Below are 114,166 nucleotides of genomic sequence, written 5' to 3'. Positions count from 1 at the left end.
CCTCCGCGACCGTCCCCGCCGCAAGAAGAAGGGTGCCTGACATGAGTGGATTTACTGAAACGGCCGCACACACAGAACAGCCACTGCTGGAAGTCCGCGACTTCCAGGTGGAACTGATCACCGACGTCGGCATTGTCCGTGCCGTGGACTGCGTCAGCTTCACCATCCACCGGGGCGAGACGGTCACCATCATCGGTGAGTCCGGTTCCGGAAAATCAACGACGGCGATGGGCCTCCTCCGGCTCCTGCCGGAGGACCTCGCCGTGATCTCAGGATCGGTCAAGATCGACGGCGTGGACGTAATCGCCGATTCCAAGGCGATCGACAAGGTCCGCGGCAGGACCCTCGCGCTGATCCCGCAGGACCCCATGACGGCGCTGAGCCCCGTGCACTCGATCGGCAACCAGCTGTTCGAGGCCATCCGGATCGCCGGCGCGGCCTCGACCAAGGAAAAGGGCGCCGTCCATGCCCGCGCCATCCGGCTGCTGGAGCAGGTCCACATCCCCACCCCGGATGCGCAGCTGAAGAAGTACCCGCACCAGCTCTCCGGCGGCATGCTCCAGCGCGTCCTGATCGCCATCGCGCTGGCCAGCGAGCCGCAGCTGCTGGTGGCCGACGAGCCCACGTCCGCCCTGGACGTCACCGTGCAGGCCGGCATCCTGGACCTGCTGCTCGAGCTGCAGGAACAGCGCGGCATCGGCATCCTGATGATCACGCACGACCTCGGCGTGGCCCGGCTGATCTCGGACCGGATCCACGTCATGAAGGACGGTGCGTTCGTCGAATCCGGCGAGGTCCAGCAGATCGTGGACAACCCCGCCACCGACTACACCCGCAAGCTGCTCGCCGCCATCCCCGTCCTGGGCGCCTGGGACGAAACGCCGGCCGCCACCCTGACCACCACCGGAGCCCGCCATGAATAAGCCGTTCCTTTCCGTCGAAAACCTCGTGGTGGACTACCAAGTCTCCGGCGGAACCTTCCGGGCCGTGGACGACGTCTCCTTCTCGGTCGAGAAGGGCAAGACGATCGCCGTCGTCGGGGAATCCGGCTGCGGGAAGTCCACCATCGCCAAGGCGCTCATGCGCCTGGTCACGCCTACCAGTGGCCGGATCGACCTGGACGGAACGGACCTGGCGGCGCTCAGCGAGGCGAAGCTCCGGCCCCTGCGCTCGAAGTTCCAGATGGTCTTCCAGGACCCCTACGGCTCCCTCGACCCGCACCTCACGGCACAGGAAATCGTGGCCGAACCGCTGAAGCTCCAGGGCGTCCGTTCCCGGGCCGAGCGGCACAAAGCGGCCGCCAGCCTGATCGACCAGGTGGGCCTGCCGGTCGCATCCCTGGACAAGCACCCGTCAGAGTTCTCCGGCGGACAGCGGCAGCGGATCGGGATAGCCCGGGCGCTGGCGTCCAAACCGGAACTGCTGGTCTGCGACGAGGCCACCAGCGCGCTGGACGTCTCCGTACAGGCCCAGGTGCTCCGGCTGCTCAAATCCATCCAGGACGAAACCGGCATCACCTACGTCTTCATTTCGCACAACCTCGGCGTGGTGCAGGAGATCAGCGATACCGTGATGGTCATGCAGCGCGGCAAGCTCGTGGAGCACGGAACGACGGCGCAGGTGCTGACCGCGCCGGCCGAGGACTACACCCGCAAGCTCCGCCGGGCCGCCCTCGACCCGTCCACCATGACCGGCCTGAAGCCGCGGCACATCGTGTCGTCCCTGGCGCTGAAGACCAGCGCCTGAGGCCCTGACGGCCTCCCCAAACATCCACCGTCAAAGCAACCGCGAGGAATCAACCAATGAGTATCCAGCCCGAAGGCACGCCAGTGGACGGCCTGAAGCTACCGATCTCCAGGCTCGTCCTGGGGACCATGACGTTCGGCGACACCGCCGATGAGGCCACCGCGGGACGCATGGTGGACGAGGCGCTCGCCGCCGGCATAACCACCATCGACACCGCCAACGCCTACGTCGGCGGAGCCACCGAGGAGATGCTGTCCCGCCTCCTGAAGGACCGCCGGGCCGACGTCGTCCTCGCCTCCAAGGCGGGCATGCCGCACGCGGACCACGGCCAGCACGCCCCGCTCTCCAAGGAGGGCCTGCGCAACAGTGTGGAGGGCAGCCTGCGCCGGCTCGGCGTGGACAGCATCGACCTGTTCTACTTGCACCAGCCGGACCGGGCCACCCCGCTGGAGGAAACCCTAGGCACGGTGGCCGAGCTTGCCGCCGAAGGGAAGATCGGCGCGCTAGGCGTGTCCAACTTCGCTGCCTGGCAGATCGCCGACGTCATCCACGTGGCCAGTGAAGTGGGCGCACCGCGTCCGGTGGTCGCGCAGCAGCTCTACAACCTGGTGGCCCGCCGGGTGGAGGAGGAATACCTCGAATTCGCCGCCACGCATGAGGTCCACACCATGGTCTACAACCCGCTCGGCGGCGGCCTGTTGACCGGCAAGCACAGCTTCGACGCGAGGCCCTCCGAAGGCCGGTTCGGCGACTCCAAGCTCGCCGCCATGTACACCCAGCGGTACTGGGACAAGCAGCTGTTCGAGGCCGTCAACTCCCTGGCCGGCATAGCCGAAGGAGCCGGCATCAGCCTGGCCGAGCTGTCCCTGCGCTGGCTCGCCTACCGCAACGGCGTCGGGTCCATGCTGCTCGGCGGCTCCAAAGTGGAGCAGCTGCAGGCCAACATCGCCGCCGTGGCCAAGGGTCCGCTGCCGTCCGAGGTATCGGAGGCGTGCGACGCCGTCGGCTCCGGCCTCCGCGGCCCCATGCCCGCCTACAACCGCTGACCTACGCAACCATTCCCCAGACTGAATTCCACCGACTCTAAGGCAGAAGAGAGAACATGACTTCCGAACTCGCTACCGAATTCGCCCGCAAGATCCGCGCCCGCGAGCAGGCCGTCGGCTACTGGGCCGTCCTGGACGCACCCGTCGCCACCGAGCGCATCAGCCGCCTCGGCTATGACTACGTGGCGCTGGACGCGCAGCACGGGCTGCTGGGCTACTCGGGCGTGCTGAACGGGCTCATGGCGATCGACGCCGGGCACACCGCCGTCGGCATGGTGCGGGTGGAGGGCAACGACTTCACCGCGATCGGCAAGGCGCTCGACGCCGGCGCCGTGGGCGTGATCGTCCCGCTCGTGAACACCGCGGCAGACGCGGCCGCGGCCGTCGCGGCGGCCAAGTACCCGCCGCTGGGCGGCCGGTCCTACGGCCCCATGCGCTCGGCCCTGCGAATCGGCCCGGTTCCCGCCGAAGCCAACGCCGCCACCCTGGTCTTCGCCATGATCGAAACCCCGGAAGGACTGGCCAACGTCAAGGAAATCTGCGCGACGCCGGGACTGGACGGCATCTATGTAGGCCCCTCCGACCTTGCCATTGCCGTGGGCGCCGCCTACCCGGGCGACCCCGCCGTCGAAGCTGAGTTCAACGCCGCGCTGGAGACGATCGCCGAGGCGGCTGCGTCCGCCGGTGTGGCCGCGGGCATCCACACCCCGGCCGGTGACGTGGCCGCGCTCCGGCTGCGCCAGGGCTACACCTTCACCACCATCGCCTCCGACCTGACCCACCTGGAGCTGGCCGCCAAGGCCCACCTGGCTGCCGCAACCAAAAAGGACTGAGCAGTGTTTTCAACAGACGCGACCGCAACAGACGTGCCTTCAACTGACGCTCCCACCGTCGGCTACACCACCATCACGCCCGACGGCGAGGTCAAGGAAGCCGGCGCCAGCCAGTACGCGTATCTGCCGGCTCCCACCGTGCAGAGCCACGCCGCGAACCTCCTGACGCTTCCGGACGGCCGGCTCGGCTGCGTGTGGTTCGGCGGCACCCAGGAAGGCGTGCCGGACATCTCCATCTGGTTCTCCGCCCTGGAGCCCGGCAGCCGCCAGTGGTCACCGGCCGAGCAACTCTCGGACGATTCCGCCCGCTCGGAGCAGAACCCCATCCTGTTCGCCGCCCCGGACAACCGGCTCTGGCTGCTGTACACCGCACAGAAGGCCGGCAACCAGGACACCGCTGAGGTCCGCCGCCGCATCTCCGGCGACAGCGGCAGGACCTGGGGCCCGGTGGAGACCCTGTTCCCCGCCAACCAGACCGGGGGCGTGTTCGTCCGGCAGCTGCCCGTGGTGCTGCCGTCCGGCCGCTGGATCATCCCGATCTTCCGCTGCATCACCACCCCCGGCGAGAAGTGGGTTGGCAACAGCGACGACAGCGCCGTCATGATCTCCGACGACGCCGGCGCCACGTGGACTGAGCATGTCCTGCCGGGCAGCCTGGGCTGCGTCCACATGAACATCCAGCCCGTTGCCGACGGGTCCCTGCTGGCCCTGTTCCGCAGCCGCTGGGCCGACTCGATCTACGAATCCCGGTCCACCGACGGCGGCAGCACCTGGAGCGAACCCGTTCCCACCGAGCTGCCGAACAACAACTCCTCCATCCAGTTCACCGCGCTGGCCGACGGCCGGCTGGCCCTGGTTTACAACCACAGCCGGGCCGAGGCCTCCACCGAGCGGCGGCTCTCGCTCTACGACGAGATCGACGACGACGGCCTCGCCGAGGAACAGGGGCAGATCACCGAACCGGTGGTCACCGCCGACTCGGTGACCGGAGCGGGTGCCGGCAGCAGCGGCGAACGGAAGGCCTTCTGGGGCACGCCGCGGTCCCCGATGACACTCGCGATCTCCGAGGACTCCGGCCGCAGCTGGCCCATCCGTCGCAACCTCGACGTCGGCGACGGCTACTGCCTGTCCAACAACTCCCGCGACGGCCTGAACCGCGAATACTCGTACCCGTCCATCCATCAGGGTGCAGACGGCGCCCTCAACGTCGCCTACACCTACTTCCGGCAGGCCATCAAGTACGTCCGCGTGGATCCGCAGTGGGCCTACGAAGGGACCACCACTCCGGGCGGCGACCTCCAGTGAGCAGGCCGCACGCCGTCGTCACCGGCTGCAGCTCGGGCATCGGCAAAGCAATCACAGTCCGGCTGCTGGCGGACGGCTGGCAGGTGACCGGGCTCAGCCGGAGCGAACCCGAGCTCGGACCCGGCTTCCAGTGGCGGCAGGCGGACCTCTCGGACCCGGCATCCCTGGCCGCGTGCTTCGAAGACCTGCCTCCGGCGAACGCCCTGGTCCACGCCGCCGGTTTCCAGCGCACCGCCGTCCTGGGCGAGCTGGATCCCGAGGCCCTGGCCGGGATGTTCACCGTCCATGTGGCGGCCGCGAGCAGCCTGGCCAACGCCCTGGTTCCGAGCATGCCGGACGGTGGCCGGGTGCTCCTGGTGGGCAGCCGGACCTCCACCGGGTCCCCCGGCAAGAGCCACTACGCCGCCACCAAGGCTGCGCTGCTGGGCATGGGCCGGACCTGGGCGCAGGAACTGGCACCGCGAGGCATCACGGTGAACGTGCTGTCCCCCGGACCCACGGACACCCCGATGCTCGCCGACCCGGGCCGGGCCGCGACCCCGCCGAAGCTGCCGGCGCTGGGCCAACTCGTGGACCCCGAGGACGTGGCCGCGCTCGCCGGTTTCCTGCTGGGGAGCCACGGGAAATCCATTACCGGACAGAACTATGTGATCTGCGGCGGCGCATCCCTATGAAAAGATGCGCGGTGAACGGATGCGCGCCGGGGCCGATTAGCATGGGGACAGCAATGTACCGCTCGGTACAGCTACGGATGCGCCAGCAGCCGGTGAAGGAGAGCCAACGATGACTACCGCCCAAGCCAGGCGCGAAGAGATCTACCACCTCGCCGTGACCACGGGCCTGGCGTCCGTGGAAGACCTGTCGCGGCACTTTGCGGTGACCGCCTCCACGATCCGGCGGGACCTGGCCCAGCTGAACGAGCAGGGCAAACTCGCCCGGACCTACGGCGGCGCCGTGGCACTGGGCGCGCACCCCGAGCCGTCCCTGCGGCAGCGCACCGGAGAGGCCTTCGAGCAGAAACAGGCCATCGCCGCCTGGGCGGCCGCCGAAGTCAAGGAGGGCGAGAACGTCCTGCTCGACGGCGGCTCAACAGTCGGGGCCATGGCGCACGCCCTCCGGGACAGGGAGAACCTGTCCGTCACCACGCCGGGCATCAACACGCTCCAGGAACTCGCCGACTCTCCCGGCATCCAGGTGGACTGCCTGGGCGGGCGCCTCCGCGGACTCAGCCAGACCTTCGTGGGCCCCATCGCCGAGGCGGCCCTGGAGCGGATGAGCTTCGACCGGGTATTCCTCGGCGCGGACGCCGTCACCGTGGATGCCGGCCTGTGCGAGGCCGACCAGGCCCAGACGCGCCTCAAAGAACTGATGGCACGCCGCGGCAACACCGTCTATGTCCTGGCCGATTCCACCAAGCTCGGCAAACGCCCGTTCCATGCCTGGGTGAAGCTCCCCGCCCCCTGGATCCTGGTCACGGACAACCAGGCGGACCCGGAGCAGGTCGAGCTCTTCCGGCAATCCGGCGTGACGGTCCAGCTCGTTGAGGTGTCGCCGGCGCAGGCCGCCTGACCTAACGACGCCGACGTCGTCATCCGGCGCCGAACGACGGCGACGGCGACGGCGACAACCTTGCCGAGCGTCGTCGTCGAACGGCTGTCCGCGTTTCCCTGTGGGGAAGGCGGACAGCCATTTTTGTTGCGCGTTACTCCGGTCCGGCGCCGATCTGCTGCATGAGGGTCATGGTGTCCGTGGCTCCCCAGTGCTCAACGACTTTGCCTTCCTCGACCCGGATGATGTCGATGCTGCTGAATTCGACCCTCCGGCCGGTGGGCGCGACGCCCATCAGTTCTCCCTGGTGCGTTCCCGTTAGGACCACGTATAGCGCCTCCAGATTTCCATCGACCAACGCCGGTTCGCTGGTCTTGGCTTTGAGATCCGGGAATGCCGTCCGCATCGCGTTGACGAAGAACGCGACCCCGTCCTTGGCGGGCGATTGTCCGGGCATGGGATCGTGATCGACAAAGTCATCACTGACCAGTTCTTCGATGAGGGCGAGATTTCCGTCCCCAATCACCTCTGTGTAGAACCGCTTGATCAATCCAGTTCCGTCAGCCATTTCCGACTCCTTAAAGTGGATGAGACCGCAGCCCAAGTTTCCCACTCCGGCCATGGCACATCAACGGCACGTGTTTCGGGCTGTGAACGTGCCGCTGTCCACGGATGCCGGCCTTCCCTGCGGCGTGAGTATCGTTGGTCCTGCCAACCGCGACGTCGGCGCATCACCAGGGCTCATCACCAGCGCTCATCACTGTGGCGACCGCCTCGGCGAGTCGCTCCTCCATCGACGAAAGACTTTCCATGCTTAGCCGCCTCAAGTCCGCCGAGCCCTCCCGGCTCCATTTGGTCCTCATGCTCGTGTTGACGTTCTCCACGGGCGTGATCGACGCCGTCGGCTACCTTGGCTTGGACCGGGTCTTCACCGGCAACATGACCGGCAACGTCGTGATCCTTGGCATGGCACTGATCGGCGCCGACAATCTGCCCGTGGTGGGCCCGTCCATTGCCTTGGCCGGGTTCGTGCTCGGCGCCGTCATCGCCGGGCGGGTCCTCAAGCCCGAGGCCGCCGGCTGGAGCCGTCGGACCACGGCACTGCTCACCGCCGTCGGCATCGCCATGGCTGGGGTCGCCGTCGTACTGTTCGCCCATGCCCCGCACGCCGGCGATCCCGTCACCCTGGCCATCACGGGAGCCCTGGCCGTCGCGATGGGCCTGCAGGCGGCCACGGCGCGGCACCTCAGCGTCAAGGACGTGACAACGGTGGTGGTCACGTCCACACTCACGGGCCTGGCCGCCGACTCCCGCCTGGGTGGCGGCACCGGAGCGCACTGGGGCAGGAGGCTGGGCGCCGTCGTCCTCATCCTGGCCGGCGCCACCGCGGGCGCGACACTGCTGCATATTCATGCCGGCTTCGGTGTGCTGCTGACGGCCGGGCTCACCCTGGTGGTAGCGGTAACGGGTGGGCTCGCCCGGCCCCGGACGCAGGCTGCAGATCCCGCCGCGGCGGAGCCCCCGGCGTCGCTGGTTTCCGAACGCTGACCGCCTAGCGGCCACCGTCAGTCGCGCAGCGGGATTCCCGTGGCGTCATTCCGGAAATAGGACGCGCCGGCGAAGATCATGATGCCCTCCACGAAGCCCCACAGCCCGACGAGGCCGAAGGTGAAGATGCCGACGAAGACGGTAAGCAGAATCTGGATGATGCCGACCGTGGTGTAGCCCAGGTAGAAACGGTGGACCCCCAGTCCGCCCAGGAAGATGCCCAGGAGCCCGGCGACAAGCCGGGACTTTGGCTGCGGGTAGCCGTAGGCCGGATGGGGCATCGGCGCCTGCTGTGACATGTGGGGGTACTGCATCTGATGCTGCGGCTGCGTAGGCGGGTAGCCCTGGTACTGCTGGCCCGGATACGGCTGCGGAGGCATCGCCGGCTGATACTGCTGGGGAGTCTGATACTGGACGGGATATTGCCCCTGGTACTGCGGAGGGGCGACCGGAGGATATTGAATCGGAGCCGCCGGTGCGTACGGCTGCTCTGACTCGTTCGGCAGGACGGCGCCATCAGCGGGTGAAACAGGGTACGCCGGTTCGGCTGCGCCGCTGGTCGGTTCGGGGTGCTGGGTCATGCTGGTGCCCTTCGGTGAGGTGAGGATGCTGCCCGCGCCCCGGGCGGCAGCTCACCGTCAACAGATGGCATTCCCCCAAGAATCCACGAACCGGATTCATTCTGACGGAACGTGGGCTACCGCTGTTCCCGCCACGCCAGCGACACCATGAAAACCACCGCGCCCAGCCCCAGCATGACGAACACCATCAGCCCCCAGTTCGCCTGGGTGACGCCGCTGCCGTAGAAGATGCCGATCAGCACGGTGGCCGTGATCGCGCCCAGGTAGCGGCAGGTCTGGAAGATCCCGGCGGCCACCCCGCGCTCCTCCGGCCGGGTGGACACGTACATGCCCTGGCTCGAGGAAATGGCGACCACGCAATACGGCACCCCCAGCAACGCGGTCAGCGCAATCACCAGCGGGACGGCGAGGGACACCGTCAGCAGCCACATGCACGCCGACGCCGCCAGGAGCAGCCCGACGCCGGCGATCAGCACCCGCCTCACGCCGAACCTGTCGATGGCGCGGACCGCGAACGGCGTTCCGACCACCGAGATCGCCGCGAGCGGCAGCATCAGGATGCCCACGACGCCGGGATCGTAGCCGCCCGCGGTCTGCAGCAGCTGCGGCAGGCCGAAGAACGCGAAGTAGTAGACGCCGTTGAACAGCGCGAAGCCCAGGTAGACCAGCAGCAGCGGCCGGTTCCGGCCCAGCAGCCGCAGGTCCAGGAACGGCGGGCTGAACCGCAGTTCCCGCCACGCGAACAGCGCCGCGAGGACCAGCCCTCCGCCCAGCAGCCACCACCGGTAGTCGGGCAGCACATTCAGCAGCGCCATCATCACCAGCACCAGGGCGCCGATGAACGCACCGATGCCCGGCAGGTCCGAGTCCCGGACCAGCTCCGAGACCCGCCCGCGTTCCCGGAAACCGTCCGCCGGGGCAAACCGCCGGACCACGAGAATCGCCACCAGACACAGCGGGACGTTGATCAGGAACAGCGCCTGCCACCCCACCAGGCTCACCAGCAGGCCGCCCACCACGGGCCCGACGGCGGCGGCCGAGGTGTTCGCCATCTGGATCCGGCCCAGCGGCCGGGTCGACTTCACGTTTGCCTCCCGCGCGAGCGCGGCGACCATGACGACGGCGCTCGGGTAGGCGGTCGCGGTGCCCAGGGCCATGAAGGCCCGGGCCACGCACAGCAGCGCGAAGTTCGGTGCGAAGGGAGCCAGCGCGCAGGTCACAGCCACCAGCGCCATGCCCAGCAGGAACAGCCTCCGCGGGCCGAAGCGGTCCGCGAGCCGGCCCATGAGCGGCTGGCCGGCCGCGGAGGTGAGATAGAACGCGGTGATCACCCAGGTGACCGTGGCGACGTCGAGCCCGAAATCCTCGCGCAGTACCACCAGGGCGACGGCGATCATCGAAGAATTCAGCGGGTTCAAGGACGTGCCGAGGCTGAGGCCGGCGACGGCCAGGCCTGTCCGGGGAGAGTTGCTCACGGCAACAGTCTGTCCTACCCCGCCAGCCGAAATCGAACCAGACGACACACGCTGCGGCGCCGGGCGGGTTGCCGCGTCACGCAGGGCAGACTTTGGACGCCGCGGCACGGGGGCCGCTCCCGGGAATCCGCGGCGGACCGCGTGGCCGGGACCGGAAAGTCTGCCGTACGTGACGCCGGCCCCGCAAAGACCGACATGTCAGCCGACGGCGACGTCACTCCCCAGCGGACGCCGGAGCGGACGGCGCGGGCGCATTCAGGTGCCGCCCCCACGCCAGCTCACGGAGCCGGACCAGGTCCAGTGAGGGCTGGGCCGGCGGGACGCCCGGGCGATTCCGCGGAACGAGGACCCGCAGGGCGCGGGGTTCGATGGTGCAGCGCACCGGCGTGGTCATCAGCAGCGCCTCACCGTCCACGCCGACGGGAATCTCGGGCACGTCGGCGCCGACCACCACCTCCGGCGCGGTGCGTTGGATCAGGCCATGCTTCGTGGCCCGGCGCAGCAGCCCGACCGCTTCCCGGGTGCTGGCCGCGGAGAGCGCCACGGCGCCAAGAACGCCGCGGTCCAGCCGGGTCCGGCGGCCCAGGCCCGCGAGGTCGTTGCTGCCGTAGGGACCGTTGCTCACCAGCACCGCCTGCGGGCCGTCCACCGTCACGCCGCCCACCTCGGCCCGCAGCCGTGCACCCTTAGCGCCCTTGATCAGATCCGGAAGCATTTGCAGCACCGTCCCGGCCTTGTCATCGCGGTACGCCGGGCTCTGCACCACCTCGGCGTACACCCCGAACGATGAGTTGTTGACGAATGTGCGGCCGTTGATCTTGCCGAGGTCGACGTGCAGCTCCACCCCGTCCTTGAGGGCCTCCAGGCAGCCGCTCGGGTCCTCCCGGTCCAGCCCGAGATCCAGGGCGAAATGGTTGCGGGTGCCGGCGCTGATCACCAGGAACGGCAGGTTGTGTTCGGCGGCGATGCCCGCCACCAGGGCCTGGGTTCCGTCACCCCCGGCGACGCCGAGCAGATCGGCCCCGCGCTCTACGGCCTGCCGGGCCAACGCATCCACATCCACCGGCCCCGGACCCTCAAGAAGGGCCACCTCGGCTCCGAGTTCCTCCGCCTTGCGCTGGAGGTCGAACTTCACCACCTTGCCCCCGCCGGACCGCGGATTCATCACCAGGAAGGCGTGCTCCCAGGTGGGAGCGGGGTGCTCCTTCATTGCCTTGCCCTCCCCTGGTTCCCTGAGGGCGGCGCGGGCACAGACCAATGCAACAAACACCAGTGCAAGGGAGATGATCACTTCCCGGAACAGGCTGGCTTGGATGTACAGGATTACCACCACCAGTGGGGCCAGGACCGCCAGCGCCAGGGCGCACCAGCGCAGGAACCCGCGGCTGATGAGGAACCAGTAGATGGCCGCCACGGACACCAGCACGGCGCCGAGACCGGTCACCACCAGCGCAACAGTGCCGGCGAACCCTGCAGCCACCAAGGGAACGGCCACTGCGAGGACGACGGCGGCGTAGGCCCCCCTCGCCCACCACCGTCGGGTTTCCGGAACCTCTTCCAGGGAAGGCACGGCCTTCATCTCGCACCCCCGATCTGCAGCACGACGACCGCGGCCCACCCGGCCGCTGCCGCGCGCTCCCTTTCACGCTTGGCGCGCAAATGCCCGGGCTCCCTGGCCTTCCTGGAATTCACTTTCGGCCTCTCCTTCGCCTCGTCGAATGGCTGCGGGCCACCCGGAATCGGGCCGGTTCAGGTCTTGATCTTGGCCACCGTCATGAGGATCGCCGAGTCTTCCTCGGCCTCCAGGCTGTGCAGCCCGTCCGGCACGATCAGCAAGTCGCCGGTTTTGCCCTGCCACGATTCGTTGCCGGCCCGCAGGCGCACACAGCCGCGGAGCACAAACACGGTCGCCTCGCCGGGGTTCTGGTGCTCGCTCAGCTGCGTTCCGGCCTTGAACGCCATGACGGTCTGGCGCAGAACCTTCTCGTGGCCGCCGAACACCGTGTCCGCGGCCCGTCCGCTCCCTGCAGCGAGGGCAGCCGCGACCTGCTGCCTGGCTAAGGCATCGATCGATATTTTCTGCATGGGCACACGCTACTCGCCTCGCGCCGCGCTGCCGAGGGTCCTTCGCCCCGAACCCGGGACCTAGTAGGCCACGTCGAATCCGGCAAACTCCCCGGTCGCGGCCGAGACGGACTCTTCGACCTGCTCCACCCGGCCCGGTGCCTCCGGCGAGCGCAACCAGCGCCGCAACTCCAGCACCACGGACTGCGGCCCCTCGGCCACGATGCCCACGGACCCGTCGATGTTGTTCTTGACAGTGCCGCTGAGCCCCAGCTCCTCCGCCTTCCGGACTGTCCAGTACCGGAAGCCCACAGCTTGGACCACCCCGGACACCCGCGCGTTCAGCCGCACGGATTCGCCGGAATCGGCCGGAAACTGCGTGGGGCGTTTCTCCGTCATGCTCCCAATGTAGCGCCCGCGGGGCTCCCCAGTTCTTACTCATAGAGGGTTTAGTCATACCCGGTTCAGTCATGCAGGCGCAGGCATCCAGGCCCAGTCTGACCGCCCAGACACAAAGGGACTTTTGGCTCTTTCAAGCCCCCGTCGAGCGCGAAAAGCTGTTTTTTGCACTGCATCAGCTTGTCGAAGACCCGGCAACCGCACAGCGAAGTGCTCTCACCCCCCACCGGCAGTTACAACTGCCCGAAAGGACTCGACAATGGCTGGACAATTCGAAATATTCACCGACGCGGAAGCCAACATCCGGTTCCGGCTACTCGCCGCTGACGGGACCGTGTTGGCCATTTCCAGGGCTTTTGAGGACAAACGCCAGGCGGCAAACGGCATCGTGGCCGTCCGCGAGTGCGCGGGCACCGGGCTGATCCGGGAGGTCCGCAGCACCAACCCCTGGGCCGGCCATCACAACACTGATCATCACAGCACTGATCATCAAAGCGCGAGGAGCCCCTCGCAGACACCGGCAATTCACCACCACCGGCCCCTGCCCGCCGTCTAGCACGAATCCAGTTCGTCAGCCGGCCGTGTTGCCGGCCGCCATTGCGCCGCCCCGCCGCCGTCCCGCACCCCGCCCGCATCTACTTCGCCGGCTCCGTCGCGGCGCCCGAGGTCGCATCCTTGGCGGCCGGCCGGAGCGAGGTGATCATCCTCCGGACGTCCTGGTACTCCGCCGTGGTGGCATAGAGCTTCGCCTTCTCCAGATACGGCAGCCCGGGGTCCCCCGGCGTAGTGTTGTTCGCCGGATCATAGGTCTGGCCGAACAGCGCGCCGCTGGGCGGCCAGAGGAAGAGCTGGAACATCGGGCACGACACCGGTTCGGTCACCTCCGGCATCATGGTGATGCCATACGACGCGTACGTGGGCGGCGACGCCTTCGCGGCCGTGACGTCCCCGCGGCCCTCGAAGACATAGCGCGGCACATTCTGGTCCGCCGCGCCGGGTTCGGCGAGCGCCTGCATCGGCTCCGAATCGATGAGCATGTACGGCTGTTGGTCGCCACATTCGGCACCAGTAACCACATTGGTGCGCAGCGCGGCCATCTGCTTCCCGGCGGCGTTCACCACGTCCACGAACTCCCCGCCCAGCGGCGCCTCCCCGGCCGGGTCCCGGATCACCCACGCGGCCGGATAGTCGAAACTCAGCGTCCCGTCCGACGTCGTGAACGTCTTCCAGGCGGACGACGACGGCGCCGCCCCCGACGGCGGTGAGGTTGCCGGCGTCGTGGTCCCCGGCGCTGTTCCCGGCGTGGATTCCGTTTCCGTTTCCGAGGCGGCCCCCGGAGACGCGGCCCCCTGGGTTCCCTGCGTTCCGGGCTGGGTGGTTCCCGGAGCCGGGGCTCCGGAGGTTGCGCCCGGCGCTGTCGCGGCACCGGATGTCGCAGGCGGACCCGCCGGCGAGCCGCAACCGGCCAGCAGCAGGGCTGCAAACATCAGGGCTGCCGGAACGAGCGGTGGCACGGATGCCGCGGGTCGCCGCCTCATACGCCCCGCCTCGCCCCCGGCGCTGCGTTCCTGCCGCTGCTTCACCATCAGCCCGGGGCCCTACTGCCCGGCCGGACGCAGCGAGGTGATCATCTTCCTGATGTCGTTGTACTCGGAGGTCTCCAGGTACGCCTCGGGAGTGTCGATATTGGGCTCGTTGCCGGGCGTGGCGTCAAGGGGGTTGTAGACGCCTCCGAACGACGCTCCACTGGGCGGCCAGGTGAAGAATTGGAAGATCGGGCAGGCATCGGGCCCCGACGGTTTAGGCGCAGAGCTGATGCCGTAAGCCATGACGTTGGCCTTGGTGGGGTCCTTCTCCGCCGGGTACAGCCGCAACTCAAAGATGAAGTGCGGCGTGACCCCCTGCTGGACCAGGGCCGGAACGGGCACCAGGTCAAACACGGAGTACGGGATCTTCTGCGGGCATTCCGCGCCGGTGGCCACGTTGGTCCGCAGCGTGGCCACTGACTTGCCGGCCGCGGTGAGGACCTCCACGAACACCCCACCGGGAGTGGCCTCGGCGCCGCGGTCCTTGACGGTCCACTCGGCCGGGTGGTCGAACTGCAGTTTCCCGTCCGCGGTGGTGAAGATCTGCCAGTCCGCCGCCGTCGGTGCGGGCGTGGCCGGCGAGGACGGCGCCTCGGTCGGGGCGGCATCGCTGCTGCCCGGCGCGGACGTCAGCGGAGGGACGGAGGGAATCGCCGGCGACGTAGGAGCCGGGGTCGCGGGCGCGCCGCAGGCGCCAAGCAGTGCCGCAACCAAGAAACCGGCCGATACTGCCGAGCCGATCACGCTGAATCGACGCATGTCACCCTCCCCCCGGGATTCAAGTGGTCCGACCAATCTAGAACGTCAGGGGTGATAAACAAGTGCCAAAGGTCCCGGGGCGGTGGCGGGCCTTCCCGGGGCGAAGGCGGGCCTTGCCGCCGTGCGCAGCGGCGTGACCGGACCCACGTTGACATCCCGGCGATTTCAATTGCCTCCGGAAGCTTGCTAGAGCTTAAACAATGCAAGAGTTCCTGACACAAGCAATGCCGTTCCTGGCCATGGCCCTCGCCGCGGTTGCCGGACTCGTCCTGTCCTGGCTGGTGCGCAAGATTGTGCTCCGGCTCAACCGCAGCAAACCCGAACTGCGCGAGACATCCCGCGTGGCCCGGATGCCGTTGCGGCTGTCACTGTGCCTGATCGCCGTCCGGATCGCACTGGCCACCGCCACCGGGGACCTCGAATGGCGCCACGGCCTGGACCACTTGCTGCTGATTGCGCTCATTGCTTCGCTGGCCTGGCTCGCCATTGCCATGCTGCTGATCGTCGAGGCGATGGTCCTGACCCGGTACCGGGTGGATGTCGCGGACAACCGCCGCGCCCGGCGGCTGCGCACCCAGGTGATCCTGGCCCGGCGGATCGGCGTCGCCTTGATCGTGGTGGTGGCCCTGGGCAGCATGATGCTCACGTTCCCCGCGATCCAGGCCCTCGGCGCCGGGCTCCTGGCCTCGGCCGGCGTGATCTCGATCGTCGCCGGCCTCGCCGCGCAGACCTCGCTGGTCAACGTCTTCGCCGGCATCCAGCTCGCCTTCACGGATGCGATCCGGGTGGACGACGTGGTGGTGGTCCAGAAGGAATGGGGCCGGATCGAGGAGATCACCCTGACCTACGTGGTGGTCCACATCTGGGATGACCGCCGGCTGATCCTGCCCTCGACCTACTTCACCACCACCCCGTTCGAGAACTGGACCCGGCGGCAGTCCGAGGTCATGGGCACGGTGGAGTTCGACCTCGACTGGCGCGCTCCGGTCGAGGCGATGCGCGCCGAACTGAAAGCGGTCCTGGCCGAGACCCCGTTGTGGGACAAGCGCGTCGGGATACTGCAGATCACTGACGCCACCGCCGGCTTTGTCCGGGTGCGCATCCTGGTCAGCGCCGCGGACAGCGCCGCCCTGTTCGACCTCCGCTGCCTGATCCGCGAGGAACTGGTGCTGTTCCTGCAGCAGGAGCACCCGACCGCACTGCCCCACATTCGCCTCGAGTCAATGCCGTCGGCAGCGCCGGGATCCACCGGATCCGCCGCGTCCGACGCCGTCACGGGGTCCCAGCAGTCGGTCAAGGATGGCGCGACGGCCGAGCACCACCGGCACGCAGACCCGCAGGACTCCCAGCTGTTCACCGGGTCCATCGAGGCGATCCAGCGGTCCAAGGCCTTCTCCGGTCCCGGCGAGGACGTCTTCGAGGACCGCGACAACGCCGTGGCCTCGCAGAACTGAGCTTTCACCGGACAGCATCACCCAACTGCAGGGCCGGGGAGGGTCTTCCCAGCCCTCCCCAACTGGTCAATAATCAGACGTTGGCGGGTCAGCAGCGCGCTGCCCCGATCTGACGGACCAGCTGAGGAGTCCCCCATGACGGTCGAACAAGCACCCGCGGAAACACCCAAGGCCACTGCGAGCGACTGGTTCCAACGCGCCGTCGTCTATCAGATCTATCCGCGCAGCTTCGCCGACTCCAACGGTGACGGCATCGGTGACCTCCGCGGCATCATCAGCAAGCTGAACTACCTGCAGAAGCTGGGGGTCGACGTCGTCTGGCTCTCCCCGATCTATACCTCGCCGCAGGATGACAACGGCTACGACATCAGCGACTACCGCAATGTCGATCCGCTCTTCGGCACACTTGAGGAGCTCCGCGAACTGACCGACGGGCTCCACGCGCGCGGCATGAAGCTGGTGATGGACCTGGTGGTCAACCACACCTCGGACGAGCACCCCTGGTTCGTGGAGTCCCGGTCCTCCAAGGAGAACCCGAAGCGCGACTGGTACTGGTGGCGGCAACCGAGGGAGGTCGGCGCCGGGGCCCAGGGGCGCACGGCCGCGGAGCCGAACAACTGGGGCTCGGCGTTCTCCGGGCCCGCGTGGGAGTTCGACGAGGCGTCCGGGGAGTACTACCTGCACATCTTCTCGAAGAAGCAGCCGGACCTGAACTGGGAGAATCCCGAGGTCCGGGCGGCGGTCTACGAGATGATGAACTGGTGGCTGGACCGGGGCGTGGACGGCTTCCGGATGGATGTCATCAACTTCATTTCCAAGGACACCTCGCTGCCGGACGGGCCCGTTGCCGACGGTAAGCTCTTTGGCGACGGCACCCCCTACTACATCGACGGCCCGCGCATGCACGAATTCCTGCAGGAGATGCACCGCGAAGTCTTCGCCGGCCGCGCCGGTGAACTGCTCACCGTCGGCGAAATGCCCGGCGTGACCGTGGAGGACGCCATCCTGTACACCGACCCCGCCCGGGCCGAGGTGGACATGGTGTTCCAGTTCGAGCATGTGGCCCTGGACCAGGAGGACGGCGACAAGTGGCGGCCCAAGAAGCTCCTGCTCACCGAGCTGAAGCAGACCCTGGGCCGCTGGCAGGACGGCCTGGCCGAGACCGGCTGGAACAGCCTGTACTGGGGCAACCACGATCAGGCCCGCGCCGTGTCCCGGTTCGGCGACGACGGCCAGTACCGCGAGCTCTCCGCCAAGATGCTGGCCGGCATCCTGCACCTGCACCGGGGCACGCCCTACGTCTACCAGGGCGAGGAACTGGGCATGACCAACATGACGTTCGGCGCGATTAGCGACTACCGCGACATCGAGGTCCTCAACCACCACCGCGAAGCCACCACGCACCTCGGCCACACCGACGCCGAAGTCCTCGCCGCGCTCGCGCCACTGAACCGGGACAACGCACGCACCCCGGTTCAATGGGACGCCTCCCGGCACGCCGGCTTCACCACCGGGGCTCCCTGGATCGCCGTTAACCCGAACTCCAACCACATCAACGCCGCCGCCCAGGTGGATGATCCGGACTCGGTCTTCAGCTTCTACCGCAAGGTGATAGCCCTGCGGCATGCCGAGCCGGTGGTCTCGCACGGGACCTTCACCATGCTGCTGCCGGATGACCCGCACGTCTACGCGTTCACGCGGGCGCTGGCAGACGGCGCCTCCGCGGACGGCACCGCGACTGCGGAGTTGCTGGTGGTGGGCAACTTCTCCGGTGACGAACGCGGCGTCGAGCTCGGCGATCAGCGCTGGGATGACTCGGAGCTGGTGTTGGGCAACTACCCGTCCGACGCCGGTACGTCCGACGCCGGTACGTCCGACGGCGGTACGTTCGACGGCGGTACGTCCACCGCTGGTTCAGGCGCGACTGCCGTCCAGGGCGGCGCGATCCGGCTGCGGCCCTGGGAACTGCGGGTCTTGCGCCGGCGCAGCGGCGCCTGATCGTCATAGCCGGAACGCCAGCCACGAAATCGCCGGCCCAGAAAGGAAGCCAGTTATGACCATTCCCCCACCCGCCGAACCCGACCCGTTTCCGCCGGAACCGGGCCCCACCACGCCTCCGCCCGAGCCCGGGGACCCGTTCCCGCCCGAGCCCGGCCCGCTCACGCCGCCGCCGGTTCCGGGGCCCAGTCCGGTGCCCGGTCCCGCGCCCACGCCGTCACCGGCTCCGGGTCCGTTCCCAACGCCCAATCCCCTCCCGATTCCGGACCCCGGCCCGGTGCCCCCGCGGCCGGACCCGACCCGGTTCTAGCGGGCGTCATCCGCCGGTGACGCCGTGAAGGAACCGGCGGACCTGGGCGTTGAAGGCCTCCGGCGCTTCGACCGCTGCCATGTGTCCGACGTCGGGAATCAGTACGAGCGTGGAGCCCGGTATCTGGCGGTTCATCTCGCGGGCCACGCTCAGCGGTGAGCGGACGTCCGCCGTGCCGTACAGCAGCAGGGTGGGCACCGCGATGCCCGGCAGGACATCGCGGTAGTCGGCATGGGCGTTCGCGTGCAACAGTGCCCGCATGCCGCTGGGATGGAAGTCGGCCATGATGGCGCTGGTTTCCTGGACGTCCGCGGGATCAGCACGGTCCGTGAACAACGTGGGAATCCACACGGGGATGAATTGTTCCGGCGGCTGCTCGAGTTCGGCCAGCACCTGCGCGTAGCGGCGCTCCACTTCCTCGGGCGGCAGGGATCCCGCCCAGCCGGCATACGCCGAGACCAGCAGCAGCGACGCCGGCACCGACGGGTAGGTCCGGTAGAACTCCAAGGCAATCCCGGAGCCCATGGACAGCCCGAGGAGGTGCGGGGCGCCCGGCACCGCTTCCCGCAGGAATCCGGCCAGGGCGCCGGCCAAGTCCTCGCCGGTGAAGTCCGGCGGCGGATCGTCCGAGCCGCCGCATCCGGGCGCGTCCCAGGCGAAGACAGTGAATTCATCCGACAGCCCGTCGAGCTGCCGCCGCCAGATCCGGCTGTCCTCGTAAGCGCCGTGCAGCAGGACCAGCGGAGGACCCTGGCCCGCCCGCTGATACCGGATTCGCAGGCCCGCAACCTCGACCGTATCCATGAGGCAATGCTAGGTGGGTCCGGCGTCCCCGGGCAGGCTCAGGATGCGCAAATCCGCCCGCGACACGCAAGTGACCCTGCGACACCGGAATCCGGGCGTCGCAGGGTCACGTGCGTGTCGGCAGGATGTTTGGGTGTCGGTGCCTACGGCAGGACGATGTCCCGCGTGCGGTGATCGTACTGGATGACCAGGAGGCCGCCACCGTGGTGCACCTCGTGGTTGGGGCCGTCGAAGACGCCGAACGCACCGTAGTTCTCGTCCCACGAGCGGTTCAGCGCGATCTTGAAGGTGTAGAAGCCTGCCGGAACGTCCGCGGCGATCTTCCAGAGCTGGTCCACCTGGTCCAGTTCCATCTGGGCTTCGTCATACTGCGGCGCCCAGTTGGCGGGCGCGCCGATCAGGACGTTGAAGTCACCGGCAACCGCGACGGCTTCCGGCTGTTCGATGGTTTCGACGCTGACAGCCGGTGCCGCCGGGGCTTCTGCCTCTGTTTCAGGCGTGGCCTTGGCGGCCGGCTTGCGCTTCCGCACGGCCTTGGCCACCGGGGCCACGGCCTCCTCGACAAGCTTGGCGGCCTTGCCGGCAACCTTGGACGTCTTCGACGGCGCTTCGTCGGCCTTTGGGTCGGCCTTGGCCGCCGTCGCTGCCGCCTTTACAGGCTGTACTGCCGGAGCAGACGGCAGCGGCGTGCCGGCCGGAACCGCAGTGCCGGCGTCGAGCGCGGAACTGAAGGTGGCAGGCTCGGGGAAGGCAACCGTGGCGCGCTGGCCGTCGTCGGTGATTGACCAGCCGGAGCGTCCCTTGACCAGCCAGCCGGCCTTGACCAGCTTTCCCGTCGCCGTGGTCAGCGTCTTGTGGCCGCGGGGAATGCCGCCGCTGAGCAGTTCACTCTCGTGGTCGTTGAGGGGCACCCGTGAGATTGCCTCGCCCAGTACGGCTCCAGCGTTCAGCTTCTCGCCAGTCCAAACCTCCTCTGCGAGGACATCCAGCACGGCCTTAAGCCGAAGGTTGGTGTTTTCCGCGGTGTTCGCGCCCATGGGTCTCCTTTAGAAGCAATTGATCCACCTGCATTTTGCCAAGGAAAGGTGAGATTTTGCGAGTGGATTTCGTTAACTCTATGTGTCGTGACCCACTATGACAGGGCCCACCGGGGTGAATGGGGGTCCAACTCACCGCTACCCGCGAGTAGAAAACCAGCTCGGGGTCACTTACGGCTCATCAAAATGCCGGGACCGGTCGTAAGTGACCCGCGTTGGTTTGTGGGAGTGCTGGATCCCGGGCGGCAGCAGGCGGACAATGGGCCGCATACGTCCCTGTTGCCCAGGAGACTTCATGGCCCGTTTCAGAATCTGGCTGCAGCGTCACCGCCTTTCGGCGTTCTTTGTCCTGGCCTTCGCGATTTCCTGGTGCTCCTGGCCTCTCTATGCGGCCGGACTCATGCCGCAGTTCGAGTTCCTGCCGATCGGTCCGCTCGCGGCGGCGCTGATCATCATTGGGCTTGCCGAGGGCAGAGCCGGCTACCGGGCCTGGGGCCGGCGGCTGGTCCGGTGGCGGGTGGGCTGGGTCTGGTACGCCGTGGCCCTCCTCCTCCCGGCCGCGATGGCGCTGCTCACCGGATTCGCGACCATGGCCCTCGGCGCCCCGGCACCGGGGCTGGCCGAAGTGACCTGGTCCGGGCTCCTGGCCGTCTTCGCCGTGCGCCTGGTCAATCCGCTGGATGGACCCCTGGGAGAGGAGCCCGGTTTCCGCGGGTATGCCGTGCCCCTGCTGCAGGCCAGGTGGAATCCCCTGAGGTCCGCGGCACTCCTGGGCTTTGTGGTCGCCCTCTGGCACTTGCCGCTGGTCGTGTTCGGACAGCTCAGCCCGATCGGGCTACCCACCACCTTCGCCATCACCTTCCTCTACGTGTGGCTGTTCAACCGCACCGGCGGCAGCGTGCTGCTCACGTACCTCTTCCATAACGCCCAGGGCACGTTCACGGTGGGTTCCTTCGGCTTCACCGGTGCTGATGCCGTTCGGGCGGAACTGATCTACTTCGCCGTCGTGGTCCTTGCCGTCCTCACCACCGTTCTCCTGGACCGGGCCGCCTGGCGCACGGCGCCTGCCTCCGCCATTGATTCGGTGGTGCTCCGTTCCGGGGCATCCGGAACGGATCGAATCCACCGCTAAGGAGGAACCATGTCCTCACCCCTGGCGTCCCATGCCGGGCCCATTGCCCTGGCCGCCGGCCTGGCCTTCGCCGCCGAGGACCTCTGGCGCCTGCTCGCCGCCGACCGGAACCTCGAGCGGATCGAAATGATGCGCCAGACGCCGTTCCAGCTGGCCAACGCGTTCTACTTCGTGGTCTTCATCGGGCTGATGCTCGCCTTGGTGTCCGTCTACATGAGGTACGCGGACAGCGCCGGCGCCCTCGGCGTCCTCGGGTTCTGCGCCGCCCTCATCGGCACCATGGACATGGCCGGGAACATGTGGTTCGACGGGTTTGCCGGTCCGTGGATTGCCGAAACCGCACCCGGCGCCATCCTCGCCGGCGGATCCGGGATGCTGGTCATCGGCGCGCTCTCCAGCTACGTGCTGTTTGCGCTCGGCTGGATTGTCTTCGGCGTCGTGGGCTGGCGGACGCACATGTTCCCGGCGTGGGCCGGCGCCGTGTTCGTGGTCGCCGGGGCCTTGGGATTCAACGTGGGCCTGCCGCCGTACGGGATTCCGATCGGCCTGGCGATGGCCGCCCTGGGCTGGTGGATCACCCGCAGCGCCCGCACGCCGGCCGAACAGCGCCAGGAAGCCCGTTCGTAGGCCGTGGCCCGTTACGGCCGGGGAATGCTCAGTCCCCGGCGCTCCAATCCGCGCCGGTCTGGGCGGAATAAGCGGCGACAGCGGCTTCGATGGTGCGGTAGAAGTGCTGCGGCTCGATTTCGCGGGTCAGCTCGAATTTTTCCACCTTCGCCCGGACCCGGTGTTTGAGTTCCGCGAAGACCAGCGAGGTGCCCTGCGCGTTCAACTCACGGTCCAGGTCGAGCAGCATGTCCGCGGCGGTGGTGTCCACGTCCGTAATGGGTTCGGCCGCGATGAGGATCCACCGCGGACTGGGTTCGACCCGCGCCAGCCGCCGGATGTTGTCCCGGAAGGTGGTGGCGTTGGCGAAGAAGATCGGCGCGTCGAACCGGTAGATCACCAGGCCGGGCAGGTGCTTCGCGTCCGGGTGGACGTTGACGTCGTGAAACCCCTCGAGGCCCGGCACCCGCCCGATCACCGTCTGGTACGGCCACCAAGACCGGCGGAACACGTTGAGGATGGACAGTCCTACCGCGATGCCGATGCCGGGCAGCACACCGAGGAGGACCACCCCGAGGAAGGCCGCGAGCGACAGGCCGAACTCGGTCCTGCTCTGGCGGAAGAGGCGCACGGTGCCCGGAATGTCGGCGAGCGAGACGGACGCAGTGATCACGACGGCGGCCAGGGCCGGCTGGGGCAGGTTCCGGAACATCCCGGGCAGCAGCACGAGCATGAGGACGATCAGCAGGGCACCGGTCAGGCCCGTGAGCTGGGTCTTGGAGCCGGAACGTTCTGCCACGGCGGTCCGGGAGCCGCTGGTGCTCACCGGGAAGCCTTGGAAGAAGCCAGCGGCCAGGTTCGCGGCACCGATCCCGATCATCTCCTGGTTGCCGCGGATCTCCTGACCGGAACGCGCGGCGAACGCCGTCGCCGTCGAAATCGTGTCCGTCAGCGAGACCAGCGCAATTCCCAGGGCGCCGGCAAACATCAGCCCGATGTCCTGCAGGGACACGTGCGGGATGGTGAACGGCGGGAAGCCCTGCGGGAGTTCCCCGACCAGGGAGACGCCCTTATCCGCGAGGCTGAAAACCGTGGTGGCCGCGATCGCGAGCACCACCATGACGAGTACTGCCGGGACCTTGGGCAGCCACCGTTGCAGTGCCAGGACCACCACGATTCCGCTGATGCCGACGGCGGCCGCGGCCGGCACGGTCTCACCGCTGGCCAACCCCTGCACGAAGCCGACGAGGTCACCGATGAAGTTGTCGCTGTCCACCTTGAACCCGAAGAGCTTGGGGAGCTGGCCGACCAGGATGGTCAGCGCCAGGCCATTCATGTAGCCGATCATCGTGGGCTTGGAGATCAGATCAGCGATGAAGCCGAGCTTGGCGACCGAGGCCAGGATCATGATGACGCCGACCATGAGCCCGAGCATCGACGCGAGCGCCACCGCTTTCTGCGGGTCCCCGCCCGACGCGACCAAGGGCAGGACCGTGGCCGCGATCATCGGGCCCAGTGAGGAGTCCGGCCCCAGGACGAGGATGCGGGACGGGCCGAAAACCGCGTAGGCGACCAGGCACAGGACTGTGGTGTATAGCCCGGTGATCGCCGGAAGTCCCGCCAGCTCCGCGTAGGCCATGCCCTGGGGAACGAGCAGCGTCGCCAGGACGATCCCGGAGATGATGTCCTTGCCGAGCCAGTCTTTTTGGTACGCGGCGGCGACGTCGAGTCCCGGCATCACCTGGCGCAGCGGGCCCTTGCGCCGCTGTCCGGTGGTGTTGGTCATATCTGCACTCTGCCGCGCGGCAAACACTGGCGCATCCCCCGGCAAGGGTGAGCCCGCGTTGCATCGACCGGCCGTTGTGTCCCACGCCCGATAGGCCTAGAGTGGCGGTCTGCCAACTGCGAGCCGTCCCCCTGTCCGGACAGGTGCCGGCGGCCGCCCCCACTTTTCTGATTCAGGAGATATCCATGGAATCCCGTACGCTCGGTTCGCTCACCGTCTCGGCCCTGGGTTTGGGCTGCATGGGAATGAGCGAGTTCCATGGCCAAAGCGATGAAAACGAGTCCATCGCCACCATTCAGGCCTTTCTCGACGCCGGCGGGAGCCTGCTCGACACCGCGGACATGTACGGCCCGTTCACGAACGAAGCGCTGGTGGGCCGGGCCATTGCCGGCCGGCGCGACGACGCGGTCCTGGCCACCAAGTTCGGCAATGAACGCCGGGCCGACGGATCCTGGGTGGGCATCAACGGCTCCCCGGACTATGTACGCGCCGCGTGCGACGCAAGCCTGCAGCGGCTGGGCGTGGACCACATCGATTTGTACTACCAGCACCGGGTGGACAAGACCGTCCCCATCGAGGAAACCGTCGGAGCCATGGCTGAGCTGGTGCAGGCCGGCAAAGTCCGGCACCTTGGCCTGTCCGAGGCCAGCGCCGACACCATCCGCCGGGCCCACGCGGTGCACCCCATCACCGCCCTGCAGACCGAATACTCATTGTGGGAACGCGAGCCGGAAACCAAGGTTTTCCCGGTCCTGGCCGAGCTGGGCATCGGCTTTGTCCCATACAGCCCGCTGGGTCGAGGCTTCCTGACCGGCCAACTCCGCAGCCCCGATGACTTCGCGGCGGACGATTTCCGCCGGCACTCCCCGCGTTTCCAGGGGGAGAACTTTGCCCGCAATTTGCAGCTCGTGGACCGCGTCAAGGAGTTGGCGGACGCGAAGGGGTGCACCCCTGGGCAGCTGGCCCTGGCCTGGCTGCTGGCCCAAGGCGAGCACATCGTTCCCATCCCGGGCACCAAGAAGCGCGACCGGCTGCGGGAGAACCTGGGCGCCGCCGACGTCGAACTCTCCTCCGAGGACCTCACCCGTCTGGACGAACTCGCCCCAGCCGGGGTGGCAGCCGGATCGCGCTATCCGAACATGGGCACGATCGACACCTAGCTCCGTTGCCCTGTCAGCTATGGTCCCTATCCGCCCGTTTTAGGGACCATATCTGATAGGGCAACGGTGGGTTAGTGCCCGGACGCGGCCAGGTCTGCCAGCAGCTCGGCTTTGCGTTCCTCGCTGGCGAAGGATGAACGGATCGAGTTCGCGGCCATCCGCACGCAGTCGAACTCGGACAGGCCGATCACCGATTTGAGCTGCGCGAAGTTGTCGTCCACGTACCCGCCGAAATACGCGGGATCGTCCGAGTTCACGCTGACGTTCAGCCCGGCCGCGAGCATCGCCGGCAGCGGGTGCTCGGCCAGGGTGTCCACGGCCCGGAGCCGGACGTTGGACAGCGGGCACACGGTCAGCGGCATGAGCTCGTCCACCAGCCGTTCCACCAGGTCAGGATCTTCCATGCAGCGGATGCCGTGGTCGATCCGCTCCACGTCGAGGATGTCCAGCGCATCGATGATGTACGACGGCGGGCCCTCCTCGCCGGCGTGCGCGATCCGGTGCAGCCCGGCTTCCTTGGCCCGGGCGAAGAGCCGCTCGAACTTCGCCGGCGGGTTGCCCACCTCGGCCGAATCAAGCCCGATTCCGGCGATGGGGGCGTCCATGGCGAGCAGCCGCTCGAGCACCTCGAGGGCCGATTCCTCGGTGAGGTCGCGCAGGAAGGCCGCGATCAGGAGGGTGGAGATACCGAACTCTTCACGGGATCCGGCCAGCACCGACGCCACACCGTTGACGCACGTCTCCAGCGACACCCCGCGGGAGAGGTGCGCTTGCGGGTCCAGCATGATCTCGGCGTGCCTGACCCCGGCGAGCGCCGCCCGGGTCAGGTAGGCCCGGGTCATGTCCGCGAAGTCCTGGTCCGTCTGCAGCACAGCCATGTTGGCGTAGTACAGGTCCAGGAAGGACTGCAGGTCCGTGAACTCGTAGCGCGAGCGCAGCTCGTCCAGGTCCGCATAGGGCAGCTGGATCCCGTTGCGTTCCGCCAGCGCGAAGATCAGCTCCGGTTCCAGGGTTCCTTCAATATGCAGGTGCAGCTCCGCGACCGGGAGGGCGAGCGGCTCGCCGGCCTCGGGCGCTTCCGGTTCTTCTTCCGGCTCTGTCTCCGTAAGCCGAGTCTCGGCGTCGTTCGTTTCCATCCGGTAAGGATATGCCCGCCGGGCATCACCGATAGAGTCGAATCAATGCAAAGCAACCAGCATGCTTCCGATGTGCCGCAGCCGCCCCTTCCCGACGCGGTTCCCGAAGTGGTTCCCGATCTGGTTCCCGGCAGGCCGACGGACGGCTTTGTCCGGGTGCGCGGTGCCCGCGAGAACAACCTGCGCAACGTGGACGTGGACGTGCCCCGCGACGCGATCGTCGCCTTCACCGGCGTCTCCGGCTCGGGCAAATCCTCGCTGGCCTTCGGCACCATCTATGCCGAAGCGCAGCGCCGCTACTTCGAATCCGTGGCCCCCTACGCCCGCCGCCTCATCCAGCAGGGGCACAACCCCAAGGTGGAAATGATCACCGGGCTGCCGCCCGCCGTCGCGCTGCAGCAGCGCCGCGGGACACCGAGTTCGCGGTCCACCGTGGGCACCCTCACCACGCTGTCCAACTCGCTGCGCATGCTCTTCTCCCGCGCCGGCAGCTATCCGGAGGGAGCCGGCCCGCTGGACTCGGACGCGTTTTCCCCCAACACCGCCGCCGGCGCCTGCCCCGAATGCCACGGCCTGGGAATCGCGCACACCGTCACCGAGTCCTCCTTGGTCCCGGACACCTCGCTGAGCATCCGCGACGGCGCAATCGCCGCCTGGCCCGGCGCCTGGCAGGGCAAGAACCTGCGCGACATCCTCACCCACCTGGGCCACGACGTCGACACCCCCTGGCGGAAGCTGCCCAAGAAGGACCGCGACTGGATCCTGTTCACGGAGGAGCAGCCCGTGGTGGAAGTGACGCCCCAGCGCGACCGGGTCGCCAAGCCGTACAAAGGCCGGTTCTGGAGCGCCAAGAGCTACGTGCTGCATACGCTCGTCGATTCCAAGAGCACCACCATGCGCGAGAAGGTACTGCGCTTCATGGAAACGGGTTCTTGCCCGGTCTGCCTCGGCAGCGGCCTCACGCCCGCCGCCCTCGCCGTCACCTTCGCCGGGCGCAGCATCGCCGAGCTCAACGCCGTCCCCCTGACGGAACTGGCAGACATCATCCGCCCTACCACCGAGCTCAGGAAGGCCGGAACCGCCTCACGCAAGCACTCCTCCGGCGAGGGCAACGAGGTGGCCGTCGCCATCACGCGCGACCTCCTGCAGCGCGTCACGGTGCTGCTGGACCTCGGCCTGGGCTACCTCGCGCTGGGCCGGGCCACCCCCACGCTCTCCCCCGGCGAAATGCAGCGGCTCCGGATCGCCACCCAACTCCGCTCCGGCCTGTTCGGCGTGATCTACGTGCTGGATGAGCCCTCGGCCGGCCTGCACCCCGCCGACGCCGAGCCCCTGCTGGCCGTCCTGGACCAGCTCAAGTCCTCGGGCAACTCGGTGTTCGTGGTGGAGCACAACATGGACATCGTCCGCCGCGCGGACTGGCTCGTGGATGTGGGTCCCCGCGCCGGTGAAGGCGGCGGCCAAGTGCTCTACAGCGGGCCCGTGGCCGGCCTCGCCGACGTCGGCTCCTCCGTCACCCGGCCGTTCCTGTTCCCGAACGGGTCACCTGAGGGCCCGCGCGCGGACGACGGCGGTTCGGACGACGGCGGTGCTCGCCGCGCCGCCGGCCGCGCCAACGCTGACGGCGGCGGTGCTGGCCGCGGCGGCAGTCGCCGGGAGGCCGCGGACTGGCTCGAACTGCGCGACATCAGCAGGCACAACCTGCGCGGCCTCGACGCCAACTTCCCCCTCGGTGTCCTGACCGCGGTCACCGGCGTCTCCGGCTCCGGCAAGTCCACCCTGGTCAGCCAGGTCCTGGCCGACGTGGTCGGCGCCCGGTTGCACCCGGAGTCTGCCGCCGATGCGAAAGCCGCTGTTGAGGACCTGGAGGCCCAGTTCCGTGCGTCCGCCGGCGCGCTCAGTCTGGGACCAGTCAGTGTTGGACCGGTGTCGGGCCTGGACCAGCTGGACCGGCTCGTCAAAGTGGACCAGAAGCCGATCGGCCGCACCCCGCGCTCCAACCTTGCCACCTACACCGGCCTCTTCGACGCAGTCCGCAAGGAGTTCGCGGCCACGGACCAGGCCAAGGCCCGGGGCTTCAGCGCCGGCCGCTTTTCGTTCAACGTTGCCGGCGGCCGCTGCGAAACCTGCCAGGGTGAGGGCTTTGTCGCCGTCGAACTGCTGTTCCTGCCCGGCAGCTACGGCCCCTGCCCCGAGTGCGACGGCTCGCGCTACAACCCGGAAACCCTCGAGGTGACGTACCGCGGCAAGAACGTGGCCGAGGTGCTGGGCCTGACGGTCAATGCCGCCGCAGAATTCCTCGACGCGGTGCCGGCGGCGGCTCGCAGCCTGCAAACGCTGCGCGAGGTGGGTCTGGGGTATCTTCGCCTCGGCCAGCCGGCCACCGAACTCTCCGGCGGCGAGGCCCAGCGCATCAAGCTCGCCACCGAACTGCAGCGCGCCCAACGGGGCCACTCCCTCTACCTGCTGGACGAACCCACCACCGGGCTGCATCCGGCCGATGTCCAGCTCCTCATGGCCCAGCTCCACCGGCTCGTGGACGCGGGCAACACGGTCATTGTGGTGGAACACGACATGGATGTGGTGGCTGCGGCGGACTGGGTGATCGACCTCGGCCCGGCGGGTGGGGACGCCGGTGGCCAGATCATCGCGACGGGAACTCCCGACGCCGTCGCTGGTTCCAAGAACAGCCGGACAGCTCCGTACCTGGCGGCGATGCTCGGGAGCTGATTCACGCGAGCATGTTCGCCTGCACCCGGAGACGAGATGATAACGGCAAAAGTATCAAAAATAACGTCTTGATAACGGGCCGGTCCTCGCTTAATCTGGTGTCCATGCCCGGCAACCGGGCATTGCATGCCCGGTGCTACCACCACCAGATACTGCCCGACCGGTAGACACCGCATATGACCTCTATTGTCAGGGGCGGGCAGTGGCGCGACAACGTCCGGGGACGGACCGAGCGCTGGTGGCCCTCAGGAGCATCTGACCATGAAGAAATCCACCTATGGCACTGCCGCGCGCCGCGGCATCACCCTGGCGGCCGTTTCGATGGCCGCCGTCGCACTCTCAGCAACCTCCGCTAACGCCGCTGCACCGGCGCAATCCCCTGCGGACGTCTGGGATTCGCTGGCCCAGTGTGAAAGCAGCGGCAACTGGAACACCAACACGGGAAACGGCTACGCAGGCGGCCTGCAATTCAGCCCAAGCACCTGGGCGGCCCACGGCGGCACGGGGTCCGCGGCGAATGCCAGCCGTGAACAGCAGATCGCCGTCGCCCAGAAAGTGCAGGCCAGTCAGGGTTGGGGCGCTTGGCCGGCCTGCGCCGCGAAGCTGGGCCTGCGCGGCGGCGCGGCAGCTCCGCAGGGCGCAGCGGCAGCCCGGCAGCCTGTCGCCGCTTACACGCCGGCCACGGCGCCTGTCCGGCAGGCAGCCCCCAAGGCAGCAGTCCCGGCACCCCGCCACGTGGCGCCGGTCGCTGTGCGTGGCGCCACCTACACCATCCGGAGCGGCGAAACCCTGAGCACGATCGCCGGGAAGCTCAACATCGCCGGTGGCTGGCAGTCGCTGGCGGACGCCAACGCGGCGACCATCAGCAACCCCCACCTGGTGTTCGCGGGCCAGGTGCTGCAGCTTCCTGCCTAGGGGCCTTCCGTTGAGCACGACGCCTTAAAGCACGACGCCGGAGCGATCCCGCAAGGGGACGCTCCGGCGTCGTGGTGCTTTGGTTAGCTGTGCTGCCTGGGTCAGCCGTGCGGCTTAGGTGAGCTGTGCAGCTCAGGCGGCCTGCGGGAGTTCGCGGACAATCTGGAGTTTCCACGCGGAGTCGTCGCTCGTATCCAACAGGGCCACGGTGCCCATGGCCAGGTGCAGGGCCACCCGCTTGGCTGCGAGGAGCTCCAGGTAAAGGTTTTCGTTCACCCGGGCAGGGGCGTCGATGACGTACTTCACGGCGTCCCGGACCTTGCGGTAGTTGTCGCTCCGTTCACGGTGCAGATGCAACTCGAGCAGGCGGCGCTGCCGGATCCGCGGCTCGTGGCGGTTCAGCCAGGACACCGCCGCGTGGACCCCAACCACCAGGGTCAGTGACACCGCGTAGATCCACCAGCCCGTGTTGAGCAGAAAGAGGGGCAGGTTGGCGATCGCCACAACGGCGATGCAGAGGCGCAGCGCCACTATCCGCCGCATGGTCAGCGCAAACGATGCCATTGCGGCACGGAACCCATGCTGTTCCGTACGGGCTGCCACCGGGTCAAGGATGACTTCCTCGAGCACCAGGATGCCGTTCGCTTCCGGTCCGAGCAATTGGCCGTATTTCGGCACAAACGGCAAAACGGGGGCTGGATTCATGGCGTGTCCTCCGGGCGGCATTGTTGGGGTCCTGCTATATTACGCCCTTCCGTAATGAGCTGTCTGCTTCATTCCAAAATGTGAACATGCGCACGCGCGGTCCTGTGCAATTGGTGGTTTCGTCCCGTGGCCTCAAACTGGAGAGATGCAGACTTTCCTCCCCTTCCCCGATTTCCAGCAGAGTGCCGCGGCTTTGGACCGCGTGCGGCTCGGCAAGCAGCGTGTTGAGGCGCTGCAGATCCTGCGTGCGCTGGTGATCCCGGAGTACGGCTGGCACTCGCACCCGGCCATCCGGATGTGGATGGGGTACGTTCCCGCGCTGACCATGTACGGCCTGGCCATGGTGGATGAATGGACGGCCCGCGGCGGCGAGGACACCACCCGCGAAAAGATCATGGAGTTCGCCCCGCAGGCGGCACACCCCGGCTACGCCGCCAAGATCCCCATGCCGCCGTGGCTGGGCAACGAGGATCTCCACCTCAGCCACCGCTCCCGGCTCGTTGCCAAGGATCCGCGGTTCTACTCCAAGGTTTTCCCGGGCACGGATCCGGACCTCGAATACGTCTGGCCCGAGCCCAAGCACGAGCTCCTGCCGGAGGATCCAGCCGGCGAGCGCATGTGGGTATTGCGCCTGCCGCTCGGCGACACCGGGCCCGAGCAGCTGAAGACCATCAGCCTGCCGCCCGTGGGACGAGCCAAGGCCGTGGACGAGGACGACTACCAGTTCGTCTACGCCGATTCCGGCTCGCGCCGCCCGAAGGTACGCAAGCTGCCCCCGAAGCAGCTTGTCAAGAAGCCCACCCGCAAGCGCCAGCAGCAGGAAGAGGCGTTCACCACTCTTCCCGGCAACTCCGTGGTCGCCATCCCGGTCAATGGCGGCAGTTCCTTCGCCATTGGCAAGGTCCTGGGCCGTCCGATCACCGTGGACGGCCAGTTCGCCCGCAACTTCCAGGTGGACGAGATCGTAGACCGTTCCGCCTTCGATTACCCCGCCCTGCTGCAGGACCCGAGGGCTTTCTTCCCGATTCCGGCGAGGTAGCGGACGCGATGCGGGCGGCGTGGCCGTTCGCCGCTCCGGCGACGTAGCCGCCGGCGTCGGGCGTGTGACCGGAGTCCTCGCTGCGCGGCCGGCGCGGGGGTGTGACCAGCATCCCGTCCACTGCGCGACGCCGGGCAACGATTCGACGTCGAACGACCTCCGCCGTTCATTCCAGGCAGCCGCGGGCCTGGATACTCTTCGCGGCTCAGTGGCAGTACTGCCAACTGTCCTCGATCCAACCTTGGTGCCCACTATTCACAGTTACCTGCAGGGGCTGCTAAGCGGCCCGACGAGTCCTCGGCTTCGGACTACGGCGCAATTTGACCGACGCGACGCCCCCGTTGTGTCCCTGCAACAGTGGCGTGCGCGCACGACGCCTATTACAAAGGCGGTTCCGAATCAGAAGACTCGCGGGAGATCAAAGCGCCCAAGCTTCTTCGGACTGTTCGTCAGGCTGGTCATGGTATTCGTGGGCGCGTCCATGGTCTTGAACTTCGCGTCCAGCCTTCGGGCCCATGTTCCGGAAACTCCCCGGCCTTCGCCTATTGTCAGCCAGACGACGCCGGCTCGTTAGCTTCCCTGGGCCCCGTCCCTAGCTGTTTGCGCGGCGTTTGCTGGCAGACTGGCCTCATGACTGTTCTGCTGGCCGGTTGCGGCGATCTGGGCACCGAGGCCGGGCTGCGTTTCGCGGCGGCCGGCCACCGCGTGGTGGGATGGCGCCGGTCGCCGGAGAAACTTCCGGACGCCATCGAGGGGATTGCGGCCGACCTGGGCTCCGGCGAGCTGCCGCCCATCCCCGCGGACACCACCGCCGTCGTCGTCGCCATCGCCGCGGATTCCCCGACCGAGAACGCCTACCGGACCGCCTATGTGGACGGTCTCGCCCATGTGCTGGACGCAGTCCTGGCGTCCGGTCCTGGCGTCCGCCGGGTCCTCTTTGTCTCCTCCACCGCCGTTTATGGCGACGCCGACGGCGGCTGGATTGATGAACGCACGACGCCGGAACCCGGCGGGTTCTCGGGCCGCATCATCCGCGAAGCCGAGGAGCTCCTCTACAGCCGCCTGCGCGGTACTGGCATCACCCCGGTGGTGCTGCGGCTCGGCGGGATCTACGGACCGGGACGGACCCGACTGATCGACCAGGTCCGCGGCGGAGGCGCCGTAATTCCGGCGGCGTCGCGCTTCACCAACCGAATCCACCGGGACGACGCCGCCGCCGCAATCGTCCATCTGTGCACTATGGACTCGGTTCCCGGGCCCGTGTATGTCGGCGTGGACAACGAACCGGCCGAGCTCGGCGAGGTGCTGGGCTTCCTGGCGGAAGAGCTGGGACTCCCCCGGCCGGCGTCGGAGTTTGTGGATACGACGGGCGGTGGCCCGGCGTCGGGAGAGAAATCGGCGTCGGGCGCCGAACCGTCGCGCGGCGGCAACAAGCGGGCCAGCAACGGGCTGCTTCGCAGCACGGGTTTTGAATTTCAGTACCCGAGTTTCCGGGAAGGCTACCGAGCCATTCTCGCCGGCACCGGCGTCCCGCACCCGTAAGGCCCCTTTTGAGCTCGCCGCCCACTTTCCCTGAGGAGGACCATGGATTTTCAGCACATCATTGAGACGGTCGGCGGCTTCATGGACTTCGCCGGCGTGGCCGTCATGGTGATCGGCGCCATCGTGTCCATCCCCATGGCGCTGCGGGGATTCCAGCCCAGGCGCCTGCCCGCGGGATCCAAGCCGCTCTCCGTCTACCGGTCCTACCGGCAGCTGCTGGGCCGCTCCATCCTCCTTGGCCTTGAACTGCTGGTCGCGGCCGACATCATCCGCACCGTTGCCGTGACGCCAACCTTCGAGAGCGTTGGCGTGCTGGCCATCATCGTGCTCATCCGGACCTTCCTGAGTTTCTCACTCGAGCTCGAAATCACCGGGCGGTGGCCCTGGCAGACTCAGCCCGCGGGTTCCTCGGCCTCTTCGGCGGCCGGCTAGGGGCCCTTTCGGGTCTCACGGGCCCCGGCTAGGCTCGTGGGATGACAGAAAACGTGCGTTCCCATGCCCCCAAAGCCGCAGAACTGCTCCGTCTCCACTACGCCCCGGAGATCCTCCAGGTCATCAACGTCTGGGACGCGATCACCGCGAAAGTAATCGCCCACGTTCCCGGAACCAAGGCGTTGGCCACGGCCAGCCACTCCATCGCTGCGTCCCATGGCTACGAGGACGGCGAGCACATTCCGGTGGACGAAATGATCGCCGCCGTCGGGCTCATTGCCTCCGCTACGTCGCTGCCCGTCAGCGCCGACCTCGAAGCCGGATACGGGAACCCCGGGGAAACGGTGCGCAAGGCGATCGGAGCCGGCGCTGTCGGAGCCAACATCGAAGACCAGATGCGCCCGCTCGCCGAGGCCGTTGAACAGATGAGCTCGGCCGTGCGCGCCGCCGAGGGCGAGGGCATCGACTTCGTCCTGAACGCCCGCACCGACGCCTTCCTCAAGGCCGGCGACCGCGACCCGGCCGCCGTACTGGCCGATGCCATTGAGCGCGGCCGGGCGTTCCTCGACGTTGGAGCGACTACGGTGTTCGTGCCCGGGCTGCTGGATGAGCCCACCGTCACGGCGCTGGTGGAAGGAATCGGCTGGAACAAGATTTCGGTCATCAACGTGCCCGGTTCCCTCGCTCCTGCGAAACTGCAGGAACTTGGCGTGGCCCGCATTTCCTACGGCCCGTGGACCCAGCGCGTGGCCCTGACGGCGTTGGCCGACGCCACGGCGGAACTGCTGGCCGGCGGGGTGCTCCCGGAAGGCACCCGGGCGCTGAACTGACGCCCACCGACCAGACCGACCCCTGGGCCGCGTTCGGCACCCCGACAGTCACTGACCCGGGTCCGGGTGGCACTGCCGGTGCCGGTAAACCGCCATGGCTAGCTGTGAGGGGCCGGTTTTCGGCACTTGAGCGGGTCGCCGTCGCTCTTGGTTTCGCAATTTTTCGCATGTATCGTTGACTATCGCTGTATATCGTTCGCGATCTTCCCGAGGAGAGCATGATGCGCAATTCACACGCGGCAGGCGGATTTGGCGGCAACAATATCGACAGCATGTGGCAGGCCGTCGAGGAACTGCGTTCGAAGTTCGAGAAGCGCTCGGGATCCCGGGCGGGGCGGGGCGAGGTGCGCTCGGCTGTTCTGGGACTGCTCGCCGAGCGGCCAATGCACGGGTATCAGATTATTCGTGAAATCGAGGAACGCAGCGGCGGGACCTGGAAGCCGAGCGCTGGCTCCGTCTATCCAACCCTCCAACTGCTGGCCGATGAGGAAATTATCCGCGCTGAGGAGTCCAACGGCCGCAAGATCTATTCCCTGACGGAGGCGGGCCGCGAGGAAGTAGCTGCCGGCATGTCGGCGCCCTGGGAAACGGCGGGTCCAGCATCGGGTGCCGGGTTCGCGGCGCTGCCCAAGGCGGGCGTCGAGCTCGCGCAGGCCGCCGCCCAAGTGGGACGCACCGGCACGCCGGAGCAGGTGCAGGAGGCCGTCGCGGTGCTCAATGACGCGCGCCGCCGGCTGTACGCTATCCTCGCCCAGGGCTGACAGGAGTGACATCCGATAGCCGGGACCGGGCAGCTCCGGTCCCCGGCGCCGGGAACCATCGGGCCCGTTACCGCCGCATCCTGCGTTTCGCCGCGTGGCATCTCGCGGTAACCTGGTGGTTTGAGCTGCTCCTCCCCCGAATTGGGCTGGTGAGGATTGCCGAGCGCAGCAGGTCGAAGAGGATGCGGCGCTTCGCGCAGCGCTTCCATGCGTTGGCGGTGGACCTCGGCGGACTCATGATCAAAGTCGGACAGTTCCTGTCCTCCAGGCTCGACGTGCTGCCGCCCGAGATCACCAAGGAACTCGAGGGGCTGCAGGACGAAGTGCCCCCGGTTTCCTTTTCCGCGATCCGCACCCTCGCCGAAGCTGAACTCGGCGCGCCGCTGGAGCGGTTGTTCGCCTCCGTCGAGGAGACACCGATCGCGGCGGCGTCCCTCGGGCAGGCGCACCGGGCCAGGCTTCGCCCGGACGACGCCGCCGACACCGGTCTCGACCGCGTGGTTCTGAAGGTACAGCGGCCGGGCATCAACGCCATTGTCGACGTCGACCTGGCGGCACTGCGCAAAGTGGGCGGATGGCTCAGCCACGTGCGCCTGGTGTCCGACCGTGCTGACATGCCCGCCCTGGTCGAGGAGTTTGCACAGACCAGCCTTGAGGAAATCGACTACCTGAATGAGGGGGCGAATGCGGAGCGGTTCGGGGTCGATTTTGCCGATGACGCCCGGGTGGAGGTGCCCGGCGTCGTCTGGGAGCGAAGCACCCGCCGCGTGCTCACCCTCGAAGACGTGACGGCGATCAAAATCACGGACTCGGTGGCGCTGCTGGCTGCCGGTATCGACCCGGCGCAGGTCGCCCCGGTTTTTGCCTCCGTTATGTTCGACCAGATGTTCACCACCGGGTTTTTCCACGCCGATCCGCACCCGGGCAACATCTTCGTCACGCCGGCTACGCATCCATCCGCAGAGCACCCCTGGAAGCTGACCTTCATCGACTTCGGCATGATGGGCGAGATCCCGCCGAGCACACGCAGCGGCCTGCGGAAGCTGCTCATCGCGGCCGCTTCGCGTGACGGCAAGGGTCTGGTGGCCGCCATCCGGAACGTCGGTGTGCTGGTGCCTTCGGCCGACACTGTGGAGCTTGAGCGAGCAATGACGCACCTCTTCGCCCGCTTTGGCGGGATGGGCTTCGCCGAGCTGCGCGAAGTGGACCCCCGAGAGTTCCGGGAGTTCGCGGTGGAGTTCGGTGACACTGTGCGGTCCTTACCTTTCCAGTTCCCGGAAAACTTCCTGCTCATCATCCGGGCCATGTCACTGACCTCTGGGGTGTGCAGCTCGCTGGACGCCCGCTTCAATCTGTGGGACTCGGTCGAACCCTATGCGGCGCAACTGCTGCGCGACGAGCGCGGCAACATCGTGCAGGATGTTGCCCAGCAGGCGCTCGATGCAGCCGGGCTGGCGCTGGGTCTGCCGAAACGCCTGGATGGGGTGCTCGCCCGGGTCGAGGAGGGTTCACTGTCGGTGGCCAATCCGCGCCTTGAGCGGCAGCTGGCACGGCTTGACCGCACGGCGCCGCGATCGGCAGCGGCGCTGATCTTCGGCGCTCTCCTGGTTTCCGGCTCCGTGGTCCGCGCGGATGACATGGTGCTCGGCAATGTCCTGATGATCGCGTCGGTGCTTCCGCTGCTGCATGGGCTGTGGGTGGGGCGCAGCGGCCTCTGATCGGACCGGTGCCGGGGTATTCTCGCGCCCGGACACCATCGGGTTCCGCCGCCACGGAGATATCATCAAGCCGTGAAGGAAGGCCAACCTCTTCGTCCTGAGGACCACACCGAAGCCCCCGGTCCCGTCCCCACAGGGCCCAACCCCACTTTGAGGAAGTCTTCAATCCTGAACTGGAGCGGCGCTCTCGCGGCGGCCGCCGTCCTAGTGGTTCCGCTCTGGATGCTGCTCAGCAACCGGGCCGTCCTCGGCGGCCACCCCGCCCTGCCAACTCTCCTCGTGGCGGCCGTCGCACTGGGGAGCGTTTGGGCGCTGGTTCTGGTCCGACGCCGGTTGTTCCGCGGCAGACAGCAGCGCAGCGGCGCTATTTCCACCTGGCAGTTGGTCCGCGGAATCGCCGGCAGGCTCACGGTCCTCGGTTTCGTGGCGGCGCTGATGTGGCTCAGCCCGTTCCCCCACCACCCCGAACTCGGGAAGACAGTCCCGGCCTATGGACCCACCGCGACCGCGACCGCCGGGTCAAGTGCTACAGAAGACGCCACTTCGATCACCGTTGCCCCGGCGGGCAAAGCCACCACGGGCCTGGTCTTCTACCCCGGCGCCAGGGTCGACGCGCACGCCTATCAGGACCTGTTGCAGCCGCTCGCGGCCGCGGGTCATTTAGTCGTCATCCTGAAAGTACCCCTTGGCGTCTCCCTGCTGGACACCAACCAGGCCCGTGCAGCCATGGACCGGCATCCCGAAATCGTTTCCTGGGCCGTCGGTGGCCATTCGTTGGGAGGCGTGAGCGCATCATCCTTCGCGGCGTCGAATCACGACGTCGCCGGGCTGCTGCTCTTTGCTTCGTACCCCGCAGAGAACATGAAGGACGCGCAGGGCCTGGCGGTGCTCTCCATTTCCGGCTCAAACGATGGCCTGAGCACCCCGGACAAGATCGCGGCGTCGAGGTCTCTGCTCCCGCCAACCACCACCTACGCAACGGTGGTGGGCGGCGTGCACGCGTTCTTCGGGGACTACGGTGAGCAGCCCGGGGACGGCGAGCCGGGCATCAGCCGCAACGAGGCGCAGCAGCAGATAGTTGCAGAGTCGCTGCGTTTCATGGACCGGCTCAGGGCTTCGGGCTAGGAAGCGAACATTCCCCAGGTCCAGCGCTACGGACCCCACCCGCTACCGGCCCGCGGCGTACCCCTGCGCACCGCGCGGATTCGCGGCAGCCTGCAGGACCCCCGTTTCGGGATCCCGCACGACAGCGGACAGCCGTCCCAGCGCCCAGTCACCAGCCCGGGTGACGATGTGCCCTCGGCGCTCGAGCCCGTCGATGACGTCCTCCCCCAGCCGGTCCTCGACGACGGCGCCACCCGGCTCCCAGGTGCGCGGCCAGAACGAGCCGGGCATCGACGTCGTATGGAACGTAGGCGCGTCGATCGCCTGCTGCGGCGAGTAGCCGCCCACGATGGTCCGCAGCAGGTACGGCAGCTGCCATTGGTCCTGCTGGTCGCCGCCGGGCGAACCCAGCGCCGCCACGGCATGGCCGTCCCGCAGCACGAGGGTCGGCGTCAGCGTGGTGCGCGGACGTTTGCCGGGCGCCAGCGTGGACGGCGTGCCGGACTCCAGCCAGGTCATCTGAAGGCGCGTACCCAGGCAGAAGCCAAGCTCAGGGATTGCCGGGGAGGACTGCAGCCAGCCGCCGGACGGAGTGGCCGACACCATGTTTCCCCACCGGTCCACGACGTCGATATGGCACGTATCGCCGCGCGTCTCCCCCGCGGGTGTCACCGTCGGCTCGCCGACGCCGAGCCCCGCCGTGGCGGCCCCGGAGGCCGCGGACGCATCCCCTGCGAGCGCCGTCGGCGTGTAGTCGGTGCGCAGGGGCGGCCAGTAAGGTTCCCGGCCTGGCACCGTGCCGGGCCGGAAATCGTGGGACGCCCGCTCCGAGATCAAGGCCCGCCGGCCGGCGCAATAGTCAGCAGAGAGCAGGTACTGCAGCGGCACATCCGTGTCGCCGTAGTACGCCTCCCGGTCCGCGAGGGCGAGCTTCTGCGCCTCAAGGATGGTGTGCGCCCCGAGTTCAGTGGACGGATCAAGGTAACGGTCCTCGAACCCGGACAGGATGGCGAGGGTCTGCAGCAGCGCCGGTCCCTGGCCCCAGGGCCCGGTCTTGGCGATGGTGTGGCCGCGGAATTCCACGATGGCGGCGTCCTCGTACCCGGCTTCGAAACCGGCCAGATCGTCCAGAGCGAGCACCCCGCAATGATCCGTGCCCGAGGAGTGCCGGTGCCGGGCCTGCACCGAATCCACGATCGCCCGGGCCACGAACCCCTCCCGCCACTCGCGGCGCGCGGCATCAATGCCGGCCTCGCGGGTAGATGCCGAAACCCCAACCTCCACGAGCCGTTCCAGCGTGCGGGCATAGGCCGGGTTCCATACCAAGTCACCTGCTGCGGGGATCCTGCCGCCGGGCATCCACAGCTCGGCCGAGGTGGGCCAATGCGTCTGGAACAGCGCGGATACCGCGGCGATGGTGGTTCCGACCCGGCCCAGCATCGGATGGCCGTCCCGCGCGTAGCCGATCGCGAACTCCAACACAGCGTCCAGCTCCCACGTTCCGTGGTCACGCAGCAACAACAACCAGGCGTCGACGGCGGCAGGCACCGCGGCGGCCAGCGCACCCGAACCCGGGACGAGGTCCAGGCCTTCGGCCAGGTAATGCTCCACGGTGGCCCCTGCCGGCGCCGGGCCCTGGCCCATGAGGACTATCGGCTGGTCCGGTCGGTCCGCGGTGACGAAGACACCGGTCATGTCGCCGCCGGGTCCATTGAGGTGCGGTTCCACGACATGGAGCACAAAGGCTCCCGCCACCGCGGCATCGAAGGCGTTGCCGCCGCGTTCGAGCACGGCCTGGGCTGCCGCCGTCGAAAGCCAGTGAGTGGACGCGCTCATCCCGAACGTGCCCTGCAGGGTGGGCCGGGTAGTGAATGGCTCCGGGCTTGTGAACGGCACACGAGCCGCGAACGGTCGGTCACCGGAGACCTCTTGAGCCACCGGCGGGGCGATGGTTTGTTCGCGGTCCAGCCAGCCCATGAATGCTCCCCTGCTCGTCAACGACATCGGTGTCCGGCACATTGAGGCAATGGACCTCTGACCGGACCGTGGCCTCCGGCAATCATGGTGCAGATCGTCAGCAAACGTACTAGTTATGCGCCGAGCGGTAGGTTTTCAGCGATAAGCGGCGGGCGTGCTTCCGAGCAGAAGCCCCCCGGCAGCGAGCGCTATCCGGGGGGTGCTGAGGGCGCTACTTGCCCAGGCCAGCCTTCCGGAGCGCCTCGGCCATCGCGGTGTTGACGGGCGACGGCGTGGGCCTCGGCTGGGAGGCAGCCCGTTGCGGCTGCGACTGCCGCCCGGCTGCCTTCGGGTCTTGCCCCTGGCGGGGCTGCTGCTGTCGGTCTCGCCCCTGCCGCTGCTGTCCGGGGTTCCCCTGCCCGGGCTGCCCTTTCGGGGACTGCTGCTGAGGCTGACCGAGCCGGGCGGATGGTGTGCCGCCCCCGGAAGCTGCCGGTTCGTCGTCGAGCCTTAGCGTCAGGGAGATGCGTTTGCGCTCCGGATCCGCCTCCAGCACCTTGACCCGGACCACCTGCCCGGACTTCACCACCTCGCGCGGGTCGGAGACGAACCGGTTGGCCAGCGCGGACACGTGCACCAGGCCGTCCTGGTGGACGCCGACGTCGACGAACGCCCCGAACGCCGCCACGTTGGTCACGGTCCCCTCCAGCACCATCCCGGGCCTGAGGTCCGAGATCTTCTCGATGCCCTCGGAGAACGCCGCCGCCGCGAAGGCAGGCCGCGGGTCACGGCCGGGCTTCTCGAGCTCGGCGATGATGTCCTGCACCGTGGGCAGCCCGAAGATGCCGTCCACGAACTCCTGTGGATTCAACGCCGCATAGCTTCCGGCGGCGGGCGTTTTTCCGGCCGCAGCCTTGATTTTCCGGGCCACCGGGTACGCTTCCGGGTGCACGCTGGAGGCGTCCAGCGGTTCCGCTCCCCCGGTGATCCGCAGGAAGCCGGCACACTGCTCGAACGCCTTGGCGCCCAGCCGCGGCACCTTCTTCAGCTCGCTGCGCTTGTTGAAGGGCCCGTGCTCGTTCCGGTACGCCACGATGTTCTCGCTCAGCAGCGGCCCGACGCCGGCCACCCGGCTCAGCAGCGCGGGTGAGGCGATGTTGACGTCCACGCCCACCGCGTTCACGCAGTCCTCGACGACGGCGTCCAGGCTGCGGTCCAGCTTCGCCGCCGTGACGTCGTGTTGGTACTGCCCGACGCCGATCGACTTCGGCTCGATCTTGACGAGCTCAGCAAGCGGGTCCTGCAGCCGCCGGGCGATCGAGACGGCTCCCCGCAGGGACACGTCCATGCCGGGCAGTTCCGCGGCGGCGAGCGCCGACGCCGAATAGACCGAGGCCCCGGCCTCGGACACCACAATCTTCTGTGGTTTGGTGTCCGGTTTGGTGGCCGAATTGGCGGGCTCGGTGGCGAGTTGCTTGAGCAGTTCGGCGGCGAGCTTGTCCGTCTCCCTCGACGCCGTGCCGTTGCCTATCGCGACGAGTTCCACGCCGTGCTTCTTCGCCAGGGCCACCAACGTCCGCAGCGCCTCGTCCCACTTCCGGGCCGGGGCGTGCGGGTAGATGGTGTCCGTCGCGACCACCTTGCCGGTGCCGTCGACCACGGCGACCTTCACACCGGTGCGCAGGCCCGGGTCCAGGCCCAGGGTGGCGCGGTTCCCGGCCGGCGCGGCGAGCAGCACATCGCGCAGGTTCGCGGCGAAGACCCGCACAGCCTCGTCCTCGGCGGCGGCGAACATCCGGCTGCGCAGGTCCGCCGTCAGCCGGGCCAGCACCCGCGAGCGCCACGCCACTTGGGCGGTCTGCAGCAGCCAGGCGTCGGCGGGCCGGCCGCGGTCGGCAACCCCGAGGAACCTGGCCACGGCGGCTTCGTAGCGGCCGCGGGCGGCGGTGAGGGCGGCGTCGTCGTTCGGTTCAGCCTCGGCGAGATCGAGCTCCAGCACGCCGTCCTTCTCACCGCGCAGCAGCGCCAGGACCCGGTGCGAGGGCATCCCGGCCGGCTGCTGGGAGAACTCGAAATAATCCTTGAACTTCTGCCCCTCGGCGTCCTTGCCCTTCTTCACGCGGGACACCATCCGGCCCTGGGTCCACAGCCGCTCCCGGAGCGTTTCCGCCAGGTCGGCATCCTGTGCGACGCGCTCCACCAGGATGGACCGGGCACCGGCGAGCGCCGCGGCGGCATCCCCGATCGAGTGTTCGGCGTTGAGGTACTTGGCCGCTTCGCGTTCCGGGTCCAGGTCCGGACGCTTCAGCAACGCGTCGGCGAGCGGCTCCAGCCCGGCTTCGCGGGCGATCTGCGCCTTGGTGCGCCGCTTGGTCTTGAACGGGAGGTAGATATCCTCGAGCCGGGACTTCGTGTCGGCCCCGACGACGGCGGCCTGCAGTTCCGGGGTCAGTGCACCCTGCGCGGCGATCGCTTCGAGGATGCTCCGGCGGCGGTCCTCGAGCTCGCGGAGGTAGCGCAGCCGTTCCTCCAGGTCGCGGAGCTGGGTGTCGTCCAGGGTGCCGGTGGCTTCCTTGCGGTACCGGGCGATGAAGGGCACGGTGGACCCGGCATCGAGCAAGTCCACGGCGGCCGTGACCTGCCAGGCCTGGACGCCGAGTTCCGCGGCGATCTGGGTGGCGATGCCGGACTCCTGCGCGTGCGCAGACGTGGCCTGAGGCGACGTTGCCTTTGGACGCGTCGCCGGCCGGGGCGGTGCGGAAGGGGCTGCGGGAGCTGCTGGGGAAGGGCGTTGCGGGAGTTGAGTCACCCTGCCCATTTTGCCTTACCCAAGTCCTGCCCCGGCAGTGCCGGATCCGGACTCGGGCGGCTCGACATCCTGGACGACCTCGTTCCGTCGGAGGAACGAAGGCTTGAACGGCGGATCGAAGCGGGCGAATCGTGGCGGCCCCACGGCATTCAATCCGGCTACCACGAGTGCCGCCTGGAGGCCTGTGTTGTGACGTTCAAAGGCCGCTTCCGACCCGCTGCCGGCGAACCGCAGCGCAGCCGCCAGGGACCCGGGGATGGCCCGGATCTTGATGTCGGGGTTTGCCGGGGCCGGGGTAGTCTCCGTCGTCAACCCGGCGGGGAGCACAAAGGCGACCACAAACTCGGCGGGCACATCGCTTCCCGGCAACGGACCGCGCTGGAGGACCGGGGCTGTCATCGCCAGCTTCTGCGAAGAACCCAGTTCCTGGAGCACCGGGGCCGTCATCGCGAGCTCCTGACGGGCGGTGTTGCTGCCGCTGATGTAATTGAACAAGTGCCGGAAGGCAGCATTCCCGGCCCGGTCAAACGTCGCGGTGACCTGTATTTCGGCCACAACATGCGCGGGATATCGACGCAGCTCGAAGTGCGCGAACCGCCGGACCAGTTCGAAGGGCTGCTGTTCGGTCATGGCCCAGACCCTACGCCGAACCTACGACAGGAACCAGAGAGGATCTCGTTACAGGAACCAGAGAGGATTTCGCCGGTTGCCATTCCGGGTTGCCGGGGCGCCTGCTCCTGCTCCGCCCGCTGAATTGTCGGAGGTCTTTGATAGCTTGAACGAGGAAGGCCGGACTCGGCTCATGCAGGGCTTAATCAACAGAGCGCCCAATCAACAGAGGGCAACAACAACGGGGGCACCGTGTTTTTCCTTGAACCTGAGGTTCCGGGCTCATCACCGGACCTGGTCTACTCGGCGAGCGATCTTGTGGTGGCCGCGAGCTGTGAGTACCAGCTGCTCCGGAAGCTCGATGAGAAGCTGGGCCGCGCGCCGAAGGCTGCCTTCGAGGATGACGAGATGCTCCGGCATGCCGCCGTGTTGGGTGACGTCCACGAGCACCGGGTGCTCGACTCCTTCATCGACGAGTTCGGGATGTGGGATCCGGCCACCGCCCGCGGCGTCTACGACGTTGTCCCGGCCCAAGGCATGAACCGCGCCACTCTCCTGGCCAAGCATTCCGAGTCCATTGAAGCGCTGCGTTCCGGAGCCGACGTCGTGTTCCAGGCAGCCTTCTTCGACGGGCAGTTCCATGGGCGCTCGGACTTCCTGGTCCGGCAGCCGGACGGTAGCTACGCCGTGTTCGACACCAAACTGGCACGCCACGCCAAGGTGACGGCGCTGCTCCAGCTTGCGGCCTACGGGGACCAACTCCTGAGGGCCGGAATCCCGGTGGATCCGGCGGTGACACTCGTTTTGGGCGCTACGGTGCAGCTGGCCGACGGCGGGTTCGACTACGTCCGCAGCCACCACAAACTCGCCGACATCCTGCCGGTGTTCCGGGAACGCCGGGAGCGTTTCCTCGCCCTGACCGCCGGCCACAGGGCGCAGCCCGGCCCTGTGCGTTGGGGTGCGGCCGGCCTCACGGCCTGCGGCCGCTGCGACTACTGCCAGGAGATGGTCATGGCCACCGACGACGTTCTCCTGGTGGCGAGGATGAACTCGGCGCAGCGCAAGAAGCTGCACCAGCAGGGCATCTATTCGGTCAAGGACCTCGCGCAGGCAACCCTCCCGGCGGCCAATGCCGCGCTCCTGCGCCTCCAGCAGCAGGCGAGAATGCAGAGCGGGATCGGCGGATCCTACGGCGGCGTCCGGTACGTCAAGGACGGCGAGGAGCACTCGATCCGCTACGCGGTCATCCCGGAGAACACCCTTGCCGAGCTGCCGCCGCCCAGCTGCGGCGATATCTTCTTCGACTTTGAGGGCGATCCGCTCTGGCAGGAAAGCGCCACCGGGATTTGGGGGCTCGAGTACCTGTTCGGCGTCATCGAAGCGCCAACCCAGCCCGGCGCCGCCGGAATCTTCAGGCCGTTCTGGGCCCATAGCCGGGAGGCGGAGAAGCAGGCCTTCCTGGACTTCCTCGCCTACGTGGAGAAGCGCAGGCAGGAATACCCGGACATGCACGTCTACCACTACGCCGCCTACGAGAAAACGGCCCTCCGCAAGCTCTCCGTGATGCACGTAGCCGGCGAGGACACCGTAGACCAGTGGCTGCGGGACGGACTCCTGGTGGACCTCTACCAGACGGTCCGGAACAGCATCCGGATCTCCGAAAACTCCTACAGCATCAAGAAGCTCGAGCCGCTCTACATGGGGACCAACCTGCGCTCCGGGGACGTCAAGGACGCCGGAGCTTCCGTGGTTGCCTACGCCCACTACTGCGACGCCCAGGACAATGAGCGGCCCGAGGAAGCAGGGAAGATCCTGGCAAGCATCTCGGACTACAACGAATACGACTGCCTGTCCACGCTCGAGCTCCGGAACTGGCTCCTGGACCTGGCGCAGGAGCGCGGGATCAGCCAGGGCGCCATCGCCCCGACCAACTCCACCAGCGGCAAGGACTCCGGCGCCAGGAAAATCAGTACGAGGGAATCCGGCACCGGGGATGACGGCGCTGCAGTGGATGCGGGTTTGAGTTCCGCCGAAGTGGCGTTGGCCGTGTTCGCCGATCCGGAGAGCGGTCTGGCCGAGGACGATCGAAAAGCTGTCGCCATGCTGGCGGCAGCCGTCAGTTATCACCGCCGCGAGCGCAAGGCGTTCTGGTGGGCGCACTTTGACCGCTGCGAGAACGGCCCCGACACCCACCACCAGCAGGACCGCAACGTCTTCCTGGTCGAGGATGCGGTGGTGCTGGAGGACTGGTGGAAGGACGGCGCCAAGCTGCCCGAACGCCGGGTAAAACTGATCGGCACCGTCAGCCCTGGCTCGGACCTCCGCGAGGGCAGCACCTGGTTCCGCATGTATGAGCCACCGCTTCCCGCCGGGCTCGAAGGCACGGGCATCGACGGGACCGGGCGCAACGGCTGGTTCGGGACCGAGATCCTGGAGCTCGGCCACGAGGACGGCAAGGACACCGTCGTCATCCGGGACAAGCTCCGGAGGAATATCGAACCGTACCCGCAGCTGCCCATCGCATTGACCGAAGACCAGCCGATCCAGACCAAGAGCCTCGAGGAGGCGCTGGCGGGCCTGGCCGATGTTGTCGCCGACGGTTTACGCCGGGCGACCAAGGGCGGCAAGAGCCCGGACGACGCGACGCCCCGTGTTGCTTTCCCGCACCACCCTGCCCTGGATCTGGTGCGGCGGGTGCCGCCGCGGCTTATGACGGGGCATCCGTTGCCCATGCCCGGCCACGGCCAAGACCGCTACATCGACGCCATCACCGAAGCCATCACTGCTTTGGACCACTCTTATGTGGCTGTCCAGGGTCCGCCCGGGACCGGCAAAACCCATGTGGGCTCCCACGTGATCGCCCGTCTCGTGGCCCGCGGCTGGAAGGTCGGGGTCGTGGGCCAATCCCACGCCGTCGTCGAGAACCTGCTCAGGACGGCCGTGGATAAGGCGGGAGTGGACCCTGCGGTTGTCGCCAAGGATGTGAAGCACGGGGAGCCGCTTGTCTGGGACCAGCGGTCGGCGCAGGACGTCGTCCGGCTCCTCGGTTCGCCCGGCGGAGCACTGGTGGGCGGCACGGCCTGGACCATGACGGGGTCCAGTGTTCCCGCGGGGTCCCTGGACCTGCTGGTAATCGACGAGGCCGGCCAGTTCTCCCTGGCCAATACGCTTGCGGTCGCGCAGGCCAGCAGCCGGCTGCTGTTGCTCGGCGACCCACAACAGTTGCCGCAGGTCAGCCAGGGCGCGCATCCGGAGCCGGTCGACGAGTCCGCCCTGGGCTGGATTTCCGCGGGGCATGCCACGCTTCCGCCGGAACTCGGGTATTTCCTGGCCGACACCTGGCGCATGAACTCCGAGTTGTGCGTGGCCGTGTCCGAGCTCGCCTACGAGGGTCAACTTCGGTCCGCGCCTGCCGCGGGGCTCCGACACCTGGACGGGGTTCCTGCCGGGATAGAAACTGTCCTCGTGGAGCACACGGGCAACACCACGTCCTCACCCGAGGAAGCCACCGAAGTGGTCCACCAGGTGCGGCGGCATCTGGGGCTGCCGTGGCATACCGATCAGGGCACCCGGCCCCTCGAAGCGTCGGACCTTCTGGTAGTGGCGGCCTACAACGCCCAGGTCAACGTGATCCGCGAAACTCTGGAAGCCGCCGGCCTGGCCGAGGTCCGCGTCGGAACGGTGGACAAGTTCCAGGGGCAGGAAGCCGCAGTGGTGATCGTGTCCATGGCGTGTTCGGCGGTGGCCGAGGCTCCGCGCGGAATGGAGTTCCTGCTCTCGCGGAACCGGATCAATGTGGCGGTCTCCCGCGGACAGTGGCGCGCAGTGATCGTCCGAGCGCCGGAACTGACGAACTACCTGCCCACGCATCCGGAGGGCATGGAACAGCTGGGCGGCTTCATCGGCTTGTGCCAGCGATCGGTGGCTTCCTAAGCCTCACCCGCCACTCCGTGGGACACGCCCTTGGTTGTGCCTGACCACCCGCGGGACATGCCCATTCTTCGCCCCGCCCACTGGGCACAAAGGTGTTCTGCCCACTCTTCACGACCAAGGCTGGACATGTCCCTTGGTTGGACCTAGCCAGTCTGACGGACATGCCCATTCGTAGCCTCCCTCAGTGGGCACAAAGGTGTTCTGCCCACTCTTCGCGGCCAAGGCTGGACATGCCCAGCGGTTGCTCACAATCAGGGGAGGACATGTCCAACGGTGGCAGGCTCCGGCCCAGGGAAGCCTTCGGCCAGGAGGAGTGCCTCATCCAGCACTGCGCCGAAGTTCGCGGGGTCGTGCGCAAATCGGCCGAGGAACAGGCCCGAGACACCCTGAAGTGTTGGCAGCAGTCCGGGTTTGGCTGATCCGCCGTAGATGACCGGCGGCCCTCCTGACACGCCGACCGCGGCGAGGCGCCCACGCAGCCGCTGAACGACGTCGGACACGTAGGCAGCGGCGGCGGGCTCGGCCGCGCCGATGGCCCAAACCGGTTCGTACCCCACAACCAAGCGCCCGGCGAGGTCCCAGTCGGCGTCGACAGCCGACTCGATCTGGCGGTACACAAAGTCCGCTGCCACCGCCGGCTCCCCGCGCTGGGTCTCTCCCACGCACAGCAGCGGCGTGAGCCCGGCGTCGTCCGCTGCCCGGACTTTGAGAGCCACCATGGCATCGTCCTCGTTGAAGTGCCGCCGGCGTTCGGCGTGGCCGATCTCCACGAGCCGGACGCCGAGCTCCGCGAGCATGGACGGCGCCACTTCTCCGGTCCAGGGGCCGTCCGCCCAGCCGCAGTTCTGTGCCCCGAGCAGCACCGGCGAATCCGCCAGGAGACGGGCCGCCGCGGGTAGGACAGGGAAGGATGGAATGACAAACGGGACAACCCGCCCGGCCGCGAGGGCCGGACGGGTGTCCACTTCGTGCCGCAGCCGCCCAAGCCAGTCCAGGCTGTCCCGGTAGCCGAGGTACATCTTGGTGCTGACCCCCACCAGGACGCGAGTGCTGGAGGGCTGGCTGTCGGGACTGTGCTGCATGTGTTGGTGCTTTCTGCTGGATCCAGTTACTGGAATCCGGATAGGGAATGGATGGAGGGGCGAGCGGGCCCTACTGCTCGAGCAGTTCGTCGGCCTTGTTCTTGAAGCGGCGGGTCGCAAACATCATGGCCGCTGCCAGGAACGGGAGGACGCCCAGGGCGTAGACGCCCATGGTTCCGGTGTCCGAGGCGGTGATCTGGTTGACCGAGGTCCGCAGGATCGGCGCGACGAAGCCGCCGAGGTTTCCGAGCGAGTTGATCAGTCCGATTCCCGCGGCTGCGGCCGTTCCGGTGAGGAACGCCGTCGGGTAGGACCAGGCGATGGGGCCGATGGACAGGAAGGAGCACACGGCCAGGGTGATGAAGAGGATGCCGAGTGCCGGAATGTGGTTCGCGCCTGCCCAGGCGGAGCCGAAGATGCAGAGTCCGGTGGAAATGAACAGCCCGGTGCCCCAGACCCGGCGGCGGACCACGGTGTTGGCGGCCTTGCCGATGAAGTAACAGGCGAAGATGCCGAAGAACCACGGGATGGCTGCCATCAGGCCGACGGCGATGCCCACCTTCTGGCCGGTCAGCTGCGCCACCTGCTGCGGCAGGTAGAACGTGACACCGTAGACGGCGATCTGCAGGCAGAAGTAGATGACGGTGAAGTACCAGACCTTTCCGTTCTTCATGGCGGCCAGGACGCCGCGCGGCCCGGATTCTTCCTTGACCGTGTCCTCGAGTTCCATGACTTCCAGGAGCGCGTTCTTCTCGTCCTTGTCCAGGAACTTGGCGTCCTGCGGGCTGTTGATGAGGAAGAAGTATGCGGCGATACCTGCGATGACCGCCAGCATGCCTTCGACGAAGAACATGACCTGCCAGCCCTGGACTCCGGGCACCTGGTCGCCGATGTTGATCAGCCAGCCGGACAGCGGTGCGCCCATCATCTGGGAGAACGGCTGGGCCAGGTAGAAGATGGCGAACATCTTGACGCGGACCTTGTTGGGGAACCATGCGGCCAGGAACATGATGACACCGGGGAAGAGCCCGGCCTCGGTGACGCCGAGCAGGAAGCGCAGGATGATGAAGGACGTCTCGCCCTGGACGAACGCGAAGCAGGCGGAGACGATGCCCCAGGTGATGGCGATGCGGGCTAGCCACACCTTCGCCCCGAACTTAGTCAGGAGCAGGTTGCTCGGGATTTCGAACAGGGCGTAGCCGATGAAGAAAATCCCGGCGCCCAGGGCGTAGGCGCCGGCGGTGATGCCCTTGTCCACGCCGAGGGCGGCTTCGGCGAAGCCCACGTTGGTGCGGTCCAGGAAGGCGACCACATACAGGATCACGAGCATGGGCATCAGCCGCCGGGACGCCTTGGAGATGGCCGATTTAAGGACCGGCGTCTCCAGTAGGTCCCGGGTGGACGTTGTTGTTACGGACATCAAAAACTCCTCGTCGAGCAATCAGTGGTGTAACTCAGTGGGTGAATCAGGTGCGTGGAGAGTGGCCGGAGCTGGCCAAGCAAGGCAAAGCAAGCCGATTGGCCAGGGCCGGCCCCGGCCAAGGAACCTAGCGTGAAAAAACCATCATCAGAACGCCGGCCAGGCAGGCCAGGACCCCGACGGCGAGGTAGATCTTCCGGCCCTTGCTCCAGGCTGCGAATCCGGAGGTGGCGGGGGTTTGGCTGTGTTGGGCCACGATGCTTCTTCCTTAGTGCATGTAGAGGCCGCCATCCACATTCAGCGTCTGGCCGGAGATGTACCCGGCGTCCTCGCTGATGAGGAAGGCGATGGCTGCTGCGATGTCCCGGGTGGAGCCAACGCGGTTGACCACGAGGTCCTTGGTGAGTTCGTCCTTGCGCTCCTCGCTGAGGGTGCCGCCCATGATGTCGGTGTCGATGGGGCCCGGGGAGATGGCGTTGACTGTGATGTCGTATTCGCCCAGTTCGCGGGCCGTTGCGCGGGTCAGTCCGATCACGCCGGCCTTCGCCACCGAGTACGGCGTCTTGGAGAAAGTGCCGCCGCCGCGCTGCGCGGAGACGGAGGAGATGTTCACGATGCGCCCGATCCTGTTCTTGACCATGGATTCTGCGACGCGGCGCGTGGCGTAGTGGACGCCGTTGAGGTTGATGTTCAGCACGCGGTCCCATTCGGCGGCGTCGAGTTCAAGGTAGGGAACCGGTGAGCTGACGCCGGCCACATTGGCGAGCGCAACGATCTGCGGCAGTTCCGCCTCGATGGCGTCGATGGCCGCGCGGACGGAAGCTTCGTCGGACACGTTGGCGCCGGCGCCGAAGGCCTTGACGCCGTATTCGGCGGCGAGTTCCTTGGCCGTCGCCTTGCAGCGCGCGTCATCGAGGTCGATGATGCCGATGTTCCAGCCCTGCGCCGCCAGGTAGCTGGCGGTGGCCCGGCCGATGCCTCGCTCGGACACTGCGCCGGTGATGATGGCAGTGCGTTCTGCGGGGAAAATGCTCATGGGAATGCTCCTGAAGTGAAAGTGAAAGAGGCGGACTCAGTTGATGGGCGCGGGGCCGAGCTCGTCGATGAGCTTCTGCATGGCCACGTACGCCTTGTTCCGGTAGGCGATCAGCTCCGGCGTTCGCTCCGCCGGGACGTTGAGGAAGCCCGCGCCGGTCTTGGTGCCCAGCTTTCCGGCCTCCACGAGATCGGTGAGGATCTTCGGCGTCGCAAAGCGTCCCGGGAAATCGGTCTGGAGTGACTTGTAGCAGAAGTTGTAGACGTCCAGCCCGGCCATGTCGGCGATGGCGAAGGGGCCGAAGAACGGAAGCCGGAAGCCGAAGGTGGTGCGGACCAGGGTGTCGACGTCCTCCGCCGTCGCGATCCCCTGCTCCACCAGCTGGGCGGCTTCGTGGAACAGCGCGTACTGGAGCCGGTTGAGCACGAACCCGGTGACGTCCTTCACGACGGCGGTCTGCTTGTTGGCGGCGTGCACGAGGTCGCGGACGGCGCCGACCGTTGTCGCCGAGGTGCCGGCGTGAGGGATGATTTCGACGCCGGGGATGAACGGGGACGGGTTGGAGAAGTGCACGCCCAGGAAGCGTTCGGGGTTGGCGACCGGCCCGGACAGGTCCGCGATGGAGATGGTGGAGGTGTTGGAGCCAATTATGGCGTCCGGCCGGGCTGCCGCGCTGATGCGGGCCAGGGTCTGGTGCTTGATCTCGATGACCTCGGGGACGGCTTCTTCGATGAAGTCCGCGTCGGCCACGGCTTCCTCGATGTCCTTGGCGGCCCAGAGGTTTTCCTTCAGGATGGCGGTGGAACCGGCCGGGAAGAGCCCGGCGGCAACGAATTCGTCGGATTCGGCCAGGAGCCGCTCGTAGTTCTTCTGCGCCACTTCGGCGGACACGTCCGCGAGCGCCACCCGGGCGCCGCCGAGCGCCAGGACCTGGGCGATGCCGCCGCCCATGTAGCCGGAGCCGACGACGGCGATCTTGCGGGCGGCGTTGATGGCGGCTGCGGTTTCTGTTGATTCGGTCATGTTCAGACTGCCTTCGTGTATTCGGGCTCGTACGAGCAGATGGCGTCCACCTTGGCGGCGGAGGAGGAGTTTTCATCGAAGCGGTGGCTCAGCCATTCGCCCACGAGCTTCTTGGCGAGTTCCAGCCCGATCACGCGCTGGCCGAGCGTGAGGACCTGGGCGTTGTTGCTCAGGACGGACCGTTCCACGGAGTAGCTGTCGTGGGCGGTGACGGCACGGATGCCGGGGACCTTGTTCGCAGCGATGGCCACGCCCAGGCCGGTGCCGCAGATCAGCAGCGCCCGGTCGGCGTCGCCCTCGGCGACTTTGCGGGCCGCGTCGACGGCCACGTGCGGGTAGGCGGTGAAGTCGTCCGCTCCGACGCCGACATCCAGGACGGAGGCGACGCGCGGGTCCGCTTCGAGCATGGCCTTCAGGGCGTTCTTGTATTCGACGCCGGCCTCATCGTTGCCGACGACGATGCGCCAGCCTGGTGTTGTGCTCATGCTGTTGCTCCTTGTTCCGCCGGCTCGGATGTAGCGAGCCGGGTTCCTGTGCTGGAAGTTTCGGTGTGTGCAGAAATCCGTGTGGCAATGAGTGCGAAGGACACCGCGCCGGGGTCGGGGTGGCCGAGGCTCTTTTCCGCGAGCGGTCGGGCGCGGCCCTTGAGCGGACGCAATTCGGACGTCGCGTCCGAGGCGGCAGTGGCGGCTTCCGCTGCGGCGGCGAGCGAGGCAGCCACGGGGGTGCCGGCGTCGAACGCGGTGAGGAAGGCGTCACGGAACGGCACGAGGGCATCCACCATGGTCTTGTCGCCCAGCTCGGCCTTGCCGAGCTCGGTGATGGCGTCCACGAAGGCCGTGACCGCGGCGGCCGCGTCCTCGCCGCTGTAGCTGTCCTGGTTGCCCAGGGCCTGTCCGGCCGCGATGATTGCCGAGCCCCAGAGCGCCCCCGAGGTGCCGCCGGCGCGTTCGCTCCAGGCCTCCCCCGCCGAGGTCAGGACGCGCGATGGCGACGCGCCGCCGTCGTTCGCAGCGGCCTGTCCGGCAGCGGCGACGGCCGCGTCCACGCCGCGGCGCATGCCGATGCCGTGGTCGCCGTCGCCGGCAATGGCATCCAGGCGGCCGAGTTCTTCCTCATGCTCGATGATCACGTTCTGCGTCTGGCCGAGCAGGTCGGCAGCCAGCCGGCCGAGGGCTGCGGCCGCTGCGGTGGGGCGCTCGACGTCGGCGGCCTGGGCGGCTTCGGGACCGGCGAGTTCGCGGCGGGCGCGGGGCGCGAGGTTTCCCTTGCGGAACGCCGGGGTGTCCGCCGGGGCGGCCCAGTACTGTTCGAGTTCCTCGTCCAGCCACAGCAGGGTCAGGGAAAGTCCGGACATGTCCAGGCTCGTGACGAGCTCGCCGCATTCGGGTTCCACCACGGTGAGCCCGGCGGCGGTGAGGAGCTTCTCGACCTTGCCGAACAGCAGGAAGAGTTCGTCGTACTTGACCGTGCCGAGGCCGTTGATGATTGCGACCACGCGGGTGCCGGCGTCATCCGGCTTGTCGGCCAGGAGGCGGCTGACCAGGAGTTCGGCCAGTTCCGAGGCGGTGGGCATGGGGTGATCGGAGATGCCCGGTTCGCCGTGGATGCCCAGGCCGAGGGACATGTGCCCCGCCGGGACCGTGAACAGCGGTGCGTCCGCGCCGGGCAGGGTGCAGCCGTCGAAGGCCACGCCGAGGGAGCGGGTGCGGTAGTTGGTACGGATTGCCAGCCGTTCGACGTCGTCCAGGCTCAGTCCCGCCTCCGCGGCGGCGCCCGCGATCTTGAAGACTGTCAGGTCCCCGGCGATGCCGCGGCGCTTCTCGATCTGCTCCAGCGGGGCACTGGCGATGTCGTCGGTGACCAGGACCGTCCGGGTTTCGATGCCTTCGGCGTTGAGCCGCAGCTGGGCCTGGCCGAAGTGCAGGACGTCGCCGGCGTAGTTGCCGTAACTCAGCAGCACGCCGCCGCCGGCGTTGGCGGCCTTGGCCACGCGGTAGACCTGGCCGGCCGCGGGCGAGGCGAACATGTTGCCGCAGGCCGAGGCGGTGGCCAGGCCCGGCCCGACGAGGCCGGCGAAGGCCGGGTAGTGCCCGGAGCCGCCGCCGACCACCAGGGCGACCTGCCCGGCCGGGACTTCGGTGGAGCGGACGACGCCGCCGTCGACACGGGCAACGTAGCCGCGGTTGGCCGCAACGAAGCCGTCCAGTGCCTCATCCGCGAAATCGGCGGGATTGTCGAAGATCTGGGTCATGGTTCCTCATTGAATCCGTGTTGGAGAACTAATGCTGTGGGTAGGGAGCTGTGTTGGAGCTGGGGTGGTGCGGCCGCCCCCCCAAATGGCTTGACGGCCGCACCAGGACCCCGGTGTCACGTGCCGGGTCTGGTCCCCGTGTGAGGTGCCGGTGCAGGGTCAGACGCTGGCGAGTGCCGTGGCTGCGGGCTGCTGCCGGCCCTGGGCCACTTGGCTCTGGCCGAGGGCGTAGCCGTCGGTCTTCGGCAGGACCTGGCGGCGGAGGTAGTCCTGGTTGCTGGCCGTGACAGAGAGACCGTCGCCGCCGTAGTGCTCGGTGCACAGGATGCCCTGGAAGCCCACGGACAGCGCGACCTTGAACGCCTCGCGGTAGTTGATGAGGCCGCTTTCCATCGGGGCCGGCATCGCGACGTAGGTGTCACGGGCCACGTCCTCGTCGCGGATGTAGTTCTTCATGTGCCAGTAGTTGGAGTAGGGGAGGGTCTTGGCGACCATCTCGCGCCAGTCCTCGATGGGGCGGTGGAGGCGGATGAGGTTGCCGATGTCAGGGTTGAGGCCGACGTTGGCCAGGCCGATGTCCTGGACCAGCTGGACGGAGGAATCCGCGGTGCCAAGGTACGTGTCCTCATACATTTCGAGCGAGAGCAGTACGCCGACCTCGGCCGCGTGCTGGCCGAGTTCCCGCAGGCGGGTCACGGCCTTGCCCCAGGTTTCCTTGTCCCCCACCGGGTCCTTGTAGCCTTCGACGGTCCAGAACCACAGCTGCTTCTGCTGCTCGGCGGTGATGGCCTGGTGCAGTCCGAACGAGACGACCTCGCAGCCCAGTTCGGCCGCGGCATCGATGGTGCGGTGGCTGTAGGCCAGGTTGGCTTCCCAGTTGCCCTCCTCGATCACGCTGCGGCGGATGGCCGAGATGACGGGGATGCCGATGCCCACGTTGTCGGCGGTCCGCTTGAACTCGGCGAGGCGGGCGGAGCTCAACTCGCCGGGGCGGACCCAGCTGTCCGTGAGGTCTGCGTTGGCAAAGCCGGCGTCCTTGACCTCGGTGAAGACCTCGGCCCATGCGGAGGCGTCGGCGTCGTTGATGTGGTTACCCTGTGCGTCGGTTCCCGGGAATTGCAGGAGCGCTGCGGTGATGGGCCAGTTTTCGGCTGTGTAAGCCATGGGTTCACTCCTTCGTGGAATCCTGTTTCCTATAGGATTTACTATCGATAGGGTGTTGTCAAGGTCACATCCCGAATTACGCGCCCTTCGCGGCGAAAGCCTCGGTCGCGAAGACTTCCGGGTTCAGGACGTTAGCGGGGCGCTCCCCCGCGGCGACGGCCAGGACCGACGCGATGGCGCTGGCCGCGACGTCCCGGGTGAAATCCTCGGTCCAGCACAGGGAATGCGGGGAAAGCACTACGTTGTCCAAGGTCAGCAGCTCGTCGTCGGGAAGAAGGGGTTCCGGCTCGAAGACGTCCAGTCCGGCGCCCGCGATCCGGCCGTCCCGGAGGGCCTCCCTCAGGGCATCCGTGTCCACGAGCTTTCCGCGGCCGATGTTGATCAGGTAGGCGCTTGGCTTCATCCGGGCCAACGCGGCGGCGTCAATGAGCTTTTCGGTCGCCGGGGTCAGCGCGGCGCAGAGCACCACGTAGTCCGAGCGCTCCAGGAGCTCGTTCAGGCCCAGCAGCTCGACGCCGAGCTCGGCGGCCTCCACGTGACGGCCGCTGCGGTTGTTGCCCACTACTTTCATCCCGAGCGGGGCCAGCAGGCGGGCGAGTTCGGCGCCCACGCTGCCGAAGCCTACGATGCCGACCGTCTGCCCCACCAGCGGCGCGCCCCGGTAGTGCTCGCGCTGCCCCCAGTCCGAGGTCCGGGTCAGCCTGTCCTTGGCAAGGAGCTTGTGCGAGAGCGCCAGGAGCAGGGTCAGTCCCGCCACTGCCAACGGCCGCCGGATGGCGTCCGGTGTATTGGTGACAACGACTCCGGCACGGGTACAGGCGTCCAAATCGATGGTCTCGTACCCTGCCCCGAACCGGGCGATCAGTCTCAGGTCCGGGGCGTGGTCAACGGTGCGTGAATCGAAGGCGATGTGCCCCAGTGACAGCACGGCTTGGACCCCCGCGAGGTCGGCCAGCGGAACCGGGTCCGTGTAGCTGGGCAGGACGCTCCAGGCGATGCCGTTCTCACTGAGTCGCTGCAGACCCAGATCCCCGTGGATGGAGCTTCCGTCTGGCCGGGCAGCGTCGGCGGTGACGGCCACGTTGAACTTAAGCCGGGCCGTTCCCGCCCGGGTGGCTCCCGGCGCCGGGGCGCCCGCGCCGGTGGCGGCCGCCGTCGTCGTCAATTCGTTTGTTGCTGTGCTCATGCTTCGGTTCGACTTTCCGTCTGGGTTGCTGCGGTCTTGTCCTTGATGGGTTCGCGGACCAGTACTGTGTAGGCCACGGCTGCGAGAGCCGCGATGATGCCGCCGATGACGAACGACGGCGCATAGGAGCCGGTGGCGTCGGCGATGACGCCGGTCAGCAGCGGGGCAAAGGCGCCGCCAAAGTAGCCGCCGAAGTTCTGGATGGCGCCGACGGATGCGACCTGGGAGTTATCCACGATGTCGCCGGGCATGGCCCAGGCGGCTGCCTGCATGGTGGCGACGAAGCCCAGTGCCACGGTCATGACACCGATGGCGAGCGGGAGCGAATCCACGAACGGGATGAGGCAGATCAGGATGCCGGCGGCAATGGCAGCGACGGACATCACGTGGCGCTTGGCCAGCAGCGGGTCACGGCCTGCCTTTTTCGAGTAGCGCGTCATGACCCAGCCGCCGGTGATACCCAGGATGGCCGCGCCGAGGTACGGGACGGCGGCAAGCCAGCCGGAGTTGGCGATGCTGGCGCCGCGTTCTTCCTGCAGGTAGAGCGGCAGGAAGACGATGAAGATATTCCAGATCCAGATGACACAGAAGAAACCGGCCATCATGCCCCAGATCTGGCGGTGTTTGAAGAGTCCGAGCCACGAAACTTTCTTGGCCGTCAGGAGCTGGGTGGTGCGCTGACTTTCGATGTAGTCCAGTTCCTTCGCGCTGATGCGCTTGTGCTCCTCCGGAGCGCGGTAGTACATGAAAAAGGCCAGGGCCAGCACGAGGCCCGCGACGCCGAGGAAGATGAAGATGGCCTGCCAGCCGAAGGCGAGCATGATGGCGGTCAGGATGGGCGGGGCGATGGCGGGTCCCCACTTGGAGCCGCTATCCCAGATGGCGGTGGCCTGCCCGCGCTCGGCCCGGGGGAACCAGTCGGCGGTGAGCTTGGCCGATGCCGGACCGTTCGGGGCTTCGGTGATGCCGAGCAGGAAGCGGAACGTGATGAACTGCCACATCTTGCCGCCGATGGCCATCAGCGCGGTGGCGATGCTCCAGCCCGCGATGGCCAGGAAGTACATCCGGCGTGCGCCAAGCTTGTCCACGAGCCAGCCGGCGGGCAGCTGGGCAAAAGCGTAGGTCCAGGAGAACACCGTGCCTAGGAGCCCAATATCCGTGCGGGTCATGCCGAAGTCTTTAATCAGTTGCGGCGCGGCGATGGAGATCGCACTGCGGTCCATGTAGTTGATGATGCCGGCGGCCAGCGCCCAACCAAGGATCCACCACCGCAGGTTCTTGATGGTGCGGCGTGTTGCCGATTCCCTGGGCCCTGCGGCCAAAGTCTCTGTATGCACTTTTCACTCCCTTGTGAGTCCCCCATGTCGGCAGCATAGCCGTCACAATCGAAGATCCTATAGGGTCTTTGATTGGCTGTGAAGGGGGTCACGAGAATGCTTTTGCAGCAGCCCGTTGAGGCCGCCCAGCGGCGTCAACGGGGCGGAGGCGGGGCCCTAGGGTCGCCGGCTGGACCTCTGCGGGACGGCGGTTATTCTGCGGGAGCGTCCGCGATGGCGCGTCCGCGCACCTTCTGCACGTGCTCGGCCATGGCAGCTGCGGCCTTCTCCGGGTCGCCCGAGGAAAGCGCATCCAGGACCGCCTGGTGCTCGGCGATCGCCTGCTCCGCGTCCGTGATGCCGACGCCGCCGAACAGGCGGAAGCGCTGGACCTGCCCGCCGAGGGCGGCATAGGCGGCCACCATGAACTGATTGCCGGTCTGCTCCGCGATCAGCCGGTGGAAGCGCTCGTCGGCCTCCAGATAGTCGCGGTACTCCGCAAATGACGGGCCACGCGGGGCTTTCTTGAGGTCGGCGACCGCCGTGGCCAGCTCGGCATGGTGCGCCGGCGTCAGGCGGGCGCACGCCAGGCGGGCATTGACGGGCTCGATGGCCAGCCGCGCCGCCATGAGTTCGGCGAAGTCCTCTTGGGTGAACATCGGCGCAACGCGGTAGCCCTTGAGCGCGACGCGGCGGACCATTCCGGTGTGTTCGAGCCGCGCGAGCGCCTCGCGCACCGGCGTCGGGGAAACGTTGAGCTCCCTGGCGGTTCCATCGATGCTCACTGCGGTCCCGGGTTCGAGCCGCCCGTCCATCAGCGACGCCAGAAGCTCTTCATAGACGTGGTCGGCGAGGACCTGGCGGCTGATGGGACGGCCCGCGGAATGGCCCTCAGGGCGACTCCCGGAGGAAGCTAGTTGCATGTTCAGATCCTATAGGACGCCGAACATGCCCATTCTGTAACGCAAAGAGTGGGCAGAACGGTGTTCTGCCCACTCTTCGTGGCCAAGGCTGGACATGTCCAGCGGTGGTGGTGCCGGCGCTACCTAGTCACGCAGCGCCCCTTGTACCGGGTTGACTCCGCGCTACCTAGTTCTGGTAGGCCGGGTAGTCGGTGTAGCCCGCAGGGCCCTCGGTGTAGAACGTGGCCGGATCCGCCTCGTTGACCGGCAGGCCGTCGCGCCAGCGGCGCACCAGGTCCGGGTTGGCGATGGCGGGGCGTCCGACGACGACGGCGTCAGCGTGGCCGTCGGCGACCAGCGCGGTGGCCTCGTCGCGAGTCGTGACGACGCCGAAGCCGGTGTTGATCAGGAACGTGCCGTTGAACCGTGCGCGCAGGTCCTGGACCAGCTCGCTGGTGGGGTCCTTGTGCAGGATGCTGAGGTAGGCCAGCTTCAGCGGAGCCAGGGTGTCCACGAGGTGGCCGTAGGTGGCCCGGACGTCCGCCGCGTCGAGTTCGACGGCCCCCTGGACATTGTGTTCCGGCGAGATGCGGATGCCGACGCGGTCCGCGCCAATCGCATCCACGACGGCCTGGGCAACCTCGATCACGAAGCGCGCGCGGTTTTCCGGGGAGCCACCGTAGACGTCGTCGCGCTGATTGGCGGACGGAGCTAGGAATTCGTGCAGCAGGTAACCGTTGGCCGAGTGAAGCTCGACGCCGTCGAATCCTGCCTCTACCGCCCTGCGGGACGCCGTGACGAATTCCTCGACGATGCCCGGCAGTTCCTCGGTGGTGAGGGCGCGCGGGACGGGGAACGGCTGCTTGCCCGCGTAGGTGCGGGTTTCGCCGTCGATCGCAATGGCGCTGGGCGCGACGACTTCGTGGCCACCGGTGGTGTCCACGTGGGTCACGCGGCCGGCGTGCATGACCTGGGCGAAGATCCGGCCGCCTTCGGTGTGCACAGCGGAAGTGACGTTGGACCAGCCTTCAAACTGTTCGTCGGTGACCAGCCCGGGCTGGCCCGGGAAGCCCCGGCCGGCCGGGCTCGGGTAGGTGCCTTCGCTGACGATCAGGCCGAGGGAGGCGCGCTGGCGGTAATGCTCAACTACCAGCGGCCCCGGGATTCCTTCCTGACCGGAGCGGACCCGGGTCAGTGGCGCCATCACGAGTCGGTTGGGCAGTTTCAGGTCGCCGAGGGTCATCGGGGAAAACAGCATGCACATTTCCTTTCACGGTGAATGGGTTCACTGGCGGCAACTGCGCGGCGTCTGCAACTATTCCATCTGAGACTCGGATCACGACGGGTGGACGATGATCTTCACCGCGGTGTCGTTGTGGTTGATCAGCGTGTCGAACCCCTTGTCCACCAGGTCGTCCAGGGCGATTCTGCCGGTGATGAAGGGTTTCAGGTCGACTTTTCCATCCTGGACGAGCTTGATGGCGGCCTCGTGATCGCCGCAGTAGGCAATGGTGCCGCGCAGGTCAATTTCCTTCAGCACCACTTTCTGCATGTCCACCGTGGCCGGGTGGCCCCAGATCGAGACGTTGACGACGACGCCGGCGGGCTTGACGACGTCGAGCATGGTGTCCAACACCGCGTTCACCCCCGCACATTCAAACGCCGCGTTGGCCCCTGCCCCGCCAGTCAGTTCCAGCACACGCGCATTGACGTCGTCGGTGCTGGGGTCCAGGACGTGATCCGCGACGCCGGACGAGGTCGCCTTCTCCTTGCGGGCGGCCGACAGCTCGGTGACGATCGTGGTGATGCCGATGCCCTTGAGGACCGCGGCGGTCAGGAGACCGATGGGTCCGGCACCGCCGACGACGGCGACGTCCCCGGCTGTGAGGCCGCTCCTTCCGACGGCGTGATACGCCACCGCGAGGGGCTCGATGAGGGCGGCCTCGTCCAGGGGGATGTCGCCGACCGGGTGGACCCACCGTGTGTCCACAACGATCTTTTCGCTCAGGCCGCCACCGCCGCCCGCCAATCCGATGAAGCCCAACTTGGTGCACAGGTTGTAGTGCCCGCTGCGGCACGGGCCGCATTCGTTGCAGACGACGTACGGCTCAACGACGACGTTGTCTCCGACGGCCAGGCCGGTGACGCCTTCCCCGAGTTCCTCGATGGTGCCGGAGAATTCGTGTCCCAGGGTGACCGGGGCGGCCTCGTGGGTAAGCCCGTGGGGATGGCCGGGCGGCGGGGTGAAAATGGGTCCTTCGAGGAATTCATGGAGGTCGGTGCCGCAGATACCGCACCAGGCCACGGCGATCTTCACCGTTCCCGGACGCAGCTCGGGCTCCTGGATGTCTTCGATCCGGAGATCCTCGCGGGCATGGAATCGTGCTGCTTTCATGGGGTTTCACCTTCGGATTCCAGGCCGTGGATGCGCCCGGGCGGACGCATCCACGGAATGTTTTGGATGTTCACAGCGGGGCCGTAACCCCAGTGTGGTGGCCGTGCCGGGGATTGTCACGGCCCGTGTTGGTCAGCCGGCATGGTCAGCGGGTGTGGTCAGCGGGTGTGGTGCGTGGGCTGCAGCTCGAAGACCGGGGTCGGCAGTCCTTCCATCCGCGCCTTCAGCTGCAGCGCCAGATAGTTGGAGTAGTGCCGGCTCTGGTGCAGGTTGCCGCCGTGGATCCAAAGGTTCTCCACGTTTGTGGGCTTCCACATGTTGCGCAGCTCCCCCTCCCACGGCCCCGGATCCTTGGGTGTGTCCGATCCGAACCCCCAGCACTTGCCGACGGCGTCCGCCACCTCGGGCGAAACCAGATCGGCCAGCCAGCCGTTCATCGACCCATAACCGGTGGCGTAAATGATGACGTCGGCCTCAAGTTCCGTGCCGTTGGCCATCACCACGGAGTTGCCGGTGATCTTGCTGACCTCACCGTTGGCCAGCTTGACCCGGCCGTCGATGATCAGCTGCGAGGCACCGACGTCGATGTAGTAGCCGGAGCCGCGCCTCAGGTACTTCAGGAACAGGCCGGAGCCGTCGACGCCGAAGTCCAGGTCAAAGCCGGCAGCCTCGAGCTGGGAGTAGAAGTCCGCGTCCCGCCGGGCCATCTCCGCATAAACGGGGATCTGGGCCTCTGGCAGAATCCGGTACGGCAACGAGGCGAAGAGCAGATCGGCTTTCTCCGTGGTGACGCCGTTGGCCAGCGCTTTTTCGGAGTACAGATCGCCCAGGGCCAGGTCCATGAGGGATTCGCTGCGGGCAATGTGTGTCGAGGACCGCTGGACCATGGTGACATCGGCCCCGTGCTCCCAGAGGTCGGCGCAGATGTCGTGGGCGGAATTGTTGGAGCCGATCACCACGGCCTTCCTGCCGGTCCAGTCTCCGCCGCCCGGGTGCTTGGACGAGTGGTACTGCTCCCCCAGGAAGGACTCGGCGCCGTCGAACGTGGGGACGCTGGGGTACCCCGAAACGCCCAGGGCGAAGACGAGCTGCTTGGGGCGCAGGGTGACCGGCGCGCCGTCGCGCATCACCTCCACCACCCACTCCTGGGACTTTTCGTCGAAGCGGGCGTTGGTGCACTCGGTCTTGGACCAGTAGTTCAGTTCCATGATCCGCGTGTAGTTTTCCAACCAGTCGCCGATCTTGTCCTTGGCCGCGAATACGGGCCAGTCGTCCGGGAACTTCACGTAGGGCAGGTGGTCGTACCAGACCGGATCGTGCAGGTGGAGGGACTTGTAGCGGTTGCGCCACGAGTCCCCCGCGCGCTGGTTCTTCTCGATGATGATGGTGGGCACTCCGAGCCTGCGCAGCCGCGCCGCCAACCCGATCCCGCCTTGGCCGCCGCCGATGATGACGGTGTAGGGCTGGTCTTCGTAGCCGAGGCGCGCCTCCTGTTCCTCCTTCAGTTCCAGCCAGGATTTGCGGCCCTTGGTGATCTCGTGGGCGACGCCTTTTGGCCGGTTGGGGCCCTTCTTTTCCTCGAAGCCCCTGAGCTCCTGCATGGTGGTGAGCAGGGTCCAGCATTTGCCGTTCCGGAGGCGCAGATGCGCGTAGCCCCGCGCCTGGGTGGTCTCGAAGTTCACCCAGGCCTCGGTGTTGGCGGCGTCCCCGGTGGCGTCTTCGGCGAGGGTCCAGTTGCTGGGCTGCACGTCATCCAGGGTCGCGTCGAGCATGCGCCGGATGTCTTCCTTGCCCTCAAGGGTCTTGAGGTTCCAGGTGAAGGAGACGAAGTCGCGCCAGTACGAATCGTCGTCGAAAAGTTCCAGTGCGGCGTCCGTGTTGTGGCCGCGCAGTGCCTCTTCGAACTGCGCCAACCACGCCCCGACAACGCCATTTGGTGTCTCAGGCATGATTCCTCTTTCCGTTGCTGACAGTGGGCCACTTCCGTCGCGTGACGCCTAGACCACGCAGTGACCCGCATCACAAGTAAAGATCTCAGGGGGTTACAATCGGGTTACACGGAGCTCTCGAGCCGTCGGCCGGCGCACGGCACCCGACGGCGGCGAGGAACCAGCCGGGTGCAACGATTCGAGGGTGAGTTGGGAGAATGAGGATGCCGCAGGGCCATGGCTCCAGCACGCATCCCTCAGACCTCAGGTTTTCCGCGCCGGCGGAGTACGCCCGAATTCTCCGCGCGGCGCACGAGAGCACCATGTCCGGCACACCGGATTCCCGCCTGTCGCCGTCGCTCATAAAATCCTGGCAGCGTTCCCTCGCCTTGGGCATCAATCCGGACCAGCACCGTCCGCCGCACCCGCATGAAGTCTCCGAGGCGCGCTCCCTCAGCGCCGGCCATCGGCTGGCCGCGGTCATGCCTGCCCTGTCGCAGCTGCTGGCCGATGAGACCGCGGCCGGGCGCCATTTGCTCATTGTGACTGACCACGACGGAGAAGTGCTGTGGCGCGTTGGCAGCAAACAGGCGCTGCGGCTTGCCGACTCCCTGGAGTTCGTGGAGGGTGCCGACTGGTCCGAGGCCGGTGTGGGCACCAACGCCATCAGCGAAGCCTTGGTAACTGGCGCTCCGGCGCAGCTGTTCTCGGCCGAGCACCTGGTGCGGACCCATCACGACTGGGCCTGCACCGCCTCTCCGATTCGAGACCCCTTGACCGGCGAAATCGTCGGCGTCCTGGACGTCTCCGGCCCGTTCGAGTCGGTCACGCCGGACAGCCTGCGGCTGGTGCGGTGTGGAGTGCGGCTTGCGGAGGAGCTGCTGAAATCGGCCCCTGTTTCCGACTCCGGCGTTAGGCGCCCAGGGCAGCCGTTCCGACGTGATGAGCGGACAGCGCGCGACGGCGGCGGCCGGTCACGGCTCATGCTGCGGCTTTTGGGGGACGCGCCGTCCGCGGCGGTCGACGGCGGTCCCCAGCGCCCGCTGACGCTTCGCCGCGCCGAAATCCTTGCCCTGCTGGCCTCTCGTGACCAGGGCTGGAGTGCAGATGAACTGGCTTGCGAGATCCATGGCGACGCGGGCACAGGCGCAGCGATCCGGACCGAGATGCACCGGATACGCAGCATCCTGGGCGGGGTCCTGGAGGCGAACCCCTACCGGTTCTCTTCCACCGTTCATGCGGTGACGGACGCCTCGGCTGTGGCAGCCCACCTTCGGGAGGGCCGGATTGCCGAGGCATTCGCGGCCTATCCGGCGAAACTCCTCACGCGGTCGACCAACCTGGCGATCGGGTTCATGCGCGACGAGCTCAACACGGCCGTGGGGGCGTCAGTTCGCTCCAGCGGTGATGCCGGGCTGATGCTGCAGTGGTGCACGAGCGACATGGGGTCCGCAGATACGGCAACCGCGGCCGCCGCGGCGGCGCTGATCGGACCGGACGATCCCCGTTGCCAGCTGGTGAACGCCCGGATGGCACGGGTAGACCGCGAGTTGAGGGCCTAGCAACCCTAGTCACCCTAGCCGCGGCCTGCGGCGCCGGCCTTAGCCCGGGCTAAGGCGGTTGGCGGGGCGAACTTGCGGCGGCGGAGGCTTACGGCGGTGGCTTACGGCGGAGGCGGGGCGACGCCGGGACAGCCTTGGCCTTGAGGGTTTTGCAGGCAGGTATCTGCGTAATTCCTGGTGATCGAACGCCAGACGCTGACGGTCTGCGGCGGCGAGCTGAATTGGCCTTGGCCGGGAATGGGCAGCGCCGGCCCGCCATTCACCGAGTACGTGCCCTGGAAATGCGTTGTCAGCACCACCGCGAAATCGCCGGTCTGGGTGTAGATGTGGCTCGTCAGGGTCTTCTCACCCCAGCGGTCCTGCGGAAGAGGCGCTCCGGCGGCCGTTTGCGGCCCCAGCGAAGTGCCGTCTCCATAGCTCCATGTGTACTGCACGGGCTTCGCAATGATTGCGACGTCTTGACCCAGCATGTTCACGCTGAATGATTGCTCGGCGGCTTCCGCGTAGAGATTTGTCTCGGCACCCCGGAGCGTGTGCGGACTCGGCTGCGTGACGCTGCTGCCGGCGTTGACGGGAAGCTGCTGAAATTTCGTCTGAATCTGGGCGGCAATCTGGCCCAGGACATCCACGGGTTCCTCGAGGTAGACACAGCGGTCCGGCGAGATGCGGCTCCAATCATTCGGTCCCGCAACAACTAGCTTCCACCACCATCGAACGGGGCGACCGTTTTGGCCAGCATTACATTCAGCCGTCGCCGCGAGACAAGGAAGATCGAAATTGTTGTTATCTATCAGGCACAGGTAGTCAAACCTGTACTGGAATGGGCTCTCCGGAACAGCCCCGGGCGCATCTACCCAAACTCCGAACGTCGAGTCATACCGCCACACACCCACGCCCGTTTCGTTCCAAAAAACGTCGGATGCCCCGGCGTTGGCCGAAGGGCCAATGGTTAGGGAAAAAGAAATGACAGCAGCGAATACAATCCCGAAGCCCCACCGTCTTCGCCCTGAGGGCCGGAAGCGAATCATGCACCGATCCGGTCAATATCCATCGCCGTCCAACGACCGTCAGAGAAGCGGAGAATCATGATATCAGCGAGAACTTGCGAGGCCGGCACGGATTTCTCGACACTTGAGTCCGCTCGATACAGCGTTCCCGCCGACTGCTCCAACTGTGTGGTCACTTGGTAGCTACCCTCGGTTGTCTTGACGAAGTTGGTATAGGCCCCCTTCGCTTGGACCAAACCTCCCGCGATCCATCGTCCTTCGGAATTCCACTCCACAATTCCCGGGCGCACCTTGGCGCATAACCTGCACGATGAGTCGGTCACCTCATCCATCAGCCGGAATTCCCCGGTCTGATATGCGTAATTCAGCAGCGTATACCAGTGTTTTGCAAAGGCAATAGCGCCTTCCTTCGTCTCCGCCTTCGCGGCCTCGGGCAGAACTGGAATCGGGACGTTCTGCGCCTTCCCTGTCGCGTCAGCGGGTTTGTAACTGGCGCTGGGCGTGGGGGCGGCGCTTGGACTGGAGGCGGCGGGGGTTTGAGACTCGGACGGTGGAGATCCGGAAGGCTGCGTGCCTCCCCCGCTGCACCCTGCGACCATGACCAGGGAGAACGACATCAGGGCGGCGGTGCACACGCGCCGCAGGCCGGAAAGCGAAGTGCGGGATGTCATGGTCAGCTACTCCCCCGATAGAAATCAAGACGTGCGAGTCCAAGCAATGCTTAAGGGTAACCGACGTCACATTTTGCACATCGAAGTTATCCACAGCAGGGTCCCTACCCTCGTCGGAGACCGCGGAATCCGGCAGTCCAGCTTGCGTTGAGTCCTTTAGCCCCTAGCGACTCCCCTGCCGTCGCCAGAACAATGAACCCATGATGTTCGAACACGAAGACGGCAATCCCATCCTCAAGCTTGACGACGAGCAGTCCTGGAAACTGTTGGAGGGCACCAAACACGGCAGGCTTGTGGTCACCGTGGCTGGAGAACCCGACATCTTCCCGGTGAACTACGCGGCCAAAGGCCGTAAATTGTTCCTCCGCACTGCCCCCGGAAACAAACTGGCGGAACTCACCATCAACTCGAAAGTGCTTTTCGAAACCGACGGAATCCTGTCCGAGGAGGCGTGGTCCGTGGTCCTACGGGGCGCTGCGCGCGTCCTAGATCAATCGGCGGATATCGCCGAGGCCGAGGCCCTCGGACTCAAGCCCTGGGTTCCGACGTTGAAGGACTTCTACGTCGAAATTACGCCAACGTCGGTCAGCGGACGCCACTTCCAGTTCGGCGAACACCCCGAGCGGGAGATCTAACGCCCGACGCCGCGTCCCGGCCGCCCCCGCCGCCGGGTCCCGCCGCGCCCGCCCAGTCACCCGCCTAGACTTAAAGCATGGCGGACAAGCTGACTCCCGAGCAGCGCAGCTGGAACATGTCCCGCATCCGGGGCAAAAACACCAAACCGGAAATGCTGGTCCGCCGGCTGCTGCACGCCAAGGGATACCGCTACCGCCTGCACGGCAGCGCGCACGGCGGCAAACTCCCGGGTAACCCCGATCTCGTCTTCGCCGGACGTCACAAGGTCATCTTCGTCAACGGCTGCTTCTGGCATTTCCACGAGTGCCGGGTGGGGATGCACGCACCCCAGGCCAATGCCGAGTTCTGGGAAACCAAACGCACGCGAACCCGGAACCGCGACGCCGCCCAGAGGCTCCAGCTCGAACACGACGGCTGGGAGGTGCTCACGGTGTGGGAATGCGAGCTGAAGGATTCCTCGGCGCTGGAGCTCCGTCTGGACGCTTTCCTTCAGGGCCTTCAGGGCCCGACCCCCGATAAACACGCCTGATGACGTCCGAGGACCAGCAGAAATATGGCGTGTCGCGCGGCCCTCTTCCAGTGCACGCTGAACCGCCTCCGCTAATATTCGACACCGGGGACCATAGGCATTATTCGGACAGTACCGCTGGGTACTGCAAACACGGGAGAGCGCACGATGCCGCACTTGCTGATGTCCAATGACGAGCCCAACGCGGTTGCTGCGCCAGCAGAAGCCACCACTACTCACGCCAGCCCCACGGATTCCAGCCGCAGGGAGTCCGGTCCCACAGTTCTTCAGTTCCGCCGCCTCGGCCACACCACACACCGCGCCATCCGGCCCCGCCCGTTCCGCGGAGCCGACCCGGACCTGGAGCCGCTGCGCCGGCAGGCGATGTCCATCATTAGCGAGGTTCTCGCTGACACCAACCCGGACGAGGCCGACGTGCGGGAGAAACTGCGCTGGCACGTCACCAACAACCCGGGTAAGCCGGAAAAGGCCCTCCTGGACCACATGCTGACGGTCGCCGTCGAACAGGAAGAATCCGCCTAACTGGCTGGGCGGTTAGCCGCCGGTCACCGTGCCGAAAGGCTAGCTGGCTGAACGGCCAATACTGGCCTGCCGGAGCACTTCGCCCCACGACTGTTGGGCAAGGTCTGCGACGGAGGCCAGGATTTCCGACGGCGGCAAGGACAGGTCCAGCGGGAACTCGACGATGTCGATGTCGGTATTGAGAATCCGGCGCAGCTTGATCTCTCCTGACCCGGGGTAGACAATCCACGCCGTCGGCACCCGCAGGGAGGTGCAGTAGGCCAGCATCCGGTAGTGGTCGCCTGAGAGCGAGGCACCCGCGTCGGCGGCGGCCTTGTACTTGGCGTCGTACACCATCACCGGCTGGCCGCCGAGGAAGTGGACGGCTCCGGGCTGGACCACAATGCGGTCCGAGTCGCGGACGGCCTCGTTCAGCAAGGCGTTGTAGCGAAGCCGCATTTCTCCGGGGAAGGCGGCCATGGCTTCCCGTAGGGCCGTCCCCACGAAGTCCTCGAACACCTTTGCCATGTCCACCACGAACGACGCCGACTGCTGCTTGCCGTCGCCCGCCTCCGCCGAGGCGTTCCGCAGGATCAGCTCGGAAAGCCGGAGAACCCCGTGGTAGCGGGTATTCATCCGGCTGGGCCGCCACTGCGGCAGCGGCGCGCCGGACTGAAGGCGCGTCACGACGTCGAGCTTTCCCTTCAGCTGGCGCAGCCGGCTCAGGGCTTCCGGCCGCACGCGCGGCACCTGGGACATCCGTTCCAGCGCCGCGCGCAGGATCCGGTTCTCCGCGATGTCCTCGGTGAATTCGTCATAGGAGACTTCCAGCGGCACCAGCATCCCGGGCCGGCGGGATATCTGGTCCGACATCCGGATCCGGCCCTTGACGGTCCGGAGGGACTCTTCGACCATGAGGTACCCCTGCAGCACGCCGCGGCTGAGCGCCCGGTCCGCGAGCTGTGCCAGGGATTCGGCCAGGGCGCTCCACAGATCGGTATGCTCCACGGCGGCGACCGATTCATCGCGGAAGCCTTGGTCCCCCGCGTAGCCGAGCAGGAACAGGAGCCGGTTCAGCCCGAGCCGTCCCTTCGGCCGCACCTCCAGCTGCACGGTGGGCGTGCGCACCGACCCCACGGTCCCGACGGGTTCGATCCGGTACAGGCCCATGCCCATCGGCGAGGCCTTCGCCAGGCCACTGGCGTTGACATAGGCGGCCGTGTCCGGATCAAGCCGCTCCACGACGCCGGCGGCGAGTTCGTCGAGGACTATGTGCCGGCACGGCAAGGCGCCGGCGCGCCCGGAGACACCCCGTCCCGATGCACCCTGTCCGGTCGAGCCCCGTCCATGCGAAGAGGGCACGGACAGGCCGCGCCCGGACGCGCCCTGGTCCACGGCGACGGCGCTGCCGGCCAACGCCATGGTGTCACCGGTCAGCGGCCTAGGCATGCGCCAGGCGGGCCATCAGGTTTTCCAGTCCGAACCGTTCCTCGAGCTGGGCGCGGTTGAGCTGGCCGTGATAGTGCTCCTCCAGGAGCGGCATGAGCTCGTACTTCCAGATTCTGCGGAGGCCCTTGGGCGTCTGGGCCGACTTCTTCATGAAGTAGGAGGGCCCGATCATGAGGTCCCGGTCCCATTCGTCGATCGCATTGTTCAAGGCGTCAAGCAGCAGGGCGGGCGTCGTGTCCAGGTCGCGGGCCTGGAGGAACCGCAGCAGCGAGCCCTTCACGGGTTCGGTCTTGGGATGGAGCTCGATGAAAGAGAACCGGCGCCGGATGGCCGCGTCCATCATCGCGATGGAGCGGTCCGCGGTGTTCATGGTGCCGATGATGTAGAGGTTGTCCGGCAGGGTGAACGGCTCGTTGGGGCTGTACTGGAGGTAGATGCGGTCATCGCGGTATTCGAGCAGGAAGTACAGCTCGCCGAACACCTTGGCGAGGTTCGCCCGGTTCATCTCGTCGATGATCAGGAAGTACGGCTTGTTCTCGTTGCCCGGCTTGGCAGCTTCCTCGGCGAGCCGGCGCAGCGGACCGGCCACGAGCTTGAAGGACACCTGGCCCTCGTCCGTCTTGTCCGGACGGAAGCCTTCGAAGAAGTCCTCATACGCGTACGAGGGGTGGAACTGGACCAGCTTGACCCGCTCGTCCGTGGTGTCCCCGGCGAGTTCGGCGGCGAGGTGCTTGGCCAGGTACGTCTTGCCCGTTCCCGGCGGACCATAGAGCACCAGCTGCCGGTTCTCCACGAGGAGTTCAGCGATTTCCTGCAGCGGATCCAGGTCCATGTGAAGGGACGCCGCAAACTCCGGCGTCAGCGGCCGGAACCCGTCACGGGCCGGCTCGACGGCGGCATCCGGCTCGGCGCCGTCGCCCTCCTCGGCTTCGGCCTCTGCCGGCAGGAGACCCTCGAGGGCCTGGATCACGCGGGTGATGTCCACGATGTTCCCGGAGGTGGTCAGCTGCCGCTGCACGTGGCGGGGCAGCCCGGTGACGTCGTGTTCCTCATCGAACCAGCGGACCTTGCGGCGGAGCCGGCGGTTGTCCTTTCCGTGCTCCGGCTCACCAAGGACCACGCCGATCCGGACTTTGCCCGAGCTCTGGAAGAGGACCAGGTCGCCGGGCTTCATCACGGTCAGGAAGGCGAACACGGCCGACTTGGTGTCCTCGCGCTCCACGTAGCCGAGGTGCTTGTAGTCCTCGTCAACGGCGTTCTGGACCAGCCCGGCGGTAACGCCGGGATCCAGCAGGCGGAGGTGTTCGACGTCGAGCGTCACCGCTTCCTCGTCCCGCCACTCCGAAAGCAGCTCGGCGTTCTCGTGGTGGGTGCGCAGGAGCCAGGCCCGGCGGCCGGGGTCGCCGACCTTCCGCCACTGGCTCACCAGTTGGCGGGAGTACCAGTCGATCCGCTGCCCGGCCTGCTGGTCCAGGTGCAGGCGGATCCGGTGGATGTCCGCCGAAATATCCTCGTCGCTGTCCCCCTTGGCCCCGCCCACCAGGGACGCGAAGGCGTCGCGGATCTCCTGGCGTTCGACGTCGGCCACAACGGGTTCGAAATAGCTTGGCCAGACCAGGAACTCAATGCTCCGGCGGATGGCCGGCTGGTCGTTCGGGGTGCCGGCGACCAGCTTGTGGAAGGCCAGCGGATCCTTGACCGCGGCCTGGACGACGTTGGCCGGCCGCTGTGCGACGTGCTGCACGAAGCGGCAGAGCCACTTCAGGTGGTCCCAGATGGTCCAGTTGAATTCTGCCGTGCGGTCCCGGATGACGCCGTGGTCCGTCATGCCCGCGTAGAGCTCGTCGGGCAGCTCCAGCGGGGGCTCCAGCCAGGACGCCGCCTCGGCCACACGGGCCCGCTTCACCTTCAGCGACTTGACCTCGTGGGCCAACGGCAGGGACTGGAGGAACAGCAGCTCCACGGCCAGCTGCTTCGCCCCGCGGGTGGCATCTTCCAGGTTCTGGCGCAGGTTGGTCATCATCGGCGCCTTGGGGTCCGGCACGCCGCGTTCCAGGCGCTCCAGCAACTCCGCGGCGGCCTGGACGGACCAGGTTTTGGTGCGGCCATCCAGGGCGGAGGCCTTGCCGAGCAACCCCGGGCCCAAGACAAACCACGCCGCGTCTTCAATCTCCTTGGAGATACCGAGGGCACGGTGCAGGGCAGGCTTCTTGGTTGGGGTCATACGTTCAATTTACAGGCTTAAACTGAACGCGCGCATTTAACGCCGCCCCAAAGCTACCGTCCAGTAGATCTCGGGCGGCCCGTCCGGAGGGCCTACTTCGTTGCGGGACGGCGCTTCACGCCGACGACGAAATAGGTTCCCGGGCCGATGAAGTTCACCAGGGAGGCAACCCGCCACAGCGCCTTGCTCCCCCGGATTTCCTCGGCCGGCCGACGCGAGATATCCCGCTGGGCAGCAATGAGCAGCGTCAGCTGGACCACGGCCGCCACGATGGTTCCGAACCGTGCCATCGGCGAGAGCTCGCTCCACTTCTTCTTGCGGGAGTGCTTCTCGTGCATTTTCTTGCCCATGTTCACACTGACCAGGCCTCCTTAAGCCTCGGGATTGTTCATTGTAGGAGCCCCACCGGTGCCCGGGTAGAGGCTATGGGACCGGGTGGACTCGGGTATAGGGGGCCAGCCGCTCCTTCTGCTCCGGCGTCAGCCGCAGCACCCGGCCCGTGGCCTCATTGACGAAGGCAAGGTGGCTCGTGGCGCGGACGCAGTCCTCCCGGGTGACGGGGTCCTGCACCAGGTAGTGGATGTCGAAACTGGCGCCCTTGACCGCCCCGATCCACAGCTGGACGAGGGCGGGCACGTTCCGGTACTCAAGGGTCCTGACATAGCGGATCTTGTGCTCCACCACGAGCGCCAGCGTCCCCTCCGGTATTTCGTTGAAGAGCGGGACGAGGGGTTCGGTTCCGGGCAGCCCGGCCCCCTGGGGCGGTCCGAAGGCCGCGATCCGTGCTTCCTCGAGGATCCGGACAATCTGGACGTTGTTGATGTGCCCGTAGGCGTCCATATCGCCCCAACGCATCGGCACCTCCACCTCCAGGCGCCGCGGCTCCCAGGCTGGGCCGGCCCCCGCGGGGCCCACCCCTGCCCGGCCCACCCCTGCCGTGCCCTCCGCGCTTGGGGACTCGGCGGCTTGGGACTCGGCGGCGCTCAGCTGTGCACCGCCGTCGCCTCGCCCGCCGGGTCCTCCAGGGCCGTCTCCGCGTCCTCGCCGGCGAACTGGGACATGTACAGCCGGTAGTACGCGCCGTGCAGTGCCAGCAGGTGGGCGTGCCGGCCCTGCTCGACGATCTGCCCGTCCTCCATGACCAGGATGGTGTCCGCGTCCCGGATGGTGGAGAGGCGGTGGGCGATGACGAAGCTGGTGCGCTCGGTGCGCAACGCGGCCATGGCCTTCTGGACCAGGGCTTCGGTGCGGGTATCCACCGAACTCGTCGCCTCGTCCAGGATGAGCAGCGACGGGTTCGCCACGAAGGCCCGGGCAATGGTGATCAGCTGCTTTTCGCCGGCGCTGACGTTGTTGCCTTCTTCGTCGATGACCGTGTTGTAGCCATCCGGAAGCGCGCGGACGAAGCGGTCCACGAACGTGGCCTTGGCCGCTGCCATGATCTGGTCCTCGGTGGCGTCCAGCTTGCCGTAGCGGATGTTCTCGTAGATGGTCCCGCCGAACAGCCAGGCGTCCTGCAGCACCATGCCGACCTTGGCGCGCAGCTCCGAACGGCTCAGTTTGGTGATGTCCACCCCGTCCAGGGTGATGCTGCCGGCGTTGAGCTCGTAGAAGCGCATCACGAGGTTGACCAGGGTGGTCTTGCCCGCCCCGGTGGGGCCCACGATCGCCACGGTGTGTCCGGGCTCGGCCGTGAAGGACAGGTCCTCGATGAGCGGCTTGTCCGGTGTGTAGCTGAAGGTGACGTGGTTGAACTCGACGTGGCCGTCGGTCTTCGCCGGAAGGTGCTCGGTGGCGGTCTCGGCGTCCTGTTCGTCGGCGTCGAGGAATTCGAAGACCCGTTCGGCGGATGCGACGCCGGACTGCAGCATGTTGGCCATGCCGGCCATCTGCCCCAGCGGCTGGGTGAATTCGCGCGAGTACTGGATGAACGCCGTCGCGTCGCCCAGGCTCATGGCGCCGGAGGCCACCCGCAGCCCGCCGACAACCGCTATCCCGACATAGCTGAGGTAGGAGACGAACTGCATGACCGGCATGATCATGCCGGAGACGAACTGGGCACCGAAGCTGGCCTTGTAGAGTTCCTCGTTCCGCTCGTCGAAGCGGGCCAGCATGTCGGCGTCGCGGCCGAACACGCGGACGAGGTCGTGGCCGGAGAAGGATTCCTCAATCTGGCCGTTGAGCTCACCGGTGTTCTTCCACTGGGCGGCGAAGAGCTTCTGGCTGCGGGCGCCGATGATGCCGGCGGCCACCCCGGAGAGCGGCAGGGCGATGAGTGCGATCAGGGCCAGCTGCCAGGACACGATGAACATCATGATCACGATGCCGATGACCGTCAGGGCGGAGTTCACGAGCTGCGCGAAGGCCTGCTGGAGGGCCTGCTGGATGTTGTCGACGTCGTTCGTGACACGGGAGAGGATGTCGCCGCGCTGGCGGGTATCGAAGTAGCCCAGCGGAAGCTTGTTGAGTTTCTTCTCGGTGTCATCGCGCAGCTTGCGGACCACGCGCATGACAAGCACATTGAGGACATAGCCCTGGAGCCACAGGAAGATGTTGGCGACGAAGTACATAACCAGCACCACGCTGATCAGGAACGCAAGCTTCTGGAAATCGATGCCGGCGCCCGGCACGACGTCCATCTTGGCCAGCATGTCGGCGAAGTTGTCCTGGCCCTGGGAGCGCAGTCCGTCGATGAACTGCTCCTTGGTGGCCCCGGCCGGAAGCTGCTTGCCAACGACTCCTGCGAAGATCACATCCATTGCCTGACCCAGGATCCTCGGGGCAATGACGTTGAGGACGACGGCGACCGTGACCATGGCGAGCACGACGATGATGCCGGCGCGCTCGGGCTTCAGCAGCCCCATGAGCCGTTTGGCCGAAGGCCAGAAGTGCTGGGCCTTCTTGGCCGGCACGCCGAACATGCCGCCGTCGGCTTCGCCGGGCGTGTACTCCTCCTCGATGAAGTCGTCCTCCAGCACGTCGGTTGCGACGCTCCCGGCCGCGGTCGAATCAGTTGCCTCGGGCGGCATGGTGGAGAGTTTCTCGTTGGTGCTCATGCCACTGCCTCCGCGGTCAGCTGGGATTCGACGATTTCCTGGTAGGTGCTGGAGCTTTCCAGCAGTTCCTCATGTGTTCCGCGGTCCACGATCCTGCCGTTGTCCAGCACGAGGATCTGGTCGGCGTCGGCGATGGTGGACACGCGCTGGCCGACGATGATCACGGTGGCATCGGCCGTCTTGGCCTTGAGGGCCCGGCGCAGCCTGGCGTCGGTGGCGACATCGAGGGCGGAGAACGAGTCATCGAACAGGAAGACCTTGGGTTCGGTGACGAGGGCCCGGGCGATGCACAACCGCTGGCGCTGGCCGCCGGAGACGTTGGTGCCGCCCTGGGCGATCCGGGAGGCCAGGCCGCCCTTCTTTTCGCGCACGAAGTCCGCGGCCTGGGCGACCGTCAGGGCCTCCCACAGGTCCGCATCCGTGGCCTCGGGCTTGCCGAAGCGCAGGTTGTGCTCAATGGTTCCGGAGAACAGGTAGGGCCGTTGCGGCACCATGGCCACGCGCTGCGTGACCTCGGCCCGGTCCAGCTGGGTGACGGGGACGCCATCGAGCAGGACCTCGCCCGATTCGGCGTCGTAGAGCCGCGGCAGCAGGGCCAGCAGGCTGGACTTGCCGGCACCGGTGGAGCCGATGATCGCCACTGTCTGGCCGGGCTCTGCCGTGAAGCTGATGTTGCTCAGCACGGGTGCCTCGGCGCCGGGGTAGGCGAACGTCACGTTGCGGAACTCGACGCGGCCGGCCTTTGCTGCCGGCGCCACGGGGGTGAGCGGTTCGTGGATGGAGGGTTCGACGTCGAGCACTTCGCCGATGCGGTCGGCACAGACGGAGGCGCGGGGAATCATCATGGCCATGAAGGTGCCCATCATGACGGCCATGAGGATCTGCAGGAGGTACTGCAGGAACGCGGTCAGCGAGCCGATCTGCATCTCGCCGGCATCAACGCGCTGGCCGCCGAACCAGAGCACGGCGGCGGTGGAGATGTGCAGGATCATGCCGATGGCAGGGAACATGAGCACGAACAAGGAGCCGATCTTCAGCGAGACGTCGGTGAGGTCCTTGTTGGCCGCGCCGAAGCGCTCGGCCTCATGGGGTTCGCGCACGAAGGCACGGACCACGCGGATGCCGATGATCTGTTCGCGGAGGACACCGTTGAGCCGGTCGATCTTCTCCTGCATGGACCGGAAGAGCGGCATGAGGCGGACCACGAGGTAGCCCACCACAACGACGAGCAGCGGCACGGAAACCCAGACGAGCCAGGAGAGGTTGAGGTCCTCGCGCAGGGCCATGAAGATCCCGCCGATGCACATGATGGGCGTGGCCACCATGAAGTTCAGCGTCATGAGCATGAGCATCTGGACCTGCTGGACATCGTTGGTGCCCCGCGTGATCAGCGTGGGCGCGCCGAAGAGGTTGACGTCCCGGGCCGAGAAGCTGCTCACCTTACGGAAGACGCCGCGGCGCAGGTCCCGGCCGAACGCCATCGCGGCCTTCGAGCCGTAGTAGACGCCGGCGATCGCTGTGGCCACCTGGACCAGGGCGACGCCGAGCATGACGCCGCCGGTGCGCCAGATGTAGTCCGTGTCCCCGCGGGAGACGCCCTCGTCGATGATCTGGGCATTGAGGCTGGGGAGGTACAGAGCCGCGATGGTGGACGCCAACTGGAAGATGACCACGGCCGCGATGTATGGCAGATACGGCTTGGAATAGCGCCGCATGAGGGTAACGAGCATGCCCACGAGTCCTTACGAAGACCGGACTATCGAAAGACCGGAAAATGGAGTGAGTTGAAAAGCTGATTGAAGACTATCCCTTGGGTCCGACAGCCTTAGCCACCCAACTGTACGAAATCCCCCGCCCGGGTGGAACACGGGGCGCCGAATATCATCCAAACGGCGTACTTAGCTGTCCGAGTTCGCCGCTCGAGGGCCCCGAAAGGGGCCCCTCACGAGGGTCCCCCCATGGGCCCCGCGAGAAGGCCCCGCGGCTGCCCCTGGGGGCGGCCGCGGGGCCTTGGGAATACGGCGCCGGCGCTATTCGGTGCGGTGCCGGCCGTGGGTGGCGATGTACTCCGCGGCCGCCCGCTGCATCTTCCGTTGCTTGGCCAACGCCCGGTGCAGGGCCCTGAGCTCCTCGGCAACGCGGGCCTGTTCCGCGGCGATCGCGCGCTGCTGCGCAGCCTGTTCGTACACCGCTCCCAGCGCGTCCGCGAGCTGCAGCTGCTGTTCGGCCAGCAACCGCTGGGTCTCCAGCAGCACCGGCATCACGTCGGCGGCCTCGGGCCGGTCGTCGGCCAGCAAGGTCCGGGCCCGCTGCCGGGCGGCATCGGGGAAGCGCGATTCGGCGCGCTCCCGGCTGAGGACCTCGATGAATTCCCGATCCAGGTCCACGATGCCGGTACCGCCGGCGGTGGAAGCTGCCCTGGCGGCGTCGTCCGGGCCGTTCCGCAAAGGATCGCCCAAAGCCGTCGCTGCCGCGCCGCCGGCGGCTGCCACAGCAGCGTCCCCGGCGTCCCCTGCGTGTTCGGCAGGCTCCGGCCGGACGTCGACGGTGCGGCGCAGCGGACGTTCCTTGATGAACAGGATGGCAACCAGGGCCACGAGGCCGATGATGGCAGAGATCAGGAAGACCTCCGCGATCGCGTCGCCGTAGGCGGCCCGCATGATGTCGCGGATCGGTGCCGGCATGTCCTTGAGGTCCATGCTGGCGCCCGCAGATCCGGCCGGAACCTGGATTCCGGCGGAGGCGAGTCCCTCCACGACGAGCTCCTTGACCCGGTTGCCCAGCACTGCGCCGAGGACCGAGACGCCGATAGCTCCGCCGACGGACCGGAAGAAGGCAACGGAGGCGCTGGCCGTGCCGATGTCCTTGGCCTGGACCGTGTTCTGGACGGCGAGGACGAGGTTCTGCATCAGCAGGCCCAGGCCGACGCCGAGGATGGCCGTGTAAATCCCGGTCAGCCAGAGGTCAGTGGTGTGGTCCATGCTGCCGGCCAGGCCGAGGCCGCCGATCAGCGCGATGGCGCCGGCGATCAGGTACCGCTTCCACTTGCCGGTGCGGCTGATGAGCATGCCCGAGGCGACTGAACCGATCAGGTTGCCCGCGATCATGGGCAGCGTGAGGAGGCCGGCTTCGGTGGGCGTGGCACCGCGTGCCACCTGGAAGTACTGGCCCAGGAACGTCGAGGAGCCGAACATGCCCACGCCGACGGCCACCGAGGCGAGGATGGCGAGGGCGGTTGTCCGCTCCCGGATGATATTCAGCGGGATGATGGGCTGGGCCACGCGGGACTCCACCAGCACCAGCAGGCCCAGGAGCAGGACGCCGCCGCCCACCATGGCCACCGACTGCCACGACCACCAGTCGTAGTAGTCGGGGTTGCCGGCGAAGGAGACCCAGATCAGCAGCAGGCTGACGCCTGAGGTCAGCAGGATGGAGCCCAGCCAGTCGATCTTGGCGGGGCGCTTGACGTGCTGGATCTTCAAGGTGACCTGCAGCAGGATGAGCGCGACGACGGCGAGCGGGACACAGACGAAGAACGTCCAGCGCCAGCCCAGCGGGCTGTCGACGATGAAGCCACCGAGCAGCGGGCCGCCGGCAGTGCCTACGGCCATGACGCCGCCCATGTAGCCGGAGTACTTTCCGCGGTCGCGCGGCGGGATCATCGAGCCGATGATGGCCTGGGCCAGGGCGGTCAGGCCACCCATGGCGATGCCCTGGATGACGCGGGCGGTCAGCAGCAGCGGGATGGTCTCGGACAGGCCGGCCATGACGGAACCGGCCACGAAGATCACGATGCTCAGCTGGACGAGGACCTTCTTGTTGAAGAGGTCCGCGAGCTTGCCCCAGATCGGAGTGGTGGCCGCGTTGGCCAGGAGCGCGGCGGTGATCACCCAGGCGAAGTCCGTCTGGGTGCCCTTGAGCTCGGACATGATGGTGGGCAGAGCGTTGGCAACGATCGTGCTGCTCAGGATGGCTGTGAAGAGCGCCGCGAGCAGCCCGGTCAGGGCCTCCATGATCTGGCGGTGGGTCATCGCCGCAGGTGCTGCGGCGGCCTGGGGTGCGCGGGGCGCCCTCTGCGGAATCTCCGACTGGGCGTTCAACGGCGCACTGTTCGACGGCGCGGTCATCAACGGCGCGGTCTCCGGCCCCGTGGCGGCAGCGTGGCTAGCCATATATCTACTCCTCAACAATTTCGGTCGTATTCGTGGGTCCGGCCGTCGTTGCCCGGGCTGAAGTCCTGAGGGACTCAGCAAGTTTTTCGAGGGTGCGCGCCGTCAGTTCGACGTCGTCCTGGCTCCAGTCCTGCAGCAGGCCCTGGAGGGCGGCTGTGCGCTGGTCCTCGATGACGCGCAGCTTCTCCGCGCCTTTGGCGGACAAGGCGATCAGTTGCGCGCGGCCGTCTTCGGGGTCCGGCCGGCGGACCACGTAGCCGTGGTCTTCGAGTTCGGCGATGTGCCGGCTGAGGACCGGGGCGCTGACGCCGAGCCGCTCCGCAAGGTGCGTGGCCCGGGATTCGCCCTCCCCCACAAAGCGAAGGACGCCTTGAAGCGCCACTCCGGTGTCCTGCCCGCGCAGGCTGGCGGCGGCAACACAGCGGACGGCGCGCTGGAGGTCGAAGATCTGGTAGACGAGTTTGGCTGCAGCGTTGGATTCAACTGACATGTATGGACACCCCTCTTTTGTTTGCCCAAGGCAAGCCCCTCACTGTGAGGGGCAGACCCGGCCGGTCCGCTGTGCTGTGCTGAGTTGTTGAGGGAGTGCCGCCCGCCGGCTACGTGGCCAGGTGGGTGGGGCCGAACATCTTGAGCAGGGTTTCGACGACGACGACGTTGGGGCCGTCCGCCGCGAAGCCGGCCTTCAGTGCGTCCCCGACGTCCTCCGGGGCGACACGGACGGCCGGAACGCCGAAGGACTCGGCGAGCTTGACGAAGTCGGGCCGGGACAGCTCGGTGGCGGTGGCCTTGCCGAAGGCGCCCACCATGTATTCGCGCAGGATGCCGTAGCCGCCGTCGTCCACGATCAGCCAGGTGACCGGGATGTTGTGCTGCTTGGCGGTGGCGAGCTCGGAGATGGAGTACATGGACGAGCCGTCGCCGGAGACGGCCAGCACCCGGGCCGAACCGCCGGGCGTGCCGGTGGTTTCGAGCCCGACGGCGCCGCCGATCGCCGCCGGGAAGCCGTAGCCGAGCCCGCCGGCGCCCTGTGCGGAGTGGAACTGGCCGTCACGGGCGTCCCAGCAGCTCCAGCCCCAGTAGGCCGAGATCGTCATGTCCCAGAACGTCTGCATGCCCGCCGGGACGGCCTCGCGGATGTCGGCCATGAACTTCAGTTCCTTGGCCAGGTCCTGGGATTCGAGCCGGGCCGTGACCTTGGCCAGGGTCTCCTTGACCAGGGCTTCGGGGGCGGTGCCATGCCAGTCCGCGCGCTCTGCGTGCGGTTCCGTCAGGGCGGCGTCGAGCGCGGCGAGGGCCTGGCCGGCATCGGCCCGGATGCCCAGGCCGGGGCGGTTGGACTCCAGCACCCGGGGTTCGGCGTCGATCTGGATGATCCGGCCGCGCGGTTCGAAGGTGAAGTAGTTCGACGTCACCTCGCCCAGGGACGAGCCGATCACGATCAGCACGTCGGCGTCCTCGAGCAGATCCGTCATGTACCGGTCTTCGATCCAGGACTGCAGCGAGAGCTCGTGGTTCCACGGGAAGGCGCCGTTGCCGCCGGGCGTGCAGATGACCGGGGCGCGGAGTTTCTCGGCGATGGAGAGCAGGGACTTCTCAGCCCGCCCGCGGCGTGTGCCGCCGCCCGCGATGATGGCGGGACGTTCTGCGGTTGAGAGCCATTTGACCGCCTCGCGAACCAGCTCCACGCGGGGTGGGTTGTCGGCCGCTTCGGCGAGAGCATCCTCCACCGGGGGCACCATGATGGGATCCAGCAGCACGTTCTGCGGGATTTCCAGCCAGACGGGGCCCTGCGGCGAGGAGATTGCCTCGGTCCAGGCGTCCTGGATCGCCGAGGGGATGCCGGAGGCGTGCTGGATCAGCCGCTGGGACTTGGTAACGTTCGCGGCCGAGGCCTTCTGGTCATCGAGCTGGTGCAGCATGCCCTTGCGGCGGGCGCCCAGGCCTTCGAGCGGGATCTGGCTCGCCACGACCACCATGGGCACGCCCGTGGCGTAGGCCTCCTGCAGCCCGGCCAGGGACGTCAGCGCGCCCGGGCCGGTGGAGAGGAACAGGACGCCAACCTCGCCGGTGGCGCGGGAGTAGCCGTCTGCGGCGAAGGCCGAGTTGTTTTCCACCCGGGAGGAGACAAAGTGCAGGTTGCCGCGGCCCATGGCATCGAACAGGCCCAGGGCGTGCTGGCCCGGGATGCCGAAGACGGTCTTGGCACCGAGGGCCTCGAGGGTTTCGACGACGAGGTCCCCGCCGTTGCGGACGTTGGTGCCCTTGGTCGGGGCAGCCGTGCCGGGGTCGAAGTCGATCATTTCAGGGCCTCCGCGGGTGCTGTGATCCGGATGGACTCGGCCGGGGTGCTTGCCGACTTGTTGCTTGCAGCCGCGCTGCCGAAGCCGGCCGGACGGCGGGATTCCTGGCCGAGGGCCTGGGCCGCGTAGCCGGTCGGGGCACCGAAGCGGTCGCCTTCGACGGCGCGGTCCGCCATAAGGGTCACGAGTTCGTAGGCGACGTGGCTGGCTGCCACGCCGGTGATCTCGGCGTGGTCGTACGCCGGGGCAACCTCCACGACGTCGGCCCCGACGAGGTTCATGCCGCGGAAGCCGCGGATGATTTCCAGCAGTTCGCGGCTCGTGAGGCCGCCGGCTTCCGGCGTGCCGGTGCCGGGTGCATGTGCCGGGTCCAGGACATCGATGTCCACCGAGATGTAGAGCGGACGGTTCCCGATCCGGTCGCGGACCTTGGCCACCGTCTCCAGGACGCCCTGGTAGTAGACGTCCGCCGAGGTGACGATGCCAAAGCCGAAGCGGTGGTCGTCGTCGAGGTCCTTCTTGCCGTAGAGCGGGCCGCGGGTGCCGATGTGGCTGATGGCCTCGGTGTCCAGGATGCCTTCCTCGACGGCGCGGCGGAAGGGGGTGCCGTGCGTGTACTCGGCTCCGAAGTAGGTGTCCCAGGTGTCCAGGTGCGCATCGAAGTGCAGCATGGCGATGGGCTCGCCGGCGCGCTCGGCGGCGGCGCGCAGCAGCGGCAGGGCGATGGTGTGGTCGCCGCCAAGGGTGACCAGCTTGCTGCCCGAGGCCGTCAGGTCCAGCGCGTTCTGCTGGATGGTTTCGATGGCGTCGTTGATGTTGAACGGGTTGACCGCCATGTCGCCGGCGTCGGCCACCTGGATGTTCTCGAAGGGGCTGACGTCCCAGGCCGGGTTGTACGGCCGCAGCAGCCGGCTGGCCTCACGGACGGCGTTGGCACCGAAGCGGGCGCCGGGCCGGTAGGAGACGCCGGAATCGAACGGCACGCCGACCACCGTGACGTCTGCCTTGGCGACCTGGTCCAGGCGCGGCAGGCGGGCATAGGTGGCAGCTCCGGCGTAGCGCGGGACGCGGGATGAATCGATGGGGCCAAGGTTGCCATTGGCCTCGATGCGCAGCTCTTCCAAAAGAAGCCTCTCCTTCGAGGATTGACCGACGGTTGTGACAGCCATCATACACTCGAAGTTTCGCATTGCGCATCATTTGTTTACCAAAGCCCGGAAATCCGCGGCCCGCGGGCGCCTCACGCGATGGCCGAGGCGCCCCGCTCCCCCGTCCGGACGCGGACGGCGTCGCGCACGTCGATGATCCAGATCTTGCCGTCGCCGAAGCTGCCCGTGCGCCCGCCTTCTTCGATGGCGGCCAGGACCGCGCGCAGGGCGTCCTCGTTGACCAGGACCTCCAGCCGCACCTTGGGCAGCAGGTCCGAGTTGTATTCGGCGCCCCGGTACACCTCGAGGTGGCCCCGCTGCCGGCCATAGCCGCTGGCCTGGCTGACCGTCAGTCCATTGACTCCGGACCGCTCCAGGGCTGCGCTGACGGCGTCAACCCGGTCCGGCCGCACAATGGCCGTCACGAGCTTCACGTCGACACCTTGCCGCGGGCGGCCTCACTTTCTGGCTGGGCTTGGGTTTGGACCGGGGCCGCGTCGGCCTTTGCGTGCGGGTCACCGGGGTGGAAGCTGCCGCCGACCATCAGGAGTTCGTACGCCGTCTCGGCGTGCTCCGTCACATCGATGCCGGAGAGTTCGTCGGCCTCGGAAACGCGCATGCCGATGGCCTTGTGGATCGCGAAGCCAATCAGCGTGGTCATGGCGGCGCTCCATGCAGTGACAATCAGCGCGGTGAGGATCTGTGGCCAGAATTGCGCCAGTCCGCCACCGTAGAAGAGGCCGCCGCCGGTCTTGGCGGAGGGAAGCGCGAAGAATCCCAGGGACAGGGTGCCCCACAGGCCGCCAACGAAGTGCACGGCCACGACGTCCAGGGAGTCATCGAGGCCGATCTTGAACTTCAGCCCGACGGCGAGGGCGCAGACCACGCCCGCGACCGTGCCGATCAGGATTGCCCCGACGGGGTCGATGAACCCGCAGGCGGGGGTGACCGCCACGAGTCCCGCGACGGCGCCCGAGGCGGCACCGAGCGAGGTCGCATGTCCGTCGCGCAGGCGCTCGACGAACAGCCAGCCCAGCAGGGCGGCGCTCGTGGCGAGCAGCGTGTTGGTCCAGGCCAGTGCGGCCGTGGCGTCGGCGGCGAGTTCGGAGCCGGCGTTGAAGCCGAACCAGCCGAACCAGAGCAGCCCTGCGCCGAGCATGACGAACGGCAGGTTGTGCGGGCGGATGTTGGGGTCCTTCATGAAGCCGAGCCGCTTGCCGAGCACTACCGCCAGCATGAGTCCGGCAATGCCGGCGTTCATGTGGACGACAGTACCGCCGGCGAAGTCGAGGGCAGAGATCTTGCTGCCGATGATGCCGGTGGGCCCGAAGATCCCGCCGCCCCAGACCCAGTGGGCGATCGGTGCGTAGACCAGCGTGACCCAGAGGGCGGCAAAGAGCAGCCAGGGGCCGAATCTGACGCGCTCGGCCACCGCACCGCTGATCAGCGCAACGGTGATGATGGCGAACGTGGCCTGGAAGCCGATGAATATCATGTCCGGCAGGCCTGGCGCCTTCGAGCCGATGGTGCTGGTCAGCCCGCTCAGGCCGAAGTTGGTGAAGGGATCACCGACGAAGCCGCCCAGCGTGTCCGGGCCGAAGGCCAGGCCGTAGCCCCAAAGGGCCCAGACGACGGCGACGACGCCCATGGCACCGAAGCTCATCATCATGATGTTAAGGACGGACTTCATCCTGACGAGGCCGCCATAGAAGAAGGCCAGCCCGGGGGTCATTAGGAGGACAAGGGCGGACGCTGTCAGCATCCAGGCTGTCGATCCGGGGTCAAGGACCTGCGGATCCACTTCCATTCCTACTGCAAGAACAGAGAACTTCATTACGGGAGCCTTCCTCGAGTGCCGGCGCTCCGAGGGCGCCGATTCGGCGAGACCATGAGTCGTTGGGACTGTTGCAGTCCCCCCGCAGATGACGCTACCCACGGCGTGTTTCAGGAAGGCTTTCCGATTCTTGCGGGGACGTTACGGGACAGGTCCGAGCATTAATTTGCCGTTTCCGGCAGATTTCCGGAATGTGACGTACATCTCACCATGGCCCGCCCCGCCACGACCCGTGCAGGTCAGCTGTACTTGAGGCTGAGCAGCAGGCGCTTCAGCTGGCTGTACTGCTCGGTGATCATCCAGGCCTTGGCGGAGTCGACGGAAGCGAACGCGGGGCTGCCGAAGAGCACCTTGGCCTCGGCCCCGCCGTTGGCAAAGCTGATGTAGGCGGAGCCGGAGTTGGAGACCGGCGGTGCGAAGTCGCGCTCCTTGCGGACGCTCATGTGGAAGTCGGACTGGTCGGCGAAGGAATCAAAGGCGAAGCCGAAGGCCAGCTGTTCGCCGTCGACATCCTTCAGCCCCGGTACCGGAGCGGCATCCAATACGGTACGGGCCACCGGGCCGGAAGCATTGCTGGCGTTGGTGCTGCTGACGATCGACGCCAGTTCGTTGCCCGTGGCATCGGCGATGACGGCCTGCACGCCCTGCTGCTTGCCGGCGTTCCCGGCCGGACCTACTGTCCGGACCGACCAGGTGCTCGGGTACGAAAAGGACAGGTGCCCGTCCGGGAAGGTGAACACCTTCACGCCGGCCACGGCACCCGCCGTCGGCGTGGCGGTGGCGGAAGTAGGCGTGGCGGAAGTGGAGGTGGCGCTGGCGGTGGGCGTGGCGGCCGGGGCGGAGGAAGCCGCCGGTGCCGCGTCGGATTCCTGCGATGCCGGGGCCGTCGTCGTGGAGCCGGCGGGGCCGCTGCCCGTCTCGCCGGCCCGCTGGCCCGCCGCGGCGCAGGAGCTCAGGCCGAGTGCGGCCGCGAGCGCGGCGGCCAGCGCCAGGGACAGAAAGACGTTCTTGCGGTTCATGGAATCCCCCAGTCGAACTGACGCGAGCGGTTTCCGCTCGTCCTCTACGTTTCCAGATTGCCCGGATTGGCTACTTGCAGTCCTGCCCTCAGCGGCTGGCGGCGGGCACCAGCACCCAGAGCACCTCGACGGCGTCATCCGTGGGATTGACCCAAGTGTGGGGTTCCCGGCCCGGGAAGGTGACGGTGTCCCCGGCGCTGAGCTCGAATTCCTCGTTGGTGAGGATCAGCCGGATGCTTCCCTTGACCACATGCAGGACGTCGACGTCGCAGTCCACGGCATAGAGCTCGGACTCGCCGCGCCCGCGTGGTTCGATCACCGCCTGGATGATCTGGACCCGGCGCTCGGAGCGGGCAGTCAGCAGCCGCTCGACGATCCCCTCGCCGCCGAGGGAGATGCGGGGACCTTCGTTCTGCTTCGTCAGATGGGTTTCGGGGGCGGCGAAGAGATCGCCGATCGAGATGGACAGGACCTGGCACAGCGTCACCAGGGAGGCGACCGAGGGTGAGGTGAGGTCCCGCTCGACCCGACTAAGGAATCCCTTGGTGAGCCCGGTGGCGTCGGCGACCTGTTCAATGGTGAGCCGCTGGGACTGCCGGGCGGCGCGGATCCGCGAACCGATGGCAACGGGAACGTTGCTCGGTTCAACTGGTAGAGCCTTCATTTAGGAACCTTTCACGGCCGGCCGCTTGGCCCCATTCATTGGAGCAATCCTAGCCGGAGCGGACCTTCGTGACGCGGATGCGGCGACGGCACGCAGGGCATCTTGACTGTTACCGGGGTCACAACATACTCTTTTGGGCAACATGTGTTGCCTAATGGGCAATACCGGAGGTTCCGACGGACATCCTCCTCCAACCCCGTCACGCAGCAGCAGACTTGCCGAACGCATCGTTGAGGCCCGGCAATCCCCGCACACGCTGCCAACCAGCTCCAAGGAGCCCTTAAAATGGACGCAAGTTTCGTCAACATCGCCATTGTGGTGGTGTACCTGATCGCCATGCTGGCGTTCGGCTGGTGGGGCAAGTCCCGCACCAAGAACAATAGCGACTTCCTCGTCGCCGGCCGCCGCCTCGGCCCGTTCCTCTACACCGGCACCATGGCCGCCGTCGTCCTGGGCGGCGCCTCGACTGTCGGCGGCGTCGGCCTGGGCTACAAGTTCGGCATCTCCGGCATGTGGCTCGTGGTCGCAATTGGCGCCGGTGTCCTGCTGCTGAGCCTGCTCTTCGCCCCCACCATCCAGAAGCTGAAGATCTACACGGTTTCGCAGATGCTGACCCTGCGTTACGGCACCAAGTCCACGCAGACCTCGGGCATCGTCATGCTCGCCTACACGCTGATGCTGTGCGCCACCTCCACGAGTGCGTACGCCACCATCTTCGTGGTGCTCTTCGGCTGGGACCGCGCCCTCGCCATCGCCGTCGGCGGCTCGATCGTGCTGATCTACTCGACCATCGGCGGCATGTGGTCCATCACCCTGGCGGACCAGGTCCAGTTCGTCATCAAGACGGTCGGTATCTTCCTCCTGATGCTGCCGTTCACGCTCAACGCCGCCGGCGGCTTCGACGGCATCCGTGCCCGTGTTGACGCCAGCTTCTTCCAGATCGACGGCATCGGCGTGCAGACGATCATCACCTACTTCGTCGTCTACACCCTGGGCCTGCTGATCGGCCAGGACATCTGGCAGCGCGTCTTCACCGCCAAGACCCCGACAGTTGCCCGCTGGGGCGGCGCCACGGCCGGCGTCTACTGCATTCTCTACGGTGCGGCCGGTGCACTGATCGGCCTCGGCGCCCGTGTCGCGCTGCCTGAGATCGACGTCGCCAACCTGGGCAAGGACGTTGTCTACGCCGAGGTCGCCACCCAGATCCTGCCGATCGGCATCGGCGGCCTGGTGCTCGCCGCGGCCGTCGCCGCCATGATGTCCACCGCCTCCGGCGCACTGATCGCCGCGGCCACCGTTGCCCGCGCCGATGTGCTGCCGTTCGTCGCCAGCTGGTTCGGCAAGAACATCAACACCGCCGACACGGACAATCCGGAACACGACGTCAAAGCCAACCGCATGTGGGTCCTCGGACTCGGCGTCGTGGCGATCATCATCGCCGTGATCACCAAGGACGTAGTCGCCGCCCTGACCATTGCCTACGACATCCTGGTCGGCGGCCTCCTTGTGGCCATCCTCGGCGGCCTGGTCTGGAAGCGCGGCACCGGTCACGCAGCAGCGGCGTCCATGGCCGTGGGGTCGGTCATCACCCTCGGGACCATGATCATCCTGGAGATCAACGCCGAGGTTCCGCTGGACGGCATCTACGCGCCCCTCACAGGGGAGGCACCGCCGTCGGGCTTTACAGCCTTTGGTGAATCATTCATTTTCCTCGGACTCCAGGAATTCCTCCCCGTCGAGCGGCACCACTGGCTTTTCGTCTCCGAGGAAGTCCTCCGCGTCCAGGGGAACCAGCCGGTCGGCCTCTTCGAGGAGCTCCTCGTCCCCGGTCTCCGCGGCATCGCTCACCGGCGCGTCCTCGGCGTAGTCGTAAGCGGGATCGGACTCGAGGGACTCCCGGGCCGGCTGGATGGGATGTGATCCGGTGATATCCATGGTGCAACCTCCGTACGACTCGGTGGCGGCAAGCCCCGGGGAGCCCGCCCTGGGTTTCATTCGAACACCGCTGACACGGACGGTCAAGGTCCCACAAATGCCGCCGGAAAGCAGTCGCTGGCGGCCCGGTCGAGGCAATCCAGTTACGGCCTCCCTAAACCTCCCGCTGAGGATGGCCAGCCGAAAAAACGCGGAAATTAGGGGTACTCTGGAGTCGCAATGGGGCCGGACCACGCCCGACCAAACCCAGGAGTTTTTCGTGTCTCAGCACACCGAATCGAATCGCAACGATTCTTCGCAGCCACATCCGAGACAAACCTCTTCGGCCCGCACCACGGACCCGGCAGCCCGTTCCGGCCACAATTCAGACCCCAGCGCCGCGGACATCAAGCGCTGGCGCCAGTACCTCGCCGACGAGCGAGCCGAGGCGGCCGTCTACCGGGATCTTGCGCAGAACCGCTCGGGCGAGGAGCGTGCCATCCTTCTGGCGCTGGCCGAGGCCGAGGGACGCCACGAGGCGCACTGGCTGCAGCTGCTCGGCGACCACGCCGGCAAGGACCGGCATGCCTCCCTCCGCAGCCGGTTCCTGGGCTTCCTGGCCCGCCACTTCGGCTCGGTCTTCGTCCTGGCCCTGGCGCAGCGGGCCGAGAGCCGCTCCCCCTACGCCACTGAAGCGTTCGCCACGCCGGCCATGGTCGCCGATGAGCAGATCCATGAAGAAGTGGTCCGCGGACTGGCCACCCGGGGCCGGAACCGCCTCGCGGGGACCTTCCGTGCCGCCGTCTTCGGTGCCAACGACGGGCTGGTCAGCAACCTGTCCCTGGTCATGGGCATGGCGGCGTCGGGCGTGGGCAGCCAGGTGGTGCTCCTCAGCGGCGTCGCCGGCCTGCTGGCCGGTGCACTCTCCATGGGGGCCGGCGAGTTTATTTCCGTGCGCTCGCAGCGGGAGCTCCTCGCCGCGACCCGCCCCACCCAGATTACGTTGGCGGCAGCCCCGCTGCTGGATATCGAGCACAACGAACTCCTGCTCGTGTACCTGGCCCGCGGGATGTCCCGGGAGGCCGCCGAGCACCGCGTCGCGGAGCGGATGGGCCTGCTGGACTGCGACTGCGATCCGAGCCTGTCGCTGCGGCCGGAACTGCCCGAAAGCGAGGACGAGCACGAGGCTGTCGGCACCGCCTGGGGCGCGGCGGCGTCGAGCTTCTGCTTCTTCGCCTCCGGCGCGATCGTGCCCATCATTCCGTTCCTGCTGGGCATGACGGGACTGGCCGCCCTGGTGGTTTCGGCCGTCCTCGTCGGCTTGGCGCTGCTGCTTACCGGCGGCGTCGTGGGCCTGCTCTCCGGCACCTCGCCGGCCACCCGCGGCCTGCGACAGCTGGCCATCGGCATGGGCGCCGCCGGCGTGACGTACCTGCTGGGCCTGGTCTTTGGCGCCGTGGTTGGTTAGTGGACGGCCCTGAATTTCGGGACCGCGGGCCGCGGCACAGCCGGCGCGCCACCGCGCTGCGGGTTGTCAGGAACCTTGCCGCAGCTGCCGTGATCGCCGGCGGGGCCTTCCTCACGGCCGGACTGGTCTACGGCGATCCCCGATTCACCGGCCTGTTCGAGGTCAGCCGCGGAACCGGGCACACGGCCGGCCGGGACGTGCAGGCTGAGCCGCGGTCCGGGCAGGAGTCCGGCCAGCCTGCCGTGCCTGCCACCGGGGACCGGGCCGACACTCCCCCGCCCGGTCTCGAGGAGCAGGACCGGCCCCTGGGCGCTCCCCGGAAACCGGAGAGCGCCAGCACGTCGTACAAGTTCCTCGCAACGAACGACGACGGCTCTCCGGTGGGTTACTCGCCGTGCCGGCCGCTGCACTACGTGGTCAACGCCGCCCTGGCGCCGCGGGGTGCCGAACGGCTCGTGGAAGATTCCATCCGGACGATCTCGGAGGCCACCGGGATCAAGTTCATCAGCGATGGCTCCACAACGGAGACTCCCTCGCCAACCCGGGCCCCCTACCAGAAGGACGCCTACGGGGACCGGTGGGCGCCGCTGCTGATCGCCTGGACCACACCGGAACAGGCCCCGCAGCTTAAAGGCCCGGTCATCGGCACGGGCGGCAGCACCCACTTCAGTTTCGGCGACGGTCCCAAGAGCTTTGTCACCGGCAGCCTGGAACTGGATGCCCCGCAAATCGCCGAAGACCTGGACCGGGGCCAGGGCGGGGCCTATGCCACGGCCGTGATCCTGCACGAGCTCGGCCACGTGATGGGCCTGGAGCATGTGGATGACCCGGCCCAGCTGATGTACCCGGAGATCGGCGCCCCGGACGGGCTTGCCGACGGTGACCTGAACGGGCTCTACGAGCTCGGCCACGCCCAATGCCGCAAGGATCTCTGACCGGCTGAAACGCCGGAGACACCCCCACACCCCCGGTTGCGCTATCACTTTTGGCGGCCATTTGAGGGTTTTAGGGCCTATAACTGATAGCGCAACGGGGGTGCGGCGTGCGGGGGGCGAGCTGGGGGTCAGGAGACCTGGAGGCCGCCGTTGATGTCGTACGTGGCCGCGGTGATGTAGCCGGCGTCGGGGCCGAGCAGGAAGGCGATCAGGGCCGCCACTTCCTCGCGGCTACCGACGCGGCCCATCATGATCCCTTCGGACATCTGCGCCTTGCGGTCCTCGCTCAGCCTGCCGCCCATTATGTCCGTGTCGATGGGGCCGGGGGCGATGGCGTTGACGGTGACGCCGAATTCGCCCACTTCGCGGGCCAGGGCCCGGGTGAACCCGATGATGCCGGCCTTGGAGGCGCTGTAGGCGACCTTGGAGTAGGTGCCCCCGCCTCGCTGTGCGGAGATCGAGGAGATGCTCACAATCCTGCCGAGCTTGCGCTCGATCATGCCCTTGAGCACGCGCTGGGAGACGATAAAGGATCCGCGCATGTTGATGGCGAAGACCTTGTCCCATTCTTCGACCGTGGTGTCCATGAACGGCGTCGGGGAACTGATGCCGGCCAGGTTGGCCAGGGCCACGATCGGGGGCAGCGAGCCCTCGATCTCCGTGATGGCCCGGTCTACCGACGCGGCGTCGGAGACGTCCGCGCCGACGCCGATGGCCTTGACCGCGCGGTTGGAACCGATCTCTGCGGCAGCGGCGGCGGCGTCCTCGGCATTGATGTCCAGGATTGCGATGGACCAGCCCTCGCTGGCCAAGCGGTCGGCGGAGGCGCGGCCGATGCCGCGGGCTGACGCGGCGCCGGTCAGGACGACGGTGCGCTCAGTGGGGAACGGGGTAATTGATGTCATTGCGAAGGTTCCTTCAGGGAGTTCGGGATCAGGGTACTTTGGTCGGGACGACGACGGCGGCAGCCGCCGCGACCGCGGGATCAAGGGCGGCGTCGCCCTCCGGGCGCTTGCGGGCATAAAGGTAGGTGGCCACGGCGGTGAGGCACAGGCAGAGGGAAAGGAACAGCAGCCCGCTCTGGTTGCTGCCGGTAGCGTCCTTGAGGAGCCCGACGGCGTACGGGGAGATGAAGCCGCCGAGGTTTCCGAGCGAGTTCACCAGGGCCAGGCCGGAGGCGGCGGCCGCGCCGGTCAGGGCGGCAGAGGGCATCGAGAGGAACGGGGCGATGGCGCCGTAGATCCCCATGGCCGAGAGCGTCAGGCCAATCATCGCGAGGAACGGGTTGACCGGCAGCAGGTAGCCCGCGGCCAGGAGTCCCACGCCGGCGAGCACCATGCTGACCGCCGTGTGCCAGGCACGCTTGCCGGTCCGGTCCGCGCGCTTGCTCCAGAAGTAGACGAAGACCGCTGCCACTGCGTAGGGGATGAAGACAATGAAGCCAACCTCGGCCGTGGAGAACTTGCCAAGGGCTGCGACGATGGTGGGCATCCACAGGCCCAGGCCGTAGATTCCGCACACCAGGCCGAAGTACAGGGCGGAGTAGACCAAGGTGCGCTTGTCCTTGAGCCCGGCCATGAAGTTGTGCTTTCCGGACTGGGACTTGGCCGCCAGTTCAGCGTCCATGGTGGCGGCGAGCCAGTTGCGCTCGTCGACGTCGAGCCATTTGGCGTCCCGCGGCCGGTCCGTCATAAGGATGGGGGTCAGGAGTCCAAGCGCGATCGCCGGGATGCCTTCGATGATGTAGAGCCACTGCCAGCCCTGCAGGCCCATGATGCCGTCCATCTGCAGGAGGAGCCCGGATACCGGGGCGCCGAGCGCGTTGGAGACGGGCTGGGCGAGGATGAAGATGCCCAGCACTGTGACGCGCTGTGCGGCGGGGAACCACAGCGTCAGGTAGAACAGGATCGCCGGGAAGAACCCGGCCTCAGCGGCACCGAGCAGGAACCGGACGATGTAGTAGGTGGTTTCCCCGTTCACCAGACACATGGCGGTGGCGAAGATGCCCCACGTGATCAGGATCCGGGCCAGCCACTTGCGGGCGCCGAACCGGTACATGCCCGCGTTGCTCGGAACTTCAAGAAGGGCGTAACCGAGGAAGAAGATGCCGGCGCCAAGACCGTAGGCGGCGGAGGTCAGGCCGATGTCCTCGCTCATGGTGAGTTTGGCGAAGCCGACGTTGTTGCGGTCCAGGTAGGCAACGAAGTAGAGCAGGACAATCAGGGGCATGACGCGACGGCGGACCTTGCGGAGCGTGCGGTCGCCCAGTTCGCCGAGTCCGGAGGACTTGGGGGTTAATGAAGTCATCATCGACCTTCTTACGTGAGTTCCTGCCCTGCGGCTGTGCCGGGTGAGGAAGTCGGTGGATTAGGGGTGGAGATCCTGCCCGATTGCGAGTGTTGCAGGATATCTATTTGAGTCAGATGTCAGACATCTGATTCAAGAACTAGGCACGAGCATAGAATGTGATTCGGATTACGTCAAGGGCCCGGGGGCGGACGTCAGGACTTGACGCCGCGGACGTACCGCTCGTAGTCCGCATTGGTCTGGTCCATGTGCTCATCCATCGCCTGCCGCGAGCGCTCGGCGTCGCCGCTCAGGATGCTGTCCAGGACCCGCTGGTGGTAATCGATGGCGTGCTGCTGGATCACGCCGACGGCCGACGTCTCGCGCCGGGTCATGTACAGCAACTGGCCCAGCTGGGCGAACAGGGCCCGGACAAAGGGGTTGCCGGAGGCCCTCAGGACGGCGTCGTGGAAGCCAATGTCCGCCTCGACGAAGCGGTCCAGGTCGCCGGACTCGTGGAAGCGCTTCATGTCCGCGATGCACTCGCGCATCTGCTCGGCGTGCTCGGGGGTGTAGCGCTTGGCGGCGAGCGCGGCCGCGCCGGTCTCCACCATGCGGCGCATCTCGATCAATCCCACAGAGACCTGGTCGGCCGCGTTGCCGTGCGAGGCCGCCTTGAAGATCGCGTCCAGGCCGGTCCAGTTGTCCGTGGGGTTGACGAAGGTTCCCCGGCCGGCCTTCACGTAGAGGATGTTTTGCGCGCGGAGTGCTTTGAGGGCTTCGCGCACGGTCAGCCTGCTGACGTCGTAGGCTTTGGCGATGTCGGCTTCCGGTGGAATCGTACTGTGCGGCTGGAGCTTGCCGTCAAGGATTTCGGTCAGCAGGCCGTCGACGAGCTCGTCGACCAGAGTCCTGCGGCCCATCCCGATTACCACCTTCAGTCGCGTTTTGTGCTTCCATCCACATTACCCAAGTCCGCAGGCCCGGCCATGTATGCCTCGAGCTTGGCCAGCGTCTGTTCCAGGTTGGCCGGATGGCGGCGCAGGTAGCCCGCCAGCCGGAGAAGGCTCTTGCCGTGGACCCGCCGCGCGTCCCATTGCTCTGTGACCATGGTGCCGGCGGTTCCGTCCGCACCGGTGGACGGCTCGAGCAGGTAGCGCCACACGTGGCCATAGAAGTGCCGCCACGCGATCCGGCGGCCTTCCTCGAACTCGCAGACCCGGTTGAGGATTTTGTAGTTCACCCGCATGTTCATGTGCATGCCGAACCTGGCGCCGAGGTACAGCCGCCGGGGCCCGCGCGGCTGGGCGCCCTTCACGGTGTCCGAGCCGTCGATCACGCTGTGCAGGGCGGGCGTGGCGAGCACGTCGAAGATGGCTTCCGGGGCGGCCGGGATGTATCGGCTGCGGGACACGAGATAACGGGCGTTCATCTGGCAATCCTAGTCCGCGATCATGTTGCAGAATGAGGCATGCAGACTTCCCGCAACCTCGCCGGCGCCCGGCCGCGCATCGGCGTACCTGTCCGCCTCAGCAGCTCCGCCGACCCCGACCCGCGCGTGGCGGAGGCCAACGGATTGTTCGAGTACATCGTGGAGCTGCTGCGGGAGGGCGGCGGCGAACCGGTGCTGCTCACCGCTGTGGAGCCGGCCGACGGCGGCCTGGCCGCGGCGCTGGCGTCCCTGGACGGCGTCGTTCTTCCCGGTGGCGGCGACCTCGACCCCGGCCTCTACGGCGAGGAACAAACCGATCTTTGCTACGACGTCAATCCCGCCCAGGACGCGCTGGACGTTGCGGTGGCGCGGCAGGCGATCGACGCCGGTCTGCCCGTGCTCGGCATCTGCCGCGGGCACCAACTGCTCAACGTGCTCTACGGCGGGACCCTGGTCCAGGACATGGCGCCGGGGACAGTCGTGCACCACGAGACCGCGCCGGTGCACGGGGCCGGACCGTGGGCGTGGCATGAGGTCGGCGTGCAGGCCGGCTCCAGGGTGGCTGCCTTGTACGGGAGCGAATCCGGTGCCGTGAGCGTGAAGATCGCGTCCGGCCACCATCAGGCCGTGGCCCGGGTGGCCGAAGGTTTGAGGGTGACGGCCGTGGCCGAGGACGGGACCGTCGAGGCGCTGGAGGATCCGGAGCGCTGGGTGGCCTCGGTCCAGTGGCACCCCGAGGCGCTGGAAATCCCCGCCGGAGAGCGGCTCGCCCCCTTCCGGGCCTTCGTCGACGTGGGCCGGGCTCAGGGACAGAGCTCAGGGCCAGGGCTCACCTGGCGACGCTGAGGGCCACGCGGACCGGCACGCCGGTGGCGAGCGATTCCTGGGCGGCGTCTGCCACCCGGGAGGCCGCCACGGCGTCTTCCGGGGTGCAGGGGTTCTCCCGGCGGCCAAGGATCAGTTCCACGAAGGCGGCCATCTCGGACCGGTACGCCGCCTCGAACCGCTCGGCGAACGTCAGGTGCGGCTTTCCGGCGGGGAAGGTGATCCCTGCCTCGGCGGAGGCCAGCGCCGTCTTGTCGTCCAGGCCCACCATCAGCGAGGCCCGGGAGCCCTGGATTTCGAGCCGGACATCGTGGCCGGCCCCGTTGTAGCGGGTGGCGGAGACCGTTCCCACGGTGCCGTCGTCGAACGTCACCAGCGCGAGGGCCGTGTCCACGTCGCCGGCTTCGCCAATGGCCGGATCTCCGTTGTTGGAGCCCCTGGCGTACACCTCGACGATTTCGCGGCCCGTGAGCCAGCGCAGGATGTCGAAGTCGTGGACCGAGCAGTCGCGGAACAACCCGCCGGAGCTGGCCAGGAACTCCACCGGCGGCGGCGTCATGTCGCACGTGACGGCGCGCAGGGAGTGGATCCAGCCCAGTTCGCCGGCCTGGTAGGCGCGGCGTGCCTCGAGGTAGCCGGCGTCGAACCGGCGCTGATGCCCGATCTGCACCACGCCCTGGCGCTCCCGGACGTAGTCGAGCACGGGCAGGGCGTCGGCCACGTTCAGGGCCACGGGCTTCTCGCAAAACACCGGGATCCCGGCGTCCACGCCGGCCTTGATGAGCTCGGGGTGGGTTCCGGTTCCCGTGGCGATGACCATGCCGTCCAGCCCGGAGCCCAGCAGGGCCTGGACCGACGGGAGGAATTCGGCGCCAAGACCGGACGCCACGGCACGGGCGTGCTCTTCGGCGACGTCCGTGAGCCGGAGCCGGACGTGGATCCCCTGCGGATTCAGGACCTCGTTGAGGGCGGCGATGTTGTTGGCGTGCATGACGCCGATCCGCCCAACGCCGACGAGGCCGAGTACGACGTCCCTCATGCGGCTGCCCTCGCGGTCACGGTGAACGCTGAGCGGAAGGCCTCCAGGGCCGCATAGCTGTCTCCACTGGCCCATGCTTCCATGCCCACTGTCCCTTCGTAGCCGGCGTCGGCGAGTGCCCTGGCGACGGCCGCGTAGTTGATTTCGCCGGTCCCGGGTTCACAGCGGCCAGGAACATCCGCCACCTGGATTTCACCGATGTACGGCAGGGCGCTCCGGACGAGTTCGATCAGGTTCCCCTCCCCCATTTGGGCGTGGTAAAGATCCAGCATGAGGCTGGCGTTCGGATGCCCGGCGGCCTGCACCAGCGCCAGGGTGTCCTTGGCACGGGCCAGCGGGATGCCGGGGTGGTCAAGGATGGTGTTGAGGTTCTCGAGGCAGAAGGTCACGCCGTGTTTCTCACCCAGCTCTCCGAGCCGTTCCAGGGTCCGGGCGCCGGTGGCCCACATGTGGCCGCTGGACCGGTAGACCGGCCGCGCCGCCTGGCCGTCGACCAGTTCGGCCGGGTGGACCACCAGCCGGCTGACGCCAAGCTCCAGTGCGGTGGGGATCAGGGTCTCGGCCGTCCGCACCACGTCATCCGCCGTGTCCGGATCCACGAGGCTGCCGGCGGTGTATCCGGTCATGGACGAAAACACCGCCCCGGTGGCCTTGAGCGCGCCGATGTCTTTGGAGCGCGAGTCCCAGAGTTCGACGTCGAAGCCCGCCTCGTGGATCCGGCGCACCCGCTCCGTGAACGGCAGGTCGGTGAAGACCATCTCGGCGCAGACGGCAAGCCGCATTAGAGGACCGCCTTCTCGTTGACGGCCACTGTGTTGACCGTTGCCGGGGTCCCCTGCTTGACCGACTCGATGCAGGCCAGGGCTACGGCCAGCGCGCGCCGGGCGTCATTGGCCACCGGGGTGAGGGTGAACGGCTTCGACGGCGGCACTGTTCCGTCGCGCCGGGCGCGCACCGCGTCGGCGAAGTCCACGAGTTCATCGGTGTAGGCCTGCCGGAAGAGTTCGACGTTCAGCCGTGGAGTGTCGGCGGACATCCCCTCGGCGGTGAACCGGCGGGCGGCGGTTTCGGTGGACCGTCCGGCCTGGACCATGCCGCGGGAACCGAAGACCTCGCCGCGGATGTCGTAGCCGTAGAGAGCGCTGAAGTTTGCCTCGGCGACGGCGATCGCGCCGTTGCTGTAGCGGATGGTCACGACGGCGGTGTCCAGGAAGCCCTGGTCCCGCAGTCCCGGCTCCACGAGCGCGTCGGCGACTGCGTAGACCTCCACGGGCTCGGCGCCTTCGTTGAACCAGTTGAGGGTGTCGAAGTCGTGGATGAGGGTCTCGAGGAAGACCGTCCACGCCGGGATCCTGGCGGCGTGGCCGATGCTTCCCGTGCCCGGGTCCCGGGTCAGTGAACGCATCAGCTGGGGCGTCCCGGCAATTCCGGCGGCGAGGTCCTTCTTGGCTGCCTGGAAGTCGTCGGCGTACCGGCGGTTGAAGCCGATCTGGAAGTGCACGCCGGCGGCGTCGACGGCGGCAAGGGCGGCGTCGAGTTCCTGGAGCCCCAGCCCGGCGGGCTTTTCGCAGAAGACGTGCTTTCCGGCGGCCGCGGCCTGCCCGATCAGGGTGGAGTGGAAGCGGGCGGGGCTGGCGATGACGACGGCGTCGATCTCCGGGTCGGCCAGGAGGTCGGCGGCGTCGGCGGTCACCTTCGCGGTGCCCAGGGTGCCGGCCAGTGCCTCGGCGGATTCCAGGTTGGGATCCGCGATGGCGGCCAGGACGGCGCCCGGGACCCGGCGGGCAATGCTTTCGGCGTGGAAAGCGCCCATCCAGCCGGAGCCGATCAGCCCGATCCGTACGGGCTGGGCGGCGTCGGACGGGGTGCGGTTGAGGTAAGCCAAAGGCCTGTCCTTTCTAAGATTTGGGACGGTACTTACGCGTACGTGTTACCGGTCGTCTGGGCCACGTCGGCGACTTCGCCCTGGACTTCTTTGACGATGTCGCCGTGGCCGCCGAGTTGTTCGAGTTCGTGGGCGAGTTCGGCGAGTTCGGCGCCGCCGGCCATTTGGGCGGTGAGTTCGTCCAGGGTGATGTCCTTCTTGTCGTAGTAGCCGATCGACTTGCCGCGTTTGAGCAGCAGGAACCGGTCCCCGACGGGGAAGGCGTGGTGCGGGTTGTGGGTGATGAAGATGACGCCCAGGCCGCGGTCGCGGGCCTGGAGGATGTAGCGCAGGACCACGCCGGACTGCTTCACGCCCAGGGCCGCGGTGGGTTCGTCCAGGATCAGGACCTTCGCGCCGAAGTACACGGCGCGGGCGATCGCGACGCACTGGCGTTCACCGCCGGAGAGCTGGCCGATGGGCTGCTCGACATCGCGCAGGTCGATGCCCATCGCGGCGAGTTCCTTGAGCGTGATTTCCTTCATCTTGTCGACGTCCATGCTCTTGAACGGGCCGAACCCGGACGTGAGTTCGGAGCCGAGGAAGAAGTTCCGCCAGATCGGCATCAGCGGCACCACCGCGAGGTCCTGGTAGACGGTGGCGATGCCCACGTCCAGGGCGTCGCGGGGGGAGGTGAATTTCCGGTCCTCGCCCATGACTTTCAGGGTCCCGGCGTCGTGCTGGTGCAGGCCTGCGATGATCTTGATCAGGGTGGACTTGCCCGCGCCGTTATCGCCCAGGACGCAGGTGACGCGGCCGTTGTCCACGGCCATGGTGACATCGGAGAGGGCGATGATGTTCCCGTAGTGCTTGGCCACCCCGTCCAGGGAGAGCAGGTGCACCGGGGTGTGGGTGAGGGGGTCTTTTTCGTTCTGCAGCAGGGTCTGCTGGTCGATCTCTTTGGCATTCATTTCCGGGCCCCTTTTACTTCAGTTCCGCGCGGCGCTTGACGATGAGGTTGACGATGGTGGCCAGCAGCAGCATCAGGCCCAGGAAGAACTTGAACCAGTCCGGGTTCCACTGGGCGTAGACGATGCCCTTGTTGGCCATGCCGAAGATGAACGCGCCGATCGCGCCGCCGATCGCCGAGCCGTATCCGCCGGTCAGGAGGCAGCCGCCGATCACCGCGGCGATGATGTAGAGGAACTCGTTGCCCACGCCCTCACCGGACTGCACGGCGTCGAAGGCGAAGAGGTTGTGCATGCCCAGGATCCAGGCGCAGAACCCCACGGCCATGAACAGGCCGATCTTGGTGGCCTTGACCGGCACGCCCACGGCGCGGGCCGCGTTCGCGTCCCCGCCGACGGCGAAGATCCAGTTCCCCACCCGGGTCCGCATCAGCACCCAGGTCGCCACCGCGACGAGCGCGAACCAGATGAACACGGTGATTTTGACCTCGACCCCGCCGATGCTGATCGAGGAGGCGAAGACCGCATGGGCGGAGGCGAAGCCGTCCATGGACGAGATTGACGGTGAGGACACCGAGCCGCCGATCAGCCGGGTCAGGCCCAGGTTCAGGCCGGTCAGCATCAGGAACGTGGCCAGGGTCACGATGAAGGAGGGCAGCTTGGTCTTGATCAGGATCCAGCCGTTGATGAACCCGATCGAGAGGGACACCACCAGGGCAAGGCCCACGCCGACCCAGACGTTGGTGCTGAAGTTCCAGCTGAACAGCGACGCGGTCAGCGCCGAGGTGATCACCGCGACGCCGGTGGAGAGGTCGAACTCCCCGCCGATCATCAGCAAGGACACCCCGACGGCCATGATCCCGATCGTGGAGGAGCCGTACAGGATGGTCGCGAAGGCGTTGGGCTGGGTGAACGTCGGGGACACCAACGCGAAGAAGATGAAAAGGACGATCGCGCCCACCAGGGCACCGACCTCGGGACGTCCCAGCAGTTTCTGGAACGGACTGCGCTTGGCGACGCGCTCATCGGGCGCCGGCGACTTTGTCTTTGTCTGGGTGATGGTCATGATGATTCTCCTTGCTGCCGGGCCGGCACAGGGCCGGCCCGGCCAGCGGACTGTTAGCGGATACCCTGCTGGGCGAACTTCAGGACATCAGCCGCATTGCTCTTGTCTACGATGCTCGGGCCGGTGAGGACCGACTGTCCGCCGCCCAGCTTGAATCCGCCGCGCTTGTTCTGCCACAGCGCATCAACTGCGCTGTAACCCTGCAGCCACGGCTGCTGGTCCACGGTGAAAAGGACAGCTCCGTCAACGATCTTCTGGGCGAGATCCGCGTTCAGGTCGAAGCTTGCTACCTTGGCGGAGCTGCCGGCATCAGTGACCGACTTGAGGAGCGTGAGGGTGATGGGGGCGCCGAGGCCGATGATGACGTCGGCGTCCTTGGAAGCCTGGAGCTTGGCGGTCGCCGTGGACTGAACAGCGGTCATGTCCTTGCCGTCGACGTACAGAATTTCCGTTCCGGGCACCTTGGCCTTGACGCCGGCGCAGCGTGCTTCAAGGCCAACGTGGCCCTGCTGCTGAATCACGCAGACCGGGTGTTTGTAGCCCTCCGCCGCGAGCCTGGTGCCGACCGCCTCGCCGGCGAGCTGCTCGTTGGAACCGAAGTGGGTGAAGGCACCGAGTGCCTGGGAGACGCCTTCACCGGCGTTGAGGCTTACGACGGGAATGCCGGCGTCGGTGGCCTTCTTCAGGACGTCCTTCAGGGCGTCCGGCGTGGCGAGGGTGACCGCGATGCCGTCAACCTTCTGGTCGATGGCCTGCTGGACGAGCTGGGCCTGCCGGCCGGCTTCGGGATCGGACGTGTACAGGAGTTCAACGTTGTCTTTCGCCGATGCCTCCTCGGCGCCCTTGCGGACGATGTCCCAGAAGGTATCGCCGCCCGAGGCGTGGGTGATGAGGGCGACCTTGAGCCGGGGCGTCGAGACGGCCTGGCCGCCACCGCCGGCTGCGTTGCCCGTGTCTGCGGGCTTGCCGCCAGTGCTGGAACAGGCGCTAAGGGCCATCATCGGAACGACGGCGGCCACCAGCGCCGCCTTCCGCCAGGAAAACTTCTTCACGATAAATCTCCTTTGATTCGGGCTACCCCGCACGCTTCATCACGCCGGTCCGTGAGCCTTCTCCACTGATCATGGTGACTCCGATCACAGTTGTCAATAGTTTGTCCTGACATTAGGATGTTTTGACGTAACGCAGCGCGATTCAGTCGACATTTTGGCGGGGTCGATCATTCAGGAAGGGCCCACCAACCCCTTACTCCCCCGGCGTCGAACGCCAACCCTTGGCCGCCCACGGCAGCCCTGCTACTATCAGAAAAAGGCAGTATGTCCTATCAAGCGAACATAGCCTGACATACGCGGACAGGCTGGCACGTCGGCCGCCGCGGAGCACAAGGGAGCGCGCCCAGTGGCGAATCAACTAAATCTGCGGATCGACCGTTCTTCCCCCGTACCGCTGTACCACCAAGTGGTGCAGGGCATCGAGGCCGCGATCCACACGGGGCTGCTGGAGCCCGGCAGCCGGCTGGAAAATGAGATCGACCTGGCCGCCCAGCTCAATCTTTCCCGCCCCACCATGCGCAAGGCCATGGACGAACTGGTCCGTTCCGGGCTCCTGGTCCGCAAGCGCGGCGTGGGCACGCAGGTGGTGTCCAGCCAGGTCCGCCGACCGCTGGAGCTCTCCAGTCTCTACGACGACCTCAGCAACAACGGCAGCAAGCCCACCACCGATGTGCTGAGCTTCTCGCATGAGGAGGCGGACGCGGCGATCCGGACGGCGCTGCAGCTTCCAGCCGGCGCCAAGGTGTACCACTTCGCCAGGCTCCGGAAAGTCGGCGGCAAGCCGCTGGCCCTGATGGAGAACTGGGTGCGCGATGACATCACCTCCATCGACGAGGCAAGCCTGGCCGGACAGGGCCTCTACGCGATCCTGCGCAACGGCGGCGTGAACTTCCGCCTGGCCTCGCAGCGGATCGGCGCCATGATCGCCAACGACTACCAGGCGCCCCTGCTTGAGACCACGCCCGGCTCCGCCCTGGTCACCATGGAGCGCACCGCCGTGGACGACACCGGACGCATGGTGGAAACCGGCCACCACGTCTACCGGGCGGATTCCTACAGCTTTGAAATGACACTGGTTCAGAGATAAGAGTTCAGAGATAAGAGCCCAAAGACAGGGGCTCACAAGTAGGCGTCCAACCATAGGCGCGTGAGAGCGCCAACTACGGGCGCCACCGTCTCCAACCCCGCACACACGCGCCTTCCTCCGGCGCGACAACGAAAGGACAGCTTCCATGGCCAACTGGGTCTATCCGCTCGGCACTGCCGCCGAAGGCAAGTGGGACATTTCGATCGGGACGTCCGATTCCGCATTGGCGGTGGACGGCTGGGCACACACAGGACTGAAGGTCGCCACCTTGGCGGCCGGCGGCGCCGTCGGACTGGAAGCCGCTGCGGAGGAACGCATCGTGATCCCGCTCAACGGCTCCTTCGTGGCGACCGTGGACGGCCAGGACTATCCGCTGGCCGGCCGGGACAGCGTCTTCGGCGGCCCCAGTGATGTGCTCTACACGGGAACCGGCAAGGCGGTGACCATCGCCTCGGCCGACGGCGGCCGGGTGGCGGTAGCCACGGCCCCGGCCAAGGCCTCCTACCCGGTCCGCCTCGTCTCGGCCGCTGAGACGCCGGTGGAACTGCGTGGAGCGGGCAACTGCTCGCGCCAGGTCCACAATTTCGGTACCCCGGCGGCGCTGGAGGCGGACCGCTTCATTGTCTGCGAGGTCCTCACCCCGGCCGGCAACTGGTCCTCCTATCCCCCGCACAAGCACGATGAGGAAAAGGACGGCGAGACCAGCCTCGAGGAGATCTACTACTTCGAAACCCGGGTGACGCCCGGAGCGCCGCGGCGCCCGGGCCCCGAGGACGCCATCGGCTACCAGCGGGTCTACGCCTCCGATGAGCGGCCCATCGACGTTTCGGCCGAGGTCCGGACAGGCGACGTCGTCCTGGTGCCCTACGGCTGGCACGGGCCCGCCATGGCCGCCCCCGGCTACGACATGTACTACCTCAACGTCATGGCAGGACCGGGCCAGGTCCGCGAGTGGCTCATCAGCGACGACCCGCACCACGGCTGGATCCGCCAGACCTGGGAGGGCCAGGACCTGGACCCGCGGCTGCCGTTCGGCCGCTAGGCCCGCTGCTGTTAGGCCGTTAGGCCGTTAGGCCGTTAGGCCGCCTGCAGCTCGGTCTCGGCCTCGGCGTCGGAGCTGTCGACGTCGGCCGGCCGGCCGGCGTCGTGCTTCTTGGCAGCGGCGGCCGCGAACGCCATGACCACCAGGCCCAGCAGGGTGATCCCGGCACCGGCCCAGATCGGCGAGGTGTAGCCGAGGCCGGCGGTGATGGTGACGCCGCCCAGCCAAGCCCCCAGGGCATTGCCGACGTTGAAGGCGGCAATGTTGGCGCCGGAGGCCAGGGTGGGAGCGCTGCTGGCGTACTTCATCACGCGCATCTGCAGCCCGGGAACCGTGGCGAAACCGAAGCCGCCCAGCAGGACCATGGTGGCGATGGTCATCGGCTGGTTGCCGGCGGTCAGGGCGAAGGCCACGAGCACCGCCACCAGGACCGCGAGCACCACCAGCAGGGTGCGGTCCACATTCTTGTCGGCCGCCTTGCCGCCGAGGGTGTTGCCGATGAAGAGCCCGACGCCGAAAAGGATCAGCAGCCACGGGACGGTGGTGGCGGAGAAGCCGGTGACCTCGGTGAGGGTGAAGGCAATGTAGGTGAAGGCGCCGAACATGCCGCCGTAGCCGAGGACGGTGACCAGGATGGAGAGCCAGACCTGCCCGGACCGGAAGGCCCGGAGCTCGCCGCGCAATCCGCCCGTGGCAGAACCAGTGCCGGTCTCCCCGGAGCCGGTTTTCGGGACGAGGGCGAGGATGCCTGCCAGGGCAAGGACGCCGATGACGGTGATCGCCCAGAACGTGGCCCGCCAGCCCGCGGCCTGGCCCAGCATGGTGCCGAAGGGGACACCCAGGACATTGGCCGCCGTGAGGCCGGTGAACATGATCGCGATCGCGCCGGCCTTCTTGTTGGGCGCCACCATGCTGGCGGCCACCACGGCACCGATGCCGAAGAATGCCCCGTGCGCCAGCGCGGCAATAATACGGCCGGCCATCATCAGCCCATAGTCGGGGGCGAGCGCCGAGACGAGGTTGCCGGCGATGAAGAGCACCATCAGCACGGCCAGTACCGGCTTGCGCTCGAACCGCGTCACGGCCGCGGTGAGGCCAAGCGCTCCCACCACGACGGCGAGCGCGTAGCCGGAGATGAGCCAGCCCGCGGTGGCCTCGGTGACGTGGAAGTCTGCGGCCACTTGCGGCAGCAGGCCCATGATGACGAACTCGGTGAGTCCGATGCCGAACCCGCCGAGGGCGAGGGCTATCAGGCCAACAGGCATGGAGGTGCTCCTTACAAAGCTGTACGGAAAGGGGTATGGCGCGTAAGCTAGTAATTGCAGACGCGTTATTTATTGATGTACAACAAATTGTTGCACAAGCAGATACAGCGCGCAAGCAACTATTATTTGATGTGTCCGGCACCACCCCGCCGGGCACGCGAGCTGAAGGGAATCAGCAGATGGGCATCAAGGACGACGCCGTCGAGGTCCGGGCGCAAGGCTGGCGGACCCTGGCGGCCCTGCACGGCCTGATCGAGGCCGAGCTGGAGCGTTCCCTGCAGGCCGAGGCGCAGCTCTCGGTGGTGGAATACACCGTGCTGGACGCGCTCAGCCGGCAGGACGGCTGGCATATGCGGATGCAGCAACTGGCCCGTGCCACGGCGCTGAGCGCGAGCGCCACCACGCGGCTGGTCAACAGGCTCGAGGACCGCGGGCTGCTGACCCGGATCCTGTGCGCGGACGACCGCCGCGGGATCTACACCGAGCTCACGCCCAGCGGCATCACGCTGCTCGAGCAGAGCAGGCCGGTCCACGACGCCACGCTGGAGCGGGCGTTGGCCGAGGCCCAGGAAGTGCCGGAACTGGCACCCCTGGTGGACGCCCTCCCCCGGCTGCACGTAGGCGTCTAGCGCTGCCACGCCTCGCCCGAAACGCAGTAAGAACGCAGAAGAGCCCCGCCCCACGAACATCCGAGGGGCGGGGCTTTCGGTTTGTACGGCTGGACGCTTTATGTGGCTAGACGGTAACCGGTTGCTTGGCGGCGGCCTGTTTGAAGAAGTGTTCCAGGTCCTCCAGGCTCTTGCCGCGAGTCTCCGGGACCACGCGCTTCACCCAGACGATGGCGGCCAGCTGGAGCGCGACGAAAATGAAGAAGGTCGCCGAGACGCCAATCCAGGACACCATCTGCGGGAAGAAGAACCCGATCAGGAAGTTGATCATCCACAGCACGAACACGCAGATGCCCATGGCGATGCCGCGGACGTGCAGCGGGAAGATTTCGGCCATGGTCAGCCATGTCACGGTGCCGATGCAGGCCTGCATCGAGGCGAGGAACGTGACCATGAACAGCAGGACCAGGTAGCCGCGGAGGATGCCTTCCGGGATGAGCAGGGAGATGACGCCGATAGCCAGCAGGGACGTTGCCGTGCCGGCCAGGCCGGCGATCAGCATCGACTTCCGCGGCAGGCGCGACATCAGGGACATCCCGACGACGACGGCGACCACCGAGGTGACGCCGTTGACGACGTTGGCAATCAGGGCGCCCTGGTCGCCGAAGCCGGAGCTGGAGAGGATGGAGGTGCCGTAGTACATGATGGCGTTGACGCCGCTGATCTGGTTGATCACGGCCATGCCCAATCCGACCACGAAGATCCGCCGGATCCACGGCACCGTGAGGTCACGGAAGGTGCCGAGCTTGGATTGGTAGTCCTCCCGGGCGGCCTGCCGGACCTCGTCGAACTCGGTGGATACGTCCTCCGCGGCACGGGTCCGGCGCAGCACCTCGAGGACTTCGCCGAAGCGGCCGGCGGAGGCCAGCCAGCGCGGGCTTTCCGGCAGCAGCAGCATGCCAAGCCACAGTACGACGGCCGGCAGCGTGGCGATGACCAGCATCCACCGCCACACGTGGGAGGCCTCAGGAAAGGCGTTGCCCAGCACGGCGTTGAACGTGAAGGCCAGGAACTGACCGGTGACAATCATGAGCTCGTTTTGCGTCACGATCCGCCCGCGCTGGGCTGACGGGGACATTTCGGCCAGGTACACCGGAACGATCACCGACGCGCCGCCGACGGCGAGGCCGAGCAGGGTGCGGGAGGCGACGAGCATTTCGGTGCTGGGCGACAGGGAGCAGGCGATGGCGGCCACCGCGAAGATGATCGCGAGCCCCATGATGGTCCTGCGCCGGCCGAAGCGGTCCGAGAGCCTGCCTGCCGAGATGGCGCCGAACGCCGCACCGAACAGCAGGGTGGAGGTTACCAGCCCTTCGGTCAGCGGGGTGAGGCCGAGGTCCCGCTGCATGAACGGCAGGGCGCCGTTGATCACACCGGTGTCATAGCCGAAGAGGAGACCGCCGAACGTGGAGAAGAGCGCCACCCGCCGCATGAAGCCTCTGGGATTGGACGCTCCGCCCGGAGCCGGGTGCGTCAGGGCTTGGTCGAAATCCCTTGAGGCGGGCTCTGTTGTGTCCGATTGTGTTGTGGCGGATGCCGTTGCGTCCCCCGCCCTCATAGGCTCGCCTTCGCGACGCGCTGCTGCATCGTCTCCAGCTGGTAGCGGGAGACCTCCGCGGCGTTGTCGTCCTCCGCGAAGACACTGGAGACCATAACGGTGTCCTCGCGGTCCAGGAAGCCGATTTCCTTCAGGCCACCGAAGAACTCGTCCCAGTTGACGTCGCCGTCGCCGATCTTCAAGTGCTGGTGCACCCGCACCGGGTTGCCGGGCGGGTTGGTGATGTAGCGCAGCCCGTGCGAGGCGTGGTGGTTCATGGTGTCGGCGACGTGGACCAGGCGAAGCTTGTCCCCCGCGGCCCGCATGATCTCCAGCGGCTCGTTCTTCATGTGGAAGCTGTGCGAGGCCACGTAGACCAGGCCAACGTTCTTCGAGTTCAGCCCGCGGATCACCCGGATCGCGGCGAGGCCCTCCTCGACGAAGTCATCCGGATGCGGATCGATTAACAGGTCGATCCCCTCCCGCTCGATGATGGGGAGCAGTTCCTCCATGGAGCGGTAAAAGGCGCGCTCGGATTCCTCGGCCTTCTCCGGCCGGCCGCTGAACTCGGTGTTCATGGTGCCCACGCCGAGGTCCACGGTGATCTGGATGGCGCGCTTCCAGTAGCGGACGGCGGCCTCGCGGGCGTCCTCGTCCGGCCCGGACCATCGCAGCACGGGCAGCACCGAGGCGATTTCGATTCCCGCGTCCTTGCAGGCCGCCTTCAGCTGGCCCACCAGCTCGTCGTCGGCCTTCGGGTGGTTGAAGAACGGGATGAAATCGGCGTGCGGGGTCATCTGCATGTACTTGTAGCCGAGGTCGGCCACCACGCGAGGGAACTCAAGGAGTCCGTGGCTGTGGTGGAACGGCGTGGGGTCAAGGGCGATTTTCACGGTGGACACTCCATTGTGGATCTGGTGGGCGTGCGGCCGGCCGGCTGCCCTCTGTGCAATACAGGGCGGCCGGCCGGCAGAGGTTCTAGCGGTAGAGGGCGGGCTTGGCGTTGAGCTTCACGGCGACCTTTTCGCCGTTCTTCTGCGCCTCGACGCCGGCCTCGCAGCAGGCGGCGGTGGCGTAACCGTCCCAGGCGGTGGGGCCGCCGATCTCATCACGGAGGGCGGCGTCCACCCAAGACTGGATTTCGACGTCGTACGCTGCACCGAACCGCTCCTCGAAGCCGGGGGTGACGTTGCCGCCCCAGCGGCCGTTGCTGCGGGTGTACGGGCCCTGGTCGCCGCCGATGCTGACGATGCCGTCCTCGAAGGAGGCCTGGGTGGCCACCTCGTAGCCGAACTTCGCGTTGACGTAGATCTCGACGTCGGCCAGGACGCCGGACTCTGTCTCGATCAACACGTGCTGCGGGTCGTGCTGCCCGGCCGGGGCGTTCCGTGTGGCCTTGCCCAGGCGGACCTGGACCGAGATGATTTCCTCGCCGGTGAAGTAACGGATGGCGTCGAATTCGTGCACCACGGAGTCGTTGATGAGCATCTCGTTGGTGAAGCCCGCCGGGGTGGTGGGGTTGCGGTGCTGGTGGTGCAGCATGAGCAGTTCGCCGAGTTCGGAGTCGCGGATGATCTTGCCAAGCGCGGCGTATTCGGCGTCGAAGCGGCGCATGAAGCCGACCTGGATGCGCTTGTGGCCCAGCTGCTGCTCGGCCTCGACAATCTTCCAGGACGACTCGGCATCCGGGGTGAGCGGCTTCTCGCAGAGGATGGGGATGTCCTTGGCGATCGCCTTGAGCAGGATATCCTCGTGCAGGAACCCGGGGGTGGCGATCAGCACGGCGTTGACGTCGCCGTTGTTGAGGGCTTCTTCGGCGTCGGCGAGGGCGACGGCACCGGGAATGCCTTCGATCGCGGCTTGGGCGCGGGCGAGGTCGACGTCGACGACGGCGGCGACTTCAGCGCCGTGGATGCGGGTGTTGAGCCGCTGGATGTGGTCTGCGCCCATACGGCCGGCGCCGATGACAGCTACGCGGAGGGTCTTGGTCATGATCTTGTCCTCAGTTCTAGTTGACGGCCGTGCGGGAGCCGCAGGAGAGCAGGTAGTTCCGGGTGCGCTTGGCGATCGGCATGGGCACGTCGAAGGCCACGGGGTACATGTCCTGTTCCACAATGCCAAAGATCGGCCGGTTCAGCGCCTCGACAGCTTCGATGACGGCGCGCAGGTCCGGCAGGCCGTTCGGCGGCTCGGTCATGACACCGGCCAGGTTGGCGGCAGCCCAGGTCATGTTTTCCGCGTTGACCTTTTTCAGGATGTCCGGGTTGATCTGCTTGAGGTGCAGGTAGCCGATCCGGTCCGGGTAGTTCTTGATCAGCTCAAGGCTGGAGGCCCCGCAGTATTCGGCGTGACCGGTGTCCAGGCACAGGTTGAGGTACTTGGCGTCCGTCGCTGCGAGCAGGGTCTCGATGTCCTCCTGCGCACCGACATGGGAGTCGGCGTGCGAGTGGAACTGCTGCTTCAGGCCAAAGTCCTCCAGCAGCGTCTTGCCCAGGCGGTTGTGGCCGGCGAACAAGTCGCCCCACGCCTTCTCGGTGAGGGTGCCGCTTTCGACGGCCTCGCCTGTGACGTCGTCGCGCCACATGGCGGGAATGACCACGATGTGTTCGCCTCCCATGGCCGCTGTGAGTTCGGCGACCTTGCGGGCCGGCTCCCACGCCGTTTCCCACTGGTCCAGCCCGCGGTGGAACGCTGTGAAGACCGTTCCGGCGGTGACCTTCAGGTCGCGGGCCTTGAGCTCCTCGGCCAGCCGGGTGGGATCGTTCGGCAGGTAACCGTACGGTCCGAGTTCGATCCACTTGTAGCCGGATTCGGCGACCTCGTCGAGGAAGCGTTCCCAGGGGGTCTGCTTGGGGTCATCCGGGAACCAGACGCCCCAGGAGTCCGGCGCGGTGCCGATGATCAGCTTGTTCTCAGCCATTTCCATTCCTTCTCATCGATTGCTCCGCAGGTGCCCTTTTGGACGTTCAAAACGGCAGTTACGGAGCAATCGATCATGGTTGTTGGGTGTGGGCCCACGCCGCCAGGGTTCCCTGGCCGAGCTTGCGAGGCCAGGGTGGCGGTGGGGATCAGTTGGAGGGGAAGTTGTAGGAGGCGCCGGAGGCGTGGGTGGGTTCGGGCCACCGGGAGGTGACGACCTTGCCGCGGGTGTAGAAGGACACGCCTTCGGGGCCGTAGATATGCTTGTCGCCGAACAGCGAGGCCTTCCAGCCGCCGAAGGAGTGGTAGGCCACCGGCACGGGCAGGGGCACGTTGATGCCGATCATGCCCACGGTGACGGAGCGCTGGAACTTCCGGGCCGCGGCGCCGGAGGAGGTGAAGATCGCGGTGCCGTTGCCGTAGGGGTTGGAGTTGATCAGGGCGATGCCGGCGTCGAGGTCCTCGACGCGGACGACGACGAGGACGGGGCCGAAGATTTCCTCGGTGTAGGCCGTCATTTCGGTCTTGACGTGGTCCAGGACGGTGGGGCCGACCCAGAATCCGTCCTCGTGGCCGGGGACCACGAGGTCACGGCCGTCCACCACCATGGCCGCGCCCGCGGTTTCGGCCTCGGTGACGATCTTCACGATCCGTTCCTTGGACGCCGGGGTGATCACGGGTCCCATGTCGGCGCCGGGGGCGGTGCCGTTGTTGACCTTGACGGCGAGGGCGCGTTCTTCGACCTTCTTGACCAGCAGGTCCGCGGCATCACCGACGGCGACGGCGACGGAGATCGCCATGCACCGTTCGCCGGCGGAGCCGAAGGCGGCGGCGGCGAGGTGGTCGGCGGCGTTGTCGAGGTCGGCGTCGGGCAGGATGATCGCGTGGTTCTTCGCGCCTCCCAGGGCCTGGACGCGCTTGCCGTGGGCGGTGGCGGTCTCGTGCACGTACTTCGCGATCGGGGTGGAGCCGACGAAGGAGATGCCGTCCACATCCGGGTGCGTCAGCAGGCCGTCGACGGTTTCCTTGTCGCCGTGCAGGACCTGGAACACGCCGTCGGGCAGGCCGGCCTGCTTCCAGAGCTTGGCCAGGAGCATGGAGGCGGAGGGGTCGCGCTCGGAGGGCTTGAGGATGAAGGCGTTGCCGGTGGCGATCGCCATCGGGGCCATCCACAGCGGCACCATGACCGGGAAGTTGAACGGGGTGATGCCGGCGACGACGCCGAGCGGCTCGCGGAAGGAGAAGACGTCGATGCCGGTGGAGACCTGGTCCGAGTAGTCGCCCTTGAGCAGCTGCGGAATGCCGCACGCGAACTCGATGACCTCCAGGCCGCGGCCGATCTCGCCCTTGGCGTCGGAGAGGACCTTGCCGTGCTCGGCGGTGATCAGCTCGGCGAGCTCATCCACGTGCGCCGCGACCAGTTCGCGGAACTTGAAGAGCACCGCGGTGCGCTTGGCCAGGGAGATGTCGCCCCAGGAATCGGCGGCGGCGCGGGCGGCAGCGACCGTGGCGTCGAGGTCTTCCCGGTTGGCCAGCCGCAGCTCGCCCGAGACGGCGCCCGTGGCGGGGTTGTAGACGGGCTGGGTGCGGGTGCCGGTGCCTGCGGTTTCGGCGCCGTTGATGAAGTGCTGGATGGTTTTGGTGCTCTGGGTCTGGGTGCTCTGGTCAGTGGTGGCAGTCATGGGACTCTTCCTTGAGTTTGTTGAAGTTCGAGGGGGTTAGCCGAGCAGCTTGCGCTGGCGGCCCTTGTGGTCGACGTAGGTCTGGAACGCCTGCTTGGTGGACTCGAGCTCGGAGACCTGGGAGACCGGAACGTCCCACCACGACTCGGAGCTGGGGGCGTCCAGCAGCGGGTCGGATTCGACGTGGATGACGATCGGTCCGCCGTTTTCGGGGGCGGCCTTGGCATCGCGGATGGCCTGCTCGAGCTCGGCGATGACCTTCTCCCCTGGTTCGATCCGGATGACCTTCACGCCCAGGCTTTCGGCGTTCAGGGCCAGGTCCACAGGCAGCCGGTCGCCGTCGTCGAAGCTGTGCTGTTCCTGATCCAGCGCCCGGTACTGGGTGCCGAAGCGCTGGGAGCCGAGGGATTCCGAGAGCGAGCCGATCGAGGCGTAGCCGTGGTTCTGGATCAGGACGACGATCAGCTTGATCCGCTCGGCGACGGCGGTGACGAGTTCGGTGTGCATCATCAGGTAGGAGCCGTCCCCCACCATCACGACGACGTCGCGCTGCGTCCCGCCTTTCGCGGCTTCGGCCAGGGCTGCGCGCTTGACGCCGAGTCCGCCCGGGATTTCGTAGCCCATGCAGGAGTAGGCGTATTCGACGTGGTAGCCGAACGGGTCCCGGACCCGCCACATCTTGTGCAGGTCGCCCGGGAGGGAACCGGCGGCGCAGATGACGACGTCCTGGGCGTCCATGGCGCGGTTCGTGGCGCCGATGATCTCGTTCTGTGCCGGCAGCGGTGTGAAGCGGGTGTCGAAGGCTTCGTCCACGGTGGCGTTCCAGCGGGCCTTCTCATTCGCGATCTGCTGTTCGAGGTCCGCGCCGATCCGGTAGCCGCCGAGGGCCCGGTTCAGCTTCACCAGGGCCTTGCGGGCGTCCGCCACGATCGGCAGGGAGGTGCCGTGTTTGTAGGCGTCGATCGGGGCGACGTTGATGTTGATGAACTTCACGCCCGGGTTCTGGAACGCCGTCCGGGACGCGGTGGTGAAGTCCTCGTAGCGGGTGCCGATGCCGACAATCAGGTCCGCTTCGGCCGCGATGGCGTTTGCCGCCGTCGTGCCGGTGGAGCCGATCGCGCCGAGGGAGAACTTGTGGTCCCATGGCAGGACGCCGACGCCGGCCTGGGTGTTGCCGACCGGGATTCCGGTGAGCTCGGCGAACTTGGCCAGTTCCTCGTTGGCGTAGGCGTAGAGCACGCCGCCGCCGGCGATGATCAGCGGGCGTTTGGCGGCGCGGATGGCGTCGGCGGCACGGCGGATGTCCTCGTCGTCGGCGTCCGGGCGGCGAATCCGCCATTCGCGCTCGGCGAGGAATTCCTCGGGCACGTCAAACGCCTCGGCCTGGACGTCCTGCGGCAGCGAGATGGTGACGGCGCCCGTCTCGGCCGGGTCGGTGAGGACGCGGAGGCCGTGGTGGAACGCGGAGAACAGCTGCTCAGGCCGCGAGACGCGGTCGAAGAACTTGGACAGCGGCCGGAAGGCGTCATTGACGGTGATGTCGTAGGCGTAGGGCTGCTCGAGTTGCTGCAGTACGGGGTCGGCGGCGCGGGTGGCGAACGTGTCGGACGGCAGCAGCAGGACCGGCAGCCGGTTGGTGGTGGCCAGCGCCGCACCGGTGAGCAGGTTCGAGGAACCCGGGCCGATCGAGGTGCTGATCGCGAAGGTCTGGCGGCGCCGGGTGTGCCGGGCGAAGCCGACGGCCTGGTGCGACTGGGCCTGCTCGTTGCGGCCCTGGTAGTACGGCATGATTCTCGGGTCGAGCTGCTGGTACTGCTTGAGCGCCTGGCCGACGCCGGCGACGTTGCCGTGGCCAAAGATGCCGAACGTGCCCGGAATCAGGCGTTCCCTGAAGTCCTGGCCGCCGACCGAATCGACGGTGTACTGCTTGGACAGGTATTCCACGACAGCCTGGGCGACTGTCATTCTGCGTGTTCCTGAGGCAGTTCTCATTCCCATGGGAAGTTACTCCGATGCTTCTTCGGTACGGGTGGGTTCGGTGTGGCCTGAGGCGGTGTGGCCTGAGGCGGTGTGGCCGGTGCCTGTGTGGCCTGAGTCGGTGTGGTGCAGCAGGGAGGCGGCAGTTGCCACGGCTCCGGCCACGTCGCCGTCCTGCGGATAGAGCAGGGTCCGGCCGACGGTGAGGCCCTGGACGCCGGGCAAGGAGAGGGCCGCCTGCCAGCTGGCGAACACATCGTCCTGGCTGCCCTCCGGGTCTCCGCCGAGGAGCACGGTGGGCATGGTGGTGGACGCCATGACGCGTTCCATGTCGGCCACCACCGGGAGCTTCATCCAGGTGTAGGCGCTGGTCGCGCCGAGGCCTTCGGCAATGGCGACCGACTTGATGACGGCGTTGGTGGAGAGGTCGTTGCGGACCTTGCCGTTCTCGCGGACGGAGAGGAACGGTTCCACCATGGCGATCAGCCTACGCTCGGCGAGGGAGTCGATCGCCCGCGCGGTCGCTTCAAGCGTGGCCACCGTGTCCGGGTCACCGAGGCAGATGCGCGTGAGCATCTTGCCGCCGTCGGCGCCCAAGGCCTCGAGTGCGGCCGCCGTGTGGCCGGTGAACCGGTCATCGAATTCGTTCACCAGCCCTGAAAGCCCGCCGCGGTTCATCGAGCCGAAGAGCAACTTGCCCTCGAGCGCGCCCAGCAGGAGGAGGTCGTCCATGATGTCCGGCGAGGCCAGCACACCGTCCACGTCCGGGTTGGCCAGGGCAATCTGGAGCCGGTCCAGGAGCTGGCGTCGGTCAGCCATGGCCACGGGATCGTTGCCCACCGCGAGTGCCCCGCGGGCCGGGTGGTCGGCCGCGACAATGAAGTTCTGCCGGTGGGCCCGGACACCGGGGTGGCGGCGCCGGGCCTTGGCGGCACGGGCGATCGCTTCGGGGTCTTCGAGCCGGATAATGCTCAGGCGCTCGTAGCGGCGGGGATCATCGTCCACCGCGAGGGCGGCGGAGGCTGTATGGACACTCACAGTGTTGCTCCTTCGGTGGCGTAGGTACCCGGCACCAGGCGGCCGCGTTCTGCAAGCAGGCCCGTGACTTCGTCCGGCGTCGGCATGGCGTCGGCGCAGGACAGACGGGAGGCGACCAGGGCGCCGGCGGCGTTGGCGAAGTCCAGGACCTGGGCCAGCGGCCAGCCGGAGAGCAGCCCGTGGCAGAACGCCCCGCCGAAAGAGTCGCCGGCGCCGAGCCCGTTG

General features: G+C 67.3%; 101 protein-coding genes (2 of these 101 running past the window's edge). 36 read left to right on the top strand and 65 right to left on the bottom strand.

Translation table 11 applies throughout. From position 1 onward, the window contains the following. The 8 genes from AB4089_RS14825 to AB4089_RS14790 form a co-directional block, all read left to right on the top strand. Positions 1-40, top strand: partial view of an ABC transporter permease gene (locus AB4089_RS14825; RefSeq protein WP_441410037.1) — the 3' portion only. It extends 911 nt beyond the left edge of the window; 40 of the gene's 951 nt are visible here — the last part of the coding sequence; the start codon falls outside the window, past its left edge; the stop codon is at positions 38-40. 1 nt (position 41) lies between these two features. Continuing rightward, positions 42-923 carry an ABC transporter ATP-binding protein gene (locus tag AB4089_RS14820; RefSeq protein ID WP_441410036.1) on the top strand — a complete coding sequence of 294 codons (882 nt, stop codon included), beginning with the start codon at positions 42-44 and terminating at the stop codon, positions 921-923. Further along, complete coding sequence (locus AB4089_RS14815; protein ID WP_441410035.1) at positions 916-1,746, top strand: ATP-binding cassette domain-containing protein; 831 nt, start codon at positions 916-918, stop codon at positions 1,744-1,746. Before AB4089_RS14820 ends, AB4089_RS14815 begins: the two co-directional genes overlap by 8 nt. 56 nt (positions 1,747-1,802) lie before the next feature. Further along, a complete protein-coding gene (locus AB4089_RS14810; RefSeq protein WP_441410034.1) occupies positions 1,803-2,792 on the top strand; it encodes an aldo/keto reductase in 990 nt (329 codons plus the stop codon). Between the two features lie 56 nt (positions 2,793-2,848). Continuing rightward, positions 2,849-3,625 carry an HpcH/HpaI aldolase family protein gene (locus AB4089_RS14805; protein ID WP_441410033.1) on the top strand — a complete coding sequence of 259 codons (777 nt, stop codon included), beginning with the start codon at positions 2,849-2,851 and terminating at the stop codon, positions 3,623-3,625. Between the two features lie 3 nt (positions 3,626-3,628). Continuing rightward, entirely contained in the window at positions 3,629-4,930 is a 1,302-nt protein-coding gene (locus AB4089_RS14800; RefSeq protein ID WP_441410032.1) for a sialidase family protein, read from the top strand. After that, positions 4,927-5,604, top strand: a complete 678-nt coding sequence (locus AB4089_RS14795) for an SDR family NAD(P)-dependent oxidoreductase (RefSeq protein WP_441410031.1) — start codon at positions 4,927-4,929, stop codon at positions 5,602-5,604. Before AB4089_RS14800 ends, AB4089_RS14795 begins: the two co-directional genes overlap by 4 nt. A 109-nt stretch (positions 5,605-5,713) precedes the next feature. Continuing rightward, positions 5,714-6,499 (top strand): DeoR/GlpR family DNA-binding transcription regulator, encoded by a 786-nt coding sequence (locus AB4089_RS14790; RefSeq protein ID WP_441410030.1) that lies wholly within the window; start codon positions 5,714-5,716, stop codon positions 6,497-6,499. A gap of 133 nt (positions 6,500-6,632) precedes the next feature. Here the strand turns inward: AB4089_RS14790 and AB4089_RS14785 are convergent, their stop codons facing one another. Next, complete coding sequence (locus AB4089_RS14785) at positions 6,633-7,046, bottom strand: ester cyclase (RefSeq protein ID WP_441410029.1); 414 nt, start codon at positions 7,044-7,046, stop codon at positions 6,633-6,635. Between the two features lie 242 nt (positions 7,047-7,288). Between AB4089_RS14785 and AB4089_RS14780 the strand changes: the two genes are divergently transcribed. Beyond that, positions 7,289-8,026, top strand: a complete 738-nt coding sequence (locus tag AB4089_RS14780) for a YoaK family protein (protein WP_441410028.1) — start codon at positions 7,289-7,291, stop codon at positions 8,024-8,026. A gap of 17 nt (positions 8,027-8,043) precedes the next feature. On the opposite strand, the gene AB4089_RS14775 is transcribed toward AB4089_RS14780, so the two are convergent. The 5 genes from AB4089_RS14775 to AB4089_RS14755 all read right to left on the bottom strand — a co-directional run bounded on the left by AB4089_RS14775 (position 8,044) and on the right by AB4089_RS14755 (position 12,545). Beyond that, positions 8,044-8,607 (bottom strand): NINE protein, encoded by a 564-nt coding sequence (locus AB4089_RS14775; RefSeq protein ID WP_441410027.1) that lies wholly within the window; start codon positions 8,605-8,607, stop codon positions 8,044-8,046. 116 nt (positions 8,608-8,723) lie between these two features. Continuing rightward, the gene (locus AB4089_RS14770) at positions 8,724-10,082 is read right to left on the bottom strand and encodes an MFS transporter (protein WP_441410026.1); all 1,359 of its coding nucleotides are present in this window, start codon (positions 10,080-10,082) and stop codon (positions 8,724-8,726) included. A 214-nt stretch (positions 10,083-10,296) separates the two neighbouring features. Beyond that, complete coding sequence (locus AB4089_RS14765) at positions 10,297-11,652, bottom strand: diacylglycerol/lipid kinase family protein (RefSeq protein ID WP_441410025.1); 1,356 nt, start codon at positions 11,650-11,652, stop codon at positions 10,297-10,299. Positions 11,653-11,831: 179 nt separating this feature from the next. Then, positions 11,832-12,167, bottom strand: a complete 336-nt coding sequence (locus tag AB4089_RS14760) for a cupin domain-containing protein (protein ID WP_441410024.1) — start codon at positions 12,165-12,167, stop codon at positions 11,832-11,834. A gap of 60 nt (positions 12,168-12,227) precedes the next feature. Further along, positions 12,228-12,545, bottom strand: coding sequence for an acylphosphatase (locus tag AB4089_RS14755; RefSeq protein ID WP_441410023.1), 318 nt, complete (start codon positions 12,543-12,545; stop codon positions 12,228-12,230). 259 nt (positions 12,546-12,804) lie between these two features. On the opposite strand from AB4089_RS14755, the gene AB4089_RS14750 reads away from it, so the two are divergent. After that, complete coding sequence (locus AB4089_RS14750; RefSeq protein ID WP_441410022.1) at positions 12,805-13,101, top strand: YegP family protein; 297 nt, start codon at positions 12,805-12,807, stop codon at positions 13,099-13,101. Between the two features lie 79 nt (positions 13,102-13,180). Here the strand turns inward: AB4089_RS14750 and AB4089_RS14745 are convergent, their stop codons facing one another. Continuing rightward, a complete protein-coding gene (locus AB4089_RS14745) occupies positions 13,181-14,083 on the bottom strand; it encodes a hypothetical protein (RefSeq protein WP_441410021.1) in 903 nt (300 codons plus the stop codon). Between the two features lie 60 nt (positions 14,084-14,143). Then, a complete protein-coding gene (locus AB4089_RS14740; protein ID WP_441410020.1) occupies positions 14,144-14,890 on the bottom strand; it encodes a hypothetical protein in 747 nt (248 codons plus the stop codon). Positions 14,891-15,090: 200 nt separating this feature from the next. On the opposite strand from AB4089_RS14740, the gene AB4089_RS14735 reads away from it, so the two are divergent. After that, a complete protein-coding gene (locus AB4089_RS14735; protein ID WP_441410019.1) occupies positions 15,091-16,344 on the top strand; it encodes a mechanosensitive ion channel family protein in 1,254 nt (417 codons plus the stop codon). A gap of 135 nt (positions 16,345-16,479) precedes the next feature. After that, entirely contained in the window at positions 16,480-18,342 is a 1,863-nt protein-coding gene (locus AB4089_RS14730) for an alpha-glucosidase (protein WP_441410018.1), read from the top strand. A 316-nt stretch (positions 18,343-18,658) separates the two neighbouring features. Here the strand turns inward: AB4089_RS14730 and AB4089_RS14725 are convergent, their stop codons facing one another. Both AB4089_RS14725 and AB4089_RS14720 read right to left on the bottom strand, forming a co-directional pair. Beyond that, positions 18,659-19,456, bottom strand: a complete 798-nt coding sequence (locus AB4089_RS14725; RefSeq protein WP_441410017.1) for an alpha/beta fold hydrolase — start codon at positions 19,454-19,456, stop codon at positions 18,659-18,661. A gap of 143 nt (positions 19,457-19,599) precedes the next feature. Continuing rightward, positions 19,600-20,493, bottom strand: coding sequence for a pullulanase X25 domain-containing protein (locus AB4089_RS14720; protein ID WP_441410016.1), 894 nt, complete (start codon positions 20,491-20,493; stop codon positions 19,600-19,602). 295 nt (positions 20,494-20,788) lie between these two features. Here AB4089_RS14720 and AB4089_RS14715 point away from each other — a divergent pair, with 295 nt between their 5' ends. Both AB4089_RS14715 and AB4089_RS14710 read left to right on the top strand, forming a co-directional pair. Continuing rightward, positions 20,789-21,625 (top strand): CPBP family intramembrane glutamic endopeptidase, encoded by an 837-nt coding sequence (locus tag AB4089_RS14715; RefSeq protein ID WP_441410015.1) that lies wholly within the window; start codon positions 20,789-20,791, stop codon positions 21,623-21,625. Between the two features lie 9 nt (positions 21,626-21,634). Then, positions 21,635-22,252, top strand: coding sequence for a hypothetical protein (locus tag AB4089_RS14710; protein ID WP_441410014.1), 618 nt, complete (start codon positions 21,635-21,637; stop codon positions 22,250-22,252). A 28-nt stretch (positions 22,253-22,280) separates the two neighbouring features. Here AB4089_RS14710 and AB4089_RS14705 read toward each other — a convergent pair whose 3' ends face one another. Next, positions 22,281-24,017 (bottom strand): SulP family inorganic anion transporter, encoded by a 1,737-nt coding sequence (locus AB4089_RS14705; protein WP_441410013.1) that lies wholly within the window; start codon positions 24,015-24,017, stop codon positions 22,281-22,283. A gap of 185 nt (positions 24,018-24,202) precedes the next feature. Here AB4089_RS14705 and AB4089_RS14700 point away from each other — a divergent pair, with 185 nt between their 5' ends. Then, a complete protein-coding gene (locus tag AB4089_RS14700) occupies positions 24,203-25,177 on the top strand; it encodes an aldo/keto reductase (protein WP_441410012.1) in 975 nt (324 codons plus the stop codon). A 71-nt stretch (positions 25,178-25,248) separates the two neighbouring features. Here AB4089_RS14700 and AB4089_RS14695 read toward each other — a convergent pair whose 3' ends face one another. Then, the gene (locus AB4089_RS14695; protein ID WP_441410011.1) at positions 25,249-26,313 is read right to left on the bottom strand and encodes an adenosine deaminase; all 1,065 of its coding nucleotides are present in this window, start codon (positions 26,311-26,313) and stop codon (positions 25,249-25,251) included. A gap of 45 nt (positions 26,314-26,358) precedes the next feature. Here AB4089_RS14695 and AB4089_RS14690 point away from each other — a divergent pair, with 45 nt between their 5' ends. Together AB4089_RS14690 and AB4089_RS14685 are read left to right on the top strand one after the other, a co-directional pair. Beyond that, positions 26,359-29,043 carry an ABC transporter gene (locus AB4089_RS14690; protein ID WP_441410010.1) on the top strand — a complete coding sequence of 895 codons (2,685 nt, stop codon included), beginning with the start codon at positions 26,359-26,361 and terminating at the stop codon, positions 29,041-29,043. A 261-nt stretch (positions 29,044-29,304) separates the two neighbouring features. Continuing rightward, on the top strand, positions 29,305-29,958 hold the full coding sequence (locus AB4089_RS14685; protein WP_441410009.1) for a transglycosylase family protein: 654 nt from the start codon (positions 29,305-29,307) through the stop codon (positions 29,956-29,958). A 132-nt stretch (positions 29,959-30,090) separates the two neighbouring features. Here AB4089_RS14685 and AB4089_RS14680 read toward each other — a convergent pair whose 3' ends face one another. Next, positions 30,091-30,663: a hypothetical protein gene (locus AB4089_RS14680; protein WP_441410008.1), complete on the bottom strand. Its 573-nt coding sequence runs from the start codon at positions 30,661-30,663 to the stop codon at positions 30,091-30,093. A 145-nt stretch (positions 30,664-30,808) separates the two neighbouring features. Here AB4089_RS14680 and AB4089_RS14675 point away from each other — a divergent pair, with 145 nt between their 5' ends. From AB4089_RS14675 to AB4089_RS14645, 7 genes are all read left to right on the top strand, one after another. Beyond that, positions 30,809-31,702, top strand: coding sequence for an MSMEG_6728 family protein (locus tag AB4089_RS14675; protein ID WP_441410007.1), 894 nt, complete (start codon positions 30,809-30,811; stop codon positions 31,700-31,702). 630 nt (positions 31,703-32,332) lie between these two features. Next, positions 32,333-33,244, top strand: coding sequence for an SDR family oxidoreductase (locus tag AB4089_RS14670; protein ID WP_441410006.1), 912 nt, complete (start codon positions 32,333-32,335; stop codon positions 33,242-33,244). Between the two features lie 42 nt (positions 33,245-33,286). Continuing rightward, complete coding sequence (locus tag AB4089_RS14665) at positions 33,287-33,676, top strand: DUF1622 domain-containing protein (protein WP_441410005.1); 390 nt, start codon at positions 33,287-33,289, stop codon at positions 33,674-33,676. A gap of 41 nt (positions 33,677-33,717) precedes the next feature. After that, complete coding sequence (locus AB4089_RS14660; protein ID WP_441410004.1) at positions 33,718-34,506, top strand: isocitrate lyase/PEP mutase family protein; 789 nt, start codon at positions 33,718-33,720, stop codon at positions 34,504-34,506. 221 nt (positions 34,507-34,727) lie between these two features. Continuing rightward, positions 34,728-35,267, top strand: a complete 540-nt coding sequence (locus AB4089_RS14655; protein WP_441410080.1) for a PadR family transcriptional regulator — start codon at positions 34,728-34,730, stop codon at positions 35,265-35,267. Between the two features lie 5 nt (positions 35,268-35,272). After that, positions 35,273-36,985, top strand: a complete 1,713-nt coding sequence (locus AB4089_RS14650) for an ABC1 kinase family protein (RefSeq protein WP_441410003.1) — start codon at positions 35,273-35,275, stop codon at positions 36,983-36,985. A gap of 72 nt (positions 36,986-37,057) precedes the next feature. After that, positions 37,058-38,110: an alpha/beta hydrolase gene (locus tag AB4089_RS14645; RefSeq protein WP_441410002.1), complete on the top strand. Its 1,053-nt coding sequence runs from the start codon at positions 37,058-37,060 to the stop codon at positions 38,108-38,110. Between the two features lie 42 nt (positions 38,111-38,152). Here the strand turns inward: AB4089_RS14645 and AB4089_RS14640 are convergent, their stop codons facing one another. The 3 genes from AB4089_RS14640 to AB4089_RS14630 form a co-directional block, all read right to left on the bottom strand. Next, on the bottom strand, positions 38,153-39,925 hold the full coding sequence (locus AB4089_RS14640; RefSeq protein ID WP_441410079.1) for a gamma-glutamyltransferase family protein: 1,773 nt from the start codon (positions 39,923-39,925) through the stop codon (positions 38,153-38,155). 352 nt (positions 39,926-40,277) lie between these two features. Further along, a complete protein-coding gene (locus AB4089_RS14635) occupies positions 40,278-42,854 on the bottom strand; it encodes a Tex family protein (protein ID WP_441410001.1) in 2,577 nt (858 codons plus the stop codon). Between the two features lie 15 nt (positions 42,855-42,869). After that, positions 42,870-43,484, bottom strand: coding sequence for an SOUL family heme-binding protein (locus AB4089_RS14630; protein ID WP_441410000.1), 615 nt, complete (start codon positions 43,482-43,484; stop codon positions 42,870-42,872). A 231-nt stretch (positions 43,485-43,715) separates the two neighbouring features. Here AB4089_RS14630 and AB4089_RS14625 point away from each other — a divergent pair, with 231 nt between their 5' ends. After that, the gene (locus AB4089_RS14625) at positions 43,716-47,396 is read left to right on the top strand and encodes a TM0106 family RecB-like putative nuclease (RefSeq protein WP_441409999.1); all 3,681 of its coding nucleotides are present in this window, start codon (positions 43,716-43,718) and stop codon (positions 47,394-47,396) included. 251 nt (positions 47,397-47,647) lie between these two features. Here the strand turns inward: AB4089_RS14625 and AB4089_RS14620 are convergent, their stop codons facing one another. From AB4089_RS14620 to AB4089_RS14555, 14 genes are all read right to left on the bottom strand, one after another. Continuing rightward, positions 47,648-48,478, bottom strand: coding sequence for a triose-phosphate isomerase family protein (locus tag AB4089_RS14620; protein WP_441409998.1), 831 nt, complete (start codon positions 48,476-48,478; stop codon positions 47,648-47,650). Between the two features lie 70 nt (positions 48,479-48,548). Then, positions 48,549-49,898, bottom strand: coding sequence for an MFS transporter (locus AB4089_RS14615; RefSeq protein WP_441409997.1), 1,350 nt, complete (start codon positions 49,896-49,898; stop codon positions 48,549-48,551). A gap of 127 nt (positions 49,899-50,025) precedes the next feature. Then, positions 50,026-50,154: a hypothetical protein gene (locus tag AB4089_RS14610; RefSeq protein ID WP_441409996.1), complete on the bottom strand. Its 129-nt coding sequence runs from the start codon at positions 50,152-50,154 to the stop codon at positions 50,026-50,028. A 12-nt stretch (positions 50,155-50,166) separates the two neighbouring features. Further along, on the bottom strand, positions 50,167-50,934 hold the full coding sequence (locus tag AB4089_RS14605) for an SDR family NAD(P)-dependent oxidoreductase (protein WP_441409995.1): 768 nt from the start codon (positions 50,932-50,934) through the stop codon (positions 50,167-50,169). Between the two features lie 36 nt (positions 50,935-50,970). Continuing rightward, on the bottom strand, positions 50,971-51,957 hold the full coding sequence (locus AB4089_RS14600; protein WP_441409994.1) for a 3-hydroxyacyl-CoA dehydrogenase family protein: 987 nt from the start codon (positions 51,955-51,957) through the stop codon (positions 50,971-50,973). A 2-nt stretch (positions 51,958-51,959) separates the two neighbouring features. Continuing rightward, positions 51,960-52,442 (bottom strand): ribose-5-phosphate isomerase, encoded by a 483-nt coding sequence (locus AB4089_RS14595; RefSeq protein ID WP_441409993.1) that lies wholly within the window; start codon positions 52,440-52,442, stop codon positions 51,960-51,962. Beyond that, on the bottom strand, positions 52,439-54,211 hold the full coding sequence (gene dhaL, locus AB4089_RS14590) for a dihydroxyacetone kinase subunit DhaL (protein ID WP_441409992.1): 1,773 nt from the start codon (positions 54,209-54,211) through the stop codon (positions 52,439-52,441). The genes AB4089_RS14595 and dhaL overlap by 4 nt, the downstream gene beginning before the upstream one ends. A 159-nt stretch (positions 54,212-54,370) precedes the next feature. After that, a complete protein-coding gene (locus AB4089_RS14585) occupies positions 54,371-55,375 on the bottom strand; it encodes a sugar phosphate isomerase/epimerase family protein (RefSeq protein WP_441409991.1) in 1,005 nt (334 codons plus the stop codon). 76 nt (positions 55,376-55,451) lie between these two features. Next, positions 55,452-56,561 carry a 2-hydroxyacid dehydrogenase gene (locus AB4089_RS14580; RefSeq protein ID WP_441409990.1) on the bottom strand — a complete coding sequence of 370 codons (1,110 nt, stop codon included), beginning with the start codon at positions 56,559-56,561 and terminating at the stop codon, positions 55,452-55,454. Beyond that, positions 56,558-57,898 (bottom strand): MFS transporter, encoded by a 1,341-nt coding sequence (locus tag AB4089_RS14575; RefSeq protein WP_441409989.1) that lies wholly within the window; start codon positions 57,896-57,898, stop codon positions 56,558-56,560. Before AB4089_RS14575 ends, AB4089_RS14580 begins: the two co-directional genes overlap by 4 nt. A gap of 191 nt (positions 57,899-58,089) precedes the next feature. Further along, entirely contained in the window at positions 58,090-58,800 is a 711-nt protein-coding gene (locus AB4089_RS14570; protein ID WP_441409988.1) for a GntR family transcriptional regulator, read from the bottom strand. A gap of 166 nt (positions 58,801-58,966) precedes the next feature. Beyond that, a complete protein-coding gene (locus tag AB4089_RS14565) occupies positions 58,967-60,037 on the bottom strand; it encodes an alkene reductase (RefSeq protein WP_441409987.1) in 1,071 nt (356 codons plus the stop codon). A gap of 78 nt (positions 60,038-60,115) precedes the next feature. Beyond that, entirely contained in the window at positions 60,116-61,174 is a 1,059-nt protein-coding gene (locus tag AB4089_RS14560; protein WP_441409986.1) for a 2,3-butanediol dehydrogenase, read from the bottom strand. Between the two features lie 158 nt (positions 61,175-61,332). Beyond that, entirely contained in the window at positions 61,333-63,123 is a 1,791-nt protein-coding gene (locus tag AB4089_RS14555) for an NAD(P)/FAD-dependent oxidoreductase (RefSeq protein ID WP_441409985.1), read from the bottom strand. 203 nt (positions 63,124-63,326) lie between these two features. Here AB4089_RS14555 and AB4089_RS14550 point away from each other — a divergent pair, with 203 nt between their 5' ends. Beyond that, positions 63,327-64,664 (top strand): GAF domain-containing protein, encoded by a 1,338-nt coding sequence (locus tag AB4089_RS14550; protein ID WP_441409984.1) that lies wholly within the window; start codon positions 63,327-63,329, stop codon positions 64,662-64,664. Positions 64,665-64,765: 101 nt separating this feature from the next. On the opposite strand, the gene AB4089_RS14545 is transcribed toward AB4089_RS14550, so the two are convergent. Both AB4089_RS14545 and AB4089_RS14540 read right to left on the bottom strand, forming a co-directional pair. Further along, positions 64,766-65,293 carry a PKD domain-containing protein gene (locus tag AB4089_RS14545; protein ID WP_441409983.1) on the bottom strand — a complete coding sequence of 176 codons (528 nt, stop codon included), beginning with the start codon at positions 65,291-65,293 and terminating at the stop codon, positions 64,766-64,768. Positions 65,294-65,688: 395 nt separating this feature from the next. Beyond that, positions 65,689-66,342, bottom strand: a complete 654-nt coding sequence (locus tag AB4089_RS14540; RefSeq protein WP_441409982.1) for a DUF6318 family protein — start codon at positions 66,340-66,342, stop codon at positions 65,689-65,691. 200 nt (positions 66,343-66,542) lie between these two features. Between AB4089_RS14540 and AB4089_RS14535 the strand changes: the two genes are divergently transcribed. The 3 genes from AB4089_RS14535 to AB4089_RS14525 all read left to right on the top strand — a co-directional run bounded on the left by AB4089_RS14535 (position 66,543) and on the right by AB4089_RS14525 (position 68,029). Further along, the gene (locus tag AB4089_RS14535; protein ID WP_441409981.1) at positions 66,543-66,977 is read left to right on the top strand and encodes a pyridoxamine 5'-phosphate oxidase family protein; all 435 of its coding nucleotides are present in this window, start codon (positions 66,543-66,545) and stop codon (positions 66,975-66,977) included. A 77-nt stretch (positions 66,978-67,054) separates the two neighbouring features. Then, positions 67,055-67,507: a very short patch repair endonuclease gene (locus AB4089_RS14530; RefSeq protein ID WP_441409980.1), complete on the top strand. Its 453-nt coding sequence runs from the start codon at positions 67,055-67,057 to the stop codon at positions 67,505-67,507. A 162-nt stretch (positions 67,508-67,669) separates the two neighbouring features. Further along, a complete protein-coding gene (locus tag AB4089_RS14525) occupies positions 67,670-68,029 on the top strand; it encodes a hypothetical protein (RefSeq protein ID WP_441409979.1) in 360 nt (119 codons plus the stop codon). A 39-nt stretch (positions 68,030-68,068) separates the two neighbouring features. On the opposite strand, the gene AB4089_RS14520 is transcribed toward AB4089_RS14525, so the two are convergent. From AB4089_RS14520 to AB4089_RS14455, 14 genes are all read right to left on the bottom strand, one after another. Beyond that, positions 68,069-69,457, bottom strand: coding sequence for a 5-methylcytosine restriction system specificity protein McrC (locus tag AB4089_RS14520; RefSeq protein WP_441409978.1), 1,389 nt, complete (start codon positions 69,455-69,457; stop codon positions 68,069-68,071). Then, the gene (locus AB4089_RS14515; RefSeq protein WP_441409977.1) at positions 69,450-71,681 is read right to left on the bottom strand and encodes an McrB family protein; all 2,232 of its coding nucleotides are present in this window, start codon (positions 71,679-71,681) and stop codon (positions 69,450-69,452) included. Before AB4089_RS14515 ends, AB4089_RS14520 begins: the two co-directional genes overlap by 8 nt. A gap of 92 nt (positions 71,682-71,773) precedes the next feature. Continuing rightward, entirely contained in the window at positions 71,774-72,031 is a 258-nt protein-coding gene (locus tag AB4089_RS14510; RefSeq protein ID WP_441410078.1) for a hypothetical protein, read from the bottom strand. Between the two features lie 73 nt (positions 72,032-72,104). Further along, positions 72,105-72,536 (bottom strand): acyl-CoA thioesterase, encoded by a 432-nt coding sequence (locus AB4089_RS14505; protein WP_441409976.1) that lies wholly within the window; start codon positions 72,534-72,536, stop codon positions 72,105-72,107. A gap of 128 nt (positions 72,537-72,664) precedes the next feature. Beyond that, positions 72,665-74,737, bottom strand: coding sequence for an ABC transporter ATP-binding protein (locus tag AB4089_RS14500; protein WP_441409975.1), 2,073 nt, complete (start codon positions 74,735-74,737; stop codon positions 72,665-72,667). Then, positions 74,734-76,467, bottom strand: coding sequence for an ABC transporter ATP-binding protein (locus tag AB4089_RS14495; protein WP_441409974.1), 1,734 nt, complete (start codon positions 76,465-76,467; stop codon positions 74,734-74,736). Before AB4089_RS14495 ends, AB4089_RS14500 begins: the two co-directional genes overlap by 4 nt. Positions 76,468-76,767: 300 nt before the next feature. Then, the gene (locus AB4089_RS14490) at positions 76,768-78,768 is read right to left on the bottom strand and encodes an MDR family MFS transporter (protein WP_441410077.1); all 2,001 of its coding nucleotides are present in this window, start codon (positions 78,766-78,768) and stop codon (positions 76,768-76,770) included. A gap of 145 nt (positions 78,769-78,913) precedes the next feature. Next, complete coding sequence (locus tag AB4089_RS14485) at positions 78,914-79,399, bottom strand: MarR family winged helix-turn-helix transcriptional regulator (RefSeq protein ID WP_390205084.1); 486 nt, start codon at positions 79,397-79,399, stop codon at positions 78,914-78,916. 109 nt (positions 79,400-79,508) lie between these two features. Further along, positions 79,509-81,212, bottom strand: coding sequence for a thiamine pyrophosphate-binding protein (locus AB4089_RS14480; protein ID WP_441409973.1), 1,704 nt, complete (start codon positions 81,210-81,212; stop codon positions 79,509-79,511). Next, on the bottom strand, positions 81,209-82,336 hold the full coding sequence (speB, locus tag AB4089_RS14475; RefSeq protein WP_441409972.1) for an agmatinase: 1,128 nt from the start codon (positions 82,334-82,336) through the stop codon (positions 81,209-81,211). The genes AB4089_RS14480 and speB overlap by 4 nt, the downstream gene beginning before the upstream one ends. A 116-nt stretch (positions 82,337-82,452) precedes the next feature. Beyond that, on the bottom strand, positions 82,453-82,794 hold the full coding sequence (locus AB4089_RS14470) for a P-II family nitrogen regulator (RefSeq protein WP_441409971.1): 342 nt from the start codon (positions 82,792-82,794) through the stop codon (positions 82,453-82,455). After that, positions 82,791-84,194, bottom strand: a complete 1,404-nt coding sequence (locus AB4089_RS14465) for an ammonium transporter (protein ID WP_441409970.1) — start codon at positions 84,192-84,194, stop codon at positions 82,791-82,793. The genes AB4089_RS14470 and AB4089_RS14465 overlap by 4 nt, the downstream gene beginning before the upstream one ends. A gap of 239 nt (positions 84,195-84,433) precedes the next feature. Further along, positions 84,434-85,213: a hypothetical protein gene (locus tag AB4089_RS14460; protein ID WP_441409969.1), complete on the bottom strand. Its 780-nt coding sequence runs from the start codon at positions 85,211-85,213 to the stop codon at positions 84,434-84,436. An 88-nt stretch (positions 85,214-85,301) separates the two neighbouring features. Then, positions 85,302-85,877: a helix-turn-helix domain-containing protein gene (locus AB4089_RS14455; protein WP_028275626.1), complete on the bottom strand. Its 576-nt coding sequence runs from the start codon at positions 85,875-85,877 to the stop codon at positions 85,302-85,304. Positions 85,878-86,162: 285 nt separating this feature from the next. Between AB4089_RS14455 and AB4089_RS14450 the strand changes: the two genes are divergently transcribed. From AB4089_RS14450 to AB4089_RS14440, 3 genes are all read left to right on the top strand, one after another. Beyond that, positions 86,163-87,797 (top strand): sodium:solute symporter, encoded by a 1,635-nt coding sequence (locus tag AB4089_RS14450; protein ID WP_441409968.1) that lies wholly within the window; start codon positions 86,163-86,165, stop codon positions 87,795-87,797. A 274-nt stretch (positions 87,798-88,071) separates the two neighbouring features. After that, entirely contained in the window at positions 88,072-89,259 is a 1,188-nt protein-coding gene (locus AB4089_RS14445) for a VIT1/CCC1 transporter family protein (RefSeq protein ID WP_441409967.1), read from the top strand. Further along, entirely contained in the window at positions 89,259-90,194 is a 936-nt protein-coding gene (locus AB4089_RS14440; RefSeq protein WP_441409966.1) for a matrixin family metalloprotease, read from the top strand. Before AB4089_RS14445 ends, AB4089_RS14440 begins: the two co-directional genes overlap by 1 nt. Before the next feature lie 128 nt (positions 90,195-90,322). Here AB4089_RS14440 and AB4089_RS14435 read toward each other — a convergent pair whose 3' ends face one another. The 4 genes from AB4089_RS14435 to AB4089_RS14420 all read right to left on the bottom strand — a co-directional run bounded on the left by AB4089_RS14435 (position 90,323) and on the right by AB4089_RS14420 (position 93,912). Then, positions 90,323-91,099, bottom strand: a complete 777-nt coding sequence (locus AB4089_RS14435) for an SDR family NAD(P)-dependent oxidoreductase (protein ID WP_441409965.1) — start codon at positions 91,097-91,099, stop codon at positions 90,323-90,325. Positions 91,100-91,127: 28 nt separating this feature from the next. Continuing rightward, positions 91,128-92,504, bottom strand: a complete 1,377-nt coding sequence (locus AB4089_RS14430; RefSeq protein ID WP_441409964.1) for an MFS transporter — start codon at positions 92,502-92,504, stop codon at positions 91,128-91,130. A 191-nt stretch (positions 92,505-92,695) separates the two neighbouring features. After that, positions 92,696-93,403 (bottom strand): FadR/GntR family transcriptional regulator, encoded by a 708-nt coding sequence (locus tag AB4089_RS14425; RefSeq protein WP_441409963.1) that lies wholly within the window; start codon positions 93,401-93,403, stop codon positions 92,696-92,698. Positions 93,404-93,417: 14 nt separating this feature from the next. Next, positions 93,418-93,912, bottom strand: a complete 495-nt coding sequence (locus AB4089_RS14420; RefSeq protein WP_441409962.1) for an SRPBCC family protein — start codon at positions 93,910-93,912, stop codon at positions 93,418-93,420. A gap of 39 nt (positions 93,913-93,951) precedes the next feature. Here AB4089_RS14420 and AB4089_RS14415 point away from each other — a divergent pair, with 39 nt between their 5' ends. Further along, complete coding sequence (locus tag AB4089_RS14415) at positions 93,952-94,758, top strand: gamma-glutamyl-gamma-aminobutyrate hydrolase family protein (protein WP_441409961.1); 807 nt, start codon at positions 93,952-93,954, stop codon at positions 94,756-94,758. Here the strand turns inward: AB4089_RS14415 and AB4089_RS14410 are convergent. The 6 genes from AB4089_RS14410 to AB4089_RS14385 are packed head-to-tail and all read right to left on the bottom strand — an operon-like array spanning position 94,742 to position 100,726. Next, entirely contained in the window at positions 94,742-95,776 is a 1,035-nt protein-coding gene (locus tag AB4089_RS14410) for a Gfo/Idh/MocA family oxidoreductase (protein WP_441409960.1), read from the bottom strand. The genes AB4089_RS14415 and AB4089_RS14410 overlap by 17 nt on opposite strands. Continuing rightward, a complete protein-coding gene (locus AB4089_RS14405) occupies positions 95,773-96,558 on the bottom strand; it encodes a TIM barrel protein (protein WP_441409959.1) in 786 nt (261 codons plus the stop codon). The genes AB4089_RS14410 and AB4089_RS14405 overlap by 4 nt, the downstream gene beginning before the upstream one ends. Beyond that, a complete protein-coding gene (locus tag AB4089_RS14400; protein WP_441409958.1) occupies positions 96,558-97,661 on the bottom strand; it encodes a Gfo/Idh/MocA family oxidoreductase in 1,104 nt (367 codons plus the stop codon). Before AB4089_RS14400 ends, AB4089_RS14405 begins: the two co-directional genes overlap by 1 nt. Positions 97,662-97,693: 32 nt before the next feature. Continuing rightward, complete coding sequence (locus AB4089_RS14395; protein WP_441409957.1) at positions 97,694-98,611, bottom strand: ATP-binding cassette domain-containing protein; 918 nt, start codon at positions 98,609-98,611, stop codon at positions 97,694-97,696. Positions 98,612-98,624: 13 nt separating this feature from the next. Beyond that, positions 98,625-99,674 (bottom strand): ABC transporter permease, encoded by a 1,050-nt coding sequence (locus tag AB4089_RS14390; RefSeq protein ID WP_441409956.1) that lies wholly within the window; start codon positions 99,672-99,674, stop codon positions 98,625-98,627. 53 nt (positions 99,675-99,727) lie between these two features. After that, complete coding sequence (locus AB4089_RS14385) at positions 99,728-100,726, bottom strand: substrate-binding domain-containing protein (RefSeq protein WP_441409955.1); 999 nt, start codon at positions 100,724-100,726, stop codon at positions 99,728-99,730. A 346-nt stretch (positions 100,727-101,072) separates the two neighbouring features. Between AB4089_RS14385 and AB4089_RS14380 the strand changes: the two genes are divergently transcribed. Next, a complete protein-coding gene (locus tag AB4089_RS14380; RefSeq protein ID WP_441409954.1) occupies positions 101,073-101,813 on the top strand; it encodes a GntR family transcriptional regulator in 741 nt (246 codons plus the stop codon). Between the two features lie 145 nt (positions 101,814-101,958). After that, the gene (gene iolB, locus AB4089_RS14375) at positions 101,959-102,855 is read left to right on the top strand and encodes a 5-deoxy-glucuronate isomerase (protein WP_441409953.1); all 897 of its coding nucleotides are present in this window, start codon (positions 101,959-101,961) and stop codon (positions 102,853-102,855) included. A 35-nt stretch (positions 102,856-102,890) separates the two neighbouring features. Here iolB and AB4089_RS14370 read toward each other — a convergent pair whose 3' ends face one another. Continuing rightward, complete coding sequence (locus AB4089_RS14370; RefSeq protein WP_441409952.1) at positions 102,891-104,120, bottom strand: MFS transporter; 1,230 nt, start codon at positions 104,118-104,120, stop codon at positions 102,891-102,893. A gap of 179 nt (positions 104,121-104,299) precedes the next feature. Between AB4089_RS14370 and AB4089_RS14365 the strand changes: the two genes are divergently transcribed. Continuing rightward, complete coding sequence (locus AB4089_RS14365) at positions 104,300-104,749, top strand: MarR family winged helix-turn-helix transcriptional regulator (protein ID WP_441409951.1); 450 nt, start codon at positions 104,300-104,302, stop codon at positions 104,747-104,749. A gap of 106 nt (positions 104,750-104,855) precedes the next feature. Here the strand turns inward: AB4089_RS14365 and AB4089_RS14360 are convergent, their stop codons facing one another. The 8 genes from AB4089_RS14360 to iolC form a co-directional block, all read right to left on the bottom strand. After that, positions 104,856-106,346, bottom strand: coding sequence for a sugar porter family MFS transporter (locus AB4089_RS14360; protein ID WP_441409950.1), 1,491 nt, complete (start codon positions 106,344-106,346; stop codon positions 104,856-104,858). Next, a complete protein-coding gene (locus AB4089_RS14355; RefSeq protein ID WP_441409949.1) occupies positions 106,343-107,218 on the bottom strand; it encodes a sugar phosphate isomerase/epimerase family protein in 876 nt (291 codons plus the stop codon). The genes AB4089_RS14360 and AB4089_RS14355 overlap by 4 nt, the downstream gene beginning before the upstream one ends. A gap of 85 nt (positions 107,219-107,303) precedes the next feature. After that, positions 107,304-108,317 (bottom strand): Gfo/Idh/MocA family protein, encoded by a 1,014-nt coding sequence (locus AB4089_RS14350; RefSeq protein WP_441409948.1) that lies wholly within the window; start codon positions 108,315-108,317, stop codon positions 107,304-107,306. A gap of 16 nt (positions 108,318-108,333) precedes the next feature. Next, positions 108,334-109,245 carry a sugar phosphate isomerase/epimerase family protein gene (locus AB4089_RS14345; RefSeq protein ID WP_441409947.1) on the bottom strand — a complete coding sequence of 304 codons (912 nt, stop codon included), beginning with the start codon at positions 109,243-109,245 and terminating at the stop codon, positions 108,334-108,336. Positions 109,246-109,393: 148 nt separating this feature from the next. Then, positions 109,394-110,926, bottom strand: a complete 1,533-nt coding sequence (locus AB4089_RS14340; protein ID WP_441409946.1) for a CoA-acylating methylmalonate-semialdehyde dehydrogenase — start codon at positions 110,924-110,926, stop codon at positions 109,394-109,396. A gap of 36 nt (positions 110,927-110,962) precedes the next feature. Further along, positions 110,963-112,891, bottom strand: a complete 1,929-nt coding sequence (gene iolD / locus AB4089_RS14335) for a 3D-(3,5/4)-trihydroxycyclohexane-1,2-dione acylhydrolase (decyclizing) (RefSeq protein ID WP_441409945.1) — start codon at positions 112,889-112,891, stop codon at positions 110,963-110,965. A 39-nt stretch (positions 112,892-112,930) separates the two neighbouring features. Beyond that, positions 112,931-113,941, bottom strand: coding sequence for a Cgl0159 family (beta/alpha)8-fold protein (locus AB4089_RS14330; protein ID WP_441409944.1), 1,011 nt, complete (start codon positions 113,939-113,941; stop codon positions 112,931-112,933). Further along, a protein-coding gene (gene iolC, locus AB4089_RS14325; protein ID WP_441409943.1) for a 5-dehydro-2-deoxygluconokinase crosses the window boundary here: on the bottom strand, positions 113,938-114,166 show its 3' end. Its footprint extends 776 nt past the window's final position; only the last 229 of its 1,005 coding nucleotides appear in the window; its start codon lies off the right edge, out of view; its stop codon occupies positions 113,938-113,940. Before iolC ends, AB4089_RS14330 begins: the two co-directional genes overlap by 4 nt.

This window comes from Arthrobacter sp. 2MCAF15, from assembly GCF_052115605.1.
Taxonomy (GTDB): domain Bacteria; phylum Actinomycetota; class Actinomycetes; order Actinomycetales; family Micrococcaceae; genus Arthrobacter.
This window is presented reverse-complemented; position numbering and strand designations above follow the sequence as displayed.

What these genes read in the sequence shown, in the direction of transcription:
- AB4089_RS14420 (WP_441409962.1), bottom strand. Translation starts at nt 93,912, where the DNA reads ATGAACGCCCGTTATCTCGTGTCCCGCAGCCGATACATCCCGGCCGCC.
- AB4089_RS14710 (WP_441410014.1), top strand. Translation starts at nt 21,635, where the DNA reads ATGTCCTCACCCCTGGCGTCCCATGCCGGGCCCATTGCCCTGGCCGCC.
- AB4089_RS14565 (WP_441409987.1), bottom strand. Translation starts at nt 60,037, where the DNA reads ATGCTGTTTTCCCCGATGACCCTCGGCGACCTGAAACTGCCCAACCGA.
- AB4089_RS14620 (WP_441409998.1), bottom strand. Translation starts at nt 48,478, where the DNA reads ATGCAGCACAGTCCCGACAGCCAGCCCTCCAGCACTCGCGTCCTGGTG.
- AB4089_RS14465 (WP_441409970.1), bottom strand. Translation starts at nt 84,194, where the DNA reads ATGAAGTTCTCTGTTCTTGCAGTAGGAATGGAAGTGGATCCGCAGGTC.
- AB4089_RS14595 (WP_441409993.1), bottom strand. Translation starts at nt 52,442, where the DNA reads ATGAGCACAACACCAGGCTGGCGCATCGTCGTCGGCAACGATGAGGCC.
- AB4089_RS14700 (WP_441410012.1), top strand. Translation starts at nt 24,203, where the DNA reads ATGGAATCCCGTACGCTCGGTTCGCTCACCGTCTCGGCCCTGGGTTTG.
- AB4089_RS14750 (WP_441410022.1), top strand. Translation starts at nt 12,805, where the DNA reads ATGGCTGGACAATTCGAAATATTCACCGACGCGGAAGCCAACATCCGG.
- AB4089_RS14450 (WP_441409968.1), top strand. Translation starts at nt 86,163, where the DNA reads ATGGACGCAAGTTTCGTCAACATCGCCATTGTGGTGGTGTACCTGATC.
- AB4089_RS14705 (WP_441410013.1), bottom strand. Translation starts at nt 24,017, where the DNA reads ATGACCAACACCACCGGACAGCGGCGCAAGGGCCCGCTGCGCCAGGTG.
- AB4089_RS14820 (WP_441410036.1), top strand. Translation starts at nt 42, where the DNA reads ATGAGTGGATTTACTGAAACGGCCGCACACACAGAACAGCCACTGCTG.
- AB4089_RS14490 (WP_441410077.1), bottom strand. Translation starts at nt 78,768, where the DNA reads ATGACCCACCGCCAGATCATGGAGGCCCTGACCGGGCTGCTCGCGGCG.
- AB4089_RS14570 (WP_441409988.1), bottom strand. Translation starts at nt 58,800, where the DNA reads ATGCAACTAGCTTCCTCCGGGAGTCGCCCTGAGGGCCATTCCGCGGGC.
- AB4089_RS14510 (WP_441410078.1), bottom strand. Translation starts at nt 72,031, where the DNA reads ATGGGCAAGAAAATGCACGAGAAGCACTCCCGCAAGAAGAAGTGGAGC.
- AB4089_RS14810 (WP_441410034.1), top strand. Translation starts at nt 1,803, where the DNA reads ATGAGTATCCAGCCCGAAGGCACGCCAGTGGACGGCCTGAAGCTACCG.
- AB4089_RS14495 (WP_441409974.1), bottom strand. Translation starts at nt 76,467, where the DNA reads ATGCTCGTTACCCTCATGCGGCGCTATTCCAAGCCGTATCTGCCATAC.
- AB4089_RS14605 (WP_441409995.1), bottom strand. Translation starts at nt 50,934, where the DNA reads ATGAGCATTTTCCCCGCAGAACGCACTGCCATCATCACCGGCGCAGTG.
- AB4089_RS14630 (WP_441410000.1), bottom strand. Translation starts at nt 43,484, where the DNA reads ATGACCGAACAGCAGCCCTTCGAACTGGTCCGGCGGTTCGCGCACTTC.
- AB4089_RS14430 (WP_441409964.1), bottom strand. Translation starts at nt 92,504, where the DNA reads ATGATGACTTCATTAACCCCCAAGTCCTCCGGACTCGGCGAACTGGGC.
- AB4089_RS14505 (WP_441409976.1), bottom strand. Translation starts at nt 72,536, where the DNA reads ATGCGTTGGGGCGATATGGACGCCTACGGGCACATCAACAACGTCCAG.
- AB4089_RS14340 (WP_441409946.1), bottom strand. Translation starts at nt 110,926, where the DNA reads ATGACTGCCACCACTGACCAGAGCACCCAGACCCAGAGCACCAAAACC.
- AB4089_RS14685 (WP_441410009.1), top strand. Translation starts at nt 29,305, where the DNA reads ATGAAGAAATCCACCTATGGCACTGCCGCGCGCCGCGGCATCACCCTG.
- AB4089_RS14530 (WP_441409980.1), top strand. Translation starts at nt 67,055, where the DNA reads ATGGCGGACAAGCTGACTCCCGAGCAGCGCAGCTGGAACATGTCCCGC.
- AB4089_RS14665 (WP_441410005.1), top strand. Translation starts at nt 33,287, where the DNA reads ATGGATTTTCAGCACATCATTGAGACGGTCGGCGGCTTCATGGACTTC.
- AB4089_RS14680 (WP_441410008.1), bottom strand. Translation starts at nt 30,663, where the DNA reads ATGAATCCAGCCCCCGTTTTGCCGTTTGTGCCGAAATACGGCCAATTG.
- AB4089_RS14745 (WP_441410021.1), bottom strand. Translation starts at nt 14,083, where the DNA reads ATGAGGCGGCGACCCGCGGCATCCGTGCCACCGCTCGTTCCGGCAGCC.
- AB4089_RS14550 (WP_441409984.1), top strand. Translation starts at nt 63,327, where the DNA reads ATGCCGCAGGGCCATGGCTCCAGCACGCATCCCTCAGACCTCAGGTTT.
- AB4089_RS14480 (WP_441409973.1), bottom strand. Translation starts at nt 81,212, where the DNA reads ATGATCGACTTCGACCCCGGCACGGCTGCCCCGACCAAGGGCACCAAC.
- AB4089_RS14675 (WP_441410007.1), top strand. Translation starts at nt 30,809, where the DNA reads ATGCAGACTTTCCTCCCCTTCCCCGATTTCCAGCAGAGTGCCGCGGCT.
- AB4089_RS14815 (WP_441410035.1), top strand. Translation starts at nt 916, where the DNA reads ATGAATAAGCCGTTCCTTTCCGTCGAAAACCTCGTGGTGGACTACCAA.
- iolD (WP_441409945.1), bottom strand. Translation starts at nt 112,891, where the DNA reads ATGACAGTCGCCCAGGCTGTCGTGGAATACCTGTCCAAGCAGTACACC.
- AB4089_RS14370 (WP_441409952.1), bottom strand. Translation starts at nt 104,120, where the DNA reads ATGCCTGTTGGCCTGATAGCCCTCGCCCTCGGCGGGTTCGGCATCGGA.
- AB4089_RS14730 (WP_441410018.1), top strand. Translation starts at nt 16,480, where the DNA reads ATGACGGTCGAACAAGCACCCGCGGAAACACCCAAGGCCACTGCGAGC.
- AB4089_RS14780 (WP_441410028.1), top strand. Translation starts at nt 7,289, where the DNA reads ATGCTTAGCCGCCTCAAGTCCGCCGAGCCCTCCCGGCTCCATTTGGTC.
- AB4089_RS14720 (WP_441410016.1), bottom strand. Translation starts at nt 20,493, where the DNA reads ATGGGCGCGAACACCGCGGAAAACACCAACCTTCGGCTTAAGGCCGTG.
- AB4089_RS14715 (WP_441410015.1), top strand. Translation starts at nt 20,789, where the DNA reads ATGGCCCGTTTCAGAATCTGGCTGCAGCGTCACCGCCTTTCGGCGTTC.
- AB4089_RS14740 (WP_441410020.1), bottom strand. Translation starts at nt 14,890, where the DNA reads ATGCGTCGATTCAGCGTGATCGGCTCGGCAGTATCGGCCGGTTTCTTG.
- AB4089_RS14615 (WP_441409997.1), bottom strand. Translation starts at nt 49,898, where the DNA reads ATGTCCGTAACAACAACGTCCACCCGGGACCTACTGGAGACGCCGGTC.
- AB4089_RS14585 (WP_441409991.1), bottom strand. Translation starts at nt 55,375, where the DNA reads ATGGCTTACACAGCCGAAAACTGGCCCATCACCGCAGCGCTCCTGCAA.
- AB4089_RS14525 (WP_441409979.1), top strand. Translation starts at nt 67,670, where the DNA reads ATGTCCAATGACGAGCCCAACGCGGTTGCTGCGCCAGCAGAAGCCACC.
- AB4089_RS14360 (WP_441409950.1), bottom strand. Translation starts at nt 106,346, where the DNA reads ATGAGGGCGGGGGACGCAACGGCATCCGCCACAACACAATCGGACACA.
- AB4089_RS14350 (WP_441409948.1), bottom strand. Translation starts at nt 108,317, where the DNA reads ATGACCAAGACCCTCCGCGTAGCTGTCATCGGCGCCGGCCGTATGGGC.
- iolB (WP_441409953.1), top strand. Translation starts at nt 101,959, where the DNA reads ATGGCCAACTGGGTCTATCCGCTCGGCACTGCCGCCGAAGGCAAGTGG.
- AB4089_RS14535 (WP_441409981.1), top strand. Translation starts at nt 66,543, where the DNA reads ATGATGTTCGAACACGAAGACGGCAATCCCATCCTCAAGCTTGACGAC.
- AB4089_RS14365 (WP_441409951.1), top strand. Translation starts at nt 104,300, where the DNA reads ATGGGCATCAAGGACGACGCCGTCGAGGTCCGGGCGCAAGGCTGGCGG.
- AB4089_RS14670 (WP_441410006.1), top strand. Translation starts at nt 32,333, where the DNA reads ATGACTGTTCTGCTGGCCGGTTGCGGCGATCTGGGCACCGAGGCCGGG.
- AB4089_RS14775 (WP_441410027.1), bottom strand. Translation starts at nt 8,607, where the DNA reads ATGACCCAGCACCCCGAACCGACCAGCGGCGCAGCCGAACCGGCGTAC.
- AB4089_RS14515 (WP_441409977.1), bottom strand. Translation starts at nt 71,681, where the DNA reads ATGACCCCAACCAAGAAGCCTGCCCTGCACCGTGCCCTCGGTATCTCC.
- AB4089_RS14345 (WP_441409947.1), bottom strand. Translation starts at nt 109,245, where the DNA reads ATGGCTGAGAACAAGCTGATCATCGGCACCGCGCCGGACTCCTGGGGC.
- AB4089_RS14640 (WP_441410079.1), bottom strand. Translation starts at nt 39,925, where the DNA reads ATGAGCGCGTCCACTCACTGGCTTTCGACGGCGGCAGCCCAGGCCGTG.
- AB4089_RS14790 (WP_441410030.1), top strand. Translation starts at nt 5,714, where the DNA reads ATGACTACCGCCCAAGCCAGGCGCGAAGAGATCTACCACCTCGCCGTG.
- AB4089_RS14690 (WP_441410010.1), top strand. Translation starts at nt 26,359, where the DNA reads ATGCAAAGCAACCAGCATGCTTCCGATGTGCCGCAGCCGCCCCTTCCC.
- AB4089_RS14415 (WP_441409961.1), top strand. Translation starts at nt 93,952, where the DNA reads ATGCAGACTTCCCGCAACCTCGCCGGCGCCCGGCCGCGCATCGGCGTA.
- AB4089_RS14600 (WP_441409994.1), bottom strand. Translation starts at nt 51,957, where the DNA reads ATGACCGAATCAACAGAAACCGCAGCCGCCATCAACGCCGCCCGCAAG.
- AB4089_RS14455 (WP_028275626.1), bottom strand. Translation starts at nt 85,877, where the DNA reads ATGAAGGCTCTACCAGTTGAACCGAGCAACGTTCCCGTTGCCATCGGT.
- AB4089_RS14580 (WP_441409990.1), bottom strand. Translation starts at nt 56,561, where the DNA reads ATGAGCACAGCAACAAACGAATTGACGACGACGGCGGCCGCCACCGGC.
- AB4089_RS14735 (WP_441410019.1), top strand. Translation starts at nt 15,091, where the DNA reads ATGCAAGAGTTCCTGACACAAGCAATGCCGTTCCTGGCCATGGCCCTC.
- AB4089_RS14390 (WP_441409956.1), bottom strand. Translation starts at nt 99,674, where the DNA reads ATGACCATCACCCAGACAAAGACAAAGTCGCCGGCGCCCGATGAGCGC.
- AB4089_RS14425 (WP_441409963.1), bottom strand. Translation starts at nt 93,403, where the DNA reads ATGGGCCGCAGGACTCTGGTCGACGAGCTCGTCGACGGCCTGCTGACC.
- AB4089_RS14760 (WP_441410024.1), bottom strand. Translation starts at nt 12,167, where the DNA reads ATGCAGAAAATATCGATCGATGCCTTAGCCAGGCAGCAGGTCGCGGCT.
- AB4089_RS14695 (WP_441410011.1), bottom strand. Translation starts at nt 26,313, where the DNA reads ATGGAAACGAACGACGCCGAGACTCGGCTTACGGAGACAGAGCCGGAA.
- AB4089_RS14660 (WP_441410004.1), top strand. Translation starts at nt 33,718, where the DNA reads ATGACAGAAAACGTGCGTTCCCATGCCCCCAAAGCCGCAGAACTGCTC.
- AB4089_RS14785 (WP_441410029.1), bottom strand. Translation starts at nt 7,046, where the DNA reads ATGGCTGACGGAACTGGATTGATCAAGCGGTTCTACACAGAGGTGATT.
- AB4089_RS14405 (WP_441409959.1), bottom strand. Translation starts at nt 96,558, where the DNA reads ATGCGGCTTGCCGTCTGCGCCGAGATGGTCTTCACCGACCTGCCGTTC.
- AB4089_RS14540 (WP_441409982.1), bottom strand. Translation starts at nt 66,342, where the DNA reads ATGACATCCCGCACTTCGCTTTCCGGCCTGCGGCGCGTGTGCACCGCC.
- AB4089_RS14655 (WP_441410080.1), top strand. Translation starts at nt 34,728, where the DNA reads ATGCGCAATTCACACGCGGCAGGCGGATTTGGCGGCAACAATATCGAC.
- AB4089_RS14395 (WP_441409957.1), bottom strand. Translation starts at nt 98,611, where the DNA reads ATGAATGCCAAAGAGATCGACCAGCAGACCCTGCTGCAGAACGAAAAA.
- AB4089_RS14460 (WP_441409969.1), bottom strand. Translation starts at nt 85,213, where the DNA reads ATGAACCGCAAGAACGTCTTTCTGTCCCTGGCGCTGGCCGCCGCGCTC.
- AB4089_RS14435 (WP_441409965.1), bottom strand. Translation starts at nt 91,099, where the DNA reads ATGACATCAATTACCCCGTTCCCCACTGAGCGCACCGTCGTCCTGACC.
- dhaL (WP_441409992.1), bottom strand. Translation starts at nt 54,211, where the DNA reads ATGACCCAGATCTTCGACAATCCCGCCGATTTCGCGGATGAGGCACTG.
- AB4089_RS14555 (WP_441409985.1), bottom strand. Translation starts at nt 63,123, where the DNA reads ATGCCTGAGACACCAAATGGCGTTGTCGGGGCGTGGTTGGCGCAGTTC.
- AB4089_RS14725 (WP_441410017.1), bottom strand. Translation starts at nt 19,456, where the DNA reads ATGGATACGGTCGAGGTTGCGGGCCTGCGAATCCGGTATCAGCGGGCG.
- AB4089_RS14485 (WP_390205084.1), bottom strand. Translation starts at nt 79,399, where the DNA reads ATGTCAGTTGAATCCAACGCTGCAGCCAAACTCGTCTACCAGATCTTC.
- AB4089_RS14755 (WP_441410023.1), bottom strand. Translation starts at nt 12,545, where the DNA reads ATGACGGAGAAACGCCCCACGCAGTTTCCGGCCGATTCCGGCGAATCC.
- AB4089_RS14500 (WP_441409975.1), bottom strand. Translation starts at nt 74,737, where the DNA reads ATGAGCACCAACGAGAAACTCTCCACCATGCCGCCCGAGGCAACTGAT.
- AB4089_RS14805 (WP_441410033.1), top strand. Translation starts at nt 2,849, where the DNA reads ATGACTTCCGAACTCGCTACCGAATTCGCCCGCAAGATCCGCGCCCGC.
- AB4089_RS14520 (WP_441409978.1), bottom strand. Translation starts at nt 69,457, where the DNA reads ATGCCTAGGCCGCTGACCGGTGACACCATGGCGTTGGCCGGCAGCGCC.
- AB4089_RS14560 (WP_441409986.1), bottom strand. Translation starts at nt 61,174, where the DNA reads ATGAAAGCAGCACGATTCCATGCCCGCGAGGATCTCCGGATCGAAGAC.
- AB4089_RS14410 (WP_441409960.1), bottom strand. Translation starts at nt 95,776, where the DNA reads ATGAGGGACGTCGTACTCGGCCTCGTCGGCGTTGGGCGGATCGGCGTC.